This window comes from Streptomyces sp. NPDC051105 (genome assembly GCF_040682795.1).
Taxonomy (GTDB): Bacteria; Actinomycetota; Actinomycetes; order Streptomycetales; family Streptomycetaceae; genus Streptomyces.
Map to the genome: position 1 here is coordinate 227,028 of NZ_JBFBBR010000005.1, position 111,844 is coordinate 338,871.

Here is a 111,844-nt window from a genome sequence, read left to right on the forward strand (position 1 = left end):
CGAACCGGGGACGGACTTCGTCTACCGCTTCGTCGCCGCCCACCCGGGCACCTATCTGTTCCATTCGCACGTCGGCATGCAGCCCGACCGGGCCCTGTACGCGCCGTTCATCGTCGAGGACCCGAAGGAGCCTCTCGCCTACGACAAGGAGTGGGTCGTCGTCTTGGACGACTGGGTCGACGACATCGACGGCTCCGACCCCGAGCAGGTGCTCGACCAGCTCAAGCCGGGCGGCTCCATGGGGATGGCGATGGGGATGGGCATGGGCCCCGGCCACGGCAGCCCGAGCCCGCACCGGTCGGCGAGCGCGCCCTCGACATCGTCCAAGTCCAGGAAGCGGATGGGACCCGACCGGGTGCTGCGCGATTCCCACAGCGACATGCTGCACGGCGAGGGGGGCAACGTCGCCTATCCGCACTACCTGGCCAACGGGCGGCTGCGCACCGACCCCTCCGTCTTCCGCTGCAACCCCGGCGACCGCGTCCGGATCCGCCTCATCAACGCGGGCTCCGAGACGGCCTTCCGGGTCGCGCTGGGCGACCACGCCATGACCGTCACCCACACCGACGGCTACCCCGTGCAGCACAAGAAGACCGACGCCCTGCTCATCGGCATGGCCGAGCGGTACGACGTCCTCGTCACCGCCAAGGACGGCGTCTTCCCGCTCGTCGCACTCGCCGAGGGCAAGAAGGGCAAGGCGCTGGCGATCCTCCGTACCGACAAGGGAAGAAACCTTCCGGCGCCGGATGTCCGCCCGAACGAGCTGGACCGCGAGGTCGTGCCGGCCCGCCGGCTGCTGCCGGCCGAGTCCGTCCGCATGGACGACCGGGTACCCGACCGCGACCTGCGCATCAGGATCACGGGCACGATGGAGAAGTACGACTGGGGATTCGACCACAAGCCGTACGACGTGCGGCAGCGGCATGCGGTGCGGGCCGGTGAGCGGGTGCGGCTGACACTCATCAACGCGACCGACATGTGGCATCCGATGCATCTGCACGGGCACACGTTCTCGGTCACCGGGCTGAACTCGGCGGGGGCCCGGAAGGACACGACGATCGTGCTGCCGCACCGCAAGCTGGTGCTCGACTTCGACGCCGACAACCCCGGGTTGTGGATGCTGCACTGCCACAACCAGTACCACTCGGAGAGCGGGATGATGACGGTCCTCGGCTACCAGAAGTGAGATGTCACGCGGACCAGGTGCCTTCCAGTTCCTGTCCCTTCAGCAAGAACCAGGCCGCCGCTGCCGTCGCCAGGAGGACCGCGGCGCCCGCGCCCGAGGCCAGGTGCAGGCCGTGGACGAAGGAGTCCCGGGCCGCCGCCAGCATCTCGGCGGCCGTCTGCGGGGGCATGTCCGTCGCTGCCTGCACCGCCGCGCCCAGGGATTCGCGGGCGGCGGCCGGGGTGCCCGCCGGGGCCGGGAATCCGCGGTAGACGCCCATCACGATCGAGCCGAGCAGGGCGATGCCCAGGGCCGCGCCCAGTTCGTACGCCGTCTCGGAGACCGCGGAGGCGGCACCGGCCTGGTCCTTGGGGACGCTGGAGAGGATCACGTCCGCCGTGACCGTGAAGGAGAAGCCGGCGCCGACGCCGACCACCAGGAGGGCCGCGCCGAGGATCGGGTAGCCGGTGGACTGCGAGAGCGTGGTCAGGGCCGCGAGGGCCACGCCGACGCCCGCCAGGCCGCCGGAGACCACCGCGCGTACCGAGAGGCGGCGGGCCGCCCGGCCGGCCACCAGGCCCGCCGCCACCGCGCCCACGGCGGCCGGGAGTTCGGCCAGGCCCGCCTCGAACGGGTGCCTGCCCTGGACCAGTTGCAGGTACTGGGAGAGGAAGAACACCAGGCCCGACATGCCGAGCACGGTCAGCAGGTCGGCGAGGACCGCGCCGCTGAAGCCGCGCCGGCGGAACAGCCGCATGTCCAGCAGGGGCTTGGGCATGGTGAGTTGACGGCGGACGAAGCCGTAGAGGGCCGCGGTGCCGAGGAGGGCGGTGGCCGCGGTGACTGCGGTGAGGCCGTGGGTCGCGGCCTCCTTCACCGCGTACACGACCGCGATCATGCCGACCAGCGACAGGACGACGCTGATCAGGTCCCAGGGGCCGGGGTCGGGGTTGCGGGACTCGGGCAGCGTCCTGATGCCGACGAGGACCAGGACCACCATCACCGGCAGGTTGATGAGGAAGACCGAGCCCCACCAGAAGTGTTCGAGCAGGAAGCCGCCCACGATCGGGCCGACGGCCGTACCGGCGGAGGCGGTGGCGCCCCAGATGCCGACGGCGAGGCTGCGCTCGCGCGGGTCGTGGAAGAGGTTGCGGATCAGGGCGAGGGTGGCCGGCATCAGGGTCGCGCCGGCGACGCCCAGCAGGGCGCGGGCCGCGATCATCATCCCCGGCGTCGTCGCGTACGCGTTCAGCACGGATATCGCGCCGAACACCGTCGCGCCGCCGAGCAGGATCCGCTTGCGGCCGATGCGGTCGCCCAGGCTGCCCATGGAGACCAGCAGTCCCGCGATGACGAACGAGTAGACGTCACCGATCCAGAGCAGCTGGGTGCCGGAAGGCTTGAGATCCTCGCTGATGTAGGGGGTCGCGAGACCGAGCACGGTCGCGTCGACGGCTACCAGCAACACGGCAAGCACCAGGACGGAGAGCGCGAGCCAGCGGCCCGGGCGCTTCTCCTCCGTCTCCGTGGCGAACGCCGGCCGCATGGTGCTGGTCATGATTCCTCTCTCCGTCGTGCACCGCCGAGCAGCAGCTCGACGATCATGTGGGTGAAGTCCTTGGGGGCGACCCTGCCCTCCGTCACCGCCCAGGCGGCGGAGGCGAGCAGGCCGTACAGCGCCTCGGTGAGCCACGCGGGGGTGAGGTCGATACGGAACTCGCCGTTCTGCTGGCCGCGTCGGAAGAGGCCCGCGATGCGCTCGTCGATGCGGGTCCAGCCCTGGTTCTGCTGCTCGCCCTCGAACAGCTGGTTCTCGGTGTAGAGGAAGGCCAGCAGACCGGCGGCCGGTTCGATCTCGCGGACCAGGCGGTGGACGGCGTCGGCCGCTGGACCCTCGTCCAGGCGGGCCGCGTCCAGGGCCGCCTCGCACTCCTCGATGCCGAGCGCCTCCAGGGCGCGGACGAGCGCGTCCCGGCCCGCGAAGTGCCGGTGCAGGGTGGCCCGGCTGATCCCGGCGGCCTTGGCGACCTCGTCCATGGTCGCGGTGGATTTGCGGGTCAGCAGGGCGGCCGCGCTGCGCAGCACCTGCTCACGATCGAGAGCCATGAGACAAGAGTAACCCATGTGAGACATCTTTGTCTCACAGTGGGCATGCGTGACTCACGGGAGGCTGGTGAGGTGGTGAGGCGTCAGTGCCAGGGGAGGCTGCCGCGGCGCTCCCAGTAGGCGTGCGGCTCCTCGACCAGGGTGGCGAGGCGGGTCAGCTGGTCCTCGTCGAGGTCGACCGCGGCCGCGTGCAGGTTGGAGTCGAGCTGGGTGAGCGTCGCCGCGCCGGACAGGACGACGCCGGCCCAGGGCTGCCGCAGGACGACGGCGAGGGCCACGGCGTCGCAGCCGAGGCCGGTCTCCTCGGCCACGGCCCGCAGCGCGTCGGGGGCGTGCGCGGCGGCCAGGCGGCCGTTGGCCATGCCCTCCTTCACGATCACCGTCAGTCCGGCCTCGTGCGCCTCGGCGAGGGCGGGTGCCGCCGAGGTCTCCAGGGCGTTGTACGTCGACTGGACGGTACGGAAGAGGGGCTCGCCGTCGACCGTGACGGCGAGGGCGGCGCGGATGGCGTCGGCCTGGGCGGGGCCGCTCGTGGAGAAGCCGACGGTGAGGCCGGTGGCGGCCGCTTCCGCGAGGCGGGCGTGCAGCTCCTTGTCGGTGAGGGCCGGGCTGTCCGGGGTCACCGAGTGGATCTGGTAGAGGTCGAGGTGGTCGCCGAGGAGTTCGGCGGTCTCGCCGCGCTGGCGGTCGTAGGTCTGGACGCTGTGGTCCTTGACCTCGTGGGTCTCGGCGTCCGCCGACCAGCCGGCGGTGTAGGTGTAGCCCCATTTGCTGCCGACGACCACGTCGGCGGCGGCGTCGGGGCGGGCGTTGAGCCAGTCGGCGAGGAACTCCTCGGAGCGGCCGTAGGAACGGGCCACGTCGAAGTAGCGGACGCCCTGGGCGTAGGCGGCGTCGAGGAGTTCGTGCGTGCGGTGGCGGAGGGCGCCGACGCTGCGGTCCTCGCCGAGGTCTTCGTCGCGGCCGAGGTTGATGTAGCCGGGACGGCCGACCGCGGCGAGGCCGAGGCCGATGTGGCAGGTCGGCGTGGTCGCGGTCGCCAGGCGGGCGAAGGGCATCGCGGGCTCCGTTTCGGTCGGCTGCGTCGGGCTATTGACCAACGTAACCCGCGATGACCTTTGGTTCGCCGTTCAGCTCGGGTGGTTCGGTGCGTGGGCGGGTGCGGGTGGGTGGGGTTGTTCGCGCAGTTCCCCACGCCCCTTGCGGGGCGCTGTCCCTCCCGGCGCTGAAAAGTTCTACTTCTTCGCGTCAGCCCACTCGTGCTGCTGGGCCACGTTCGCCTTGATCTCCGCCAGTTGCACCGCCACCGCACTCGGCGCCGTCCCGCCCCTGCCGTTGCGCGAAGCCAGGGCGCCCGGGACGTTGAGGACCGAGCGGACCTCGGGGGTCAGATGGGCGCTGATCTTCGCGAACTGGTCGTCCGTCAGCTCGTCCAGTTCCTTGCCCTCGGCCTCGGCCGCCTTGACGCACTCGCCGGCCACCTCGTGGGCCACGCGGAACGGGACGCCCTGCTTGACCAGCCACTCCGCGATGTCGGTGGCGAGGGAGAAGCCGGCCGGGGCCAGTTCCTCCATGCGCTCACGGTTGACGGTGAGCGTGGCCATCATGCCGGTGAAGGCGGGGAGCAGGACCTCCAGCTGGTCGCAGGAGTCGAAGACCGGCTCCTTGTCCTCCTGGAGGTCGCGGTTGTAGGCGAGGGGCAGGGCCTTGAGGGTGGCCATGAGCCCGGTCAGGTTGCCGATCAGGCGGCCCGACTTGCCGCGGGCCAGCTCCGCGATGTCCGGGTTCTTCTTCTGGGGCATGATCGACGAGCCCGTGGAGAAGGCGTCGTGCAGGGTGACGAAGGAGAACTCCTTCGTGTTCCAGATGATGACCTCCTCGGCGAGCCGGGAGAGGTTCACCCCGATCATCGCGGTGATGAAGGCGAACTCGGCCACGAAGTCACGGGAGGCCGTGCCGTCGATGGAGTTGCCGACACTGCCGTGCTCGAAGCCGAGGTCCGCGGCCACCGCCTCCGGGTCCAGGCCGAGCGAGGAGCCGGCGAGGGCGCCGGAGCCGTACGGGGAGACGGCCGTGCGGTCGTCCCACTGGCGCAGCCGCTCCGCGTCCCGGGACAGGGACTGGACGTGGGCCAGGACATGGTGGGCGAAGAGCACCGGCTGGGCGTGCTGGAGATGGGTGCGGCCGGGCATGGCCACGTCGGGGTGGGCCTCCGCGAGGCCGATCAGGGCGTCCTGGAGGTCGGCGATCAGGCCGCCGATCACCCGGGCGTGGTCCCGGAGGTACATCCGGAAGAGGGTCGCGACCTGGTCGTTGCGGGAGCGGCCGGCGCGGAGCTTGCCGCCGAGGTCGGGGCCGAGGCGCTCCAGGAGGCCGCGCTCCAGGGCGGTGTGCACGTCCTCGTCGGCGATCGTGCCGACGAAGGAGCCGTCGGCGACGTCGGCCTCCAGCCGGTCGAGGCCGGCGATCATGCGCTGGAGCTCGTCCTCGGTGAGCAGGCCCGCCTTGTGCAGCACGCGCGCGTGGGCACGCGAGCCGGCGATGTCGTAGGGCGCGAGCCGCCAGTCGAAGTGGACGGACGCGGACAGCTTCGCCAGGGCCTCGGCGGGACCGTCGGCGAAACGGCCGCCCCAGAGCCGTACGTCACCGCTGTTGCTGCTCACTTGCGTTGCTCCTAGAAGAGATACGGATGTGGCACCGCCTCCCCGGCCATGAACGGGGAGGCGGTCGTCACGCTACTGGCTAGGCCAGGTCGCGTCGGGCTACGCCCGCAGTTGACGCTGCGCCGCGATCTTCGACGACAGGCTGTAGATGTCGATGAAGCCCTTGGCCGCGGCCTGGTCGAACGAGTCGCCGGTGTCGTAGGTGGCGAGGTGGAAGTCGTAGAGGGAGGAGTCGGAGCGGCGGCCGGTGACAACCGCGCGGCCGCCGTGCAGGGTCATCCGGATGTCGCCGGTGACGTGCTGGTTGGCCTCGTTGACGAAGCCGTCCAGGGCGCGTTTGAGCGGGGAGAACCACTGGCCGTCGTAGACGAGTTCGCCCCAGCGCTGCTCCACCTGCCGCTTGTAGCGGGCGAGTTCGCGCTCAACGGTGACGTTCTCCAGTTCCTGGTGGGCCGTGATGAGCGCGATGGCGCCCGGAGCCTCGTACACCTCGCGGGACTTGATGCCGACGAGCCGGTCCTCGACCATGTCGATCCGGCCGACGCCCTGGGCGCCGGCGCGCCGGTTCAGCTCCTGGATGGCCTGGAGCACGGTGACCGGCTTGCCGTCGATCGCCACCGGGGCGCCCGCCTGGAAGGTGATCACCACCTCGTCGGCCTCGCGCGGGGTGGCCGGGTTCTGGGTGTACTCGTAGATGTCCTCGATCGGGCCGTTCCAGATGTCTTCCAGGAAGCCGGTCTCGACGGCGCGGCCGAAGACGTTCTGGTCGATGGAGTACGGGGACTTCTTGGTGGTCGCGATCGGGAGGCGCTTCGCCTCACAGAAGGCGATCGCCCGGTCGCGGGTCATCGCGTAGTCGCGGACCGGGGCGATGCAGGTCAGGTCGGGGGCCAGGGCGACGATGCCGGCCTCGAAGCGGACCTGGTCGTTGCCCTTGCCGGTGCAGCCGTGGGCGACCGTGGTGGCGCCGTGCTTGCGGGCGGCGGCGACCAGGTGCTTGACGATCGCCGGCCGGGAGAGGGCCGAGACCAGCGGGTAGCGGTCCATGTAGAGGGCGTTGGCCTTGATCGCCGGGAGGCAGTACTCCTCGGCGAACTCGTCCCTGGCGTCGGCGACCTCGGCCTCGACCGCGCCGCACGCGAGGGCGCGCTTGCGGATGACGTCCAGGTCCTCGCCGCCCTGGCCGACGTCCACCGCGACGGCGACGACCTCGGCGCCCGTCTCCTCGGCGATCCAGCCGATGGCGACGGAGGTGTCCAGCCCGCCCGAGTAGGCGAGTACGACGCGCTCGGTCATGGGTCCCTCCTCCCGTACATCCCCTTGCTATGCATGAGTATGCAGAGGTCTGCATGCTTCGTCAATCCAGCCCGCCCCGGCCACGGAGGGCTTCCGGGCGGTGTCAGGGATTTGTGAAAGAGGCTTGAACAATTGAAACCGCTTTCTCGTACCCATCCCTGAACGCCGGCGCCGCGTTCGTAAACCCACCTCTGACCCAAGTGAGGCATCCGCATGTCCAGGGCTCTTCCGAAGTACAACAAGCGTCGCGTCGTGCTGATCGGCGGCGCTGCCGCCGTGGCGCTCTCCGGTGCGGTCATCGCCGGCTCGGCCCTCGCCGGTACCCCCGACAAGAGCAGTGGCACGAGCAACGCGCGCACCCTCGCCGCTTCGCCCGGCACCATCACCTGCCCGGACGTGGCCTCCCAGCTGCCCGCGATCCCCGCCTCCGCGCAGGCCGAGGTCGACCGCAACCTCACGCTCCTGCAGACGCAGATCCAGGAGGCCAACAAGCGGCTGGTCGACACGGTGGGCCAGGGCGGGCCGAACTTCGTGAACAACGCGATCCTCGGTCCCCTCAAGGACAAGCGCGTGGCGACCGTCAACCGGATCGCGACGGCGATCGGCCGTACGGCCGCCAAGCCGACCGGCCTGGACGCGCTGGCGCCGTGCACCCTGAACGCGAGCGGGACGAGCACGAACACGGGCAGCGGTACGGCGACCGGCGCTGCCTCCGCCTCGGCCACGCCGAGCACCGCGGCCACCCAGCAGCAGTCGACCGGCAGCACCGGCACGAGCACCGGCGGCTCCGCGGTGGGCACGATCACCTGCCCCGACGTCGCCTCGCAGCTGCCGGCGATCCCCGCGTCCGCGCAGGCGGAGGTCGCCCGGAACCTCACCCTGCTCCAGACTCAGATCGACGAGGCCAACAACCGGCTTCGGACCACGGTCGGCCAGGGCGGCCCGAACTTCGTGCAGAACGCGATCCTCGGCCCCCTGGCGGACAAGCGGAAGTCGACCATCGACCGGATCGCGATCGCGATCGGCCGTACCTCGACCAAGCCGACCGGCCTCGACTCCCTGGCCGCCTGCACGCTCACCAAGTGACGTGACAGGCAGCTGTGGCCGCCCCGTGTACAGCGCCGGCCGGGGCGGCCACAGTGAGGAACGGCCGCATCACCCTGATGTGGTGCGCCTTCCAGGGGTCGCCGAACATCGTGCGGGTGCACGGGCACGGCGAGGGGGTCTTCCGCGACGACCCGCGCTTCCGGGAACTCCTCACCCGTTTCCCGGACATCGACCCGACCCGGCACGGCCTGCGCGCGATCATCGTCGTGCGCGCCGAACTCATCCGGGACACCTGCGGTTACCCGGTCCCCTACATGGCGTAGGAGGCCGACCGCGACCTGCACGGAAAGCGGTTCGCGCGCGAGGACGACGCCTCGCTGAGCGCGTACTTCGAGAAGAAGACCACGTCGCGGTGAGCCTGGATGGCCTACCCGGGCTGCCGTTGCCGCTGCCGCCGTCTACCGTCTGAGCCATGCGTCCAGGCGTCCTCGTCACCCTTGTCTCCGCGTCCCTGCTGCTGCTCGGTGCGGCACCGGGGGACGGGGACGCCTCACCGCTGCCCGCGCGCATGGCCGACACGGGCGGCGGCGACCAGCTGATCACCGCGGAGGCGTCCGCCCTGAACTCCACCTCGGGGACTTTGACCTGGTGGGAGCGTCGGGACGGGCAGTGGGTGCAGGTGGGATCGGCCGCGGCCCGGTTCGGGGCGAAGGGGCTGGTCGAGGGGGCCGAGCGGCAGCAGGGTACGAACACGACTCCGACGGGGTTGTACGACCTTCCGTTCGGGTTCGGCCTCCAGGCCGCGCCGACGGGTACCTCCGTCAAGTACCGGGCGGTGACCGCGAATTCGTGGTGGTGCCAGGACAACGACTCGACTTCTTACAACCGTTGGGTTGAGCCACTGCCGGCCGACTGCCGGGCCACCGAGGCGGAGCGGCTGTCGTCGTACGGGACGCAGTACGCGTACGCACTGGTCATCGGGTTCAACTACGAGCGTCCGGTCCGGGGGCGCGGGGCCGGGATCTTCCTGCATGTCAACGGGGACGGGGCCACCGCGGGGTGTGTGTCCGTGCCGGTGGACGCGATGCGGGAGATCGTGCGGTGGGTGGATCCGGGAAAGGGGCCGCATATCGCCGTCGGGACGGCGAGTGGCGACACGGCCCTCACGCGGTACTGAGTCCGCCTCTCCGGGAGTCCCGCCACCGCGGTCCCGCCTCGGCCGACGCTGCCGCGCGGGTCGGCCGCTCACAGCTCCGTAGCGCTCCGCGCACCCGTCGCCGGAAGCGCGACCGTGAACGTCGTCGTGCCCGGCCGGCTCTCCAGGGTCACCGTCCCCCGGTGCGCCTCCACCACCGCCGCCACGATCGACAGGCCCAGGCCCGCTCCGCCGCCGGGGGCATCCGCGCGGCGGCGGTGTTCGGCTCGGGTGAAGCGCTCGAAGACGCCCGGCTGGATGTCCTTCGGAACGCCGGGGCCGTCGTCGTGGACGTGGAGGAGTGCCCGGCCGCCGTCCGTCTCCAGGGTCACCGTCACCTTCGTGCCGGCCGGCGTGTGCAGCCGGGCGTTGGCCAGCAGGTTGGCCAGCACCTGGTGCAGGCGGTGCGTGTCGCCGGTCACCGTCACCGGTTCCTCGGGGAGGTCCAGGGTCCAGCGGTGGTCGGGACCCGTGGCGCGGGCGTCCGTGACCGCGTCCAGGGTCAGGCGGGTGAGGTCGACCGGGTGGCTCTCCAGCGGGCGGCCCGCGTCCAGGCGGGCCAGCAGAAGGAGGTCGTCGACCATCTCGCCCATCCGGGAGGACTCGGCGGCGATGCGTTCCAGGGCCCGGGTGATCTCGGGGGGCAGCGGGCCCGGGTGGAGCAGCGCCAGTTCCGCGTGGCCGCGGACCGAGGCGACCGGGGTGCGCAGCTCGTGGCTGGCGTCGGCGGCGAAGGAGCGGAGGCGTTCCTCACTGGCGTGGCGTTTCGTCAGCGCGTCCTCGACGTGGCCCAGCATGCGGTTGAAGGCGGTGGCCACCCGGCCGACCTCGCTGCGGGGGTCGGATTCGGGGGCGCGGGGTGGCAGGGCCACCTCGCCGCTGGCGAGCGGGAGTTCGCTGACCCGGGTGGCCGTCGCCGCGACACGGCTCAGGGGGCGCAGGGACCAGCGGACCCAGAGGGCGCCGGCCACTCCGGTCGCGGCGAGGGCGAGGCCGAAGACGCCGGCCGCCACCAGTTCCAGGCGGTGGACGGTGGCCCGTACCGGCTCCAGGGGCAGGCCGGTGATCAGGACGTCGCCGTCCCGGCCCGTCCCGGCCAGCAACCGGTAGTCACCGATCGAGGAGAGGTGGACCGTGTGGCCGCGTCCGTCCACCGGCAGTTCGGCGAGGGCCCTGCGATCGCGGCCGGTGAGGCCGACGGTCAGGTCCGGGTCGGCTCCGGAGGGGATGACGGCCGCGTTCGTGACCCGGCTCTTCAGCAGGCGGGCACCGAAGGTTCCGGCAGCCTGCCGGCGGGTGTCGCCGTGCTCGTCGCCGTCCCGGTCGCTGGGCTTGTACCCGCCGTGTTCGAGGGACTGCGGGAAGCTCGGCCCGGTCTGCTGGAGCTGCTGGTCCAGGCGCCCGGTGAGGAATCCGTTCAGCTCGACCACCGCCGCGATCCCCACGGCCGCGCAGCTCACCGCCAGCAGCACGACCAGGCCCGCGGTGAGGCGGGCGCGGAGGGTGCGGGGGCGGGGCAGGTGCCGTAGCCGGCGTAGGAACTTCACCTGGTCACCGGCTTGAGGACGTAACCTGCGCCACGGACCGTGTGGATCATCGGTTCGCGGCCCGCGTCGACCTTCTTGCGCAGGTAGGAGATGTACAGCTCGACGACGTGGGCGCGGCCGCCGAAGTCGTAGGACCACACCCGGTCCAGGATCTGTGCCTTGCTGAGGACGCGGCGCGGGTTGCGCATCAGGAAGCGGAGAAGTTCGAACTCGGTCGGGGAGAGCTCGATCAGCTCGCCGGCCCGGGTCACCTCGCGGGCCTCCTCGTCCATGGCCAGGTCGCCGACGACCAGCCGGGGGCCGTCCTCCTGCTGGCGGGCCATGCCGGCGCGGCGCAGCAGACCGCGCAGCCGGGCGACCACCTCCTCCAGGCTGAAGGGCTTGGTCACGTAGTCGTCGCCGCCCGCGGTGATGCCGGCGATGCGGTCCTCGACGGTGTCCCGGGCCGTGAGGAAGAGCACGCAGACGTCCGGCTTCACCCCGTGCAGCGAGCGCAGCACCGCGAAGCCGTCGGTGTCCGGGAGCATCACGTCCAGGACCACCGCGTCCGGCAGCAGCTCCCTGGCCGCGGCCAGGGCGGACGCGCCGTCGCCGGCCTCGCGGACCTCCCAGCCCTCGTAGCGCAGCGCGCCGGTGAGGACCTCCGCCAGGTCGGGGTCGTCGTCGACGACGAGGACGCGGAGCGGGGTGCCGTCGGGTCGGGTGAGGGCGGGGCGGCCGGAGCGGGTCGTGTTCATCGCGTCTACCAGCATCGCCCCTCCTGACGGAGAGCGGTGACCCGCGGCCCTCTGAGTTTGCTCTGAGTCCGCTGAGCCCGGTGGTCACTGAGAGGTCACTCAGAGGTTCGAGCCGCACAGTGGCGGCACCGAACAGAGAAAGGACACGACTCATGACGACCGTGGACGAACGGCGTACGGCCTCGGCCGTGCCCGCCGTGGCCACGCGCCGCTCCCCCGCCGCCGCCGTGCTCGCCGTGCTGTGGGCCGGGGCCGGGGCCGTGATCCTGCTGTGGTGGTCGGACACCGGCTCCGTCGTGGGTGCGGCGGGCTGGCTGACCGGGGCCGGGCGGATCGCCGGGCTGCTGTGCGGGTACTCCTGTGCGGTGCTCGTCGGCCTGATGGCCCGGGTGCCGCTGCTGGAGGTGCGGGTCGGTTCCGACCGGGTCGCCCGCTGGCACGCGATGGCCGGCCGGTACACCGTCTGTCTGCTGGTCGCGCACGTCGTGCTGATCCTCACCGGGTACGCGGCCCAGGACCACGCCTCCCTCGTCCACGAGACGCTGAATGTCGTCCTGGACTACCCCGACATGCTCAAGGCGACCGCCGGCACGGTGATCCTCTTCGCCGTCGGGATCACCTCGATGCGTGCGGCCCGCCGCCGGACCAGCTACGAGTTCTGGTACTACGTCCACCTGCTCACCTACGCGGCCGTCTTCCTCGCCTTCTTCCACCAGCTGACGCTGGGCAACGACCTCAACGGCAAGCCGGTCGCCACCGCCTTCTGGTACGCGCTGTACCTGGGGGTCGCGGCCCTGGTGGTGTGGTGCCGGATCCTGGCGCCGGTGCGGCTCAACCTCCGGCACCGGCTGCGGGTGCACTCCGTGCAGCAGGAGGTGCCGGGCGTGTACTCGGTCGTCGTCCAGGGCCGACGGATCGGGGAACTGGGCGCGCAGGCGGGGCAGTTCTTCCGCTGGCGGTTCTTCGGCGGCGACGGCATGGGCTGGACGTCGACTCCGTACTCGCTCTCGGCGCCGCCGCGCGGCGACCTGCTGCGGATCACCGTCAAGGCGCTCGGCGACCACAGCACGGCGGTGGCGCTGCTGCGCCCGGGCACCCGGGTGTGGGCGGAGGGCCCGTACGGCGCCCTCACCGCGGACCGGAGCAGCAGCCACCGGACTCTGCTGATCGCCGCCGGCGTCGGCGTCACCCCGCTGCGGGCGCTCTTCGAGACCCTGCCCGGCGACGTCACCCTGCTCTACCGGGCGCGTACGGCCGAGGACCTGGCCCTGGGCGGCGAGCTGGAGGCGATCGCGCGCTGGCGCGGAGCCCAGGTGCGCTACGCCCTCAACGGCCCGCGGGGCGAGCGGCCCGCCCTCACGGCGGAGTCGCTGCGGGCGACCTTCCCGGGCCTCGCCGGTTACGACGTGTACATCTGCGGTCCGCACGGCTTCGCCCAGGAGCTGTACGGGGCGCTGCGCGCCGCCGGGGTGCCGGACCGCCGCATCCACCACGAGTCATTCGAACTGTGAGACGAACCGCGAGAGCTGTGAGGCCCCTGTCGTGCACGCACTGAACAAGAACCGCCCCTTGCGCCGCATCATGCTGGCGAGCGCCGCAACCGTCTCCGGGATGGTGATGCTGCTGGCGCTGAAGCCGCACACCGCCCCGACCGTGATCACCGACTCGGCGGCCGCGGCGCCGTCGGCCGGCGCGACCGCCTCACCGGGCGCGACCGGCGGCTCGAGCGGGTCCGGCGGCTCCGGCAAGTCCGGGAGCGCTACCGGCACCAAGACCGTCACCGGGGACACCGTCCAGACCCGCTGGGGCCCCGTCCAGGTGCGGGTGACCATCAAGAGCGGCAAGATCACCGACGTCACGGCGCTCCAGTACCCGCAGGACAACCCCCGGGACCAGCAGATCAACAGCTACGCCCTGCCGGAGCTGCGCAGGGAGGCGCTGGCGGCGCAGAGCGCGAGTATCGACACCGTCTCCGGGGCCACCTACACCAGCGAGGGATACCAGCAGTCACTCCAGTCCGCACTCGACTCCGCGGGTCTCTGAACACTCAGGCTGTGCGGCACGTATCTGTGGGCCAAGGGTCAAGTCCCCACGGAGGAACCGTGACCACCACGCTCGCAGGCGGACGTGCCGCCCGCCGCCAGACGATGCGCCGCATCCGCCCGCGCCGCTCCCCGGCCGTACCGCTGCTGCTCGCCGTATGGGCCGGCGCGGCGGCCGTGCTGTGGCTGTGGTGGCACAACACCCCGTCCATCGCCGACCAGAACGGCAAGATCCTCAACGCCGGCCGCATCACCGGTCTGCTGGCCGGATACCTGATGGCACTCGTCGTGCTGCAGATGGCCCGGGTGCCGGCTCTGGAGCGGCGGGTCGGCTCCGACCGCGTCGCCCGCTGGCACGCGATGAGCGGCCGATACACCCTCTGCCTGGTCTTCGCGCACGTCTTCCTCATCATGTGGGGCTATGCCCTGCAGGCCGGCAAGACGCTGAACGACATCGTCCAGCAGACCATCGACTCCATCAACCAGCTCCCCGACATGGGCAAGGCGGCCATCGGCACCGGGCTGTTCGTGGTCATCGGCCTCACCTCGATCGGCCCGGTCCGGCGCAGGATGCCGTACGACACCTGGTACCACGTGCACCTGCTCACGTACGCGGCGGTGTTCCTGACCTTCTGGCACCAGATCACCACCGGCAACGACTTCGCCCTCACGCCGCTCGCCAAGACCTTCTGGTACGGCCTGTACGGCGCCGTCACCGCGCTGGTCGTCTGGTACCGGATCCTCACCCCGATCCGGCTCAACCTGCGGCACCGGATGCGGGTCGAGGCGGTCATCGAGGAGACGCCGGGCATCGTGTCGGTGCTGATCGGCGGCCGCAAGCTGCACCGGATGGGCGCGGAGGCCGGCCAGTTCTTCCGCTGGCGGTTCATGGCCCCCGGGATGCGGTTCAGCTCACACCCGTACTCGCTGTCGGCGGCGCCCCGCCCCGACATGCTGCGGATCACCGTCAAGGCGATCGGCGACCACAGCGCGCGGCTGCGCGAACTGCGGCCCGGAACCAGGGTGTGGGCCGAAGGGCCGTACGGGGCGATGACCGCGTCCCGGCGCAGCCGCGGCAAGGTCCTGCTGGTGGCGGGCGGTGTCGGGATCACGCCCATGCGGGCGCTGTTCGAGACGCTGCCCGGCGCCGCCGGCGACCTGACCCTGCTCTACCGGGCCAACACCACGCAGGACCTGGCGCTCTGGGACGAACTCGCCAAGATCGCCAACGAGCGCGGGGCCCGGCTGATGTACGCGGTCAACAGCCCGGAGGGTGAGCGGCCGGACATCTCCGCGGAGAACCTCCAGCGGAAGATCCCGGACATCGACGACCACGACGTCTTCATGTGCGGCCCGCCCGGGTTCGCGCAGGGCGTGTACGAAGCACTGCGCGGCGCGGGAGTTCCCGCCCGCCGCATCCATCACGAGTCGTTCGAGATGTGAGCGACGGGACCACACGGGAATCCAGGGAATCGGGAGTTCGTAAGCGATGAGGAAGAGTCACCCCATCAGGCGTGTGGTGCTGGCCACCGCGGCGACCGTGTCCGGCGTCGTGCTGCTGCTGTCGCTGAAGCCGTCGTCCGACCCGGCGTCCGCGGCGGCGGGCGCGGCCCCGTCGGCCGCGGCGGCGGGGCAGGAGTCGCCGCAGGGCGGCACCGGGGCCGCCGGCGCCACCACCGTCACCGGTGACGCGACCCAGACCCAGTACGGGGTCGTGCAGGTGCGGCTGACCGTCGCCAACGGCAAGATCACCCAGGCCGAGGCGATCCAGGCGCCCAAGGGCGGCACCAGCGACCAGAAGACCGCGCTGTCGGTGCCGCAGCTGAACAAGGAGACGGTGGCGGCGCAGAGCGCGAACATCGACGCGGTCTCCGGCGCGACCTACACCAGTACCGGCTACAAGCAGTCCCTGCAGTCGGCGCTGGACAAGATGAAGGAGACGGCGGGCGCGACCGGTTCCTCGGGCTCCTCGTCGGGTTCCTCCTCCGGCTCCGCGCAGGCGCAGGCCAAGACGGTGACCGGGCAGGTCGCGCAGACCCAGTACGGGCCGGTGCAGGTCCGGATCACCGTCGCCGGCGGAAAGATCACCAAGGCGGAGGCCGTGCAGGCGCCCAGCGGCGGCACCAGCGACCAGAAGACCGCGCTGTCCGTACCGAAGCTCAACCAGGAGGCGGTGGCGGCCGGGAACGCGAACATCGACTCGGTCTCCGGGGCCACCTACACCAGCACCGGCTACAAGCAGTCCCTGCAGTCGGCGCTGGACCAGGCCGGTGGCTGAGGCCGTGGCCGAGTCCGCGGAGGCTCCGGTCGCGGTACGTCACGCCGAGGAGGTCATGGGGACCGTCTTCTCCTTCGACATCCGCGGCGGGGATCCGGACGCCGTACGGGCGGCTCTCGACGAGTCGGTCGCCGGGCTGCACCGGGTCGACGAGGTGTTCAGTACCTACCGTGAGAACAGCCAGCTGTCCCGGCTGGCGCGGGAGGAGATCGACCTCGCGGAGTGCGACCCCGAGATGGTGGAGGTGCTGGACCTCGCGGCCGAGGCGGAACGGGTGAGCGACGGCTGGTTCAGCACGCGCTACCGGGGTCGCCTCGACCCCACCGGCATCGTCAAGGGCTGGTCCGTCGAGCGGGCGGCGCGGGCGCTGGCGCGGGTGGCCGGGGTGACCGGGGTGAGCGTGAACGGCGGGGGCGACGTCCAGATGTTCGGCGCGCCCGAGCCCACGCGGGCATGGCGGGTGGGAATCGCCGATCCGCTCAGGCCGGGCGGGCTGGCGGCGGTGATCACGGCGGCGGGGGTGGACGAGCTGGCGGTGGCCACGTCCGGTACGGCGGAGCGGGGCGCCCATATCGTCGACCCGCGGACCGGGAAGTCGGCGGTGACGGACCTGGTGGCCGTGACGGTGGTCGGCCCCCGTCTGACCTGGGCGGACTGCTGGGCCACGGCGGCGTTCGCGATGGGATCACGGGCCGGGTTGGCCTGGCTGGAGTCGCTGCCGGGTGTGGAGGGGCTGTTGATCACTGCGGGCGATGAGGTGCGGTGCACCGGGGGGCTGGCCGCGCGTCTGGGCTGAGGTGGGGGGTAGGGACGCTCACCGGAGCTTGCCGGGTGCCGCCGCGCCCACCCGTGCCGCCCTGCGCCCCGCCTGCCCGCGGCTGAGGTAGCTGAGAAAGGGGGCGGCTGGGCAGCGCCCGGTAGGGGCGCTGGGGGCACCCCCGGCCGAAGGCTGGGGGAGGAACTACGCGACCAGCCACGAACCACCCGCAGCCGCCGACACGCGAACTCTGCCGCGAAGTTTTTCAGATTCGTCCCGTAAAACGCCATCCCAACCCCCCTCCCGGCCGTACCCCCTGTGAAGCAAGTTTCGGGAGGAACACCATGGCCGTCTTCAGCAACCTCATGCCGTTCGGGCATCGGGACCACGACCGCGATCACGACGACCGTCACGGGCACCGTCACGGGCACCACCACGGGCACGACCACGATCGCGACCGCCACGACCGTCACGGTCACCGGCACGACCACGGCGACCGGCACGACCACGACCACGACCGCTACTGACCACACCTGAAGGCTGAGCGGACCGGCCACCGGGGCTGCCGGTCCGCTTCGCCGCGGTTTCCGAGGAACCCCTGTCATGGCGCATGTGCTACGGCGTCTGCTGTCGGTCGACGAGCCCTCCGACACCGTGGTGGCGGCCGCTCCCCCGGTCCCCCCGTATGAGGTGTTCCGGCGGTTCTGGCCGTACACCCGCGGTGGCCGCCGCTGGCTGGTGCCCGTCGTCCTGCTGAGCCTGACCGCCCCGGTCGTCGACGCGGCGGAACTCTGGCTGTTCAAGACCGTCGTGGACGACGTGCTGGTGCCACGGGATCTGCGGCCGTTCCTGTGGGTCGCACCGGCCTATCTCGGTCTCGTCGTCTGCTCCGGCGTGCTGGGCTTCGCCGACGACGTGACGTCCACCTGGGTCGGCGAACGGTTTCTGCTGTCGCTGCGCTCCGATGTCTTCCGGCACGTCCAGGGGCTGTCGCTCGGCTTCTTCGAGCGCCGTCGGCTCGGGGACGTGCTCTCCCGGGTCACCGGCGACGTCGACGCCGTGGAGACGTTCCTGCTCTCGGGTGTGGCGGACGCCCTGTACTACGTGATCCGCCTCGGTGTCTTCGTCGGTCTGCTGTTCTACCTGCGCTGGGACCTGACCCTGCTCGCCCTCGTCATCGTGCCGCTGTTCTGGGGGGCCGCCCGGCACTTCTCCCGGCTGATCAAGGAGGCGTCGCGGGAGCGCAGGCGCCGCGGCGGCTCGCTCAGTGCGATCGCCGAGGAGTCGCTGGCCAACGTGGTGCTGGTGCAGGCGTACAACCGGCAGGAATGGGAGGGGCGCCGGTTCGACCGGGAGAACCTCGGCAGGTTCCGGGCGGCGATGGCCTCCGCACGGATCCGTGCCGTGTACGGACCCGTCGTCGAGTTCATCGAGGTGGCGGGCGGCCTCGCGGTGCTGGGCCTCGGCACCTGGAAGCTGGCGGAGGGCCAGCTCACCCTCGGCGGACTGCTGGTGTTCCTCGCGCTGATCGGCAAGCTGTACAGCCCCGTGCACGGCCTGTCCGGGCTGGGCACCGCCTTCTACGCGGCCTCCGCCTCGGCGGAACGGATCATCGAACTGCTGGACCAGCGGCCCCAGGTGACCGAGGCGCCGGAGGCCCGGCGGATCCGCCGGGCGCGGGGTGCCGTGGAGTTCGACGGGGTGTGGTTCCGCTATCCCGGTACCGAGGCCTGGGCGCTGTCGGACGTGTCCTTCGAGGTGGCGCCCGGGGAGACGCTGGCGCTGGTCGGGGCGAGCGGGGCGGGCAAGTCCACGGTCGCGAAGCTGCAGTTGCGGTTCTACGACCCCGACCGGGGCGCGGTCCGCCTGGACGGGACCGACCTGCGCGAGTTCAGCCTGTCGGACGTGCGGGAGAGCATCGCGGTGGTGTTGCAGGAGACGCTCGTCTTCCACGGCACCGTGCGGGACAACATCGCCTACGGCCGGCCCGGGTCGACGGAGGCGGAGATCGTCGCGGCGGCGCGGGCCGCGGACGCGCACGAGTTCGTCGAGCGGCTCCCGGATGGCTACGACACGCTCGTCGGGCAGCGTGGCCGGACGCTCTCCGGCGGCCAGTGCCAGCGGCTGGCGATCGCCCGGGCGATGATCCGGGACGCGCCGGTGCTGCTCCTGGACGAACCGACCGCCGGGCTCGACGTCCGCTCGGGCCGGCGGATCATGGATCCGCTGCGCCGGCTGATGGCCGGGCGGACGACCGTCGTCATCTCCCACAACCTGCTGACCGTCCGCGACGCCACCCGGATCGTGGTGCTCGACCGCGGCCGGGTCGTCGAGGACGGCGCGCACGCGGATCTGCTCCGGCGGGAGGGGACGTACGCCCGGCTGCACCGGCTGAACGCGGGCGCGGTGCTGTCATGAGCCTCGCGGGCCGAGCCCTGCCGGTGCGTACTCGAGAGGGGCGGTTCACGTCCGCGGGGCCACCACCTTCCCCTTCTGCAGTTCGGCGGTGGCCAGGACGGCGCCGGCGGGAGAGGTCAGACGGGCGCCGGTGTACTTGGTGAGGTCGACGGGGACCGCCACGCCCCAGTTGCCGCGTCCGGCCCGCAGCGGGAACTGGCCGACCCCGACGGTGGCGCCGTCGGCGCGTTCGAGGAGGCACGTCACCTTGCCGGTGTACGGAGTGCCGGTGAGCGCGACGGACACGAAGATCCAGGCGGGGCTGCCGGGGTGGGCGTAGACCTCGCCGACGGGCTGCCCCCCGCCGGCCGGGATCATGTCCCCGACCAGCACGGGTTCGGACTCGACGGCGGGCGGCGCCGAGGCGGTGACCTCCTGGACGGCGGTGCCGACCGCCCAGCCGGCGAATCCGACCGCGACGGCGAGGGCGGCGGCGACCGCCGCGAGCCGCAGCCGGGCCCGCCGGGCGTGGCTGCGCCAGTCCCGGGGGGCGCGGACGGCGGACCGCTGCCCTTCGGGCCCCGCCGCCTGCTCGGTGACACTGCGCGCCACCCGGGTCTCGAAGCCGGGCGGCGGCTCGCGCTCCGGCAGCAGGCCGATCAACCGGTCGCCGATCCCGGTCAGCTGGCGTACGTACTCCCGGCAGTCCGCACACCCGTCCAGATGGGCGACGGCCTCGGCCCGCTCGCGGCCGGGCAGTACGCCCAGCGCCAGTTCGGCGCCGACCTCCCGCAGCCTCTCGCAGTGCGCGTCACTGGACATGGTCGCCTCGCTTCGGAGACGCGAGTGCGGTGCGGAGTTTCGCCATCGCCGCTCTGATCCGCGTCTTGGCGGTGCCCAGCGGGATCTGCTCCGCGTCGGCGATCTGCTGGGCGGTCATGCCGTAGATGCCTGCCATCATCAGGGCCCTGGCCTGCTCCCTCGGCAACCGTGCCAGTGCGGCCCGGAGCTGGGTGGAGGCCTCGTCGGCCAGCGCCCATCGCTCGGGGGTCTCGGTGACGGCGTCGAGGAGGGGGTCGAGGTCCTCGGGTGCCATCGGTTCCGTCCGCCGGGCGCGGACGGCGTCGACGGCGAGGTTGTGCGCGATGGTCGTCAGCCAGGTCGCGACCGAGCCGCGGCGCGAGTCGTAGACCTGGGCATGCCGCCAGGCGCGCTCGAACGTCTGCTGGGAGACGTCTTCGGCGAGCTGCTGGTCCCCGGTGACGGCCATGGCGACCCCGAAGACCCGGTGCTGGAACCTCCGTACGAAGATCACAGCGAGCTCCGGATCTCCGGTGGCCAGCCCGGACAGCAGAGCCTCGTCCGGGAGGCGGCCGACGGGGAACCGGAATCCCGACACACCTCTGTATACGTTCGACGGCCGCCAGGGGATTGCTCTCCCGCCTGTCCGCCCGCCGCGGAAGATCACATGCCCATTGTCCGTCGGCGGGCCGGGCCCCGCACGCGGGTCAGTGGCCGTTCTGGGCCAGACGCAGCAGGTGGTCCGCGAGCGCCTGGCCGCCGGTCGGCTCCCGGCTGATGAGCAGCAGCGTGTCGTCACCCGCGATCGTCCCCAGGATGTCCTGCAGCTCCGCCTGGTCGATCGCCGAGGCGAGGAACTGCGCCGCTCCCGGCGGGGTCCGCAGGACGACCAGGTTCGCCGACGCCTCCGCGGAGATCAGGAGTTCCTGGGAGAGACGCCGCATCCGCTCCTCCTTCGCCGACCCCCCCAGCGGCGCACGCGGGGTACGGAAACCCCCCTCGCTCGGCACCGCGTAGATCAGTTCCCCGTCGGTGTTGCGGATCTTCACCGCGTTCAGCTCGTCGAGGTCCCGGGAGAGCGTCGCCTGGGTGACCGTCAGTCCGTCGTCGGCGAGCAGCTTCGCGAGCTGGCTCTGCGACCGCACGGGCTGCCGGTTGAGGATGTCCACGATCCGCCGGTGCCGGGCGGTCCGGGTCTGCGGTACCGCGGGCCCCGCCCCGCCCGACTGGTCGAACTCCTGCGCCTGGCTCATCGTCGTCTCATTCTCCGGATCGTCCGTCCCCGCTCGCTGCGTCGAGGATGCCCGGCAGGGCACTGAGCAGCGCGTCCGCCTCGTCGTCGCGGAGGTTCAGCGGGGGCATCAGCCGAACGACGTCCGGGGCGGGCGCGTTCACCAGGAACCCGGCCTCCTGAGCCACCTGCTGCACCTGTGCTGCCAGCGGCTCGGTGAGCACGATACCCAGGAGGAGACCCGCACCCCGGACATAATCGATCAACCCGTGGCCGAGGCCCTCGATTCCGTCCCGCAACTTCTCGCTCTGCCGCTTGACGTTCTCCAGCAACCCCTCGTTCTCGATGGTGTCGAGGACGGCGAGGCCGGCGGCGCAGGCGACCGGGTTGCCGCCGAAGGTCGTGCCGTGGTGGCCCGGCTGGAGGAGTTCGGCAGCCCGGCCGAAAGCCACGGTCGCGCCGAGCGGCAGTCCGCCGCCGAGCTGCTTGGCGAGGGTGACGACGTCGGGCAGCACGCCCTCGTGGGCCTGGTACTCGAACCACGTGCCGGTCCGGCCGATGCCGGTCTGCACCTCGTCGAGGACGAGCAGGGCACCGGTGGCCGCGGTGATCGCACGGGCCGCCTTGAGATAGCCGGCCGGGGGTACGACCACGCCGTTCTCGCCCTGCACGGGCTCGATGACGACCAGGGCGGTGTCCTCGGTGACGGCGGCGGCCAGCGCCCGTGCGTCACCGTAGGGCACGTGGGTGACGTCGGCGGGCAGCGGGCGGAACGGGTCCTGCTTGGCGGGCTGCCCGGTGAGCGCGAGGGCGCCCATCGTACGGCCGTGGAAGCCGCCGTCGGTGGCGACCATGTGGGTGCGCCCGGTCAGCCGGCCGATCTTGAAGGCGGCCTCGTTGGCCTCGGCGCCGGAGTTGCAGAAGAAGACCCTGCCCTCCCGGCCGAAGAGCTGGAGCAGCCGTTCGGCGAGGGTGACGGTGGGCTCGGCCATGAAGAAGTTGGAGATGTGACCGAGGGACGCGATCTGCCGGGTCACGGCCTCGACGATCGCCGGGTGGGCGTGGCCGAGCGCGTTGGTGGCGATACCGCCGACGAAGTCGTAGTACTGCTGGTCCTCGGTGTCCCACACCTTGACGCCCTCGCCGCGTACCAGGGGCAGCCGCGGGGTGCCGTAGTTGTTCATGAGCGCGCCCTGCCACCGCGTGGTCAGCTCCTGGTTGCTCATGACCGTTCCCCCTGTCGCTCGTCGGGCACGACCATCGTGCCGATGCCTTCGTCCGTGAAGATCTCCAGCAGGATCGAGTGCTGGACCCGGCCGTCGATGACGCGGGCGGTGGTGACGCCGTTGCGTACGGCGTGCAGACAGCCCTCCATCTTCGGCACCATGCCGGAACTCAGCTCCGGCAGCAGCTTCTCCAGTTGGGAAGCGGTGAGACGGCTGATCACCTCGTCGGAGTTCGGCCAGTCCTCGTAGAGGCCCTCGACGTCGGTGAGGACCATGAGGGTCTCGGCGCCCAGCGCAGCAGCGAGTGCCGCAGCCGCCGTATCAGCATTGACGTTGTAGACATGTCCGTCGTCCTCGGAGCGGGCGATGGAGGAGACGACCGGGATCCGGCCGTCGGCGAGCAGGGCCTCGATCGCGCCCGTGTCGATCGAGGTGATCTCGCCGACCCGCCCGATGTCGACGAGCTCGCCGTCGATCTCGGGCCGGTGCTGGGTGGCGGTGATGGTGTGGGCGTCCTCGCCGGTCAGCCCGACGGCCAGCGGGCCGTGCTGGTTGAGCAGTCCGACCAGTTCGCGCTGGACCTGGCCGGCGAGCACCATCCGTACGACGTCCATGGCGTCCTCGGTGGTGACCCGGAGTCCGGCCTTGAACTCGCTGACGATGCCGTGCCGGTCGAGGGCGGCGCTGATCTGCGGGCCGCCGCCGTGCACGACGACCGGCTTGAGGCCGGCGTGGTGCAGGAAGACGACGTCCTGGGCGAAGGCGGCCTTCAGATCCTCGTCGATCATGGCGTTGCCGCCGAACTTGATCACGACGGTCCTGCCGTTGTGACGGACCAGCCAGGGCAGCGCCTCGATGAGGATCTGCGCCTTGGGCAGCGCGGTGTGCTTACGCGTGACGCTCATGACGAATAGGCGCTGTTCTCGTGGACGTAGTCGGCGGTCAGGTCGTTGGTCCAGATGGTGGCGGTCTCGGAGCCCGCGGCGAGGTCGGCGACGATGTGCACCTCGCGGTAGCGCATGTCGACCTTCTCGCGGTCCTCGCCGACGCCGCCGTTCTTGCAGACCCAGACGCCGTTGATCGCGACGTTCAGCCGGTCGGGCTCGAAGGCGGCCTTGGTGGTGCCGATGGCGGAGAGGACGCGGCCCCAGTTGGGGTCCTCGCCGTGGATGGCGCACTTGAGGAGGTTGTTGCGGGCGATGGAGCGCCCCACCTCGACGGCGTCGTCCTCGGAAGCGGCGTTGACCACTTCCACCTTGATGTCCTTGCTGGCGCCCTCGGCGTCCCGGATCAGCTGCTGGCCGAGGTCGTCGCAGACGGCCCGTACGGCCTCGGCGAACTCCTCGTACTCCGGGGTGACCTCGGCGGCACCGGAGGCGAGCAGCAGCACGGTGTCGTTGGTGGACATGCAGCCGTCGGAGTCGACGCGGTCGAAGGTCGTGCGGGTGGCGGCCCGGAGCGCCTTGTCCAGGACCTCGCTCTCGACGACGGCGTCCGTGGTGAGCACGACCAGCATGGTGGCGAGGCCGGGCGCGAGCATGCCGGCGCCCTTCGCCATCCCGCCGACGGTCCAGCCGTCCTTCGTGACCACGGACGTCTTGTGCACGGTGTCGGTGGTCTTGATGGCGATGGCGGCCTTCTCGCCGCCGTGCTCGCTCAGCGCGGCGGCCGCGGTCTCGACCCCCGGCAGCAGCTTGTCCATCGGGAGGAGGACACCGATCAGACCGGTCGAGCAGACCGCGACCTCGATGGCACCCCGCCCGAGCACCTCGGCGACCTTCTCGGCCGTCGCGTGGGTGTCCTGGAAGCCCTTGGGGCCCGTACAGGCGTTGGCGCCACCGGAGTTGAGGACGACCGCCGAGACCTGGCCGCTCCCGAGGACCTGCTCGGACCACAGGACCGGCGCGGCCTTCACACGGTTGGAGGTGAAGACGCCCGCGGCGGCACGGCGGGGCCCGTCGTTGACCACGAGGGCCAGGTCCGGGTTGCCGTTCTCCTTGATCCCGGCGGCGATGCCCGCGGCCGTGAATCCCTTCGCTGCCGTCACGCTCACGGCGCAACTCCGATCGTGGTCAGCCCGGTGGACTCGTCGAGTCCGAGGGCGATGTTCATGCTCTGCACGGCACCACCGGCGGTGCCCTTGGTCAGGTTGTCGATGGCGCTGATCGCGATGATGCGGCCCACGGCGTCGTCGTACGCGACCTGCACCTGAACGGCGTTGGAACCGTAGACGGACGCCGTCGCGGGCCACCGGCCCTCGGGGAGGAGGTGGACGAAGGGCTCGTCGGCGTAGGTCTTCTCGTAGGCGGCGCGGACGGACTCGGCCGTCACCCCGCTCTTCGCCGCGGCGCTGCACGTGGCGAGGATGCCGCGGGGCATCGGCGCGAGGGTCGGCGTGAAGGAGACGGCGATCCGCTCCCCCGCCACCGCGCTGAGGTTCTGGATCATCTCGGGGGTGTGCCGGTGGCCACCGCCGACGCCGTACGGCGTCATGGAGCCCATGACCTCGCTGCCCAGCAGATGGGGCTTGGGCGCCTTGCCGGCTCCGGAGGTGCCGGAGGCGGCGACGATCACCGCCTCGGGCTCGGCGATCCCGGCGGCGTAGGCCGGGTACAGGGCGAGGGAGACGGCGGTGGGGTAGCAACCGGGTACCGCGATGCGCTTGGACCCCTCCAGCGCGGCGCGGGCACCCGGAAGTTCGGGGAGGCCGTAGGGCCAGGTGCCGGCGTGCGGGGAACCGTAGAAGCGCTCCCAGTCGGCCGGGTTGTCCAGGCGGAAGTCGGCGCCCATGTCGACGACGAGGACGTCCGGGCCGAGCTGCTCGGCGACGGCGGCGGACTGCCCGTGCGGCAGGGCGAGGAAGACGACGTCGTGCCCGGCGAGGGCCTCGGCGGTCGTCTCCGCCAGCACGCGGTCGGCCAGCGGCAGCAGGTGCGGCTGGAGCGCGCCCAGGCGCTGCCCGGCGTTGGAGTTGCCGGTCAGGGCACCGATCTCGACCTCGGGGTGCCCGAGGAGCAGCCGCAGGACCTCTCCGCCCGCGTACCCGCTAGCTCCGGCAACCGCCGCACGTACCGCCATGTCCATCCTCCTCCAGATGGCATGACTATACGGTTCCCTGCACTTTTATGCAACGGAGTGCTTCGCCGCCGCATCCCCCGAGTGCACGGGCGGCATGGCGATGATGCCCCCGAGGGGGCAAGGGAGAACGTCCTCCCCGTGCCCTCCCGGCGTCGTCCCGACGTCCTCTCCATGTCGAGGAGTGCGAGGACACGGACCCGCGCCGGGGCCGCGGCGGCGTCCCTGCGGGTCCCGGCCGGACGTGGCGGCCCGGCGCGGATCCGCGGCCGGCCATCGGTGACAGGATGTCCGGCGGGGAGGGGCGGGAGATCACAGGTGGGACGAAGTGACGGACACGACCTTGGGTGCGCTCGCCGACGTGCCGCGGGAGCGACCGGAGTCCGCCTGCGGGGACCGCCTCACCGAGGAGATGCGACGCGCCGTCCGGAGAGCGACCGGCGGCTGTCCCCGTACCGGGACTACCGCGCGTTCCTGCAGGACGAGGAGATCCGGTCCGCGATCGACGAGGCACTCGCCCTGGGAGAGGGCGTCGCGGCTACGCCGCCTCCACCTTCGGCAGCATGACCCACCGCGACACCACGAACGTCACCGGAATCGCCGCCGCCGACGCCATCAGTGGAGCGAACCGGCTGCCGGCGTGCAGGACGTCGACGATCACGTACACCCCCACCGTCGTGATCACGAAATTCGTGGCGTTGGTCAGCGGGAACAGCAGGAATTTACGCCAGGTGGGCCGTATTCGGTAAGTGAACCTCGCATTGAGAAAGAACGAACCGATCATGCTCAGCAGAAACGCGAGAATATGCGCGGCGAGGTACGGCAAATACATCAGGAACAGCAGGTAGAGGCCGTAGTACGTCGCCGTGTTGATGACCCCGATCAGCGCGAAGGTGATGATCTGCCCCGATATCGGGCGAGTGGGTCCGGTGGTGGTCGACAGGGCGTTCGGCATCAGGGAATGAGGTCCTTCGTCGTGCCGCGGGTGCGGCTGTCCGCTCGATCCACGTTCGTCGCCTTCACCAGGAAGTGCGGGCGCCCCTTGACCTCGTAGTAGATCCGGCCGGTGTACTCGCCGATGACCCCGAGCATGATCATCTGTACGCCGGCCAGGGCGGTGACGGCTGTAATGATGGTGACATAGCCCGGCGTCTGGACGCCGTTGACCATCGCTCCGCCCACGATCCACGCCGTGTACACGCCGGCCAGGGCCAGCAGGGTCATGCCGAGGTAGAGCGCGGCGCGCAGCGGGCGGTTGTTGAAGGAGAGCAGCCCGTCGAGGCCGTAGTTGAGCAGGCTGCGGAACGACCAGGAGCTGGAGCCGTGTTCGCGCACCGCGTTCTCGTACTCGAAGGTGGTGCTGGGGAAGCCGACCCAGGCGAACAGGCCCTTGGAGAACCGGTTGTACTCGGTGAGGTCCACGATCGCGTCCACCACCCGGCGCGACATCAGCCGGAAGTCGCCTACGCCGTCGACGAGTTCGACGTCGACGAGCCGGTTGATGAGCCGGTAGTAGAGGCGGGCGGTGAGGGTGCGGGTGAAGCGGTCGCCCTGCCGGGTGCGCTTGGCGATGACCTGGTCGTAGCCCTCGCCGCGCAGTTCGACCATGCGCTTGATGAGCGACGGCGGGTGCTGGAGGTCGGCGTCCATGACGATCACGGCGTCGCCGGTGGCGTGCTTCAGGCCGGCGAGCAGGGCGGCCTCCTTGCCGAAGTTGCGGCTGAAGGAGACGTACCGGACCCGCGCGTCGCCGTCGGCGATCTGGCTGAGCAGGGGCAGCGTCCTGTCACGGCTGCCGTCGTCGACGTACACGAACTCCATGTCGTGACCGAGCGGCAGAAGCTCGTTGGCGATCTTCTGGATCTGCTCGTGGAAGCGCTCGATGACGTCTTCCTCGTTGTAACACGGCGCGACGATCGATATCAGCATGGGTTTCTCCCCCTGGGGAACGGGTCAGTGAGCGGTGGTCGTGCGCTCGCCGGGGTGGATGGCGGTTCTGCGGCGCAGGGCCGAGAAGGCGCCGAGCAGGATCAGGGTCAGCAGCGAGGCGCCGCCGACGGCCGTGCCCAGGCGCAGGCCGGGCGGGTGGAACGTGCAGGTGAGGCTGGTGGCGGAGGCGCCCAGCGGGACGGCGATCAGGCCGTGGAACTCGCCCGCCGCGACCTCGTCGCCGCCGGCGGAGCAGCGCCAGCCGGCGATCCGCGGGGCGGCCACGACGGCGGTTCCCGTGCTGCCGGCGGGGAGCCGGGCGTGCAGGGTGCCGTCGGAGACGGTCACCTCGGTCGCCCCCGTGGCCTTCAACTGCTGTACGGCGGACCGCAGTTCGCCGGTGTCGAGACAGCCGACCGCGCCCTGCGCCGGGACGCGGCTGAGCCGGTCGGGCTTCAGGTCGATCCGTACCTGCCCCGAGGCTCGTACCGTGCCGAGCGGCTGCATCGCGGCGATCTTCGTACCCTCGGCGTCGGACCGGTAGAGCCGCTGCTCGCCGCCGTCGGACAGTTGTGCCGTACCGGCGTAGTGCGGCGCCCACAGGAACACCTCGCTGCCGGCCCGGCATCGTGCGGTGAGCGTCTGCGCTCCGTCGACCAGCAGCCCGCGCGCCTCGTCGCCCTCGCGCGCACCGCTGAGGGTGGTGCGGGGCAGGGTGTAGACGCGGGCGCCGAGCAGCATTTCCTGGTTGCGGTACGGCGAGGGGCCGAAGGCGGCCGGGGTGGTGCGCGCGGCGGTGGGCCGCACGGTCACCAACGGCGGGACGTCCTCGCGGGTGACGGTCGACGGTCCGCCGCCCTGGGGCAGCCACTTCTGGTGCGGGTCCGGCGGGTTGTGCACCCGGGCGCCCACCGAGAAGACCGCGTCGGTGACGGGGTTGTCGAGGCTCTGCAGGCTGCGGCCGCGTGAGGTCCAGCCGTCGCCCAGGGCGGTCATGGTGCGGCTGAGGACGTCGGCGGTGAGGCTGCTGTAGTACTGGGAGCCCTGGCCGCCGACCACCATCGGGTCGTTGGCGACGGTCTGGTCGCGGCCGGGTTCGGTGCGGTACTTCGGCCAGGCGTCGGCCTGGGCGACGGCGTCCGACTCCCGCTGCTGGCGGTCGCCCCAGGGGGCGTAGTCGTCCATCTGGTTGAGGCGCATGTGGGTGGCCACGGCGGAGGTGGCGGCGGCCTCGCCGAACTGGGCGCCGATCAGCAGCACGGCGGCGAGTCCGGCGAGGAGGGGCCGGCCGTTCCTGAGGCTCAGGAGCGCGAGCCCGCCGAGGGCGCCGGCGGCGGCGAGCAGCACCACCGGCCAGGTGTGATGGGAGTGCTGCTGGGTCAGGGTGCTGCGGCTGGCGACGGCGGCGACCAGGACCAGGAGCACGGCCGCCGGACCCAGGGCACGCCAGTCCGGCAGGCCGTAGGCAAGAGCATGCCAGGCCGCTATGACCAGCAGGGCACAGAGCACGAAGGCCTGGCGATAGGAGCTGCCGTTCGGAGCGGCGAAGGCGTGCCAGGCCAGGCTGGTCGGCGCCCACTGCAGCGACAGCGCCACGGCGAGCACCAGAACCGTCCAGCCCGCCCGCACCCGGACCGGGACCTTGCGGTGGAAGGGCAGGGCCAGGGCGAGCACCAGCGCGGTGACGCCCACGTAGAGGGCCGGGGAGCTGTAGCTGTAGGTGGTCGGCAGCAGTCGGGCGAACAGGTCGTCGGCCCCGACCGGGGCGAAGTGGCCCTCGCGGCCCGGGTAGGCGTGCTTGGTGCCGGAGTAGACGACGATCACCAGCGGCGCGGCCAGGCCGACCCCGAGCCCGACGATGACCGCGGCCCGGCCGACCACCGCCAGCGCCCGCCGCCACGGCAGCTCCGCGAGCACCAGCCGGAGCAGCAGCACCAGGGCGGCACCGAGGGTGGCCATGTAGGCGGTGTAGAAGTTGGCGATCCAGGCGAGCGCCACGATCAGCACACCGGGCAGCGGGCGCCGGCCGGCCATGGCCCACTCGCCGACCAGGCAGAGCAACGGCAGCGCGATCAGCCCGTCGAGCCACATCGGGTTGAACGAGGCGAGCGCGAGGCTCCAGCCGCACAGGGCGTAGGAGGCGCCCAGGATCCCGGCCGCCCACCAGCGGCCGCGGCGCAGGCTGAGCAGCAGCCAGGCCATGGCGGCACCGGCGACCGCCGTCTTCAGGACGGTGATCACATACACCGCGAGGTCGATCTCGTCACGCGGGAACACCCCGACCAGCAGGGCGAACGGGCTGCTGAGATAGGTGCCGATGTCCGGCAGGAAGCTGGAGCCGTAGCCGGACTGCCAGTTGAAGACGATCCCGCCGTCGGCCCTGCCGTGCAGGAGGTCCCACAGATGGGCGTGGAAGGGCACGTACTGGTTGCCGAGGTCGTTGACACTGCGGGTGCGGGAGCCGAAGGGGTAGCTGCGGGCCACGACGTCGGCCGTACAGAACGCGGCGGTGGTGAGGAGCGCCGCGAGCAGGGCGGCCGCCCAGCGCGGATCGGCGTCGAGCCGTCGCGCGGGTCCGGTCTCCCGCTCTTCGCCCCCCGCCGGTTTCACCCCCTGTTCGCCCCCGGTCAGGGTCGTGCGATTCATTCTGTGCGGCCCCCAGAGAAATACGGGGGTGTACTCCCCGCTGGTCGGTGTTTCGCCGACTAAGACGGGGAGAAGTTCCTGATGGTTGTACGTCTCCTGTGAAGTAATAACTCGAATTCCGAATCCGCGTGCGATATCGCAAAGAATTCGCGACTTCAAAGGGAACTGCGGATTTCAGGAAGGTGTTCTGCTGGTTAACGCGCCTGTGGCAGGCCTGTGTCGGCGTGACGGAGGGCCGTATCGCGCACCGCCTCCGGGGAGTCCACCCGATGGGCGCGTTCGACTGATTGACCCCAGTACGTCCCCGAGACGATCAGCGCGGCCCCCAGCACTCCGAGGGCGGTGAGGCGTTCGCCGCCGAGGCCGACGCCGACCAGGAGGGCCCACACCGGTTCGGTGCCCAGCAGCAGACTGGCCCGGGTCGCGGAGGTGCGCTGGACCGCCCAGGTCTGGGCAAGGAACGCGAGCAGGCCGCAGCACAGGGCCAGGTAGACGAGCTGGGCCCAGGTGACGGCGCCGGTCCGGGCGAGCACCGGCAGGCCGGGCGCCGCCGGCACGAGGAAGAGAACCGTGCCGACAGCGGTCTGCACGGCCGTCAGCTGGAACGGGCGCACGGGCCGGCCCGCGGTCACCCGCCCGACCAGCACCACATGACCGGCCCGGACCACCGCGGCCCCGAGCATCAGCAGATCACCGGCGCCGGGGGCGCGCAGCCCGTTGCCGGACACCAGCAGCCCGACACCCACGACACACACGCCGACGGCGAGGAAGAACCTCCCCGGCAGCCGCCCCCGGTCCAGGACCGGGGTGAGGACGAGGGTCAGGCTGATGATCAGGCCCGCGTTCCCGGCGCTGGTGTGGGCGACACCGTAGGTCTCCAGGACGAGGACGGCGGCCTGGGTGAGGCCGAGGAGTGAGCCGTACCGCCTCTCCTCCCGGGTGAGGGAGCCGAAGCCGCGCAGTGCGACGAGGCAGACGAGCGCGCCGATGGCGTAGCGCAGGAAGAGGACGATCAGCACGGGGAGGGCGTCCGTGGCCGTCTTCGCCGTCAGGTAACTGGAGCCCCAGACGACGGCGAGAGCCAGGAGCACCCCATCGGTACGACGGGTGTGCGGCATGCCGTTCACGATCCCTGGCCAGCACTTTGAAGTAAACGACGACTTGCTCAACCAACCCTGTAGCAGAGCTACACTCACGGCATGGACGAACGGCAGCTGCGCGTTCTGCGGGAGCTGGGCGAACTGGGCAGCGTCACGGCGGTCGCGGAGGCGCTGCGGGTGACGCCCTCGGCGATCTCGCAGCAGCTGCGCCTGCTGCAGCGGTCCCTCCCCGTACCGCTCACCGAGCGCTCCGGGCGGCGGCTGGTGCTCACGGCGGCCGGGCAGGCCCTGGCCGACGCGGCGATCGGGGTGGAGACCGCCCTGGCCCGGGCCCGCCACACCGTCGAGGAGTACGTCGACGAGCCCGAGGGCACGGTGTCGGTGGCGGCCTTCCACAGCGGGGCCGCCGCGTTCTATCCGCTGCTGCTGCGACAGGTGCGCGGCCCGGGCTCCCCGAGGATCACCCTGCACGACGAGGACGTGGCCCAGGCCGACTTCCCGCCCCTGACCCGCGCCTATGACCTGGTCCTCGCCCATCGTCTCGACCACGCTCCGCCCTGGCCGCAGACCGCCACGGCCACCCCGCTGCTGCGCGAGCCCCTCGACATCGCCCTGCCGGTCGGCCACCCGCTGGCCGCGCGGACCGCCCTGACCGCGCGGGACGTCTCCGGCGAGCCCTGGATCACCGTGCACGACGGCTTTCCGCTGCTAGCGACCGTCGAGGCCATCGCGGCCGCGGCCGGGCACCGGCTCGACATCGTGCATCGCGTCAACGAGATCTCGGTCGTCGCCGAGCTGGTCGCCGCGGGCGGCGGGATCGCCCTGATGCCCCGCTGGACGTCCCGACCGCACCCGGGCGTCACCCTCAGGCCCCTCGACGACATCGAGGCCCACCGCCACATCGACGCGCTCCACCGCCCCGAGCGCACGGCCCGCAGGGCGGTGCGGACCGTGCTCGGCGAACTGCGGGCCGCGGCGGAGACCATCCGCGTCCGGGGCTGATCCAGAAGGGACTTGACCTGGAGCACGCTCCAACTCCTAGCGTTCTCGTCATGACCGGCGGACAGCCGCTCCCGAGGAGAACGGAAGAGCTGACATGAGCGACAGCACCACCCGTGAAGAGCGTTTCGCCCGCGGTCTGGAGGTCCTGCGGAAGGTCGACGGCGAGGCCGGGCAGCGGGTCATCGACTCGCTCGCCGACATCAGCCCCGAACTGGGCCACCAGATCGTCTCCTGGGGGTTCGGCGAGATCTACGCCCGGCCCGAACTCCCGCCGCGTGACCGCCAGTTGGTGACCCTGGGCATGCTCACAGCGCTGGGCGGCTGCGAGCCCCAGCTGGAGGTGCACGTCAACGCGGCCCTGAACGTGGGCCTCACCCCGGAGCAGATCGTCGAGGCCCTGCTGCACGCGGCCGGGTACTGCGGCTTCCCCAAGGCGCTCAACGCGACCTTCGTCGCCAAGAAGGTCTTCGCCGAGCGTGGGCTGCTACCGGTCGGGCAGCAGCCCACGCCGGGGGCTACTTCTGCCTGATCCGCAGGAAGGTGACGGAGTTCGCCGGGAAGGTGTACGTGAACCTGTCGGCGACTCCGGCGAAGGCGGACGTGACCGGAGCGACCGCGGTGGACGTCTCGGTGTTCACCGCGTCCGGCGCGGCCGCGAGGGTGGTCACCTTCGCCTTCCTCGACACCTCGGCGCCTCCGAGGTCGATGGCCGTACGGGCCGCCGAGGACTGGGCGTTGACGACCTTGACGATCAGGTCACCGGTCTTCTTGTCCTTGGTGACGACCTGCCGGAACGGCTCGGCCGGCTTGTCGTCGGTGAAGCTGCCCCACACCTGCCCGTCGAGGGAGAGGGTGACCTGCCGCCCCCGCACCTTGATGTCGACGTCGTAGGTCCGGCCGGTCTCCACCGACCCCGGCCTGGCGACCAGTGTCGACTTGCCACCGTCCACGGCCTGCTCGACCGCGGTCTGGGTGTTGTTCCAGCCGCCGATGTTCCACCAGTAGTAATCGCCGGTGTCCTTGACGCCGAAGGCGACGAGGAAGCCCTCCTTGCCCGACTTCTTGGTGGCCTTCACGTGCAGGTCGTAGTCGTGCCAGGAGGGGTCGCCGGCCGAGACCATGGTGTTCTCGGCCGTGTCCGAGGTCTCCACGTACTGCCCGTCCTGGATGCTCCAGCTGCCGGTGCCGGTGTGGGTCCACCGGGAGGCGTCACCGGAGAAGTCGTCGCTGAGCAGGGTGTTCCCCTCGGCGTCGGTCACCTTGACGTCGTCGTAGGCGGCGCTGGTGTTCCAGGTCGACAGGCCGACGGCGCCGCTGATCGGGGCGAGCAGGGAGGGGGTGCCGGTGGCCGTGGAGGGGACGACCCGGTCGCCGACGTTGTTCATGAAGAGCTTCTGGACCTCGTAGTTCGCCGAGCCCCAGGAGGCGTGGTTGTTGAACCACACCATGTCCGGGCTCCACTGGACGTAGTCCTCGTTGGCGAACAGCGGGGCGTAGGAGGCGAGCTTGACGACGTCCGCGTTGCGTTCGAGGCCGGTCATGTAGGCCGCCTCGGCGAGACCGTTCTTGAACGCGTTGCCGCCGGAGGCGTACTCGCCGAGGAAGACCTTCGGCCCGCTCCTGTCGTAGGAGTCGTAGCGGTCGTTGTTCTGCAGGAACCACTGCGGGCTGTTGTAGTAGTGCTCGTCGACCAGGTCGACCTTGGCGTCCCGGTTGAGCTGCCAGGCCGTGTCGAAGGTGGTGCCGGAGTCGTCCGGGCCGGCGTTGGAGATGACCCGCATGTACGGGTACGCGGCCTGGATGGCGGCCCGGAACCGCGTGAAGCGGGCGAAGAACTCGGTGGGGAGGTTCTCCTCGTTGCCGACCTCTATGTGGGTGAGGTGGAAGGGCTTGGGGTGGCCCATCTCGGCCCGCTTCCGGCCCCACTCGCTGGTCACCGGCCCGTTGGCGAACTCGATGAGGTCGAGGGTGTCCTGGATGTGCCGCTTCAGCAGCGCCTCGTCGTCGACGGCCTTGTTCTGGCCGCAGCCGGTCACCAGGGCGGGGACGACGGGCAACGGCATGGCGCCGATGTCCTCGGCGAACCGGAAGTACTCGTAGTAGCCGAGGCCGTACGACTGGTTGTAGCCCCAGAAGTTCGCGTTCGTGGCGCGCGTCTCGACCGGCCCGATGGTGTCCTTCCACTGGTACGACCGCTTGCGCTGGTAGCCGGAGGCCGCGCTGTAGTCCTGCATCGAGCCGGTGTTGACCAGGCAGCCGCCCGGGAAGCGGACGAAGCCCGGGTGCAGGGCGGCGATCTTCTCGGCGAGGTCCTTGCGCAGGCCGTTGGGCTCGTGCCGGTAGGTGTCGCGCGGGAAGAGGGAGACCATGTCGAGCGCGGCCGCGTCCGGGGCGGCCACGGTGAGGCGGCCGGTGGAGCTGGTGCGGGTGGCGGTGAAGGTCGCCTTGTACCGGGCCCAGCCGTTCTTCCTGACGGCCACCCGGCGGGCGGTCGCGAGGGTGCCGCCGGAGTCCGTAAGGCTGACGGTGAGGGTCGTACGGCCCCCGGCGCGGGCCCAGACCGAGAAGTCGTACTTCTTGCCGTCCTCGACCCGGATGCCGGTGTTGTAGCCGGAGTTGGTGACGGCCGAACCGGCGGACAGGGAGAGGTAGTCGCGGTTGCGGTCGTCGAGACGGCCGGAGTCGTCGACAACCTGGGCAGCGCCGGTGACCGTCCAGGCGGTGAGCGGGGTGTACGACTTGTTGTCGTCGGTCGTGTACTCGAAGGAACGGTTCTGGACGAGTTCCGCGTAGAGGCCGCCGTCGGCGGCGCGGTTGATGTCCTCGAAGAAGACGCCGTACATCGTCTTGTCGATCCTGGCACCCTGGGCCGTCGGGTCGACGGTGATCGCGTAGTCGGTGACGTCCTCGGCGTGGGCGGGGGCCGGTACTAGGCCTGCGGCGAGCAGGAAAGCGCTTGCCCCAAGGCCGAGTCTCAGCCGGGTGCGGGTGGTGCGTGACATGGATACTCCGCGGCTCGTGAAGGAGTTGGCCTGGAGGGGCCAGGCGCAACCGAGGTCAGTCGGGTTCGAAATATCGGACAGCGGTCAGTACTTCGAACGGAAAGATAGGTACGGGGCATGAGCGCGTCAATGGGGCGGACGTCGGCCGGCTCAGGGCCGGGCGAGACCGCGGGCGTAAGGTCGGGGCATGCAGACGCTGCTGCCGTACCTGATCCTGTTCGCCGGACTGGCCGTCGTCCTCACGGCTTTCAGCCGGCTCGCGCGGTACATCCGGCTGCGGGGCACGGCGGGCGGCGGGCTGGGCGGGGCGCTGGCCGCGTACGAGGAGGCGTTCCGGGCGACCAGCCACGCCTCGCACTTCGAGATCCGGCAGCAGGCCGAGCGCAAGGCGCCGACCGGCTCCCCCCGCCCGAAGAAGCCATGACCGAAGCCATGACCGAAGGCACGACCGAGGGCATGACCGTGGATGAGTTCTGGCCGGTGGCGGATGTGCTCGCGCATCTGCTCGGGCGCTGGCGCGTCGAGCGGAGCGTGCGGGATCTGGCGGGCGGGGACGAAGGGTGGTTCGAGGGAGCCACGGTGTTCCGCGCACTGGACGGCGGCGGGCTGCTGCACGCGGAGTCGGGGACGTTCACCTGGCAGGGGGTGGCGCGGCCGGCCGAGCGGACGCTGCGGTTCCTGCCGGGGCCGCGGCCCGGGACGGCGGATGTGCGGTTCGCCGACGGGCGGCCCTTCCACGACCTGGACCTGACCTCGGGGCGGTATGTCGCCGACCACCCGTGCGCCGCCGACCTCTACCGGGGCGAGTTCACCGTCCGGGACGCCGACCACTGGCGCACCGTGTGGCGGGTCGGCGGCCCGGCGAAGGACCTGGTCCTGACCACCGACTACGTGCGCGAGGCCTGAGACCGGGCAAGCGGACCGGACCTCCACACCATCACGTGAGTACGGCCCGGCCGTGACGGCGCCGCGCACGGCAGACGGCTCGGTACGGCACTTCCGGCGGAGCGCTCAGCGGCGTGAGGCCTGGGCCGGCGACACGTCGAACCGCAGGTTCCAGCGGCCTCCGCGGCCCGTCACCGTGGTCGTGGACAGCGGGCGCACGTCGATGTTCCAGTAGGTCGACGGCGGCGCCTTGAGAGCGTAGACGAGCGCGGCGCGGATCACCGACGGCTCGGCGACGGCCACGATCCGGCCGCCGTCGTCCACCGGGCGGGTGTCGAGCCAGCCGCCGACCCGGGAGATGAACGACAGCAGCGACTCGCCGCCGTGCGGGGTGGCGCGCGGGTCGGAGAGCCAGGCGTCCACCTGGTCCGGCTCCCTGGCCATCGCCTCACCCAGCGTCAGCCCGCGCCAGCGGCCCATGTCGCAGTCGCGCAGGGCGAGCTGGACCAGCGGGGCGTACCCCAGCCCCTCGCCGGTCGCGCGGCTGCGCGGAGTCGGCGAACAGTAGCGCAGCTCGGCCGCCGCGAGCGGTAGCAGGTCGGCGGCGACGCGCTGCACCTCGTCCCAGCCCGCCTGATCCAGGGGGCGGGCGTCCTCGAAGCGCTCCGCGAGCAGCGGTGAGCTGCGCGCGGCCGCGACGAACGTGACCCGAAGTGACATGCGGCGATGGTGTGACGCTCAAGTGCGCAGGTCAAGGGCTCTTGATAGGTGAATTGCGCGAGGTGGGGGAAACGTTACCCAAAGGTCAGGAGGTGTCCGACAAGTCAGCCGGAATGTCACTTCGGCGCCTCGTAGTAGAGCGCCATCCACCGGTCCGGGTGTTCGAGCGGGGCGAATCCGAGCTTCTCGTAGACCCCGTGGGCGTCGTGCGTGGCGAGCAGCACCCGCCGGATCCCGTACGGGCGCAGGTGCTCGCGGATCGCCCCGACCATCGCCGTGCCGACGCCCTTGCCGCGCACCGACGGGTCGACGTACACGTCGGCGAGCCAGGCGAACAGCGCCTGGTCGGTCACCACGCGCGCGTACGCCACCTGCTCCCCGGTGACCGTGTCGTACATCCCGAAGTTGAGGGAGCCCGCCATGGCCCGCCGGTGCTGCTCCAGCGGGCGGCCGGTCGCCCAGTAGGCGTCGGTGGACAGCCAGTGGTGGACGCGTTCGACGTCCACCCGGTCGGTGTCGGCGGAGAACTCATAGCCCTCGGGGAGGCTGGGTGCGTCGCTCATGGGGGGATCCTCGCCAGTCGGCGGCGCCGGTGTCGATCGGATTTCAGCACCTGGATCTCGGGGCCGGGCTGTCAGGGTGCGGGGCGCAGGACCTCGTCACAGGCCGTCCGCAGCCGTCGCACGCCCTCCAGGAGCTCCCCCGTCCCGGCGACCGCCGCGAAGCTCAGGCGGATGTGGGCGGCCGGGGGTTCGGCGCTGAAGTAGGGGCGGCCGGGGGTGACGGCGACGCCCGCGCGCAGGGCGGCGGCGGTCAGGGTTCCGTCGTCGACGCCCTCGGGGAGGCGGAGCCAGAGGTGGTATCCGCCGGAGGGGATGTGCGGGAGGGCGAGTTCGGGAAGGTGGTGGGCGAGGGCGCCGGTGAGGGTGGACCGGCGGGTCTTCAACTCGGCCGACAGGGCGCGCAGATGGCGGGGCCAGGCCGGGGAACCGACGAGTTCGAGGGCGGCCTCCTGGAGGGGGCGGGGGACGAAGAAGGTGTCGACGATCTGGATGGCGCGCAGACGTTCGAGGACCGGGCCGCGGGCGGCGAGTGCGGCTACCCGGAAGCTCGGCGAGGTGGCCTTGGTCAGCGAGCCGACGTGGACCACGACTCCGTCGGGGTCGTCGGCGGCGAGCGGGCGGGGCAGCGGGCCCGCGTCGGCGTGGACCAGCCGCCGTACGTAGTCGTCCTCGATCACGAACGCGCCGGCCTCGCGGGCGATGCGCACCACCTCGGCGCGGCGGTCGGGGGCGAGGACGGCGCCGGTCGGGTTCTGGAAGAGGGGCTGGCAGACGAAGACCCGGGCGCCGGTGGCGCGGAACGCGTCGGCGAGGAGGGCGGGCCGCACCCCGTCGGGGTCGACCGGGACCGGGACCGGCCGCAGTCCGGCGGCGCGGGCGATGGCGAGCATTCCGGGGTAGGTGGGGGACTCGACGAGGACCGGGGCGCCGGGCGGGGCAAGCGCGCGCAGGGCGGTGGCGAGGGCGGACTGGCCGCCGTTCGCGATCAGCACCTCGGCGGCGGTCACCGCGCCGCCGATGTCCCGCGCGAACCATTCGCGCAGCTCCGGCAGCCCGTCCAGGGGCGGCCGCCCCCAGGCGCCGGGCCGCCGGCCGGCCCTCGCCAGGGCCGCAGCCATCGCACGTTCGGGTTCCAGGGAGGCGTGCAGGTAGCCGCCGCTGAGTTCCAGCACGCCGGGCGGCGGGACGGCCAGGCAGACGGTGACCCCGGACGCGTCGACCGTGCGCGGGACCACGTCGAGGGCGCCGTCGGCGCTGAGCGCCACCTCCTGCCAGGAGGTGTCCCCGGTGGGCTCTGCCGTGACGCGCGGCCTGGCCTTGTAGGCGCCGGCGCCGGGCCGGGTGACGACCAGCCCCTCCGCGACCAGCTGGGCCAGGGCCCGTGAGACGGTCACCGGGCTCACCCGGAACCGCTCGACGAGCGCCCGGCTCGACGGGAGCTTTCCTCCTGGTGAGTAGCGGTCGAGGTCTCGCCGCAGCTGTTCCGCCAGCTCAAGGACACTGCTACGCTCTTGCATGAGAGTACAGAGTAGCGCTATCGAGCCGACTTCGATAGCGGTCGGCACTCCCCCGGCCGCCCCCGCCTCCCACCGGACCGGCACCCTGCAGGCCGCGCTCGGTGTGGTCGCCTTCTCCCTCACCTTCCCGGCCACCGCCTGGGGTCTGGAGGGCTTCGGGCCCTGGGCGCTGGTGGCGGTGCGCAGCGTTCTCGCGGCGGCCCTGGCGGGCGGCTGCCTGCTGTTCCTCCGGGTACGGCTGCCCGAGCGCCGGCACTGGGCGGGGCTGGCGGTCGTCGCGGCCGGTGTCGTGCTCGGCTTCCCGATGCTGACCACGCTCGCCCTGGAGACCTCCACCACCTCGCACGCGGCCGTCGTGGTGGGCCTGCTCCCCCTGACCACCGCCCTCTTCTCGGCCCTGCGCATGGGCATCCGCCCCTCCCGCACCTTCTGGACGGCGGCCCTCGCGGGCGCGGCGGCCGTGCTGGCGTTCACCGTCGCCCAGAGCGGCGGGGCGCTCACGGCCGCCGACGGTTATCTGTTCGCGGCCCTGGTGGTGTGCGCGGCCGGCTACACCGAGGGCGGCAGGCTGGCCCGGGTCATGCCGGGCTGGCAGGTCATCGGCTGGGCGCTGGTGGGCTGCCTGCCGCTGACCGTGCCGGCCGCGGTGGTCGCGCTGTCGTACGAGCCGGTCGTCTGGAACGTGCACGGTGTGGCCGGTGTGCTGTGGGTGGCGGTCGGCTCGCAGTTCCTCGGTCTGGTGGTCTGGTACCGGGGCATGGCGGCCGTCGGCATTCCGAAGGCCAGCCAGTTGCAGTTGGCCCAGCCGCTGCTCACACTGGTGTGGTCGGTGCTGCTGCTGGGCGAGCACCTCACCGCGGCCGCTCCACTCACGGCCGCCGCCGTGCTCGTGTGCATCGCCGTCACCCAACGATCGCGATCGTGAGGAGGCCCTGGAGATGCGTGCATCCGAGGGCGACCAGCTTGTCCAGCACGGCAGGGTGGTCGGCCAGCACGACCAGGTCTCGGAAATCGTCCAGGTACTCGGCCCCGAGGGCAATCCGCCCTACCGGGTCCGCTTCGAGGACGGCCACGAGGCCATCATGTCCCCCGGTCCCGACTGCCAGGTCAGGCACCAGGAGACCCATCCGCAACTGTAGGCCGCGGCGAGGGGTCGCCGACCGCGTGCCGGTCAGCTCGGCGGGAGCGCCGACTGCCGGTAGTGGTCGGCGACCACCCGTGACAGCGCCCCGATCGGATCGGCGGCCACGTCCTGGGCCGCGAAGTACACATGCCCGCCGACCTGCGTGTACGGGGCGGCCAGGGTGAGATGCCGGGACAGCTCGGCCGGGTCCTGCCAGGCCGAGGGCGCGCCGGCGGCCCCCGCCCGGTACAGCGCCTCACCGATGTAGAGCCGGGTGCCGGACCCCTTGGCCACCCCCGCCCACCAGTCGACGACCTTGGCGTAGTCGGCGGCCGCGTTGCCGATCTGCCAGTACACCTGCGGGACGACGTAGTCGATCCAGTTCTTCTGCACCCACTTCCGGGTGTCCGCGTACAGGTCGTCGTACGTCTCCACGCCCGCCTTGGTGTCCGAGCCCCGGCTGTCGGTGGTGGCGTTGCGCCAGACCGCGAACGGGCTGATCCCGAACCGGGTGCCGGGCCGGAGCTTCCTGATCCCGGCGGCGGTCTCGGTCACCAGCTTGTCGATGTTGTCCCGGCGCCAGGCCGCCCGGGAGGAGAAGTCGCCGCCGTGGGTGTCGAAGGCGTCGTCGTCGTCGAAGGTCTGGCCGGCCACCGGGTACGGGTAGAAGTAGTCGTCGAAGTGGACGGCGTCCACGGGGTACTTGGCGACCGCGTCCAGGATCGCCTGCTCCACGAAGGCGCGGACGGCCGGGATGCCTGGGTTGTAGTAGAGCTTGCCGCCGTACGGCACCACCCAGTCCGGGTGCTTGCGGGCGGGGTGCGAGGCGACCAGCTTGCCCGGGTCGGTGTGGTTGGCGATCCGGTAGGGGTTGAACCAGGCATGCAGGTGCAGGCCCCGGGCGTGCGCTTCCTCGACGGCCGTACCGAGCGGGTCCCAGCCGGGGTTCTTGCCCTGGGTTCCGGTGAGATACTGGGACCAGGGCTCGTGCGGCGAGGGCCAGAACGAGTCGGCGGTGGGCCGCACCTGGAACATCACCGTGTTGAGCCGGTAGTCGACCGCCTTGTCGAAGAGGGCGGTCAGCTCCTTGCGCTGGGCGGAGGCCGACAGCCCGGTGCGCGAGGGCCAGTCGCGGTTGGAGACGGTCGCCAGCCACATGCCCCGCATCTCGGTGGCCGCACGCCGGGGCCGGGCCGCGGCCGTCACCCCCGGTGCCGCCAGCGCCAGCGTCGACAGCGCCGCCACCGCAAACGCCCTGCGAGACATTTGTGCCATCGTGACACCCTCTAACTCTCCGGATCCGTACGGTCACGGATCGCCTCCGCGCCACAGGATGCCCGCACCCGGACGATCGATCATCGATACTTACGGGTAACGTGCACGAACGGAGCAGGCACCGGATCCGGAGGTCCTGTCGGCCGCCCGTAGATCAGCGAAGGGGACGATGTGACCGACATCGAGAAGGTCGGAGTCGTGGGCTGCGGCCAGATGGGAGCGGGCATCGCCGAGGTGTGCGCCCGCTCCGGTCTGGACGTGAAGGTCGCCGAGACCACCGGCGAGGCCCTGGAGATCGGCCGTACCCGGCTGTTCAACTCCCTGGCCAAGGCCGCCGAACGCGGCAAGATCAGCGAGGAGGAGCGGGACGCCACGCTGGCGCGGCTGAGCTTCACCACGGACCTCGGCGAGTTCGCCGACCGTGACCTGGTGGTCGAGGCCGTCGTCGAGAACGAGCAGGTGAAGACGGAGATCTTCCAGGTGCTCGACCAGGTGGTGACCCGGCCCGACGCGATCCTGGCCTCCAACACCTCCTCGATCCCGTTGGTGAAGCTGGCGGTCGCGACCTCCCGTCCCGACCACGTGATCGGCATCCACTTCTTCAACCCGGCCCCGGTGCAGAAGCTGATCGAGCTGATCCCGGCGCTCACCACCTCCGAGGGTACGATCAGCCGGGCGCAGGTCTTCGCCGAGAAGGTGCTCGGCAAGCACGCGATCCGCGCCCAGGACCGCTCCGGCTTCGTGGTCAACGCGCTGCTGGTGCCGTACCTGCTCTCGTCCATCCGGATGTTCGAGTCCGGCATCGCGAGCCGCGAGGACATCGACAACGGCATGGAGATGGGCTGCGCCCACCCGATGGGCCCGCTGAAGCTGTCCGACCTGATCGGCCTGGACACCATCGTCTCCATCGCCAACAGCATGTACGCCGAGTACAAGGAGCCGCTGTACGCCGCTCCCCCGCTGCTCCAGCGCATGGTCGAGGCGGGGCGGCTGGGGCGGAAGACGGGGTCGGGGTTCTACACGTACTAGCGAGTGCGGCGACGCCGCCAAGTGGCGCTGTTCAAGGGCGAGTTCACCCGGATCGACGCCCACGGCGGCACCGCTGCGGGGTGGCCCTCGCGGCGCCCGCCAGGCCCTAATCCGCAACCTCCTCGCCCAGCCCACGTCGAATGCACGGGGACACAGCCTTGTGAGCGGCGTCAGCTGACACCAAATGGGTCCTGACCTCGTTCTTTGCGTCTTTCGGAGCTGTCAAGGCCTTCCCCTCTTACTCAGCGGAAAGTCCCTGGAAAGTCCCCGGGACAGAGCTGAAAGTCCCTGAAAAGTCCCTGGTTCGCAGCAGCCCGTCCAACGCTCGCGAGCCCCGCGTGTCGCCGCGATGAGCCCGCGCGTGCCGCGGGGTCGGTCTGCGGCCGATGTGGTGTGGTGACGGTATGCCGGACGCGGGACAATACCCGGTATCGCCCCGTGTGCCGACAGCGGGCGTCAGCACATGGCCATTCCGCCGTTGACCGCGGCCGTGGTGCCGGTCAGGAAGACGTTGTCCTCGCTGGCGTAGAAGGCGACCGCTTGGGCGACGTCGGCGGGGTGTGCCAGGCGCATGGGGGCGGCGGCCGCCTGACGCTGCTTGTGCTCGCGGGGTCAGTCTTTGGCTTCGGCCACTGGCTTTTGCCATGGCCACCGCCCGGTGATCTCGAGCTCGAGAGAAAAGCTGAGGAAGGTGCGGATGCCTACGATCACGGCTAGCACTCCGACGCTTTTATACGTCGGTGCGACGGCGACTGTACGAATGATATCGCCGGCTACGAGAAACTCCAGCCCCAGCAGGATCGACCGCCCGACGCGACGGCGATAGCCGCGGTACGCACCCGCCTGTCGGCGATTGAGTCGGATACCCGCGATAACGGTCGCCAAGAGCGTCCCCACGACTATAATGGCTACGCCTGCGGCGTCAACGCCCCGACCGACCAGCTCCACGATGGGTTGGAACTCCACAGCATCCCTCTCGCGCCGACCCGAATCCGCTCCTTTGTGGGCCGCAACCTCTGTTGCTATCTGCACTTCGTTCCGAGCACCGGTTACAGTCGGGCTAGGGTTGTTTCCACGGCGCTCCCCCGCCCAGTAAACCGGCACCGTCAACGGCGCCTACTGAAAGCGTAACTATCGGACGGACGTGATCGCTATTTCCAGGCCGCGAACTCCTCAGCGCATTCCATCGAGTACTTCGTCGGTCGACAGCAACGCATGTGCGAAAAAACGGTAGTTGATGATCGCCGCCTGATACCCGTCACCCCAGACCGGGTGTCGGGGTCCAGCTGTTGCATCCCTGACCACAGCGACCTCAAATCCCTCCTCAATGAGGTGACGCATATGGGACTCGACGCACATGTTCGCCAGCATCCCGCCAAGAATGATCCTTTGCATTCCCCGCTTGCGCAGTTGCAGTACCAAATCGTTGGTTTCCGGACCGAATACCCTGTGCGGGCTGGCGACCACCGTTATGCCGTCTTCGATATAGGACTTGAATCGGTCCAGCCAGTCTGCCCCGGAGTTTCGGAACCCGGTCAGATCGAGCTGTCCCGTCCGTGCGAAGGTGTGGGTCTCGAGCTCGCTTGTCTCGAGCGGCCCGTTCATTCGCCATCCGTTGTCAGTCGGGTAGAAGTAGTGAGGCGAGATGAAGACCTCATATCCGTCTGACTTCGCCGCCTCGAAGATTCTCTCCATATTCTCGACGGTCCTGTTCTCTGTGACGCTCGCTCCCACCACGTCCCAGTTCGCTCCGTCTTCGCTCAGCACGTCGTTCTGTGGGTCAATGAACACAACCGCCGTGTCGATCTTCTTGATTTCCACCTGACCCTCCTCACGCGATGACACACCACGGGTATGACAAATATTCGGTACAGCGGATGCTCTTCCGAAGGGCATTCCGGTCCGGTGACGCGAGGTCTCTTCCGGTGCGGATTTTGCCGACCCCAAGCGACATCACTCAAGTGCCGTGCTCACCTTCGGGGTGTGTGACCTGAGGGGCGCCGTCCCGGTCATTCGGCCTTCCCCTCCACTTTGCCCCACCACGGGGCGTTCTGCATCGGCCCGGTGGAACGGGCTCTGAGTGTCGCCCGCTCTGGGGCCACGCTGGCAGAGGCCGATGCGCACTCTCCTGAGAGGGCGTTAAGTCCCTTCTCTCTCGGTTCGTGATCGCTCGATCGTGGTACTGATCGCCGCACGGGCCAACCGTTCGTCATGCACATAGGGAGGATCTACCCGCTCGTGAAGGAGCCGGCCGGGGACGGGGTTCCCGCCACGGTCACGTGCCGGGTCCTTCCTCAGGCTTGCCAAGCATCCCTACTACCGCCGGCTCGACCGGCCGGTGACGGATGCCGCGATCGAGGAGGCCCATCGCGCGAACGCGTTGTCCGACGCCCATGGTGAGCATCCGGAGTTCGGCCACCGCTGCCTGGCCGACGAGGCCCGCGGTGCCGGGTCGGTCACGGCCGGCCGGACCGCGTGGCGGATCGGCCGGGACAACCGCTGGTGGCGCGTGTTCGGGAAGAAACGCAGCACCAAGAAGGCCGGTCCGCCGGTGCATGGCGGCCTGGTCCGCTTGCACTGCTGTGACCGCCATCACGGGAACCGTGTCACGGTATTCGGACAGGTACCGGTGTGGAACATTTGCGAGCCCGGCTACGAGCCGGGGACCCGGACGCGTTCGGTCGGATTCTTGACGACTGCGCGCAGGCGCTCCACCGGTACGCGGCACATGTGACGGGCGACCGGACGGCCGCCGAGGACGTGGAGCGGCGACCATCTGACCGAGGCGATCGTCCCGCCCGAGCTCACCGCTGCCGTGATCCGCGCCACCGCCCGTATCCCCGGCGTGGTCGTGGTCCATGATCTCGTCGACGCCGTCGACGACGCGGGCGGCCACGGCCTTGGCGCCGGCTTTCGACGGCGAGCGTACTGAACTGATCTCCGGCAAGAACACCCGCGCGTACCTCGGTGAGCGCAGCTACCTGGTCAAGAACACGACTGCCGGCAAGGCCGGAACCCTCACTGCCGGCGCCGCCGTCCTGGCGCGGGCCGTCGTCGACTCTGCCGGGCCCCCAGCACGCCGCGCAGCCGAGCGCACTGCATGTACCACTGTCGGCCTCCGGCCATGGAGGCCGACGGCCCCGTACGCGTTCGCCCCCGGGCGGGCTACGCGGAGCCGATCCGCGTGAGTTCGCCACCGCGTGACCGTTGCTGTCCGCGCTGTGCGGCGTTGCAGGCACGCCTGCGGGCATCATCGCCCGGCCGCTACCTGCGCCACCGCCCGAGGACGGCCCTTCACCCTTCCCGCCCGCGGCCTGCCTGGCGCTGGGCCCCGCCCGCCGATACCCGGTACGGCCTTCTGCGGGATCTCATCCGAGAGACGTGACGATGCATCAGCAATCCCACCAGGAACCCCCACGGCACCGGCAGCCGCGCGCCGCGGTCCGCCGGAGCACCGCCTCGCAGCGGGGACGCACGAGCCGAGTGCCCCGCTCGGTGCGCGGCACCCGCGTCGTCACGGCGGCCGTGCTGGTCGGTCTCGCCCTCGCCGGAGCCCTGGGGCTCTCTCACCAGGCTCCCGGCCCTCCGGTCGGGAGCCCCGCGTCACCAACGGCCGACCCGGCCCCGACGACGCACACGGCCGCCTCGTCGCCGTCCCGTTCCGCACCTGCCACGCCGTCCTCCGGACCCGTTTCCACCCCGGCTTCCACCACCTTCCCGCAGGCCGGTGCCGGAACCTTCACCCGGGCCGGCGGCGGCACCCGCCTCGTCGGCCGGGGCAGGCCGATGCGCTACGCCGTCGACGTGGAGGACGGCATCGGCCAGGACCCGCGGCACTTCGCCGAGCAGGTCGACGCCGTCCTGGACGACACCGCCCGCGGTTGGGCGGCCGGCGGCCATTGGGCTTTCCAGAGGGTGTCCGCCGGCCCGGTGGACTTCACCGTCCATCTGGCGTCGCCGCACACCACCGACGTGATCTGCGGCCGCTACGGGCTGGACACCGGCGGCTGGGTGAACTGCAGCGGCGGACCCGACGTCGTGATCAACATCAAGCGGTGGCTCCTGCTGACTCCCTACTACCGGGGGCGGCCCGGTTCCTACCACGCCCTGGCGATCAACCACGAAGTCGGCCACCGCCTCGGCCACCAGCACGAGTCCTGCCCCGGCGCCGGCCTTCCGGCGCCCGTGATGATGCAACAGATCAAGGGTCTGCACGGCTGCGTGATCAACGGCTGGCCGTCCGACGGCCACGGCCGCGCCGTCACGGGGCCCCGCGCATCTCCGGCGCCCTGATTCCAGCGCTGTAGCGCAGGCTCCCCCGCGGGAGGGTGAGCGCCGGCTCGCGGTCTGTGGATGCGGACGGCTGTGCCAGGCGTGCTGGTCCGGGGCGGGCTTTGGCCGGCTGCGCAGGTCGATGGCACGGAATCGCCGGCCTCCAGGGCCGACTCCGGTACCCCGGTTTGATCACGTGCTGCATTCGTCAGGCGAGGCGGGCGCGGAGATGTGCCGAGTCTCACGGGCTGGTGGTGATGAAGTTCGCCAGGGCCTGCCGGTTGCCGTCCTCGCCCAGGCGGGCGGCCATCGATTCCACCGACTTGCGCCGCCCCTCCATCAGCAGTCCGCGCAGCTAGACCGCTCACCACCGGCGTTGATCCGCTCGCGCGAACGGCTTGAACATCTCCGCCGCGAAGTCCTCCAGACCGCACCGGACCGCGGCCAGCTCCCCACCCATCACAACAGGTCAACGGAACAAGCGATCAACGGGCACGCCACCGGCGAGTGAACCTGACCAGGCACTACTGGGTGACTGATCAGATGCCGCTGGCCTCCTTGAACGCGGCATTCCGGGCCCGTTGTGCGGGGGTGTTACTGAAGCCGTTCATAGCTCTACGAAGTTTCTGTGCCGTTTTGGGCAACGGACGCAAGGCGTGGCCGATGGCCGAGGCGAGTTGGGTGTCTGCCTCACGTAGCACGGGAGTGAGGCTGGCCACGATGTCATCCGGTACCGAATCAGGGTGATGCTCGATGAGCGTGGCGATGAACGCGGCTGCGCGGGTGGCACTGCTTTGATCCTCGGTCATGAAAGGCAGCGTGTGCTTCCAGAGGGCAGCCGGGTCGTCGCATGCCGTGATTGCTGTGGCGGCGAGAGCAGGTGTCCAATCTGCCTGTTCCATACGGTTGTTGAGGTACAGCATGATCGCTTTGGAGAATTCCGAGGTCTCGCGGATCAAGGTGAGCACATCGCTGATCCGATCGCCGGCCTTGACGAGCGCGGCGCAGAGGAGTTCCGCGTCTGCGTCGACGGCGCAGTGAGCGAGTGCCGGGCACCGTGAGTTGGCGCAGGCCAGCAGGCTGCTTTGTTGGTCCGTGGTGATCTGCTGCCACAGAGTGCTTGCGTACTGCCAGGGTTCGGTGTCTGCGGTTTCCAGCAGGTGCTGGACCAGGTTGTCGCGCAGCGCGGGAACGCTTTGCAGTTCGGGGCGTTCGGCTGCGGCTACGGCGAGACTGCGGGTGGGTTCGGAGAGGCTTGCCCAGTGTGATGCGAACCAGTGCAGCCAGTTGACATCGACGGCGGGCGCGGTGATGTAGTGGGCGGCGAAGTCCAGCGCGATGGCTGGGGTGCCGGAGTTCATGAGCTGCTGCGCCTGCTGGATGACTGCGGTGAGCTGAGTCTCTTTCGCCGCCTGGTTCCGCAGAAGGACGTGGAGGCTGGGCAGTAGTTCCTGCGCGAGTCCGGGGTTGTTGGCGGCGAGGGAACCGGCCAGGCGCTGAATCAGCGGCGTCGTCATGCCGAGGCCAGGCTCAGTGGTCAACAGCATGGGCAGGGTGGAGCGTGCGAACCGTCCGGTCGGCGTGGCAGCTTCCAGATCTCCGGTGAGAGCCGTTGTGCAGGTGGTGACCGCGATGCGGGTGGCTTCGGCGTCGGAACCCTGGCTGAGTCGGAGATAGTCGACCAAAACATTCCGCAGGCCGATGCCAATGACGTCGGCTGGATCTCGGTGCGCCGTCAGCTCTGTGGCCATGGTGGTGGCACAGGAGGCAGCCTTTTCCTCGTCCAGTCGTTTCAAGATCGCACCGGCTGCGACTGCGAGGTCCGCGCGGACCGAGGATGCCACTGCGGTCGCGTCGGCGATGGCCTGCTGAGCGAGGGACGCGTCGGGGAGCTGTTGAGCCGCGCGCAGCCACCGAGCCAGCAGCTCCATCATGGCGAGCATGCTGTCTTCGTCCTCATCATCCTGCAGAGCTTGGGCGACGGCTTGAACGATCTGCGTGGCCAGGAGAGTGGTCTCGCCGTCTTCGACACCGTCTCCCCAGTCGGCGGAGGGATCCGGAGCGAGAGAGAGAATTCCGACTGCCTCACGGCGTACTTCGGTGCTGGAGGACAGACACTCCAACAGGGCCAGCAGCACTGAGTGGTCCCAGGCGTGGTTGTCATCATGGTCCGTGGCCAATGTGCCGACGTGGCGCACGGCGTCGGCGTCTTCGTGGCGCGCGGCCATGATCAGCAGAGCGGCGAGAGCCGCAGGCGGCAAGGAGCTGGAGTTCGGCTGTTGGCTCTGGTTTTCCCAGAAGGAAAGGTCAATGGCAGTGCCTTCACCGGCGAGTGCGTTGAAGTAGGAGTTGAGAGACGGCGCAAGGAGGTCGGAGGTGGCGCCCGGGGGCAGGGCGATGAGGGTGACAGCCCAGACCCGCGCCTCCGGTCTTCCGGAACGGGTAGCAGAGCTTGCCGCAGACGCGGGAGATGCGCGGGGACGCTCAGGTCGAGCAAGGGAACGAGCAGATGACTGGCTACTGGCAGGGTGCGGCGCTCGTATTGACGCATGACGCAGTCCGTCAGCGCGTGCACGGCGTGCTGCTCTTCCTCGGACACGTCGGTGGGTAGAAGACCTGAGACGGAACCGAGGGCCTCAAGGACGGCTGCGACGGAGTTGTCGAGATCCTGTCCCGGACGGGCGGCCTCCAGCGACGCAGTGGCAGCTTCCACCACCCGTACCCGGTGTTCACCTTCGGTCAGACGCGCCGCGAGACCAGCCGCGTTCCGCTGCACAAGATCGGTTTCGATCTCCACGGCCATCTGACTGCCGAGTAGGCGGCTGGCCCGGGAAGAACCCAAAGTGATCAGGGGGCCGATTTGGACCGGGCGCTGAGTGCGGGCCCGGGCGGCCGTGCTGTTGAGGAAAGCCAGGCCGGGATTCCGGTCCAGGTCGAGGCGAGAAGCCGGGTCCCGGGTCCGGAACTTGGCGACGAGGGGGTCTGCAAGGGCCTGCTCATCGCCGAGGAGGGCTTCGTCGAGGAGGCGAAGTAGACGGTGCTCGGCGTGAATGGCGTCGTACAGGTCCCGGAAATCATGGCGAAGCACGGTCAGGCGAGCTAGCTCGATGGGATGTCCTGTGACTTCACCAGGTGCGATGCGTGCCGGCCGGTTCCCGACCGGTCGCTCGCGACGTCGGGCGAGCTGGTAGTCACTGAAAAAGGAATTGAGCAGACGGATGACGTGGCGCGGATCGCGGACCCGGCGGTGGATGAGAACCTCCAGCAGCGTCCGGGTCTGCGTCGGCCCGCCGAGCTCCGCTACGACGGGGTGGTGCGGAACATCGCCCATGAGCAGCTCTTCCGCGTAGTCCCGCAAGTCCGCGTCATAGTGCGCGGGGAGCACCATACGAATGGTGAACAGCTTGTTCAGATACTCCTGCGCGGCTTCCTCGGTCGCCGTGCGCATCCCATCGTCGATCCGCGGCAGGGCCTGTCCCGGCTCTGCCGCGGCGGACGCATCGGTGGCGGTGCGGGGAGTCTCGGGCGTAGTGGGACGATGCGCCAGACCGGGACGGACTCCGCCGATTGCCTCACGCACGATGTCCTCGTCGCACGAGAGGACAAACACCGGCTGGTGTCGATGCTGGGTTCCGGTCAGCAGGAAGCTGCGTACTGTGGCGAGAGCGTCAAGTACGTCCGAAGCGGCCAGCCGGTCGATGTCGTCCACGGCGATCACCAGCCGTCGGTTGATGCGACGCAGAAGTCTCGCGAAGGCCTGTTCGAGCTCGTCGGTAGACTCGGGCCGCGGACTGCTCACGGTGATCTCGTAGGCCTTCAACGACTGCAGCGCCCCCTCCCGGCCCGCTGCAAGGACGGCCGCGATGGCGGCGGCACTGACCAGAACACCCGTTAGCGAAGCGGCCCCCCGCGGCGCGAACCAGGTCCAGGCCGAGACGCGGTGCCCCGATCCCAGAAGGTGTACCACCGTGACCGCGCCGACGCCCAACAGCCACAGGAGCACGAGCATCGCGAGCACCCAGCCCAGGCCGGCGCCGGCCGCGCGCAGATACCGATGCCAGGCAGGCTTCCCTGGAGCATCGGCCTGATGATCCGCCCGTGGGAGGGTGCGCTGCCGACTTCCTTCAAGGCAGGACCGCTCGCCGACGTAGGTCTCGTTGTCGATCAACTGCTTTCGATGCGCGGCATCGAGCAACGCGTACATCAACGCGCGTGCCCGGGCGACGCCGCTGTGGTGTTCTGCACTCACGTGCAGCACCGCCCAATCGGAGTTGACTGCCAGCTCGGTCGTCAGCAGCCCAACCACGGACGACTTACCACTGCCGAACGGTCCGATCAGGCCCACGGCCAAGGACCCGGTCGTTTCCTTCACCGTGCGCGCCAACTGCTGAGCCACGGAATGGTGATCGAACAGATCCTGGTCACTCTTGCCAATGGCGATGTCCTCCATCGCCCACGGTCGCTGAGGCGCCACTTGTCACTTCCGTTCCGCAGCTCGCACGTGTCCAGATCGTACGGGCCTGCACTGACATCAGTGCAGGCCCGTACTCGACGCAGAGGCGGGGACGCAGAACGAACTTGTGGTCTGCTCAGTCTGGCCAAGCGGACGTAGCTGGGCCCGCCCGAGAGCGGTGCAGCGGTTTCCGGCGGTGCGGCCTGCCGGAGGTCTTCATACGCGTGATCGTGGGGGTGGTCAGCCCGTACGCCTCCGTGAGGCGGGCGACGATGTCGCCGGAGGTCGAGTCCCTGGCGGTGAGAGCGAGGACCGTATCTCGTCTAGCGCGCCGGTCCGTCGCGCGTGAATCGGCGACGGCCGCGCGGGGCGTCCTGAGTGCCTGACCGATACAGGTGACAGCGAGCAGGACTGGTCCGCATTGGGGACTGTGGGACTGCGTGGGCGACGGGATCGCCGTACGGTTCAAGTGTAGGGATGGTCCTGATTCCGCGGCAGGGGCACTCGCCGGGCCAACGCCGCAGGCGAGGGCTCTGTGCCACCTGGAACGCCGCGTCGGCGCGGGGGCAGGCCCCGACCCGCCAAAACTCGTTCACCACAGCGGAGCGATACCGGGAGGATCACGATGATGACGAAGCAGGAAGCGGCGGACACGGTCCGCCGCGCCCTGATCGGGCACGGTGTGACCTGGGCGCAGCTGGCAGAGGCGGTCGGCCGTCCGGTCGTCTGATCCACGGCGGCCCCCCTGGGGCAGCACCCGATGGCGGCCGCCGAGGCCGAGGCCGAAGCCGCCGCGTCCGCCATGGGCTTGGGCCAGAACGTCGTGAAAGCGCCCCATTTGCAGCCCACTCGCCCTCGGCACGCTGGGCGCCGCGGTCCCCACTGATCCGACGATCTACCGCCTGTACGAGGCGCTCCAGGTGGACGGGCCGACCCTCAAGGAACCCATCCACGAGGAGTTCCGCGACGGGATCATGAGCGCCATCAACTTCCGCATGGTCATCAAGCGCGTGCCGGACCCCGAGGGCGACCGTGTGGAAATCGTGCTCAACGGTAAGTTTCTGCCCTATCAGTGGTGAACAGCGCGCGACGGGCTTTCCCCCTCCCGGGTATCCGCGCCCCTCTATGAGACAACGACACGAACTGAGGAGTCGACATGACCGACGAATCGCGCCCCCCATTTCCTCCGTTCACCCGGGAGACGGCCATCGAGAAGGTACGTCTGGCCGAGGACGGCTGGAACTCCCGCGACCCGGAGAAGGTCGCTCTCGCCTACACCGTGGACTCGCGCTGGCGGAATCGCGCCGAGTTCGCCAACGGCCGCGAGGAGATCGTCGCCTTCCTCACGCGCAAGTGGAAGCGGGAGCTGGACTACCGGCTGATCAAGGAGCTGTGGGCCTTCGACGGCAACCGGATCGCGGTGCGCTTCGCCTACGAGTGCCACGACGACTCGGGCAACTGGTACCGCTCGTACGGCAACGAGAACTGGGAGTTCGACGACAACGGCCTGATGCGCCGGCGCTACGCCTGTATCAACGACCTTCCGATCAAGGAGCCGGAGCGCAAGTTCCACTGGCCGCTGGGCCGCCGCCCCGACGACCACCCGGGTCTGAGTGAACTCGACCTCTGACATCCGTAGGACCAAGCGAAGCTGATACGACCACACCTGGGAGCCGGGGTGTTCGGCGGTGCTGCAGATTTTTAGCGCCGCCGAGCAACCGGCCGGCCCTTAAGGCGTCGGCTGTACTCAGCCCGAGTGGGACTGTTTCACTAAATTCTGCATCCTCGCAACATGCAAGCGGGCACCGAGTTTCATGCGATTGACCTTGGAGCGCATGAGGGGAGGTACAGTGGTCGGATGGCGTGAGGTTTTCTCTGAGTTTGCCGGGACCGCGCTCCTGCTGCTTTTTGGCCTTAGCGCAATAGTTATGGATTTTTCGCAGGATTCCCCCATGACGTCACTCATTCCGAGCGGGGAGTTGCGGAGACTCCTCACAGCTGTAATCTTCTCTCTCTGTGGAACTCTCATTATCTACTCTCCGTTGGGTCGCATCAGTGGCGGACACATCAACCCAGCTGTCACCTTGGCCTTCTTGCGACTAGGAAAAATAAGCTCGAAGAGTGCCATAGCCTACATAGTGGCCCAGGTTGCTGGAGCGACGGCCGGGGCAGTGATTGTGTCGTTCATCTGGGGACATCGAGTCAAGAATTCACGTTTGATGGTTACGGTTCCTGGACCCATGGGAACGTGGGCAGCCTTGGCAGTCGAAACGGCGGCGACTTTTCTGCTCATTTCTCTCATATTGATTCTTCTCGAGAGGCCTCGCTTGATGCCCTTTGCCGCAGCGGCGGCTGGTGCATTGGGGGTCATATTGGTTTTCCTCGCGGCACCTGTCTCGGGAGCTGGATTGAACCCTGCACGGAGCCTCGCTCCCGCCGCCATCAGTAACACGTGGGATGATCTGTGGGTGTATCTGCTGGCCCCTGTGTGCGGTTCTCTCGGTGCGGCGATAATGCATCAGATGAGGCGGCGTACCATTCCATGTGGAAGCTAATACATGATAGGGCTTACGTGTGCCACCTCAAAAACTGCCTCTATAACGAATTTCGCCGGACTGAATGAAAAGCTAATACTCCAGTCGCAGTTCGCTACTGAACTTGATCGGCTGATGTCGGGGCCGTTTGCCTGACGGGCCGGGGTCGTTCTGTGTACGGCTGGACGGTGAGATACGCGCAGGGCGGCGGCCTGACCGACACCGAGAGGGTCACGCGGGAGCAGATCCGACTGAAGGCAGTCGTCCGCTTCGAGGGCGGGAAGAAGGACGGAGAGATCGCCGCCGCGCCGAGGGTGAGCGAGCGTTCGGTGGAGCGTTGGCTCTGGCAGTGGCGGGAGCGGGGACAGGGGCCTGCCGATCAATAACTCGTCGATCTTGGTGGGGATTACGGGAGGGTGGGGTCGTGCCCGGCGATCGCGGCGAGTTGTTGTGCCGTGGTCACGGTGACGGCGCCGGCCGGGATCTTGTACCCGAGTGCGGTGAGCACGGGGGTGACCTCCTGGAGGGTCGCGCCGATTCAGAAACCCTTGGGCGCGGCGGCCCGGTCCCTGTGCCGCCGACACTCCTCGCCCTTTCAGCCCAGGGCAAGTAGCCCCCTGTGACCAGTGATCTGGACACCCTAGCTCTAAGTTTCCGGCCACCTGACGCGCCGTCGGGCGATGGGTGGGGGGGGCGTCTGCTCACTTCCGTGTTTGGCTGCTTACCGGGCCCCGTGGCGGGTGACTCTGTGGCCCGGCTAAGGTCCCCCTGGGGTTGCCGGCGCCACCGGCGGGTTGAACCGTGAATACTGCGGCGCGGACCAGACCAAGGCGCCGTCCGGGTGGTCGATCTGGACGACCTTGGCCACCTGGAACTCCACCGTTCTCTCCGCGCCGGGGAATTCAGCGGCGGTGTCCGCACTCCAGTCGATCACAGCCATACCTGTCAGGTGCAAGGTCCTGCCGACCTTCCAGTCGATGAACAACAGGCCCCCGGCCGGGTTGACGGTGAGATTTCCCAGGGTCATCAGCATCGTGTTCCCTTCGTAATCGGGCCATTGGACCCGTTGCGGGGACAGGCTGCTGACGAAGCCGGGGTTGCCGCCGCGATGGGAGGCATCGGCGTCACCCGCCGTGGAAGCGGAGGCAATGAAGAACGTGTCCGTGGTGTCAATCATCCGCCGCTGCTCCGGGAGCAGTTCACTGCTCTCCGACACCTGGGGCTTCCTGGGCGCAGGTGCTGTCTCCTGCGGTTCGCGGCTCTGGATGTATTTGGGGCAATTGCCGTATGCCTGGTCCACTGAAAGTCTGAGTCCCCCTGCCGCGGGCACGGTCCGACCGTTGATCCTCAGTCGTCGACGGTTTTTCAAGTCGATGGCAAGAGTGCCCACAAGTGAAGGTGCCGCCAAGACCGCCGCCAGCGGGTCGACATCCAAAAGGCGCGCTCCGATGAGCACCTCGCGAGGGCCAAGCGCCTGCAGGAATCCCGGTTGTCCGTACACCATGGACGCCCAATTAGACCGTCCGGTGCAGTTGCTCCGACAACCAGGAACCGCAGATCGGCAAGGAAGTCGCGGGCGCCACGGGGAAGTCTGTCACTGATGATCGGGCGCAGGTGATCGGCGTGCTCACGGAATCCTGCGCGGTCTTGAGCGGCCAACTCACCCTTATGGTAGGAGGCCAGATGGGAGCTGCTATTGCGCATGGTGGCATTCCTAACTGCCGTCAGCGCCTTCAGGCAGCGACGGCATACGGTCGCAAGAAGAATTTTTTCATGCCGCGTATGACCACGCTAGAGCTGGCTACCCGCACGGCCGACGATCCGATGGGTGCGAGCGGACGGTGCATTCCAGCGTAGACCGCAGCCATCGCGAGGCGGCGCAGTGATAGGTGAAGACGCATATTTGAAATTCGGGCTTGCCCGAGTATTTGGCGCTGTGCAGACAAGGTGCGCTCCGCAGAGCGGGACGGTGACCCTCCGCAACCTCCTCGTGCCTTAATGCATCCGCGATTCCCGTTTCGCCATCTGCAAAGAAAATCTAAAAGTTCGCACTTGTCCGTCTCTGTGTTGCTGTCCCCAGGGGGCGGGTCTAGCGTGAACACGTTGTGCCCAACGCCATCTGTCTCGAGGCGCCACGCCGCCGAGGGGAAAACACACCCGAGCCTGAGCAGGTGACCACTCCTCCCGATCATCGCAGCGAAAGGGGTTGCCTGCGGGCGGATTTGACGCATATTCCGCGCTCGAAGATCCCAGGAGGGCGTCATGCTCCCCACGCACTACAAAACAGCGACTGTTAACGGCCAAGAGGTCTTCTATCGCGAGGCTGGTCCCACCGAAGCACCGGTCGTCCTGCTGCTGCATGGTTTTCCCAGCAGCTCACACATGTTCCGTCATCTCATCCCGGCACTGGCCGACCGGTATCATGTGATCGCTACCGATCACATCGGCTACGGCCAGTCCTCCATGCCCGAGGTCGGAGAATTCGACTACACCTTCGACAACCTGGCCAATATTACTGGGGGGCTGCTCGACCAGCTGGGCATCAAGCGCTTCTCCATCTACGTGCACGACTACGGGGCACCCATCGGGTGGCGGCTGGCCCTCAGCCCCTCCTACGAAGTCACCACGATCATCTCGCAGAGCGGCAACGCCTACATGGAGGGGTTCGCCAAGCCCTTCTGGGACGACCTGTTCGCCTACGCCACCGCTCCCGGACCCGACACCGAACCGGGCGCGCGGGCCAAGTTCGCCCCGGAGACGACCCGTTGGCAGTACGAGAACGGTGCCCCCGACAAGAGCCTGGTCAGCCCGGACAACTGGCTTCACGACCAGGCCCTGCTGGACCGGCCAGGCAACGACGAGGTGCAGCTGGCACTGTTCCGTGACTACCCGACCAACATCGACGGCTACCCGCAGCTGCAGGAATACTTCCGCACCAGCCAGGTGCCGGTGCTCGCGGTCTGGGGCGAGAGGGACGAGATCTTCGGGCCGGACGGCGCGCGGGCGTTCTCCCGTGACCTGCCCGACGCGGAAGTCCACCTGCTGCCGGCCGGGCACTTCGCCCTGGAGACGCACCTGGATGCCATCAGCGGCTACATCCACGGGTTCCTCGGTCGCGTCCTCACCTGAGGCACGGACGGAATCCTGGGCTGCACCTGGGCGAAAAATGAGGAGTCATGACTCATGAAACAGCCCAGGAGGCCAGCGTCCGAGAGACCGGCGGAATGCTCGTCGCCTTCCACTTCACCGTCGAGTTGGGTACTTGGTCCGGCTGCACCTGTACGAGGACACCGACCTGGTCGCCAGGGCCGTGACTGCAAGCGACTGAGACGGCGGCCAAGAGGCCCGGAACCGATGCAAGTCGCTTCCCTGTCAAGGCTCTACCAGTTCCTGACATGGGAAGTAGCGGTAGGAGAGGTGACGTGGTGGCCACGTTGATGGCAGTGAACGTCGGGATGCCCCACGACGTGCCCTGGCACGGCAAGACGGTGCACACCGGCGTGTACAAGCAAACCGTCGCCGGGCCGCAGATGGTACGGCGCCTCAACATCGATGGCGACGGCCAGGGTGATCTGGGCGGGCATGGCGGCGAACAGCGGGCGGTACTGGTCTACCAGACCGATTCCTACCTGTTCTGGGCGAAGGAGCTGGGCCGCGACGACCTGGCGCCCGGCCAGTTCGGGGAGAACTTCACCGTCGACGGCCTGCCGGACGACGAGGTCTGCATCGGCGACCGCTACCGCATCGGCGGCGCGCTCTTCGAAGTCACCCAGCCCCGGGTGACCTGCTACCGAGTGGGCTTGCGTATGGGAGAGCCGCAGATGGCGGCCCTGCTCGTGGCCCACCACCGCCCCGGCTTCTACCTGCGGGTGATCGAGGAGGGCCAGGTCGAGGCCGGGCAGGAGATCGTCAAGGTGTCCACCGGCCCCGAGGCGATGACCGTCGAGGAGATCGACCGGGTGCTCTACCTGCCGGGACACACACGCGAGCAGGTCGAACGGGCCCTGCGGATCCCGGCCCTCAGTCCCGGCTAGCAGGGCTCCATGCAGACTCTCCTGGACCAGGCGGACAGCGAGGCGGCCGACGGCTCCTCGGGCAGCGCCGGGCTGAACAAGGCCGCCACTGCCCCGCCGCCCAGCTGGCCCGGCTTCCGCCCGCTGACCGTCACGCGCATCCAGCCCGAGAGCCGGAGTGTGTTCTCGCTGTCCCTGGCCGCAGCCGACGGTTCAGCACTGCCCACTGCTTTGCCCGGTCAGTTTCTCACCGTGAAGGTCCCGCTCGAGGGACACGTGCCGCCTCTGATCCGCAGCTACTCCCTGTCCGGCGAGCCCGGCACCGGCACGTACCGCATCAGCGTCAAAGTCGAACCGCACGGCGCTGCCAGCAACGAGCTACGCGCCCACATACGCGTCGGCGACACCCTGGAGGCCGCCGCGCCCCGCGGAACGTTCTGCCTGTCCAAAGGCGACAACCCGGTGGTGCTGCTGTCCGCGGGAGTGGGGGTGACCCCCGTGCTGGCCATGCTCCACGCGCTCGCGCGTGACCGCTCCCCGCGCCAGGTGTGGTGGCTGCACGCAGCCCGTGACAGCACCGAGCATCCCTTTGCTCAGGAGAGCCACGACCTGATCGAAGGCCTTGCGAACGCCCGGTCAAGCATCTTTTACAGCAAACCGAGCGACGCCGACCGCAAGGGCGTCGACTACACAGAGGCCGGCCGGCTCTCGGCCAACCGCATCTTGGGTCTAGGCCTGCCGACCGACGCCGACGCCTACCTTTGCGGGCCCGTGGGTTTCATGAACAGTGTCACCGCCGCGCTCGTCGACGCCGGGCTGGAAGCGTCGCGAGTGCACACCGAGATCTTCGGCGCCGGGCCCTCCCTCACCCCGGGAGTGAAAGGTTCCTCGACCGCACCCGCGCCCCACCAGCCCGCAGGCCCCGTCGGCACCGGTCCTCCCGTCTCCTTCGCCCGTAGCGGCCTCACTGTTCCCTGGAACAACAGTCAGGACTCCCTGCTCGAACTCGCCGAAGCGTGCGACGTCCCCGTCCAGTGGTCGTGCCGCACCGGCGTCTGCCACACCTGCGAACTCGCCCTGATGTCCGGCACCGTCGACTACTCACCTGATCCGGTCGAACCACCAGCCGAAGGCAACATCCTCATCTGCTGCTCCAAGCCCACCGAAGGCGTCGTTTTGGATCTGTGAGTCGACCGGGATGCCGGTGCACAGACCGGCATCGTCACCGAGAAGCCTCCACCTCCAGGGCCCTTCGGCGAAACCTGCGGGCGCAGGTAGTCCGCCGTCCGGCATGTCAGTCCCCACCGAGGACGCCCCAGGAGCCAGGAGTGATCTACCCACGACGACACGTGCCCCTCCTTTCCTTCGACGGACCGCGGCAGAGGGCATGCCACACAGGACGGAGATGGTCGACATGGTCGACCCGGTTGAGGAGTTCGACCTGCTCGTCGTAGGCGGCGGAAAGGCCGGCAAGACGCTTGCCATGGATTGGGCCAGGAGCGGCAAACGGGTCGCCATGGTAGAGCGGGGCATGATCGGCGGCACCTGCATCAACGTCGCCTGCATCCCCACCAAAGCTCTGGTAGCCAGCGCCCGCGCCATGCGCACCTTCGCCCGGGCGCGACAGCTGGGGTTTGTGACGGAAACCCCCGAGGCCAGCGCCGAACTGCTGCGCACGCATAAGACCGGCGTGGTGGAAGGCATGGTCACCATCAACCACAAGCAGTTCGTCGACTCCGGCATGGACTTCATCCTCGGAGAGGCCCGCTTCACTGCGGAACGCACGGTGGCGGTGACCCTGAACAGCGGCGGCACCCGGAGGCTGCGCGGCGCCGAAGCGGTCGTCAACACCGGGACGACCCCACTCCTGCCCGACATCCCAGGCCTGGCGGACGCGCGTGTACTCACCAGTGAGACCCTGCTGCACCTGGAGCGGCTGCCGGAGCACCTGATCGTGATCGGCGGCGGCACGGTCGGCCTGGAGTTCGCGGACATGTTCGCGGCCTTCGGCAGCCGGGTGACCCTTGTGGCCCGGGGCCCGCGGCTGTTGGCGAGGGAGGACGAAGACATTGCGCAGGCGGTCACCAGCCTGCTGGCCGCCGGTGGCGTTGACGTACTCACCCACCGTTCCACCACCTCCGTCCGACGGGGCGCGGACGGACGGGTCATTGTGGCACTGTCCGACGGCACGGTGCTGAGCGGCGACGAAGTGCTTGTCGCAGTCGGCCGCCGACCCGTCACTGCCGGACTTGACCTACCTGCCGCCGGGGTCCGGACCACAGCAGCCGGCTTCGTCGCCGTCGACGACCGCCTGGCCACCTCGGCCCCGCACACATGGGCCGCTGGAGACGTCGCCGGCAGCCCGCAGTACACACACATCTCCCTGGACGACTACCGGATCCTTAAGGCCAACCTTGCCGGCGGTTCCCGCTCCACAAAGGACCGGCTTGTTCCCCACACCACTTTCCTCACCCCGGAACTAGCCCGCATCGGGCTCACGGAGTCCCAGGCCCGTGCCGCCGGACACCAAGTGCGCGTCGCCCGACTACCGGTGGCCGCCATCCCGCGGGCGCGTACGATGCGGGATACGGACGGCCTCTGGAAGGCCGTGGTCGACGCCCGCACCGACCGCATCCTGGGCGTGGCCCTCCTAGGCCCGGAGAGTGGCGAGACCCTCACCACAGTGCAGACCGCCATGCTCGCCGATCTCCCCTACACCGCCCTCCGCGACATGATTATCACGCACCCCACCATGACCGAAGGACTGAATCTTCTCTTCGCCGTACTCCAGGACTAACGAGGTGACCGCCCTAGCGGTCGCAGGTCCGCGACGACGTCCGCAGGAAGACGCGAGCAGCAGATCAGGACGGTGCCGTGGGTCAGCCGACCGTTGTCGGTAGCAAGCCTTCCGAGCGACCCCAGGACCCCGTCTGCTCCTCGCAGCCGCTGGCGGACCTGGTCCTGGACCTGTGACCGCGGCGCTGGGGGCGTCTACGCGACGTGTCCGGAGCGACCGCGGCAGCCTTCTCAGTCCTGGAGCGGGTAAGCGCCACCCAACCACCGGTGGTGCAGGTCACTGCAGGGGCGGGCGCCGCGGTGTCACTTGCCCCGCCCGGCCTGGCGTGGGGCGTAGAGGGCTTCGCGGAGGGCGCCGGTGGTCTGCGCGACGGCGTCCTTGGCGGCCTGGGTGCCGGCCAGGGCGTCGAGCATCATGAAGTCGTGGGTGACGGACCCGTAGTGCGAGAGGGTGACGGGAACTCCGGCGGTTTGCAGTTTCGCGGCGTAGGCATTGGCCGCGTCGAGCAGGGCGTCCGAGTCGGTGATCATCAGTGCTTCGGGGAGGCCACGGAGTTGATCGACACTGGCGTTCAGCGGTGAGGCGAGTGGCTGGGCGCGGACGGCGGGATCGGGGGCGTAGGCATCCCAGAACCACTTCATGGCCGGGCGGGTAAGCCAACAGCCCTCCGCGAGCCGATTGTAGGAGGCGGTGTCGAAGCGGGCGTCGGTGACCGGGTAGAGCAGGACCTGCCGGACAAAGTGCGGTCCGCCGCGTTGCTTGGCCATCAGGGTGACGGCGGCGGTCATGTCGCCGCCGACGGAGTCACCGGCGATGGCAAGCCGGGTGGGGTCGATATCGATCGTGCGGCCGTTGCGGGCGACCCACTGGGCGACTGTGTAGGCCTGCTCGATCGGGACCGGGAATTGGGCTTCGGGGGAGGGCGTGTAGTTGACGAACACCACGGCGGCCCGCGCCCCGTTGGCGATCTGGCGGACCAGGCGGTCGTGGGTCATCGCATTGCCGAGGACCCAGCCGCCGCCGTGGATGTAGACAATGCCGGGCAGCGGGCCCTTGACGCCGGCCGGCCGGAAGACACGGATGGACACCGGCCCGGTGGGGCCGCCCGGGACTGTCCGCTCGGTGATGTCGGCGGGGAGCTTGGCCACGGGCCCCGATTGCAGCTTGTCGAGCACCTGGCGAGCGGCCTTGTAGGACAGGGTGTACAGCGGTGGGCCGTCGGCGGCCGCCAACTGTTGAGGAAGTCCTGGTCCTGCTTCTCCAGCTTCACCGGCGGCTTGCCGCACGGGGCGTACTTCGGCGCGGCCCTGTCGGCCACCGCGGCAGCAGGGTCTTCCCGGGGGTCCACTGTGCGGCCCGTCCGGTCGGCGCAGGCGCTCAGGACGCTGGCTGCGACGAGCGCCGCAGCTACGCCATAGCAGACCCTGCGCCGTATGGAGACATCGGGAACGGAGGTCATCCTGTGGAGGAATCCGACCCCAGACCACCAGAGCTGATCCTACCGAGTGACGTCATCGCCACTTTGCGTGGATCAGGTGACGGCCGGACATCGGCGGCCAGACTGGCGATGCCAGAAAGCAGGCACCGGCGCGCCTGCAGCCGACGATGCCATCCGCGCCCGCGAGTCGCCACACCTGGCCCCGGCGCCCCGACTGGCCACCGCGTTCACCCCACTCGCCGTCCTCCCGCACCGTGAAGGCTGCGCAGGACGGTCTGACGTCCCTGCAGAGCGGCCAGCTTGAGGTGATGCAACCGCCCACACCGTGTGAGACCGGGCCATGGACTGTCACGGCCGCAGGGGCAAGGCGCGGCTTGAAGCTTCCCCTTGATCGACCCTGCTGGCCAATTCACACGACCGGCTTCGGTGATCTTTGTCTTCGCTGGCACGGGCAAGCGCATCGTCTTGCGGCGCTCAGATCTGGTTGAGTCCGCCATCGACGAACAGCTCGGATCCGGTGACGAAGCTGCTCTCATTGCTGGCGAGGAACAGTGCGGCGGCTGCGGCCTCGTCCGGGTGCCCCATCCGGCCCAGCGGTACCTGGCTGGCGAAGGCGTCCCTCATCTTCGCGGCCTGGTCGGCGTCCGCGGCCAGGCCGGTGATGCCCGGGGTGACGATCGGGCCGGGCACCAGGGTGTTCACTCGGATTGCGCGGCCGCTGAGTTCGTTGGCCCAGGTGCGGGAGAAGGAGCGGACCGCGGCCTTGGACGCGGCGTACACGCCGAAGGCGGCGCCACCTGAGGTGGCAGCAGTCGATCCGGTCAGGATCACCGAGGCGCCGTCGTTGAGCAGCGGAATTGCCTTCTGAACGGTGAAGAGCATGCCTCGCACGTTGATGTTGAAGGTGGCGTCGAAGTGCTCCTCGGTGACCTGCTCAAGCGCGGCGAACTCACCGCCACCCGCGTTGGCGAACAGTACGTCGATGGACCGGCCCCGCTCGGCGACAGCCGCGTAGAGGCGGTCGATGTCCGCGAGGTTCGCGACGTCGCCCCGGACGGCGGTGGCTTCCCCACCGATCTCGGCCAGCGCGGCGTCGAGAGCCTCCTGTCGACGGCCGGTGATGAACACGTGCGCGCCCTCACGCGCGAATCGCCTTGCTGTGGCCAGTCCGATTCCGCTGTTGCCTCCGGTGACGACTGCCGTCTTCCCGTCAAGCTGTCCCATGATCGCTTATCCCTATCCGATGCAAACGCCAAAAGGCGTGCACCATGTGTCGCTGCAGTGTTACAGCCCGGAGCGGACAGCCCCGGGCACTTATGGACTGTACGGTAAAGAACCACGTTATGGACCGCTCGGGCAAAAACGTGACTGCATCCACACCGCCGAGCGGCAACGAGCCGGCCGACGCCCGCTCGCCCGCAGCCAGGACGCCGGGGCGCCGGGGGGAGTCGTGCGCCACACACCCCGCCACCACCCAGCCTGCCCCCTGTGTGCCGCATGCAGCCGGGCGCTCACGATCTGGACCGATAGGTCAAGAAGGACGTATGCTGTTGAACATGGGACGACCGCGGAATTTCGACGAGAACCAGGTTCTGGAGTCTGCGCGCGAGCAGTTCTGGAATCAGGGGTACGCGGCTACGTCACTGCAGGACCTGACGGACGCCACCGGACTGGGCAAGGGGAGCCTGTACGGGGCCTTCGGCGACAAGCGGCAACTGTTCCTGCACGTGCTGGACGGCTACCGCGACGAACAGCTCAACGGCGTCCGGGCGGTCCTGACCGGGCCCGGTACGGCCTTCGAACGCCTGACCCTGCTCGTTGAGGGCGTGGCCAAGGGATTCACGGAGGACCCGCAGCGGCGCGGCTGTCTTCTGGTCAACAGCACGTCCGAGCTGCACAGCAATGATCCGGACGTCGTCTCCCGGGCCCGGAGCAGCTACCAAGCGGTTGAAGATCTTCTGATCGCCTGCGTGAAGGAAGCCCAGGACGAGGGGACGGTCGAACCGGGGGCGGACGCCCAGGAGGTCGGGCGGCTGCTCCTTGCCGTCATGCAGGGCATCGAGTTTCTCGCGAAGACCGGCATGGACGGCTCAGCTCTGCTGCAGATAAGCCAGGCCGCCCTCAAGCAGCTCTCCCGACACTGACCATCCTGCGGGCCAGCACCCTTCACAGGTGACGTACCGACCGGCAGGGACCCGAGTGGGCCCGCTTGAGTCGGCTGCGAGCACGCGCATTACCTGCCCTCCGAGCACCCCCACGAGTGGCCAGGGCGCCCGCCCCAGCGCGGTTGACGGCCTGCCCCTTTCACCATGCCCTTGAGCAGGCACTCCGGCCGGGCGGCTGCGCCATCGACTGGGCCGCAACGCGGGCCAGACGACGCTCCGGCAGCCGACGGCGCCGGCCCATTGCGCACGGGCCCTGACGGCAAAGTCTCCAGGCTACCCAAGTCCGCACGGGACCTCGCTCGCGCCTCACTTCCGCACGCCGACGACGATTCGCCAACCGGTGCATTGATCCACTGACTTCGCAATGCACCTGAAGAGGACACAAGTTCTTGACTGTATGGTCCATAAGGTCTACGTTTGGCCTACGACCCGCGGATTCGCTATTGCAAGTAGACGTCGGGTCGGCGACTGACGGGCACAGACTGTTCCGCTCCACGGCACAGAGAAGCCGGCCGGAATGCGCGAGGGGTCTCGCGTGCCCCACAGCAAACGCCTGCACCCGCCCAACGAAAAGTGATCACCATGACCACCGCTGCCCAGCCGCCCTTCCCCTACAGCCTCCACAACGTGACGATTTCCGTCAGCGACCTCGACGCGTCGATCCACTGGTGGAACCGGGTGTTCGGCCTCACCCTGCTGGCTAAGTCCCGCTTCGACGCCATCGGAGCGGACGTCGCCTTCCTGGAGGGCCCCGGGTTCCGGCTCGAGCTCCTTCAGCCCGCGGACGGTGTGCGGATCCCCGAACTGACGGCAGAGCCCCCCGCCCACATCCGCCCGATCGGCAACAAGGCCCTGGTGTTCCGCGTCGAAGACCTCGCCGGCGTGACCCGCACCTTCCGTGACCTGGGCGTGACGACCGTCTGGGAGCAGATGGACCTCGGCGACGGCAGCATCTCGACCGCGATCCGCGACAACGACGGAAACCTCATCAACGTCTTCCAGCAGGGCGCAAGCCCGATCGGCTGACACGGCGAACCGATCGCCCAGGCTGCCGAGCCAGTTTCAGGGGCTCCGGACATGGTTGCCCGGGACATCTTTGAACCGTCCCTCCGGGGCGGCCAATTCACAGCGCCACTGGCCCGCAGTGTCCTGGGGTAACGGCAGCGCCGCCGTTGACCCAGGACCGGGGGACGGCGCTAACTACGCGCGAACTCAAGCAGGTCTCTGTTGAAGATCTCGGCGTACTTGGGCACCATCGCAAGGCCATGAGGCGCGCCCTCGTAGACCTTATACTGCGCGCCCTTGACGATCTTGGATGATTTGGCGCCCGCCGAGACGATGGGCACGATCTGGTCGTCGTCGCCATGCACGATCAGTGTCGGCACATCGACCTTCTTCAGGTCCTCGGTCGTGTCCGTCTCGGAGAACGCCTTGATGCAGTCGTAGGCGCCCTTGATGCCGACTGTCATGCTCCAGAGCCAGAACTCGTCACGCGTTCCCTGGGAGACGGTCGAGCTTTCACGGTTGGCACCGTAGAACGGGGCACTGAGGTCCTTGTAGTACTGCGAGCGGTCCGTGAGCACACCCTGGCGGATCTCGTCGAACACCTCGATCGGCAGGCCCTCAGGGTTGGCTTCCGTCTTCAGCATCAGCGGCGGGATCGCGCCGAGCAGGACCAGCTTGGCGACCCGTGCCGTGCCGTGCCGGCCGATGTAGCGGGTGACTTCGCCGCCGCCGGTGGAGTGCCCGACCAGAATGACGTCGTGCAGGTCTTCGGCTTCGATGACCGCGGCCAGGTCGTCGGCGTACGTGTCGAGGTTGTTGCCGTCCCAGGGCTGACCGGAGCGGCCGCCACCGCGCCGGTCGTGAGCGATGGCGCGGAAGCCGTTGTCCACCATGAGCTTCATCTGGGGGTCCCAGGCGTCCGCGGTGAGCGGCCAGCCATGGGAGAAGACGACGGGTTGGCCCGAGCCCCAGTCCTTGTAGAAGATCTCTGTACGGTCTTTGGCAGTGACGAAGGGCATGGTGCGGTTCCTTTCGAAGATATCCAGAACGCCACGCTGGTCCGGATTCCGGGGTCCGGTCGGAAATCTGAGGTCAAGCTGCCAACCAGCAGCGGACCTGCGAGAAATCGACGGGGAGGGCAGGCGGCGAAAGGCGACCGGAATGATCACGTCCTCTTAGCCACGATACCCAACAGGCAGCACGTCGGCCCGGTGACTGGTCGCTCTCGCAATTCAGTATGGCCATCTGCGGACTTCGGGATCCGCCGGCTACGCCGCGCGCAGCCGGGACGGCATCCACGCACGACCGCGCGGTATTGGCATCTGCATCGTCCAGGCACGCGGGGCTTGTATGTGTCGGCGTGCGGGACGGGCAAGACGCTGGTCGGTATCCGTCTGGCGGGCGCGCCCGGATCACAGCTGACCTTGGTGGTGGTGCCGACGCTGGATTTGATTGCGCAGACCGCGCTGGCTTGGCGGAAGGACGGCCGGGCCGAGGCCATGGTGGCGGTGTGTTCGATGGACACCCGGGCCCACCAGGGCCTGGCCGAGGCGAACGTCGGCTCCACCGGCGACGCCGCCGGCCTGGCCGCGGCGCTGTCGGCGGTCGCCCCTGGGGTCCTGGACGCGGTGACGGAGTTCTGTGCCTACGACTCCCTGGACAAGATCGAGGCGGCGCAGCGCACCGACCGCTCGGTGCCACCGTTCGATCTGGCTGGCGGAGTCCGCGGACGTACGCCGCCCGCGCCGCCGCCGAATCGCCGAGCCGGATCTGGATGCGTCGGCTAGTTCATGAAACCCCCGCCTGCGGCTCGCGGCGAACTGGGCGCAGGCTGTCACCCCCCTCGGCGGCGAGCCCCGCAGGTGTCCGCGAGCCGAGCGAGGAGGTGATCCTTGTCTGGCTCACCATTTCGGAATTTCGAGCGGAAGGCCCTTCAGCTCCCCGAAGCATATTGCCCAGCCCGGCTTACTTCCTAAGCTCGGAGATGCTTCTCCGCCCAGCTGCCCAGTTCCTTCAGCGCGGGCTCCAGCGCGGCGCCGGCCTCCGTCAGACTGTACGAGACCCGCAGCGGGGGACCTTCGTCGACGTCGCGCGCGACGAGTCCCGCGGCGCCGAGTTCCGTGAGGCGGTCGGAGAGCATCCGTTCGCTGATGCCGGGGATCGCCCGGCGCAGGTCGGCGAAGTGGACGGGATGCGGCAGCAGCACGGCCACGATCAGGCCCGTCCAGCGCTTTCCGAACAGCTGGAAGACCCGGGCCATACCGTCGTCGACCTTCTGGCACGGCCCTGCGTCGTGTGCTCCCAGCTTTGACATGTGAGTACTACGTTCCATTCGTGGATAGAAAATCAGGTGGCCAAGCCAGCGATCGGGCACGGAGAAGGATCTTTTGCGCTAGCGCATCGGACATGCTGTCTGCGTCAAACTCCAACCTGAGCCTCTGACATGGACTCTCATCCGCTTCTTTACTTCTCCTGGGCCGTGGTTCATCGTGGGCTCGCGAGTCCGAGGTGCCGTGGCTCGACAAGACCAGAGGATCGACCGCCAGTCGAGGAAGCTCTGTGGTGACCCGGGCCGCTTCGTCCTCGGTCGGCCCAGCGAACAACAACTCGACCGCGGTCTGTACGTTTCCTGTGGTATCGACAAGTCGTGGCAGTAATGTCAGGTTCCCGCTGGACCAGAAGTAGACACGGATCTTCCGCATATCTATCCCGGTCGCAGGCTCGCCCACCTGAACCACACTGGTGGAGGGGATCCCACATGCCGATATCTCTAGAGAAATGAGCAGCGCAACCAGAGATATCGGGTGAGAGTGGAGCTTTCGTCCCAGGGTTCCTCGGTATCGCATCAAGTGGTACTAGGGGTGTTTCCGTTCGGGCGGTGGGTTCCTGCGGCGGTCAGGACGTGTTCGGCGAGACGGTGGGCGACGGCCAGGGGGGTTGTTGCCTCATTCGCACTGTCCTCCAGTACCCGTGCGGTGGCTTCCTCGATGGATGCGAGCCGCCGCAGGGACTGCTTCGGGGTCAGTTGGTGAAGCTCCAGGCCGGACGCATACATGACCCCGCCGGCGTTTGCCACGAAGTCCGGCACCCAGGTGATCCGCGCCTGGGTCAGGTCCTGTGCCACTGCGTCGTGGGCCAGCTGGTTGTTGGCCGAGCCGACGATCGCCCGGCAACGCAGTGAGCCGACGAGCTCGGAGGTGAAAGCGCCGCCCAGGGCACAGGGCGCCAGAATGTCGGTCTGAAGGGTGTAGGCGCCGTCCAGTTCTACCCACTGCGCTCCGGACGTTTCGACGGCCGAGCGTCGCTCGGGGGCGACGTCGGTCGCCCGTACGTGAGCGCCTTGTGCGAGCAGGCGCTTGGTGAGCTCATGCCCGACGCCACCGAATCCGATCACCACCACGTCACGCCCCCGCAGATGCGGTGTTCCCCATAGATGCGCGGCGGTTGAGTTCATCGCATGCTCGACGCCGGCGGCAGTCCCGAAGGTAGTGGCCCCGAGGCCATCGGCTGTGGCGGAATAGCCGCCCACGTAGGGGGTGCGACGGCGCATGAGCTGGATGTCGGCGGAGCTGGTGCCGACATCGGGGGCCACGTAGTAGGCGCCGTTCAGATCGTGGACCAGTTCGGCGACATCGAGCAGCAGGGCTTCCCGCAGTTGGCCATCCAGGCGCTGAGGGCCCCCGGGCAGGAGCGGGACGACAGTCTTTCCTCCGCCCGTGCCATTGCGGACCGCGGCGGCCTTGTAGGTCATCCCGCGGCTCAGTCGGAGACAGTCCACCAGCGCGTCGGCCGGGGAGTCGTATCGAGCGATCCGCATGCCACCGACGGCAGGGCCGAGGCGGGTGGAGTGAATGGCGATGATCACTGGCAGGCCGGAGCGGCGCCCCTGCCGAGCCAGGACCCCCTCATGATCGAGCGTGGTCTCCAGAGTGCGTGACGGCATGCCCAGTCCCTCCAGCTCAGATACGGGCTGACTTAACGATAGCTAAGTCAGAGCTGGCTTAAGCTAACATAAGTCTGCTGCTTCGCTAGACGGGATGGTGTGATGTCGGCACTCACAGGCTCGCTGACCGACCGGGACAGCTGGAGCGAACACCGGTGCTCAGCGGCACGGGCCCTGGAAGTACTCGGGACGCCCTCGAACCTGTTCGTGCTGCGCGAGGCCTTCTACGGCACGACCTACTTCAACGACTTCGTCCGCCACACCCCGCTGAGCGCACCTGCAACGGCCAAACGCCTACGAGAACTCGTCGAGGTCGGACTCCTGCGGCGGACCCCTTACCAGGCGCCCGGGCAGCGAACACGCGACCGCTACGAACTGACCGAACCCGGCCAGGAGCTCCTGATCGCCTACTTCGCGCTGATGGAGTGGGGCGACCGCCACGCCACCCCGGGAACGGAAGGCGGTCCAGTCCGCCTGCGGCACCGAGACTGCGATGCTCCCGTGCACGTGGAACTCTCCTGCTCCGACGGCCACATGCTCGCCCCCAGCGAACTCGAGGTCGTTCCAGCCCCCGGACTGTCGCAGAGTGAGGCGGCAGACTCATCCCTCCGACAACCGCCCCCTGTACGCAACTCGTCCCGGCAGCGCCCTGGCGACGTTGATCGGTTCCATTCGTAGCCGGATCAGCTCAGCTTCTGGACCGCCGCGCAGACGACCTTCGCGCGCCGCGGGGCACTCCGACGGCTTCACGCATGGGGTGCGGTCAAGACCGGCTGCATCTCAGTCCAGGACGCGGCCGAGGAACCCGCGGATGTAGCCGCTGATGGCGTCGAGGTGCGTCTCCGGGGCGAAGTGCCCAGCCGGCAGCGTGAACTTCCGAGTCTGGCAGATCGCGGGTGAAGGCCCGGGCCCCGTCCGGTCCGAAGATCTCGTCTCCCGCACCCCAGACCGCCAGGAGCGGGACCTGGCTGGTGCGGAAGTATTCCTGGAGTTGAGGGTAGCCGTCGATGTTGGTCGGGTGGTCGCGGAAGAGCGCCAGTTGCACCTCATCGTTGCCGGGCCGGTCCAGCAGAGTCTGAGTGCAGCCAGGTGTCCGGGCTGACGAGGCTCCTGTCGAAGGCGCCGTTCTCGTACTGCCAACGGGTTGTCTCGGCGTTGAACTTGGTCCGCGCCCCCTGTTCGGTATTTGCTCCCGGGGCCGTGGCGTACGCGAACAGGTCCTCCCAGAAGGGCTGGACGAGTCCCTCCATGTAGGCGTTGCCGCTCTGCGAGATGATCGCGGTCACCTCGTACGAAGGGTCGAGAGTAAGCCGCCATCCGATAGGGGCGCCGTGATCATGTACGTAAATTGAGAAACGGCTGATGCCTAGGCTGTCGAGCGGGTCGCCGGTGATTTCCGCGAGATTGTCAAAGGTGTATTCGAACTCGTCGGCTTCCGGCATCGCGGACTGACCGAACCTTATGTGGTCGGGCGCGATCACGTGGTAGCGGTCGGCGAGTGCCGGGATGAGGTGCCGGAACATGTGGGAGCTGGTTGGAAACCCGTGGAGGAGCAGGACGACCGGCGCCTCCGCCGGACCTGCCTCGCGGTAGAAGACTCGTTGCCCCTGGATGGTTGACGTGCGGTGATAGGTAGGGAGCATGCTGGCCCTCCGAGGGCGCACCGAGTTGGCAAAGCGGGTTTCGCGGCGTTTGGTGCCGTCGACAACCGGCAGCACCGGAGACTCTGATGGATTTCATGGTCGGAAAATGGACCAGAACGCTCCGCAGCCGTTTCCACCTAAAATGCTAAGCCCAACCATCAGACTGCTAATTTGGGGCATGACCACCGGGCCCGGCTCACCCACCGCTCCTCATGGCTCGACCACGACGGTGAATCACCTGTGGCGGAAGGCATGTTCATCCGGCTGAAGGTGAGGTCGAGCATCTGTCGACGGACGAGCCCTTGCCGCCCTGTCAGACGATGTTGCCTCCGCTCAGGCCAGGCCGTGTGGGTGCCAGGCTGGTGGGGAGATGGGTCCGCCCGACCGCTGAGTGATGGTCAGCAGCCGGGCGGTTGGGTGGTGTCCGGGTCAGGCGCCGGCGCCTGCAGGCAGGTCACCCATCTTGTTCACGACGGCGCGGGAGAGGACCGCGCTGGTGCCGGTGAGCATGCCTGCCTTGCCCATCGAGGTGTCCTTGATGAGGTAGCTGCGCTCGCCGAGGAACAGGTGGGTGTTGCGGTCGAAGATGTACTCGGTGCGTTCGCCGTTGGAGACGTGGGCGATGGCCTCGCCATGGCGGCCGGCCGCGTCGGTGGCGTCCTTGACGAGGACGACGCCGGGGATCTTCGCGGCGGCCCGCCAGATGGAGGAAGCCACGTCACCGGGCACGATCGACTCGGAGACGGTCTCTCCGATCCAGTTGAACGCGGCCGCGTCCTTGCCGGGGGCCTCGCCGCGGGTGGCGGAGTAGATCTGCGTCAGCAGCGCGTCGGGGTTCGTCGACAGCGACGCGATCTGCGGGACGGTGCCCGGCCTGGCGGGCTGCGACGCTTCGCCGGGGTTGACCACACCCTTGCCGCTGTTGTGGATGGTGATGTTCTGGCCGCCCTCGTGGATGAGGCCGTCCTTGGAGGGGTCGGCGGCCAGCCACACTTCGCGCTGGTGGACGGCGTCGAGCTTGGCCGCGCCGCCGATGGTGCGCTGCTTGACCTGGTGGGTGAAGCCGACCTTGCTCTTGACGTAGATGAACTGGTGGGCGCCGACGGTCGGGGTCTTCTGCTTGCTGGCCGCGTTCGCGACCTGGCTGAGGAAGGCGGTGGCGCCGTGGGCGGAGGCTGGCTGCACGGTGATGATCGAGGCCATGGCCACACTGTCGTCGGCGGGGGTCGCGCCGGAGCCGGTGACGCTGACGGCGACGGCTGCGGCGACAGCCAGGGCCGCGGCCGGCGCGGCTATCAGGCTCCAGCGCGGCATACCGCGCTTCGCGGCGGGAGACGGCTGCGTCTGCGCGCCCGTCTGGGTGACTTCCTGCATCAGATATTCCTCAAGACGTTGAGACCGGGCGGGAGAGAGACCTGGTGTGCCGGGGCGCGGCAGCAGGTGCGACAGCTCCTGGCGCTCGGCCTCGTCACCATGCTTCGGAGCGTTCATCGGGCTTTCTCCTGTATCGACCGGACCGCGGGTGTGCGGTCGCCCTGTATCTGTCGGACGGGTGCAGGGGGTTCCACTCTTTTTTTCACGCGCTTCAGTTCCTGCTCGGTCAGTTTGAGCAGACGCCCCCGTGCGCGTGACAGGCGGGAGCGGACGGTGCCGACCGGGATGCCCAGGGCCTGGGCCGCCGCGGCGTAGCTGAGGTCGGACCAGACGCACAGCATGAACACATCGCGGTCCCCGCGGCGCAGCCTGGCCACCGCCGCTCTGGCGGCCGCGAGCCTTTCGCTGTCGTCGATGCGAGCGGCGACTTCGTTGGCAATATCCGGGACGGTCTCGGGTGTGGGGAAGCGGGTCAGGGTCTGCTGGTGTTTGCGCGCTGCGCGTCCGCGGTTGCGCAGGACGTTGGTGGCGATGCCGTAGACCCAGGGGCGGAGGCTCTCGTCGCCCTGCTCCAGCCGCTCCCGCAGACGCCACACTTCCAGGAACGTCAGTGACACCGCGTCCTCGGCGGCCGACCAGTCGCCCGTGGCGCGGTAGGCGTGCGCGTAGATCGCCTCGCCCAGTTCCTGGTACAGCTGGCGGAAGGCTTCTGGATCGTCGGCTCGCAGACGAGCTCGCAAGGATTGCTTCACGCAGGTACCTGTCGGATACACGGGGCCAGTTCCCGTGAGGTGGATCACAGTCAGATGAGGCGCAGCAGGATTTCGGCATCCCGGTGCTTCTTCTCGACCAGAGGCCTCACGCGCCCCATTGCCGCCGACCTCGGTGGCAGCGCCACGATATGTCGTTGAAGTGTAAACTATCCGCCTTGGTGTCCGCCTATGCATCCTCGCCGAGCTTGTCCTTCCATACCCCCGGCGCGGCCAGTGGCCTCTGCTCCACGCCACGAAGCACCGACCGCTTGAAGCGGAGCTTGAGGGTCCACTCCCGTGCGGCCTGCACGAGCGGTGTGTGCCGACCGCGCAAAGCCGTCACCGGGCACGGTCGCTCGGTGGAGCCGACGCTGGAGTGGAACTCAGCCCGGCCGCCGGCGGAGTTGCCGAGCAGGCCCCCTCTGGACCAAGCAGCCCTCGCCCACGCGCTGGACGCGGGCTGTCATCGGTTCCGTGGCTTTCGAACCAGCCGTCCGTACTGCTCAGCTCACCGAAACCGCGGTCCGCCCGACTGCACCCCGGTGGCGTCTCTGCCAGGCACCATGAGCGAACCACCGGCCAGCCGAAACGACCCGCGCACAACTGGAGCATCAGGCGTAGCTCTGAGCCCGGTACGTCTCCAACAGGCGTAGCCAGACCTCGCTGGCGGTGGGGTAGCTGGGCACCACATGCCACAGCAGGGAAAGCGGGACCCGGGCGACAATGGCCGTAGTGGCGGAGTGGACGAGATCCGCGACGCCTGAACCGACGAACGTCGCGCCCACCACCGTGCCGCTGGCTCGGTCGATGACGAGTTTGGCGCGCCCGAGATAGTCCTCACGCATCACATACGTGCCGGCGAGGGCGGCCATGTCGTACTCGGCCGTGGCCACGTCGAGCCCCGCTTCGCGGGCCCGCCGCTCGGTCATGCCGGCTGATCCGACCTCCGGATCGGTGAACGTCACCTGCGGGTTGCCGCGATGCCCGTCAGCAGCCCCCCGCACACCGCTCTGCGCACCGGCCACCGAGTGCCCCGTGGCACGAGCGGCGATCACCTCGCCGGCGACCCGCGCCTGGTACTTGCCCATATGAGTCAGCAACGCGCGTCCGCAGACATCACCGACCGCGTACAGCCAATGCCCGCTCACCGCCCGTACGACCTGCTCGTCGTCCACCTCGAGGAAGCCGGCGTCCGGGCATCCGACCGATGGCAGGCCGATGTCCTGAGTGTTGGGGGTACGGCCGGTGGCAAGCACCAGTTCGTCGCAGACGAGCGTGCTGCCGTCGTCCAGCCAGACGGTTACCTCTCCGCCATGAGGCAGCCCGACTCCCGTCTCCCGCGGATCGTCGCGTCCCACCTTGGTGATCGACCTTCCGGGAAGAAGCCGCACCCCCGCATCCCTGAGCCGGTCGCCGACCATACGCCCGGCAAACGGTTCCTCTCGCGGCAGCAGCTCGGTGCGCCGGTACACGACACTCAATTCGGCCACGCCCAGCGCCCGCAGCCAGGTCGCCGCCTCGCACGCGACCACTCCACCGCCCAGGACAACGACCCGGCGCGGCACCTCGTGCAGGTTGGTGACATCGCGGGAGGTCCACGGCCGGGCCTGCGCCATGCCCTCGATCGGCGGCACCGTGGCGCAGGACCCCGTGTCGATCACCACCGCGTGCCTCGCGGTGAGCACACGGGTGCCGCCCGCTGCCATCTCCACCGCCACCGAGCGCTCCCCATCGAGGCGCCCGTACCCGCGGACCACGTCGATGCCGGCACCGAGGGCCCACCCGATCTGCGAGGAGTCGTCGAGACCGTTCACGACGGTGTCCCGGCGAGCCAGTGTCGCCGGCACGTCCAGCACGTGATCAGTCAACAGCGACGCGACACCGGGCACATGCTGCGCGTTTCCCAGGACGTCAACGGGGCGCAGCAGGGCCTTGCTGGGCATGCAGGCCCAGTACGAGCACTCGCCACCCAACAGTTCAGCTTCCACGAGCACCGCGTCCAAACCCGAGAACTGTGTGGCGTATTGAGCCGCGTTCTCGCCCGCCGCGGCGCCACCCAGAACGATGACGTCCCACTCGGAGCGATCAGGATCCACACGTGCAGCCATAATCGCGCCTCCCTATTTCGATTGCTAGAAAATCGGGGCGGATGAACTGCTGGAAAATCGCCTTTCGCGGGGGATGTATTGGGGCACGGAATGCGCAAGCGTTCCGCACTGGGCATATATGCGGGAAAACGCCTCCAGGCGTCACGGGAGAAAGCCTACGCCTCCCGCCCGGTTCGAGTAACAGCAGGCGAATGAGACCGTGGGCTGGCGAGGTTGGACTCGAGTCGGACGTGGTCTCTGTAGATCCGCCACCGCGGACACCCTCTTGTACTTGGGCCGGCAAGGAGACCTCCGCTGACGCTGGACGCTTACCGGATCTTCGGCTTTCTCACACGCGTGGCGGGGGAGATGAGGGCAGCGCTGAGCCTCCTCAAGGCCTCCACGGAGCCCCTTCGAGACAGGGAACACAACGGGCAGGAGACGCTCAGCGCCGCGGTCCAGCGGTATGCGGATGCATCCGTCACAGCCGGCCAGTTCGCAAGCGTTGTGGGCAGGGCCTACTCCGCCGTCGGTCACCTTGCCTACAAGGAGGCGTCCAGCGAACAGGAGCCAGCGCCGCGCGGCTGAGCCTGCAGGACAGGAGTGCGTTCGCATGCGGACGCGACGACGGCCGGGACCGATTGGGGTTCCCGGCCTTCGTGCTGCAGGCCGGCCATGCAAGGGTGCCGTCCGCACATCCTCCAACTACCGCTCCGGAGTCCCGGGTCGCAGGGCTGCTCGTGGCGCATCCGCAGTGACGGGCACTGACGCGGGGCGTCGCGTCCAGGGGCGGCTGTTCTTCCGATAGACCCTGGATAAAAAGGTGTGTCAGTCTGTCGGGCCTTGGCCGGCGAGGGCGTGCAGGCGGGCGGAGGTGCCGTCACGTCGCGCGCGCCACAGCCCGTATTTGGCCAGTAGTCCGTTGGAGACGGTCAGCAGTGTCCTGTACGGGGGTGCGGCCAGTCCCTTGGACGTGTGAGGTGCGTAGACGGCCTCCTTCTCGGTGACCGTGAGCCAGCCGGTGAGCGTGCGCATTCCCAGCCCGACACACTGCGGTTGGAAGGCGTGGGCGAGGAGGCCTGCTCTGCGGCCGCCGGGCGGGAGCAGCCCTGCGAGGATGTCCAGGTGCAGTCCTGCCTCGTCGTGGCCGGTGACTTTCACGGGGACGATGACGGGCAGACCGTCCGCGCCGCGGTAGGCCAGAAGCCGGTGCGGCAGCCGGTGGACCTGACGGGCGGCCGCGGCGACGTCGATGCGCGGGGCGGTGCCGTTCTTCGGTGCCTTCTGTTCCGCCGGGAACTCCGGCCAAGCGGCGCCTGTGACCGCTTTCGCCCCTCGGGCCGCGAGGTTCTCCCACACTGCGACACGCTGCAACTCTACGTCCACGAAGACGCGTTCCTGGTGGTACTCACGCAGGAGCCAGTCCCACAACGGCCCACGTCTCACTTCTCCGAGGAACGGCTCGGAGGCACGCATGAGCTCTGCCAGACGCTCCGGTGACGGGCGCATGTCCACCGACGCAGCGCCCTGGGCCAGCACGTACGCGTCACTGGCGGCAAAGCCGTGCTCGCGGGTGTGATAGCCGACGGCGACGTTCGGGTCGCGCAAGATCCGTTCGAGTTTCTTCGGGAAGCCGAGCGAGGTGGTGAACCCGATCCGGCCGGCCTCACGGTTCCCGAGGCCCAGCGGTGAGACGCTGGTGACCACGGCGCCGCCGGCCGGAGTGACATAGGCGACCGCCACGGTGAGGTCGCCACTGATCACAGGGTCCGCGGCGTCGGGCCACCTGAGCGGCGCAGGCGTCATGCGCCGGTCCCGCGGAGGACGCCGAGATCGGCCTCCGCCTGAAGGCGCATCCCGGCGACCAGCGGACGCACCGGTTCCGGCAGGCCCGAGAGCACCAGTTCGACCTCGGCGGGGGTGCCCACCTCGTCGAGGAACCCGACCATGAGGTGCCCGGCCACGGGGGGCGTGGTCGCGATCACGCGCTGCGCGAAGTCCTGCCACTCCGCAGGGCTGACATGCTCGCGGAGCGCCGGGAAGAGGACGGGCTCCTCATGGGTCAGGTGGTCATGCACGACGTCTCGGACCGTCACCGCGGCGTCGTACAGCGCGGCGCGAACCGCCGCCTCACCCGTGGAGGCCGCACCGTCGCCGGTGCCGGGGCCGACCGTCGTAAGCGGATCACCGCCGACGGCTTCGTCGACGTGGACGGCGACTCCGGCCAGCCGGTCGAGCGCCGCGTCCAGTTGGTCATGCTCGTCGGTCAGTGAGTCCAGGGCCTTGGCGGCGGCCGGCGCTTTCGCGGTGATCCGGGGCCAGAGGTCGTCGTCCTCGGTCTGGTGGTGGTGCCGGAGGTTGGCGACGAGGAAGTCCCGCAGCTGCGCGGTCGCGTCGAGGGGGACCGAGGCGTCGAGGGCTGCTTCGGCCAGCAGCGCGGTGGCCACTCTGTGCACGTCGTGGGCCAGCCGGGTCTCGACGACTGCCGGCACGTCCGTGGGGGGCTTCAGTGTCATGAAGCGCAACATATTCATTAAAGGAACCTATTGTCAATATAGTCACCTATCGTGCACGCTGTACACTGCGTGCGTGACGACGACCCGGAAGTACACCTCGACTCGACGCGTCAGCTCGGCGGCTGCCACCCGTGAAGCCATCCTGAGCAGCGCGCACGCGCTCTTCCTGGCACGTGGGTACGCCGGGGTGACCGTCGCGGAGATCGCGGAGGCGGCGAATGTCGCCGTACCGACCGTGTACAGCAGCGTGGGCAACAAGCCCGGCATCCTGACGGCCCTCCTGGAGCCGGCTCTCACGGACCCCGCCATCGCCACTACCCTCGCGGCAGTCGAGGCCGCTGACGATCCGCGCGCCGTGATCGACCTGACGGCCGCGGGCACCCGGCTCACGCATGAGCGTCACTGGGACCTCGTGTACGAGATCTTCTACCGGAACCCGCCGGGCGAGCCCGCCGTCAAGGCAGTCCTGGACAAGGGGGCCGACGACTACGTCCAAGCTCTGACCCTGGTGGCCGACCGTCTCGTCGCCCTCGGCGCGCTCCGCGCCGAGGTGAACCGCGCGGAGGCTATCGATCTGCTCTGGTTCTATCTGGGGCCGCACGCCTGGATCACGCTCGTCGGCGAACGCGGATGGCCATTCGCGCGGGCGCAGGATTGGATTGCCCGCTCGGCCTGTCATGCACTTCTGTCTGATCATTCCGCAGCGACTTCGAGCTAGCGCCACGCACTGGGCCTGGCGGCGATCACCTCGTCACTGCTAAGGCAGGGTCATTGAGAAGTGATCTTGTGTCCGGGTTCGTCAGGTGAGTCCGAGGGCGGTCAGGGGCCGTTGGCAGTCGCGGGCGTTGTGGCGGAGGGCGGCGGCGATGTTGGTGTGGCCGTCCTGGCGGTGGACGCTGATGGCGAGGTTGCGCAGGCTGGCCATGGTGCGGGGCAGGTGCCCGGTGCGGATCTTGGAGTCGTCCTCGCGGAAGGTCCGGTCCCGGACGTGGTGCAGGAGGTTTTCAAGGCCCCAGTGCCCGCGGATCCATGCGGCGAGTTGGGAGCCGGTGGCCTCGCCGGGATGCAGGCTGGTGATCAGGTAGACGCGCTCGATGGTCAGCTTGGTTTCGTCTTCTGTTCGACGCGGCTTGGCCATCGCAACACCCCGCAGGGTCAGGTGTTGCAACCACCTTTAGAACCTAACTAAGAGCTCGCAACAAGATCATGAGCGAGCCTTCGTGAACCACTTCGGGCGTCGATCGGCAGATGGTTGACGGCGGAGGTCGGTTGGCCCAGTCTTGGTCGGCTTGGGACCGTCGAGAGGGCGACAGGCATGGCTGAGCGCGGGAACGTCTACGTTGACATGGTTGGAGACCTGTTCCACCCAGGGCATGTCGCGCTGCTGAGGGCCGCGCGGGACTTCGGGGAGCAGCTGATTGTCGGAGTGCTCTCAGATGAGGTCGTGGCCGGGTACAAACGCAGGCCCATCATGACCCTGGTGGAGCGGGTTGCGGTGATCGAAGCGTGTCGGTACGTCGATGTGGTGCTCCCGGACGCGCCCTACCGTGTCACGAACGAGTTCCTGGACCGGCACGGCATCGACGTGGTCGTGCACGGTGACGACCTCACGGCGGATGCGGTCGAAGAGGTCTTCGGGCCTGTGGCTGCTGCGGGAAAGTTGCAGCTTGTGCGGTACACGGCCGGCGTCTCCACGACCGACCTCATCCAACGGTGTCGCGCGGCGGACGCTTCGTGAGGGAACACGGCGACCTCGCAAGCTCCTAACGCGGATATGATCCGGCCTTCTTGAGGCGTCTCCAGCAGATGAGGCTGCAGCCCAACGTAACCAAGGCATCGTGGAGTTCGAGGCGTCGTTCCCATCGGATGGCAAGGCGTTTGAACTGGTGGAGCAGGGCAAAGGTCTGCTCCACGACGTAGCGGAGCTTGCCCAGGCCCTTGATGTTCGGGGCGCCCTTGCGGGAGATCACGGGCAGGATCCTGCGGTGCCGCAGCTCACGGCGCACGGCTTTCGAGTCGTACGCCTTGTCGCCCAGGACGGACTCGGGTCGCCGTCGCGGTCGGCCGGGCCGTCCGGCGACGGGCAGGATGCCGTCGACCAGGTCGAGGGTCTGGGTGATGTCGTTGACGTTGGCGGCGGTCGTGATGACGTGCAGCGGAGTGCCCTTGCCGTCGCAGATCAAGTGGTGCTTGCTGCCCGTCTTCCGCCGGTCGACCGGCGACGGACCAGTCGCAGCTCCCCCTTTTTCGCGCGGACGTGCGAGCCGTCCACGCACGCGCGGGACCAGTCGAGTTCGCCGGCCGCGTTCAGCTCGGCGAGCAGAACGCGATGCAGTTTCTCGAAGACTCCGGCTTGCTGCCAGCGGTTGTTCAGACGCCGCCAGCAGGTCTGTCCGGATCCGAACCCCAGCTCCAGGGGCAGGAGTTGCCAGGCGATGTCCTGGTGCAGGACGTACAAGATGCCCTGCAAGCACAGCCGGTCATCCACCGGCTTCGGCCCCGGCGACCGCTCGGGCCAGGGCGGGAGGAGCGGTTCGATCAGGGCCCACAAGCCGTCGTCCACCATCCAAGGCCGAGTCGTCACACGACACGAACGGCGGAATCATCCCATCGGTCACGCCCGACCAGGGCCCCTCGACAAGATCCTGTTACGAGCTCTAAGCCCAAAATCAACAGTCGCACCTCGGCACCCCCTGATGCAGCCAAGACGCGCACTACCACAATTTCCCGGTTTCACCAATGCCAGACTTCTCCGGATCGTGAGCGCATCAAATTTTCTCACCCGGGAGACTGGACATGCACGAGCAGATCACGTCCACGCATGAAGCCGCGTTCTTGAACCTGAACAAGGCAGCGGAATATCTTGGCATTTCACCCAACACCCTGTATGTCTGGCGTCACCGACGGCAGGGTCCGCCGAGCTTCCGCATGGGGCGCCGCGTCATGTACAGGATCTCGGCACTCGATGAGTGGGTCATAGCGCAGGAGCAGGCGGATTCACGTTCCAACACAGCTCTCAATCCCCTTATCCAGAAGCCAATGAAGCGCGCCGTGCGCACTCCTTGAAGGATATCCACGAGCCCGAAGGCAATCCGTCAGCTTTCGGAGTCTCGGCGCGCAAATTCCCACCGTGCCATACGACCATACTCAACTGAGTTCACAGGAGAACATTCCCTTGGCGGGGTACATAGAAGACCGCTGGCTCAAGAAGAAGCCCAACAAGGACACTGGTAAGCGGGAGCGAACTGCCCTTTGGGGACACGGCAAGCGCTATCGAGTGAAGGGCATCCTGGGCGTCCGGGACCGCTCGTTCTACACGAGCGAGGACGCGAAGCAGTGGCTCGCCAAGGCGCAGACTGACACCACGCGTGGCGAATTCGTCGACCCCCGCGACGGGGCGATCCCCCTCGCCCAGTACATCGAGAAGCACTGGTGGCCCAGCCGCTCGGACGAACCGTCGACCGCCGCCCCCATGCGCAGCAAGATCTGGAACCACATCATCCCGTTCCTGGGTACAACCGCGCTCCGGGACATCGACGCTGCCGTGCTGCGCCTCAGGAAGACCCAACTGCTGACACGGGTCGAGGCGTCCACGGCCCAGGTGATCTGGATCCACCTTTCCACGATCCTCGAAGCTGCCGTCGACGACGGCCGCCTGGTCAAGAACCCCTGCAAGACTCGCCGGACTGTCAAGGCGCCCAAGCCCGCGAAGAGGAAGGCCAAGGCATGGGCCAGGCCGACCGTGGAGGCCGTCCGGGCGGGCCTCCAGGATCGATACCGTATCGCGGTGGACCTCGGTGTCGGCCTCGGTCTGCGCCAAGGCGAGGCGTTCGGCCTCGGCGCAGAGGATTTGGACTTCGATGCCGGCGTCGTACACGTTCGCCGACAGCTGCGGTGGGACTCCAAGGGACGGCCGTACTTCTGCCTGCCCAAGGGCGGCAAAACGCGAGACGTTCCCCTCTCCCCCAACCTCGCCAAGCGTGTCCGGGACCACCTGCGCCGCTTTCCTTCGGTCGCCTGCACGCTCCCGTGGCGCAACCCTGAACCGCCGACGACCGAGCTGGAAGCGCGACAGCGTAAACCGATCACCGTTCGGCTGGTCCTGATCACATCGCAGGGCAATCGCATCAACTACTCGATGTGGAACAGGCTGAGCTGGCGGCCCGCACTCCCAACGGCCGGTGTCCTGAAGAAGGTCGGCGAGAAAGTCAGGACGTACGGAGGCCACAGCCGTCGGTACCCCATCTACGAACTCTCCAGGGAGGACATGTTCCCCGTCCTCCGGCATACGTACGCGAGTACGCAGCTTGAGGCCGGCGAGTCGATCGTGAGCGTGTCGGCGTGGCTCGGGCATGCTTCGCCGCAGACCACACTGACGCACTACGCTAACCCTCAGGAATTGCATCAGGCGGGCGAGAAATTGCAGGTCACGAGGTCAGGTCAGGGTCCGAAGAGGACTCTACCCTCGTGCAACTTAGCCGCTTGAGCTGGGAATTTGGCGACCAGATCCCATCTGATGCAGGATTTGCCCTCTGAAGGGGAGGGTGGAAGTGGGTCTACAGCGACGTCCCGATCTGGCGGGGGCAGCTCACCTGGAACTGGTCTCCGGGGTGGCCCAGCTGCGCCCCCAGGACGCGATGGTCGAAGCCATGGTGCGGGGCTGGCGGGCCCAACAAGCCGCTCGCGGGCTCCGTGAGGACACGGTCACCGCCCGCGAACGACTCGTACGGCGGTTTCTGGAGCACACCAACGAATACCCGTGGGCCTGGACGCCCGGCCATGTGGACGAATGGTCACTGTGGCTGACGAGCGAGAAGCACCTCGCGCCGTCCACGATCCGCAGCTATCAGGGCAGCCTGCGCCTGTTCAGCGAGTTCTTGATCGACGGCCGCTACGGCTGGTCGGTGGCCTGCGAGGACGCCTTCGGCACTCACCCCGTGGCCATCTGCCACGAGTGGAACACCATCGCCCACCTCAACGACTACGAGGGGCGCCCCGAGGCGAGGCCGTTCACCCGCGAGGAGATCCAACGCTTCCTCGACTACGCCGACGACCAGGTCGATCGAGCGGTACGGGCCAAGCGCAAGGGAGCCCTCGCCGCCTACCGCGATGCCACCCTCTTCAAGGTCATCTATGGGTGGGGTCTGCGCCGGACGGAGACATCGAAGCTGGATGTGGTCGACTTCGGGCGGAACGCGAAGGCACCGCAGTTCGGCCGGTACGGCACCCTCAACGTCCGCTACGGCAAAGCGAAGAAGGGCCAGCCGCCGCGCCGTCGGAACGTGCTGTCGGTGATGGACTGGGCGGTGGAGGCGGTCGCCGATTACGTGGAGAACGTACGGCCGCGGTTCGGCTGCGAGGACCACCCCGCGTTGTGGGTGACCGAGCGGGGCGGCCGGGTCAAGCCGGCGGAGATCAACGCCCGGTTCGTTGCCTACCGCGACGCGCTAAAGCTCCCGAAGGCGCTGACCGTCCACTCCGCTCGCCACTCCTACGTCACCCACCTCACGGAGGACGGGGTTGACCGCCGGTTTCTCCAGCAGCAAGTCGGTCACGAGAATGACAGCTCCACCGCCATCTACACCCACGTCAGCGACGACTTCATGAACACCATGCTCCACAGGGCACTTGCGCCCGCGCTCGCCCCGTTCCCCGCAAACAAGGACCGCTGATGGCCGCGAAGCTCGACTACCACTGGCACCTGCGCAAGGTCATGGCCGACCGAGGGCTCTTCTCCACCACCGACCTCATCCCGCTACTGGACAAACGGGGCATCACCCTGTCGTCCAGCCAGGTCTACCGGCTCGTCGTCGAGCGCCCCGAGCGGCTCAGCCTGAAGATCCTCATGGCCCTGCTCGACATCCTCAACTGCACCATGGACGACCTCATCGAGCCCACCGCCGCGGCGGGTGCCGGAACCGCTACCCGAACAAAGAAGGCTGTCGGTGCCGAGGCAGGCGTCGGTGACCTGCGACCCAAGCGAGCCCGTATCCGCGGTGTCGAGCGGCCGTGACCGCACCCGGGCACCCCGAGCGGGCTGTCTCCGACCCGATCGGGCTCATCGCGGACCTGGTCGCGGCCATCGAACATCAGCTAGAGCCGGACCGGATCCGTGCCGTGGTCGCCAGCGTCGCGGGCGGACGCTCGAAGTCACGCCTCCTCGCGGCACATCTCACCGAGCATCCCCGCGTGCTGAACGACGGTCGCTCGCCGGCACCCAGGGCCGTCGGCGACCTGCTCATCGCCCTGCGTGAGGCCGGGGCCCAGACGGTCTCGCCGCCGTGTTGCGCCGAATGCGGCAGGCAGATACGAACGCTCCAGCGCCGCGGCCAGAACTGGTACTGCTGGAACTGCGGGCGGCGACAGCCCGAGCCGTGTGCTGCCTGCGGAAACACCCGCCGGGTCACTTCACGCGACCGGACCGGGCGGCCACGATGCAGCCAGTGCCCGGACGACGACGGACGCGACCCCATTGCAGTGATCTGCGCGCTGATCGCTGAACTGGATCCGCAGGCCGAACGAGAGACGGTCTCCGCGGCGGTCCATCGATGGGCACCTCGTCCCTCCTACCAGCGGAAACTTGCCTGGTCCCTGGAATCCCACCCAGCTCTGCTGACCGGCGACGGTCACCTCGCACCCCACCGCGCGATCCTCAAGCTGATCGACCTGCTGCACGAGGCCGGCGTCGCCGGGATCGTCCGGCCGTCCTGCCCTGGCTGCCACAGAGTCGTACGCATCGACAAGCCTCTGGACGGAAAGCGAGTCTGCCGCATGTGCATCTCCCACTCCCGCATCGAGGAGTGCTCGGGGTGCGGAGCCCGCCGAGAGCCCGCCACCCGCGACGGCCAAGGCCGGCCAGTGTGTCCGAACTGCCTGGTCAGCGACCCGGCAAACCTGGAGACCTGCGTCAACTGCGGCCGACGAAGGGTCGTGAACACCCGCACACCGGACGGCCCGCTCTGCCAAGGCTGCCCCTCCTTGCCCACTGCGACTTGCAGCATCTGCGACACGGAGAAACCCTGCGGCACCTCCCGGACCACGGGCCGGCCGTGGTGCCTTGACTGCCAGCGTCGCTCGGCGCCGTGCTCGGCCTGCGGCAGCGTCGCGGCGGTCGTCTCCGGCACTCTCGACCAGCCCCTTTGCCTGGACTGCACCGCGCCTGAGGTCTGGCACACCTGCCCCACCTGCAGCGAGCCCGATTACCCGCACCCCGGCCAGTGCGCTCGTTGTCTCATCAACCGGCGCCTCAACGAGCTCCTGGGCCCTCCCTCCGATGCCCTCCACCCCGGTCTCCAAGCCCTGCGGAACAACATCGCCACCACCGAGCACCCGCTCACCGCCAATCGGTGGCTGAACAAGCCGTCCGTGTCTCCGGTCCTGGCCGACCTCGCGGCCGGCAGACGAGCCCTGACTCACGAGGCCCTCGACGAGCTGTCCGACAGCCCGCCCCTCGCCCACCTCCGCCAAGTCCTCGTCGGCGTCGGCGCCCTGCCCGAGCGGGACGAGTACATGGTCCGCCTCGAACGGTTCCTCACCGGCCTTCTCGCGTCACAGCAGGACCCAGAACAGCGCAAAGTCCTGCACCAGTACGCGATATGGCACCTGGTCCGTCGACTACGCCGACGCAGCAACGGCCGCCCCCTGACCCCGCAGCAGTTCGCATCCGCGCGTCAACGCACCCACGCGGCCGTCGCCTTCCTCACCTGGCTTCAGGCCCACGACCTCGCCTTGGAGACGTGCCGACAGGCCAACCTCGACCAGTGGCTCACCGACGACTCCGCGACCTACCGCCACACAGCCGGGCACTTCGTCCGCTGGGCCCGCACCAACAAGCTCACCACCGTCCACGTCCCCGCTGTCCGCTGGAACGGCCCCACCCAGCCACTCGATGACGAACACCGGTGGAACGTCGCACGCCGGCTGCTGCACGACGACACCCTCAAACCAGAAGACCGCCTCGCAGGACTACTTCTCCTCCTCTACGCACAAGGGCCATCGGCGATCCACCGACTGACCATCGAGGACGTCGAGGTCGGCGCTCAGGAGGTACATCTCCACCTCGGCAGTGCACCCGTTCAGCTGCCCGAGCCCGTCGCCCAGCTGGCCCGCACTGTCGTCGCGAACCGCAAGGGGCACGCGACCATCGGCGCCCTGGTTCCGTCTCCATGGCTCTTCCCCGGCGGCCAGCCCGGACGCCCGATCAGCACCACACAGCTGACCCAGCGCCTGAAGCAGCTCGGGATCCGGCCCAACCAGGCCCGCAGCACCGCCCTCTTCCAGCTCGCCACCGAAATCCCCGCCGCGATCCTCGCCCGCACACTCGGCATCCACACCGACGTTGCCGTCACCTGGCAACGTCTCTCCGCGGGCGACTGGGCCAACTACGCCGCGGAAGTCAGCCACCGCTACTCACCCGAGAGGCAACACGATGCACCGTGACGACCAGCCAGCGAGTCAGCGACCTGCGATCTCACCGGAACGGGCTGCCGAAACGAAAGAGATCATCGACCGCGTCACGCGGTGGGCCACAGGCCGCCATGATGTCGTCGGTCTCCTACTTGTCGGATCGTGCGCTCGCAATGCCGCACGCCCTGACTCCGACATCGACCTCGTCCTTCTCACGACTGACGAGTCCCAGTACTCCGACAGCGCATGGGCCGTCGAGCTCGCCCTCGGCAAACTGATCAGAACCCAGTCGTGGGGACCGATCAGCGAACGGCGCTTCGTCACAGCGTCAGGGCTGGAGGTCGAGATCAACATCGGGTCTCCCGACTGGGCACAGACGGACCCGGTGGATCCTGGCACACACCGAGTCGTCACCGACGGAGCCCGTCCCCTGCACGACCCGGGCACTGTCCTTGCGTCTCTGATCCGGGCCTGCCAATCGTGACGACCCCGGCGGCGAGCGGCCAGCTCAAGGGGTATTCGGACAGTTCCAATACCCGACGTCACCATTACACTTCATGCCAGGGGCGGGCAAGCGGGGCCTCGCCGCCATGGACGAGTGGTTCGTTCAAGATCCACAATCGAATGTCCCTGAGCAGTCCCTGGGCTCCGCAGGCCCACAACAGGCCATGAAACCGCAGGTGAGAGCGGTAGTCGCGCAGACTGACAACGTGCACGCCGAGTACAAGGAGCCGCTGTACGCCGCTCCCCCGCTGCTCCAGCGCATGGTCGAGGCGGGCCGGCTGGGCCGGAAGACCGGGTCGGGGTTCTACACCTACGGCTGAGCACACCTGGCTGACTACAAGGAGCGATGCTCCACGGGCCCGGCACCGTCATCGGTGCCGGGCCCGTGTGTTTCACACACCGTGTGCACCCCGGGCACGCATATGCCCTTCGCACACTCTCCTCACGCGCTCACCAGGCGAGTTGACTCTTCATGCGCATGCAAAGGGATGCGGAACGACATCTCCGACTACGCAAAGGAGTGGACTCGTGGCCACCGAACCAGAGCATCCCGTGGTCCAAGGAGAACTCGCAGAGTTACGTCGCCGCCTCGATGTGGCCTACGCCCGGGTCGAGGGCGGCCTGAACCTGCTCAGTCACCGCACCAAGGAGACGGCCAAGGAACTGGACGACCTGAACACCCGCCTCGCCCTGCTGGAGAACGCCCGCTGGCCCCTGCCCTCGATCGCCGCGCTCACCGCACTGGGCGCCCTCGTCGTCACCGTCTGGCAGGCACTGGCCCACTAGTCGTCGGTGAGGCGCATGTGGTGCAGCAGGAGTAACGCGGCCGCCATGTTGGCGGCCGGGACCTCCCCACGGGCGATCATGTCCGGGACGAGCTTGAGGGGGACCCACTCCCGGCGGTCCGACTCGAAGTCGTCCACGGGGTGTCCGACGTACTCGCCCTCGTCGGACCAGTAGATGTGGTGCCGGGCGTCGGTGAGGCCGTTGGAGGGCTCCACGGTCATGAGGTGGTGCAGGGTTCCCGGCCGCCAGCCGGTCTCCTCCTCCAGTTCCCTGGCGGCCGCGACGGCGATGTCCTCCCCGTCCTCGACCACCCCGGCCGGGAGTTCCCACCCCCAGCTGTCGGTGATGAAACGGTGTCGCCACAGGAGCAGGACCTCACCCGCCCCGTTGACCACCGTCGCCACGGCCACGGGCCGCAGCCGTATCAGGAAGTGGTCGAGGTGCCGACCGTCCGGCAACTCGACATCTGCGAGATTGACGCTGAACCAGCGGTTTTCATACACAGTTTGTTCGTTCAGTTTCGTCCACTGCACGGTTCTGCCACCTTCCGCCGAGTAAGTGGCAATATCGCAGCAGGGACTCCTCAGGCCTACAGTGCGCTCGCTCGACGGGGGTGTGGTCTACAGCGGTACGCGCAGTGCGCTGTCGATGAGCTCGGCGGCCTCGGCGGTTCCGGCCGAACCGCTGCGCACCAGGTGCTCGCGCACCGCGCGGAGTCTGTCGCGCAGGCGCTGGGACTCCATCCCGCGGGCCTGTTCGGCCATCTGCACGGCCGTGGCCACCGCGTTGTCCGCGTTTCCCTGGCGCAGTTCGATGGTGCTGAGCATGGCCAGCCGGTGCACCCGGCCCCGGTCGTGGGCGGGGTTGTCGACGGCGGCCGCGGCATGCTCCCGGGCGGCGGCGACTTCGCCGAGACTGAGCAGTGCCTCGGCCACCTGCACATTGACCAGGCCGGGTTGGACATAGCCGGTCTCGTCGGGTTCATGGCCCCGCCGGATGCGTTCGGCGGCCGCCTCCGCCCGCCGGATGCAGGACAGCGCGCTCGTGCCGTCGCCGAGGTGGGCGTACGCCTTGGCCTGCATCGCGTAGAGGTCGGAGGCGAGCGCGGGGGTGATGTGCCTGCCGGCGGCACGCAGCGCGGCCTCCGCGAAGGCGACGGCCTGCCGGAACTCCCGCATGAACAGGGCCTGGTTGACAAGGAGCGCGATGACGTACGCGCCGAGTCCCCGGTCGCCGCTCGCCTTCGCCAGGCGCAGCGCCTGGTGGAAGTAGCGCTGTGCGAGGCCGTGGGCGTCGGAGTCGTAGGCGCAGATCCCCACGATGGCGACCAACCCGCCGGTCGCACGGTGCAGTTGACGCCCCGTGGCATCCGTGTAGCTGCCCCGCAGCAGCGGAGCCGCCTCGGCGTTGAGGAAGCCGACGACCCGGGTGCGGGTCGCCATGCCGCCGGCCTTGCGGTACATCTGCTCGTAGTGGGCGCGGGCGGCGCGCAGCATTTCCAGGTCGGCCGGGGTGACCCGGTGCCGGCCGCCGCGCGAGACGTCCACGTCCTCAGGAGGGTTCTCCCACTCCCACACCGGCATCACGGCAGGTGTGCCGGTGACGGCGGGGGCACCGAGTATGTTTGGGCGCTGCTGCTCGTCGGAACGCCACAGGGCGGTGGCCCGTTCGACGAACCCGGAGAGCGAGGTGGTGTGCGGGACACTGGGCTCGCCGGGCACGCCGAGGCCGATGTCGTCGAGGGTGACCGTGCGGCGCAGCCGGGCGGCGAGTACCTCGCAGATCAGGTCGGGCACCTGGCCGCGCGGCCGCTGACCCTTCAACCAGCGGGCCACGGCGGTGTGTTCGTAGCGGAGCGAGAGTCCACGGGCGCGGCCCGCCTGGTTGACGTGGGCGGCGAGACCGGCGTGCGAGATCCCCGCCTCGTCCAGGATCGCGTCGAGCAGAGAGTTGGGCTGCATGATGCCCCCCGAGTGGCCTGGTGCCGTCAGCGTAGTGCGTGGGTGTTCACACGGGGTGTGAACGGAGTGCGTGAATCCGCAGCGTACGCGCGCTGTTGCGGAGCGTGCCGGGCCGGTTGACTGAACTGCCTCGCAAGAGGTCGGCCGGGCCGCCGGCTCCCCCCTCGTACAGTGCGGTGGCCTGGCCGTTGGCTTGGCCGACGACTAAAGAAGGGGCCGTTGCAGGTGGTTCGTCGGCTGCTGGTCGTAGCTGGCTGGTCGCGCAGTTCCGCGCGCCCCCGGCGTAAGCCGGTGTTGGCGCTCGTTGCGAAGGACCAGGAGTGCGATGTCGTCGGTCGGGCGGCCGTTGGTGTGACGGAGCAGGGCGGTGAAGACCGCGCGGAGGATGGTCTGGGGTGAGACCAGGCGATCTCGCACCGCTTCCGTGAGCACTTCCGGCAGGGAGAAGAAGTGGCCCTGCGGGCTTCTCGCGTCCTCCGCTCCGTCCGTGTAGAGGACGAGCGACTCGCCGTCGAGCAACTGGCCGCAGTCTGTGGCGGTCAGGTCCCTCGGCAGCGGGAAAGGCCCGAGGGGCGGTAGTGGATCGGCCCGTGACAGGGGCTCCACTCGCGCCCCGCTCAGCACGTACGGCCACGGGTGGCCACAGTTGATCGCCCGAAGCTCGCCGTCTCCCGCGATCTCCAGGAGCAGCAGGGTGACGAACTCCTCGGCGACCGGACTGTCCGGGTCCAGGCCGCTGGCGGGGTGTTCCGCCCTGGCTCGTTCTCGTAGGTGTCTGGCCAGGGCGCGGTCCAGCCGGCCGAGGACATGGCCCAGTTCGGGCTCGTCGTGGGCGGCTTCGCGGAAGCTGCCGAGGACGGCGGCGACGGTTCCGATGGCGGCCAGTCCGTGGCCGCGTACGTCGCCCATCACGACCCGTACGCCGTGCTCGGTGGCGACGGCCTCGTAGAGGTCGCCTCCGATGGTGGCGCCCCGGTCGGCGGAGAGCTGGGCGGCGGCGACGTTCAGCCCGGCGAGCCGGGGCGGCAGTGGCCGCAGCAGCACGCTCTGCGCGGCGCCGGCGATCTTGCGGGCCTGCCGTAGCTCCCGGAGCAGGGTCCGCCGGACATGGAGTATCAGCCCGGTGCCGACCGCGAAGAACACGGCGCTGGTGACGATGCGTGCGCCGAGCCCGTTCTGCTCGGCCAGCGGGCAGCCGAATTTGTACGAGACCGCGACGGTCCCCCACACCGTGGGCAACCCCAGGGTGAGCGCACAGCGCGAGCGCCGAGAGCTGGCCCGGGGCCGCCTTCTGTGGGGAACCCCAGCCTTGATGCGGATCATGCCGATGGCCCCCAAGTAGGCCCTGACAGAACAGACGGACCGACCCCGAAAGGCCGGTCCGATTCTGTCGACGGCATGCCCCCAAAGGGCCATGTCCGGGTTGGATCTCACCCAAATGAGTGACCAACACCAGGACATCCGCATTTATGCAGGTGACAGTACCTGCCAACGCCCGCACGGACGCGCCCCTTCAGGCGCGGGAAACTGCGCGATTGGCCACGACTGAGCCGCAGCCGACCGACAACAGTCCCCCTGAGGCGACTAGCCCCGCAGCACCGCTCCCGTACGCTCCCCCGCCAGGGCGACCGCCGCATCCCGCGCGGCCGACGCCTCGTCCACGGTCAGCGTCCGGTCACCGGCCCGGAACCGCAGCGCGTACGCCAGCGACTTCTTCCCGTCACCGAGCTGCTCGTCGTTGACGTACACGTCGAACAGCCGGATGCCTTCGAGCAGTTCACCGGCGCCGTCGCGGAGCGCGGCCTCGACCTCGGCGGCCGGTACCGGCTTGTCCACCACGAGGGCGACATCCTGCGTGGCCACCGGGAACGTCGAGATGCTCGGCGCCTGCGGCGTACCGTCGCCGGCCTGCTCCAGCGCGTCCAGGTTCAGCTCCATCGCGCAGGTGCGCGCGGGCAGCCCCAGCGCCTTGAGGACCCGCGGGTGCAGCTCACCGGCGTGGCCCACGACCCGCTCGGTGCCGTCGGCGACGACCACCAGCTCGGCGCACCGGCCGGGGTGCCACGGCCCGTACTGGCCGGACCGCACGATCAGCTCGGCGCCGGCCTCACGGGCGATCGCGCGCCCCGCCTCGACGGCGTCGGCCCAGTCGGCCGGACGGCCCTTGCCCCACCAGCCGGCCTGCTCGCGGGCGCCCGCGAGGACGGCGGCCACGTGCCGGGGCTGCTCGGGCAGCACGGCGTTCAGCGTGGCGAGTTCCTCGTCGGTCGGGCGGCGGTCGACCGGCGGATGACCGGCGACGCCCTGCTCCTCGCGCGGCAGGAAGACCAGGCCGGTCTCGAACAGCGCCAGGTCGTGGGCGCCCCGACCGTCGTTGCGGCGCAGCGCACCGAGCAGACCCGGCAGCAGCGAGGTGCGCAGCGCGGGCTCCTCGTCGTTGAGCGGGTTGGTCAGCCGGACGGTACGGCGGGCCGGGTCGTCGGCGGCCAGACCGAGCTGGTCGAAGACCTGCTCGCTGACGAACGGGTAGTTCGGCGCCTCGACGTAACCGGCTCCGGCCAGCGCGCGGCCCACCCGGCGGTGCAGCCGCTGACGGTAGGTCAGGCCCCGGCCGGCCGGCGGCTTGGGCAGCGTGGAGGGCAGGTTCTCGTAGCCCTCCAGGCGGATGACCTCTTCGGCCAGGTCGTTCTGTTCGAGGAGGTCGGGCCGCCAGGACGGCACGGTGACGATCAGCTCGTCCTGCCCGTAGACGTCGCAGCCGACCTCCTGGAGGCGGCGGACGACGGTCTCCCGGCCGTACTCGACACCCGCGACCTGGTCGGGGTGGTTCGCCGCGAGGGTGATGGTGTGCGGCGCGGACGGCGCGATGACCTCGGTGACGCCGGCGTCGGCGGTGCCGCCGGCGAGCAGCACCAGCAGGTCGACCGTGCGCTGCGCGGCGGCGGCCGCGGCCTGCGGGTCGACCCCGCGCTCGAAGCGGCGGGAGGCCTCGGAGGACAGCTTGTGACGGCGGGCCGTGCGGGCGATGGCGACGGCGTCGAAGTGGGCCGCCTCGATCACCACGTCGGAGGTGGCGTTCTCGATGTCCTCGTGGTCGGCGATCTCGGTGTTGGCGCCGCCCATGACGCCCGCGAGGCCGATCGGGCCGCGGTCGTCGGTGATGACCAGGTCCTCGGCGTGCAGCTTCCGCTCGGTGCCGTCGAGTGTGACGATCTTCTCGCCCTCGGCCGCGCGGCGGACCCCGATGGCGCCCTGGACCAGGGAGCGGTCGTAGGCGTGCAGGGGCTGGCCGAGTTCCATCATCACGTAGTTGGTGACGTCGACGGCGAGCGAGATCGGGCGCATGCCGACCTTCTGGAGCCGGCGCTGCAGCCAGATCGGGGAGCGGGCCTCGGGGCTCAGCCCGGTGACGGTGCGCGCGGTGAAGCGGTCGCAGCCGAGCGGGTCGGAGACCTGGACCGGGTAGCCGAAGGCGTTCGGTCCTGGTACGTCGATCAGGGCGGGGTCGCGCAGCGGCAGGCCGTAGGCGATGGCGGTCTCGCGGGCCACGCCGCGGATGGACAGGCAGTCGCCGCGGTTGGCGGTGACGGCGATGTCCAGGACCTCGTCGACCAGCTCCAGGAGCTCGATGGCGTCCTTGCCGACCTCGGTCTCCGGGGGCAGCACGATGATGCCGTGGGTGCCGTCGTCGCCCATGCCCAGCTCGCCGCTGGAGCAGATCATGCCGTGGGAGGTCCTGCCGTACGTCTTGCGCGCGGCGATGGCGAAGTCGCCGGGCAGCACCGCGCCCGGGAGCACGACCACGACCTTGTCGCCGACGGCGAAGTTGCGGGCGCCGCAGACGATCTCCTGGGGCTCGCCGGTGCCGTTGGCGGTGCCGACGTCGACCGTGCAGAAGCGGATCGGCTTCTTGAAGCCCTCCAGCTCCTCGATGGTCAGCACCTGGCCGACTACCAGCGGGCCCTTGAGGCCGTCGCCGAGCTGCTCGACGGTCTCCACCTCGAGGCCTGCCGAAATGAGCTTGGCCTGGACGTCACGTCCGGTCTCCGTCGCCGGCAGGTCGACGTACTCCCGCAGCCAGGAAAGCGGGACCCGCATCAGATCTCCATCCCGAACGGCCGGGTGAACCGGACGTCACCCTCGACCATGTCTCGCATGTCCTCGACGTTGTGGCGGAACATCAGCATCCGCTCGATGCCGAACCCGAAGGCGAAGCCGCTGTACTTCTCCGGGTCGACGCCGCAGGCGGTGAGCACCCGCGGGTTGACCATGCCGCAGCCGCCCAGCTCGATCCAGCCCTCGGAGGAGCAGGTACGGCAGGGGCGGTCGGGGTTGCCGACGGACTCGCCCTTGCAGACGTAGCACAGCATGTCCATCTCGGCGCTGGGCTCGGTGAAGGGGAAGAAGTTCGGCCGCAGCCGGGTCTTCATGCCGGGGCCGAAGAGCGACTGGACCATGTGGTCCAGGGTGCCCTTGAGGTCCGACATGGTCAGGCCCTCGTCCACGGCGAGCAGCTCGACCTGGTGGAAGACCGGCGTGTGGGTGGCGTCCAGCTCGTCGGTGCGGTACACGCGGCCGGGGCAGATCACGTAGACCGGCAGCTCGCGGTCGAGCAGGGAGCGGATCTGGACCGGGGAGGTGTGGGTGCGCAGCACGACACCGGACTCGGTGCCGCCCTCGGGGCCCTGCACGAAGAAGGTGTCCGCCTCGCCGCGGGCCGGGTGGTCCGGGCCGATGTTGAGGGCGTCGAAGTTGAACCACTCGGCCTCGACCTGCGGGCCCTCGGCGACCTCGTAGCCCATGGCCACGAAGATGTCCTCGATGCGGTCGGACAGGGTGGTCAGCGGGTGGCGGGCGCCGGCCGGGACGCGGTCGTACGGCAGTGTGACGTCCACCGCCTCCTCGACCAGTACCCGGGCGTCACGCTCGGCCTCCAGCTCCTCCTGACGGCCCGCGAGGGCCTTGTTCACCGCGCCGCGGGCCTGGCCGACCAGCTTTCCGGCGGCCGCCTTGGCGTGCGGGGGCAGGGCGCCGATCTCGCGGTTGGCGAGGGCCAGCGGGGAGGTGCCGCCGGTGTGGGCGACCTTGGCCTCCTGGAGCGCGTCGAGGGAGTCCGCGGCGGCGAAGGCGGCGAGCGCCTCGTCCCGCATGCGCTCGATCTCTTCCGGTTTCAAGGCCTCGACCTCTACAGGGTCGTACGACTTATTCGGTGCCGACATCTCTTCCCGTGCTTCCGATTTGGCTGGCGGTGGGTCCCCGAGACCGTTGGTGGGCCGTGAGAAGGACACAAAGGTGCCAAAGGCCGAGTCTAACGGGGTGGAGGTATACGAAGAGCCCGTGGGCCGTCAGACGAGATACGCCGGCGTGCTCACGGGCAACGTAAATCGGAACTCGGCGCCGCCGCCGGGGGCGCGTCCGACGGTGATGGTGCCGCCGTGGGCCTCGACGATGCCCTTGACGATATAGAGCCCGAGGCCGGTGCCACCGCGCTTGCTGCCCCGCCAGAAGCGGGTGAAGACGCGGTTCATGGACTCCTCCGGGATGCCTGGTCCCTCGTCGCTCACGGTGACCGACGTGGCCGTGTTTTCGAGGTCTTCCCCTTCGCGTGGGGACGCCGAGGGCGTGACGTCGATGGTGACGGTTCCCTCGCCGTGGCGCACGGCATTTTCGATGAGGTTGCTGAGGACCTGGTCGACCTTGTCGGGGTCGGCCCACAGCGCCGGCAGCGGCTGCTCGATGCGGAGCAGGAAGCGGTCGGCGGGCTGCCCGGCGGCGACGTACGCCTGGATGTGCCGCCCGACGGCCGCGCCTATGTCGACGGGCTGGCGGCGCAGTTCAAGGCGTCCGCTGTCGATCCTGGAGATGTCCAGCAGCTCGGCGATGAGCCGGGTGACCCGGTCGGCGTCCGCGTCGACCGTCTCCAGCATCAGCCGTTTCTGGTCGTCGGTGAACCGTTCCCATTTGGCGAGCAGGGTGGCGGTGAACCCCTTGACTGAGGTCAGCGGGGAACGCAGCTCGTGGGCGACGGTGGCGATCAGCTCGGCGTGACTGCGTTCGGTACGGCGGCGGGCCTCGGTGTCCCGAAGCGACACGACGACCCGGCGGACGGGCCCGGTGGGCTCGGCCCGCACGTAGGTGGCGGACACCAGTACCTCCCGGCCGCCGGGCAGCAGGAGGTTCCGCTCCGGCTGGCCGACCCGGATGGCGAGGCCGCCGTAGGGATCGGTGAGCTGCCACCAGCGCCGGCCCTCCAGGTCCTCTAACGGCAGGGCCTTGTCCAGCCGCTGTCCGAGGGCGTCGGCGGGGGCGGTGGCGGTGATGCGGGCGGCGGCGGCGTTGAAGCAGACGACGATGCCGTGTTCGTCGGCGACCACCAGGCCGTCGGGCAGTTCGTCGGGGTCGATGCCGAGCCCGGTGAGGTCGCCGTGCCGGGGTGCGGGTACGCGTCCGGTGCCGCGGCCGCCCGGCGCGTTGCTGGTGCCGACACTCATCCCCGTACTCCACCTCTCAGACGGCGCAGCAGGCCCCCGAGCTGGTCACCCTACTAGCTCTCGGTGACGGAACGGCACCCTCCGGAGGCACGCTGTGCACGGGCCGTTGCGTAGAGACATACGGCGGCGGCGGTGGCGAGGTTCAGGCTTTCGGCTTTCCCGTGGATCGGAACGCGCACGACGGCGTCGGCCAGCGCGCGGGTCTCCTCCGGGAGCCCCCAGGCCTCGTTGCCGAACACCCAGGCGGTGGGGCCGCCCATGGTGCCGTTGTCGAGCTCGTCGTCGAGGTCGTCGGTCCCGGCGCCGTCGGCGGCGAGGATCCGCACGCCGACGCCCTTCAGCCCGGCGACGGCCTGCTCGACGGGCACGCCGACGGCGACGGGCAGATGGAAGTGCGACCCGACGGAGGCCCGGACGGCCTTGGGGTTGTACAGGTCGACGGAGGCGTCGGTCAGTACGACGGCCTCGGCACCGGCGGCGTCGGCACACCGCAGCACGGTCCCGGCGTTGCCGGGGTCCCGGACGTTGGCGAGGACGGCGACGAGCTGGGGGCGGGCGGCGAGGATGTCCTCGAACGGGGTGTCCAGGAACCGGCAGACACCGACCAGACCCTGCGGGCTGACGGTGGTGGAGATGTCGGCGATGACCTCTTCGGAGGCGAGGTGGATCCGGGCGCCGACGTCACGGGCCGCCCCGACGATGGCGGCGTACCGCTCCGCGGCCTCGACGGTGACGAACAGCTCGACGAGCGTCGCCGTCCCGCCGACCCGATGCCCGGCCGCCTCGCGAACGGCCTGCGGCCCCTCGGCGAGAAACAGCCGGTCCTTCCCCCGGAAATTCCGCTTCTCAAGCCGCCGGGCAGCGGCGACACGTGCGGAACGGGGAGAGATCAGCTCGGGGCTGGGCATGTGTGGATCACTTTCAAGGTAACGCGACGAAAGGCGCCCCCGTAGGGGCGCGGGGAACTGCGCGACCAGCCCCCACCGGCCCGCGGCCGAACACGCGGCCGTGGAGCCTCAACAACAGGACCCGCAAGCCCTGGAGCCTGCGGGTCCTCAAGTCACGTCGGCCAGGGCCAGCGCCAGCGTCACGCGGCCTTCGGCGCGTTGACGTCCGCCGGCAGCGCCTTCTGCGCGACCTCGACGAGCGCGGCGAACGCGCCGGCGTCGTTGACGGCCAGCTCGGCCAGGATCTTGCGGTCGACCTCGACGTTCGCGGCCTTCAGACCCTGGATGAAGCGGTTGTACGTGATGCCGTTGGCGCGGGCAGCGGCGTTGATGCGCTGGATCCACAGCTGACGGAAGTCGCCCTTGCGCTTCTTGCGGTCGTTGTAGTTGTAGACCAGCGAGTGGGTGACCTGCTCCTTGGCCTTGCGGTACAGGCGCGAACGCTGACCGCGGTAGCCGGAGGCCGCCTCGAGGATCGCCCGGCGCTTCTTGTGGGCGTTGACTGCCCGCTTGACGCGTGCCACTTGTTAACTCCTTGTAGCGGGGCCGCGGTTGGACTCACGCGGCCCGGAAACGACTGGGTCCCGGATCTGACTTCAGGGCGCCGGCCGGCGCCCGCGTGTCACTTGCCGAGAAGCTTCTTGATCTTCGCGGTGTCGCCGGGGGCCATCTCCGCGGTGCCGGTGAGGCGGCGCGTCACGCGGGACGACTTGTGCTCGAGCAGGTGGCGCTTGCCGGCGCGCTCACGCAGGACCTTGCCGGAGCCGGTCACCTTGAAGCGCTTGCTGGCACCGCTGTGCGTCTTGTTCTTCGGCATAGCGCCGTTATCTCCTCGTCGATGGCGCTCCGGTGCCCGGTCGCGAAACCGGGCACGGTGGAACGTCGCTCTTGTATCGGTTACATCCTGAGGCTTTCACCCCTGGGTGCTGACCTGGGGCGGTTGCCCCGGGATCACGCCTCGGCAGGCTCCTCGGCGGGCGCCTCGGCCTCGACCTCGGCGTCCAGCTCGGCAGCGTTCTGCGACTTGCCGGGGTTGGCCTTCGCTTCGGCCTTGCGGGCTTCCTGCGCCTGCCGGGCCTCGGCCATCGCCTCGGTCTTCTTCTTGTGCGGACCGAGAACCATGATCATGTTTCGGCCGTCCTGCTTCGGGTTCGACTCCACGAAACCGAGGTCCTGGACGTCCTCCGCGAGCCGCTGCAGCAGTCGGTAGCCCAGCTCGGGCCGGGACTGCTCGCGACCACGGAACATGATCGTGATCTTGACCTTGTCGCCCTGCTTGAGGAACCGTACGACGTGACCCTTCTTGGTGTCATAGTCGTGCGGGTCGATCTTCGGCCGGAGCTTCATTTCCTTGATGACCGTGTGCGCCTGGTTCTTGCGCGCCTCACGGGCCTTCATGGCCGACTCGTACTTGAACTTGCCGTAGTCCATGAGCTTGCAGACCGGCGGGCGTGCGCTCGCCGCCACCTCGACCAGGTCGAGGTCGTACTCCTGCGCAAGCTCCAGTGCCTTGGCCAGGGGGACGATGCCCACCTGCTCGCCACTGGGACCGACAAGTCGCACCTCGGGAACGCGAATCCGGTCGTTGATGCGGGGCTCGGTGCTGATGGATCCTCCTCGGTAGCACCACGCGACGGTCTGGCGGACAGCCGCGTAACGTCTCTTCTCGTAAGACCTAACCGCACCGAAGCACAAAAAATGCCCCGGACGATCACAGGCAGGGCTCCTCGAACTACCGGAGCACCGCCGCGGGGATCGCGGGGCGCACTATCGGACGGAACGCCGTCGCCGTAGCGGCGAAGCGACCGTCTGACCGGTGACCCGCCGCCCGGAGGGCGGTCAGGTGGGAGTTCGAAGCCTCCACTTGTGGGCCGGGTCGGTGAGCCGCGAGGCACATCTGTTCGGCCGGTCGTCACACAAGGCTAGCAGCAAAGCGGAGAGAGGACCAATCGGGACGTCCTGGGGCCAGGTCGGAGCCCCGCGCCCGCTGCGCCTATCGTGTGCGTCATGAGTGAAACGCCCCTTCCTGGCACCGGTGACGCCGGCCAGCCCGACTTCGACGAGATGACCCGCGACATCGCCGAGGTTCCCGCGGTCGAGGTGATCGTGACGGTCGCCGTCAACCTGATGAGCGCCGCGGCCGTGAAGCTCGGTCTGACCGAGGAGGGCGACAAGTACAAGGACCTGGACGAGGCCCGCAAGCTGGTCACCGCCCTCGCCGGGCTGCTCGACGCGTCCGCGACCGAGATCAGCTCCTTCCACGCGGCCCCGCTGCGGGACGGCCTGAAGTCGCTCCAGCTGGCCTTCCGCGAGGCCTCCGTCGTCCCCGACGAACCGGGCCAGGGCCCCGGCGAGAAGTACACCGGCCCGGTCTACGGCTAGTGCTGTGACCGGGAAGGTTCGCCGGGAAGCTCGCGGCGTCCGGTGCGGTGCGTCGCAAGGCGGAGCATCACCCGCGTGCTGGATGTACTCGGGTGGTGCGACAACGCGGCGAGGTGCCGTTCCGGGCGTCGCAAGCCGGTGAACCTTTCCGGTCAAGCACTAGATCCGGGTCGCAAATTTACTAGCTCCGTACGTACAAGGGCTCGCCCGGGGGCACGGACCCGGCCGGCAGCAGTGCCAGGTCGAGGCCGCGTACCAGGCGGGCCCGCAGGGTCTCGTCGGCGGCGAGCCGCCCGGCGACGGCCTGGGCGGTCTCGGCGGGCGGTGCGGCCGGGTCGAGGACCAGCGCGAGGGTGCCGTCGGCCTGGCCCGGCCCGAGGTGGGCACGGGATACGGCGGGCTCGGCGGCCACCACCGTACGGACGGCCTCGATCACGGCCGGGTCGGCCAGCGGGTCGGCCGTCGTCCGCCCCTCCGCGAGCGCGAGCAGCACGGGTCCGGTCAGTTCGAACGGCACCGGCCCCGCCAGGTCCAGCACCACCGTGTCCGCCTTCTCGTGCGCGGCGGCCTGGAGCGCCTGGTGGAGGGGGACGGCGACAGGTCGCGCCGCCGGGTCCCAGCGGGCCAGCGAGTCGGTGGAGGTGAAGGCGGGCAGGGCGGTGCGACGACCGGCCTTCAGGGTGGGCACGGCCATGTCACTCGTCTTCTCGCGGCGCAGCCCGTTCCCGTCCTCCTCCACCTCGCCGAGGACGGCCACCACCGGGACGAGCAGCCGGGCGCCCTTCAGTGCGGCCAGGACGGGACCCACCGCCGTGCGGTCCTCGGCCCAGGCGGCCAGCGCTGCGGCCAGCCGGGGGTCGGCGGAGCCGTCGTCGGCGGAGTAGCCGGAGTCGGGAATGTTCTTGTTCGCCACGGTCCCCGACCCTATCGGGGGGATGCTGCTGCGGTTGTGCGGCCCCCGAAACCGGATCGACACGGCTTTCACGGGATTCTCAGATTTCCCTGACGTTCTTCTAACGTCCGGCAAACGGATCGCACAGTCCGTGCCCCGAGCATCACGGGCATGGAGTCCCCCAGAGCCACCCCAGGATCCCGGCGGGCCCGCCGCCGTGCCCGGCCCCGGCGCCGGGCTCTGCTCTACATCTCCCTCGCGACGGTCGCCGTCCTCGGCGTCACCGCGGCGGGGACCGTGTACGTGAAGGCGCACGCCCGCGACGGCGGCCCCGTATCCTCGGCTGCGTCGCCGACGCCCTCCGCCCCTTCGTCTTCTTCCTCTTCCTCTTCATCGGCCTCGGCGAACGGGGAGGCATCGGTGGAACCCGTGACGGAGCCGGCCGTGGACCGGGACGCGCTGCTGAGCACGGCGATGGAGACGGTGACCGTGCCGTCCGGGGCGAAGGTGTCGGCGGCCGTCCTCGATCTGGACTCCGGTGACAGCGCGGCCTACGGCGAGGCCGCGTTCGACACCGCGAGCATCGTCAAGGTCGACATCCTGGCGACGCTGCTGCTCCAGGCGCAGGACGCGGGGCGGCATCTGACGGCGACGGAGAAGGCGTACGCCACGAAGATGATCCAGAACAGCGACAACACGTCCGCGTCGGAGCTGTGGGACACCATCGGCAAGGCGGCGGGCCTGGACACGGCGAACAAGCGCTTCGGGCTGACGGACACCGAGGGCGGCGACGGCGCGCTGTGGGGGCTGACCCAGACCACGGCGGCGGACCAACTCACCCTGCTTCAGCAGGTGTTCGGGGACGACTCGAAGCTGAGCGAGGCCTCGCGGTCGTATCTTCAGGGCCTGATGAAGACGGTCGAGTCCGACCAGCGGTGGGGGGTCTCGGCCGCCGCGGACGGTTCGGGGTTCGCGCTGAAGAACGGGTGGCTGGCGCGGAGTTCGACCGGACTGTGGGATGTCAACAGCATCGGGCGGGTGACGGTGGCAGGGACCGACTATCTGGTCGCGGTGCTGTCCAAGGGGACGGTGAGCCAGGCGAAGGGGATCTCGCTGGTGGAGGCGGCGGCGAAGGCGGCGGTGCGTTCCTTCACGGCCGCCGATTCGTCCGCGTCTGCTTCGGCTTCGCAGTAGCCCGTCTGCTTCGGCTTCGCAGTAGGGGGAGGGTGCGACGGTTCGCGGGCGGGTGCGGGTCCGGTGGGGGCCGTCGCGCAGTTCCCCGCGTCCCTAAAGGGGGCGCCTGCCGTCAGGGCGTCTCCAAAGCAGGGGCGATTCGGAGAGACCGGCGGCGGCGCCACAACACTCCCGCGGCCACCAGCAGCACCCCGCCCGCGCCACCCGCCAACGGCGCCGCCCAGTCCGTCGCGCCCGTCGCCTTCTCCGCCGTGTCCGGGCCCGGGCCGAAGTACTTCTTGCCGTATGACGCCGACGTGAGGCCCTGTGTCTTCAGCTTGGCCGCGTCCTTGATCGCCGCCGCCGGGTCGATCATGCCGAAGCCCCGGGAGTCGTCACGGCCACCGGACGGGGCGTCGCGGGCCGTGTCCTCCAGGAGCTTCTTGATCTGGGCCGGGGTGAGGCCGGGATGGGCGGCCTTGATCAGGGCGACGGCGCCCGACACGAAGGCGGAGGCGGCGCTGGTGCCCCACCCCTCGTAGTACTTGTGGTCCGGGTCGGCGATGACGATGTCGACGCCGGGTGCGCTGACCGTGGCGTACCAGCGGCGGGTGGAGAAGGCGGCACGGGTGCCGAACTTGTCCACCGCGGTCGCGGCGATGACACCCGGATAGGCGGCCGGGTAGGAGATGTGGTCGCCCTTGTCGCCGCCGTTGCCGGCCGAGGCGACGACCACGACGTCCTTCTTCAGGGCGTACTGGATGGCCTCGTCCTCGCTGGGCTCGGGGTGCGCGGAGTCGGAGTCGTCGCCGAGGGAGAGGTTGATGACGTCGGCGCCGTGGTCGGCGGCCCAGCGGATGCCCTCGGCGAGGGCGTCGCCCCGGCTGGAGCGGGCCTTGCCGCGGGCGCTGTCGCCGTCCTCGAGTATGACCCGGACGGGCAGGATCTTGGCCTCCGGGGCGACCCCCATCACGCCGTCGTCGTTGCCGATCCCGTGGCCGTGACCGGCGATGATGCCGGCCATGGCGGTGCCGTGCCGGGCCCAGGTGCGCTCGCCGGGCTTGGCGCCGAAGCCGATCATGTCCTTGGCGGTGAGGACGTTGCCGACCAGGTCGGGGTGGTCGGCCTCGACACCGGTGTCCAGAACGGCGACGGTGACGCCCTTGCCCTTGGTGGTCCCCCAGGCCTCGTCGAGGTGCAGGGCGGACAGGCCCCACTGCTGGGCGCGGATGCCGTCGGCGTAGGCGGTCGTGGACGGCAGGAGGGCGAGCGAGCCGGCGAGCAGCAGGCTCACCGCGGCCCCGGTCGTGCGGCGCTTCATGAGGGCTTCTCCGTTGCCGGGCCTGCGGTGTTCTGCCGCAGTCGCCGTTCGATGCGGTCTGCCAGGCCCTGGGCCTCGTTGCCGAGGCCGGCCTGGGCCGCGGCCGTGGTGGCGCCGGACGCCTCCGCATCGGCGGCGGACTGCGGGGTGTCCACGGTACGGCCGTCGGCCCAGCCGGAGACGGCGTAGGCGACGACCGGGGCGTCGGTGAGCACGGAGATCGTCCAGGAGGCGCGCTGGTGTCGGCCGAACCGCTCGGCGGCGGTGCCCTTCGCGGCGTACGGGAGGGGCATCAGGTCGGTACGGCGGTCCAGGTGCTCGTCCTCGAACCGCTTGGCGAGGGCGGTCATCCCGGCCGGGTCGGCCTTGGTGAACAGCAGCCCCACGGTCGTCACGTAGCTCTGGGTGGCGTCGGTGTAGGTGGCCCGGATCAGGCGCTGGCAGCCGACGGGGGCGAGTGCCTTGCGCAGCAGCGGATCGAAGGCGCCGGCACAGCCGGTGGCGGGGGCGACGGCGATCCGTGTCCAGGTGCGGTCGGCTCCGCCGGGGCCGGCGCCTGTGCCCAGCACGGTGGGCGGGAAGAGTTCGTCGACGGGCACGTTGTGCCACAGGCCGGCGGCCGCGCTGAAGCTGCTCGCCGCCGCCACGTCACCGTCGTCGTCGATGATCCAGCTTCCGGTCACCGCACCGCCGATGAGGCCCAGGCCGAGCACCATGCAGGCGGCGGCAGCGGCGGTACGGGGCGCCACCCGACGGACCAACGAGCGCCCCCAGCCCCGCTCGTCGTACCCCTCGGGCTCGCCGAACGTGACAACGGGCCGGTTGCCGCCCGGAGTTCCCGCGGCGGCGGTCCAGGACATCGCGGGGTCCGGCAACGGGCCGGGGCCGTGCGGCGAGGAGGCGGTGTCACGGGACGGCGGGGCGACGCCGGGGTCCGGGGGTGTGGTGGGCCGGGGCGGGAGCGGCGGGGCGGTCGGCTTGGGGGGCTTCGCCGGGCTGGGCGGCGGGGTCGTCGGCTGGGGGGGCTTCGCCGGGGTGGGCGGCGGGGCCGTCGTCCTCGGAGGCGTCGTGGGGCGCGGCGGGGCCGTCGGCATCGGAAACGTCCGCATGTGCGGGCTCCAGGCGCTCCCCGACTCCGGCGTACCGAAGGACGCCGGGAAGTCACCGCGCGACCGCTCGGACCGCTTGGCCCCGGGCACGCCGGAGGAACCTCGGGCCGTCTCGCCGGCGGCGCCGCTCCGCCCGTCCGGCGACGCCTCCGGCTCCTCCGCGGCACGGGCAGGACGAAGCGAGGCGGTCGACTCGGCGGACTCCGGACGCCGGGCCGACCGACCGGGCCCGTACGGCGGCCGGGACTGCACACCGGGGCCGCCCTCCCTTCCGGGAGGCGCCGACCGTTCGTTTTGGCGATCCCCTCCGGGCGTCACCGGCGATTCGGTCCGGCGGGCCTCCGGGCCCGGAGACCCGGACGACCCGGACCGGCCGCTCTCCCACCCGGAAGCCCCGGACGGTGCGACGCCGCCACCCTCCCGGCCCGGGGACACGAACGACTCGGACCGCCGGTCCTCACGACCGGCCGACACGGACGACCCGGACCGGCCGCTCTCCCACCCGGAAGCCCCGGACGGTGCGACGCCGCCACCCTCCCGGCCCGGGGGCGCGGACGGCGCGGACCGGCCGGTCTGTCCGGCGAAGGTGGCAGACGGTGTGGTGCGGTCGGTTTCCCCGGTGGAGGTGGTGGGTGGGGTGTCCGGGAAGCGGGCCGAGGCGGGGGGTGGGGGCGTGGTGGGCGGACTCTGCGGGGGGCGGAGGTCGGGATAGCGGGGGCGTGTGATGCGTTCGGCGGACGCCGGGCGGCCGCCCGCCCTGTCCCCCGCCCCCTGCTCGCCCTGCGCCACCGCACCGCCCCGACTCGTCCGGTCCTCACGACCCTGCTGCACGCCGGGCCGTCCCGGCAGCCGGTCCTGCCCCGGGGTGTCGGCCCTACTGGTGGATACGTCGGACCCGTGCGACCAGTTCACTCGGTTCGGCCGGTCGAAGAACCCCGGGCCGTCGGCCCGGCCGGTCGCCTCGGCCGCACCGCTCCCCGGCCCGGCGCCGTCGGCCCCGCCGTCGGCGGCCTGCGCGGGATCGGGCGAAGGGCGTCGCGGGATCGGGGCGTGCCGCGCTTCCGTGCTCATACGCCCCCGTTTCCTCGTGCCCGGGCCAACTCCGTGTACGGGCCGGCGTGCTCCCCGGCGCGACAGACGTCCGCCCCCGGGCACGCATACCCGCACCCGCGGATCCGCATCCCGGCGCCGGTCAGGCGGCCGGGCCGTTCCGCCGTACGTGCGCGTCACTCTACGGGTTGTCCGAGGGCGAACGGGAACCAGTCCACGGCCCCGGGGCATCTGCCCGTATCGTCCCCCTACCCTGCGGTAATCCTGTCTGGCAGGCTGCGTTCATGACTGCGCGCGCCGCCGACCGGGCCCGTTACGACCGGGCCACCGCCCCTCTGGACGCCCCTCTCGCGATCGTCGACCTGGAGGCCTTCGACGCCAACGCGGACGATCTCGTGCGCCGGGCCGGCGGCAAGCCGGTACGGGTCGCGAGCAAGTCCGTACGCTGCCGGCACCTGCTGGAACGGGTCCTCGCGAAGGACGGCTTCGCCGGGATCATGTCCTTCACGCTCGCGGAGTCGCTGTGGCTCGCGCGCTCGGGGTTCGAGGACATCCTGCTGGCCTACCCGTCCGCCGACCGGGCGCGGTTCGCCGAGCTGGCCGCCGACCCCAAGCTGGCCGCCGCCGTGACGGTGATGATCGACGATCCGGCGCATCTCGACCTGATCGACGCGGCCCGCTCCGGCGGCAGCGAAGTAATCCGGGTCTGCCTGGAGTTGGACACCTCGCTGAAGCTGCTCGGCGGCCGGGTGCGGGTCGGGGCCCGGCGTTCGCCGCTGTACTCCCCCGGCCAGCTCGCCGACCTGGCGCGGATCGTGGCCCGGCGGCCGGGCTTCGAGCTGGTCGGGATCATGGCGTACGAGGGGCACATCGCCGGGGTCGGGGACCGGGTCGCCGGCCGGCCGCTGCGCTCCCGCGCGGTCCGGCTGATGCAGGCCACCGCCCGCCGTGAGCTGGCCGAGCGGCGCGCCGCGGTGGTGCGGGCGGTCCGGGCGGTGGCGCCGGACCTGGAGTTCGTCAACGGCGGCGGCACGGGCAGTGTGCAGACCACGGCGGCGGAGGACGCGGTCACCGAGATAGCCGCCGGGTCGGGCCTGTACGTGCCCCGGCTCTTCGACAACTACACGTCGTTCACCGGCCGGCCGGCCGCCCTGTTCGCCATGCCGGTGGTACGGCGGCCCGGTGTCGGGGTCGTCACCGTCCTCGGCGGCGGCTACCCGGCCTCGGGCGCCGCGGGCCCCGACCGGCTGCCGGTGCCGTACCTGCCGCAGGGGCTGTCGTACGACCCGCAGGAGGGCCCCGGCGAGGTCCAGACCCCGCTGCTCGGCTCGGCGGCGGACGACCTGCTCATCGGCGACAAGGTGTGGTTCCGGCACGCCAAGGCGGGCGAGCTGTGCGAGCGGTTCGCCGAGCTGCACCTGGTCGAGGGCGACCGGGTGACGGCGACCGTGCCGACGTACCGCGGGGAAGGTCACACCTTCCTCTGACTTTTTCCTCTAACCCGCCGGTTTCCGGTCCACCGGGCGGATGCCGCTGGTGATCGCGTCCATGTCGGACAGCGGCGGTCCGTCCGGGCCGGCGTCGAAGACGAACCGGACGACGACCGGGGCCGGGATGCCGGTGCGGGAGGGGAAGGCGAGGGACTGGACGTAGCCGCCGGGTCCCTCGGCCGTCCTGACCCGCCAGCGCACCAGGTATCCGTCGCCGCCGGCGACCGCGACCCGCCCGGCCTTGACGACCTGGTGGGCACGGATGCCGCCGAAGGGCCGCCGGCCGCCGGGATCGCGGCCGTAGGCCGTCTCGGCCGCGTCCGGTACGTCCCGTTCGGCGACGGTGCGCGCGGAGGTGCCGTCGGCGCTGCCCGCCGTACGGCTGAGGACCTCGCCGTGCCGGCACCGGCCGGTGTCGGCCGGGCAGTCGTAGGTGCCGTCGGTGGTCATCACGACGTCGTCCTGGGCGAGGTGCGAGGGGCTGGTCCAGCCGGTCGGGACCGGCAGGGCGATGCCGTTGAGCTGGTCGACCACGAGGGACGGCGGCGGTGGGCCGGTGGGGGCGGTGTTGATCGTGGGGTCCGTGCCGGCGCGCAGCCCGTCGGTGCGGAGCACGGTCGCGCCGCCGGCGATCGCCGTCGCCAGCACGGCCCCGGCGGATATCAGCGCGACCGCCTTGGCGCGTCCGGATGCCCCGGCCGCCGTCGGGGTCGGCGGCGCGGGGAGGCCGGACGGGGTGCGCCGGTGCGCGGTCCAGGTCCTGCCGTCCCACCAGCGCTCCAGGTGCGGGGCCTGTGGGTCGCAGTACCAGCCGGGCGGCGTCATGCTCACTCCCGCACTGTAGGACGGGAGTTGGGGCGGCTCCTACAGGGGTGTGACGTACGCCCCGGAGATCCCGCCGTCCACCAGGAAGTCGCTGGCGTTGACGAACGAGGAGTCGTCGCTGGCCAGGAACGCGACGGCGGCGGCGATCTCCTCGGCCTCGGCGAACCGGCCGAGCGGAATGTGGACGAGGCGGCGGGCGGCCCGCTCGGGGTCCTTGGCGAACAGCTCCTGCAGAAGCGGGGTGTTGACCGGTCCCGGGCACAGCGCGTTGACGCGGATGCCCTCGCGGGCGAACTGGACGCCCAGTTCGCGGGACATGGCCAGAACTCCACCCTTGGACGCGGTGTACGAGATCTGTGAGGTGGCCGCGCCCATCCGGGCCACGAAGGACGCGGTGTTGATGATGGAGCCCTTGCCTTGGCGCCGCATGTAGGGGATGGCGGCCTTGCAGCACAGGTAGACGGAGGTGAGGTTGACCTCCTGGACCCGCTTCCAGGCCTCCAGGCCGGTCTCCAGGATGGAGTCGTCGTCGGGCGGCGAGATGCCGGCGTTGTTGAAGGCGATGTCGACGCTGCCGTAGGTGTCGTAGGCCGTCTGGAAGAGGGCCTCGACCTGTTCGGCGTCGGTGACGTCGACCTTCACGAAGAGCCCGCCGACCTCCTCGGCGGCGGCCTTGCCGCGGGTGTCGTCGACATCGCCGCAGACCACGTGCGCGCCCTCGGAGGCGAGCCGCCGTGCGGTGGCGAGGCCGATGCCGCTGCCGGCTCCGGTGATGACGGCGGTGCGGCCGACGAGTCGGCGGCAGACGATGTCAGGGGTCTCAGCGGTCACTGTGCGGGGCCCTCCGTGCTGATGAAGACGTTCTTGGTCTCGGTGAAGGCGGTGAGCGCGTCCGGGCCGAGCTCGCGGCCGATCCCCGACTGCTTGTAGCCGCCGAAGGGGGTCCAGTAGCGGACGCTGGAGTGGGAGTTGACGGACAGGTTGCCGGCCTTGACGGCCTGGGAGACGCGCAGGGCGCGGCCGACGTCACGGGTCCACAGGGAGCCGGAGAGGCCGTAGTCGGTGTCGTTGGCGATGCGGATCGCGTCGGCCTCGTCGTCGAAGGGGATGACGGCGGCGACGGGTCCGAAGACCTCCTCGACGGCCACCCGCGCGTGCGGGTCGACGCCGGTGAGGACGGTCGGCGGGAACCAGAAGCCGGGGCCCTCGGGGGCCTTGCCCCGGATGCCGGGCGCGTCGGGGTCGACGTACGAACGGACGCGGTCCAGCTGGGACCTGGAGATCAGCGGGCCCATGTCGGTCTTCTCGTCGGCCGGGTCGCCGACGGTGACGGACTCGATCGCGGGGGCTAGGAGTTCCAGGAGGCGGTCGTGGACGGGCCGTTGGACGAGGATGCGGGTGCGGGCGCAGCAGTCCTGCCCGGAGTTGTCCAGGAAGGACATGGGGGCGGCGGCCGCGGCGGCCTCGATGTCGGCGTCGGCGAAGACGATGTTGGGGCTCTTGCCGCCGAGTTCGAGGGTCACGCGCTTCACCTGGTCGGCGCAGAGCGCCATGATGTGCTTGCCGACGCGGGTGGAGCCGGTGAACACGATCTTGGCGACGCCGGGGTGGCGGACCAGGGCCTCGCCGGCGATGTCGCCCCGGCCTGGCAGCACCTGGAAGAGGTGCTCGGGGAGGCCCGCCGCCAGGGCGAGTTCGGCGAGGCGGAGTGCGGTCAGGGGGGTGGTCTCGGCGGGTTTCAGGAGCACCGCGTTGCCGGCCGCGAGGGCGGGGGCGGTCCCCCAGGCCGCGATGGGCATGGGGAAGTTCCAGGGGGCGATCACGCCGACGACCCCGAGGGGCTCGAGGAGGGTGATGTCGAGGCCGCCGGGCACCGGGATCTGGCGCCCGGTCAGCCGCTCCACTCCGCCGGCCGCGTAGTCGAGCAGGTCCCGGACGTTGCCCGCCTCCCAGCGGGCGTTGCCGACGGTGTGCCCGGCCTCGCGGACCTCCAGCTGGGCGAGTTCTTCGCGGTGTTCGTCGACGGTTGCGGCGAACCGGCGCAGCAGCCGGGCCCGTTCGCCGGGCGCGAGCGCGGCCCACCGCTCCTGAGCCTGCGCGGCCCGTCGTACGGCGGTGTCGACGTCCTGCTCCACGGCCCCCTGGACGGTCGCGATCACCTCCTCCGTGGCCGGGTTGACGATGTCGAGTTCGTACGGTTGCGACAAGGCGTGCCTCACATGCGTTCGAAGGAGCGGCGCAGCTCCCAGTCGGTCACCGCGGCGTCGAAGGCGGCCAGCTCGACGCGGGCCATGTTGCGGTAGTGCGCGACGACCTCGTCGCCGAAGGCGGCCCTGGCGATGGGGCTGTTCTCCCAGAGTTCGGCGGCCTCCCGGAGCGTGGTCGGGACGTGCGCGAAGTCGGCGGTGTAGGCGTTGCCGGGGCAGGGCTCGGGGAGTTCGAGCTTCTGCTCGACGCCGTACAGCCCGGCCGCGACCAGTCCGGCGACGGCGAGGTGCGGGTTGACGTCGCCGCCGGGCAGCCGGTTCTCGAAGCGCAGGGAGCGGCCGTGGCCGACGACTCTCAGTGCGCAGGTGCGGTTGTCGTGGCCCCAGGCGACCGCGGTCGGGGCGAAGGAGCCCGGCTGGAACCGCTTGTAGCTGTTGATGTTGGGCGCGTAGAGGAGCGAGAAGTCACGGAGGGCGGCGAGCTGTCCGGCGAGGAAGTGCCGCATGACCTCGGACATGCCGCCCTCGGCGGCGAAGACGTTGGCGCCGTCCGGGTCCGTCAACGACAGGTGGATGTGGCAGGAGTTGCCCTCCCGCTCGTTGTACTTGGCCATGAAGGTGAGGGAGACGCCCTCCTGGGCGGCGATCTCCTTGGCGCCGGTCTTGTAGATCGCGTGCTGGTCGCAGGTGACGAGGGCCTCGTCGTACCGGAAGACGATCTCGTGCTGGCCCGGGTTGCACTCGCCCTTGGCGGACTCGACGGTGAGGCCGGCGGCGGCCATCTCGTTGCGGATCCGGCGCAGCAGCGGCTCGATCCGGCCGGTCCCCAGCACCGAGTAGTCGATGTTGTACTGGTTGGCCGGGGTCAGCCCGCGGTAGTTGGCGTCCCAGGCAGCCTCGTACGTGTCCTTGAACACGATGAACTCCAGCTCCGTACCGACCTGTGCGGTGTAGCCGAGTTCGGCGAGGCGCTCCAGCTGGCGGCGGAGGATCTGCCGGGGCGCGGCGACGACCGGGGAGCCGTCGTTCCAGGCGAGGTCGGCGATGAGCATGGCGGTGCCCGCGTTCCAGGGCACCCGGCGGAGGGTGGCGAGGTCGGGGTGCATGGCGAAGTCGCCGTAGCCGCGGTCCCAGGAGGACATGGCGTAGCCGTCGACCGTGTTCATCTCGGGGTCGACGGCGAGCAGGTAGTTGCAGCCCTCGGTGCCGTGGCGCAGGACCTCGTCGAGGAAGAAGCGGGCGGCGAACCGCTTTCCCTGCAGGCGCCCTTGCATGTCGGGGAAGGCCAGGACGACAGTGTCGATCTCACCGCTCGCGACGAGGGTGTGCAGTTCCTCGACGCTGAGCGGGGGTGTGCGGTCTGCCACGGGAGGACTCCTTGGGCTTCATCGCGCTGCTGCGGCCGGGCCGGGAGTTCTAAGGTATTGGCGAGAACCATTGCTTGGGAAGGGGGTACGGCCATATGTCGCTGGATGCGGACGGCGCCCTCGACGACCCGTTGACGCCGGTACTGCGACCGGTACGGGCGGGCAACGGCTTCGAGGAGGCGCTGGAGCAGATCCTCCAGGTCGTCCGGCTGGGCCTGGTTCCGGGCGGCGAGCGGCTGCCCGCCGAGCGGGAGCTGGCGGAGCGGCTGGGGATCAGCCGGGTGACGCTGCGCGAGGTGCTGAAGGTACTCCAGGACCAGGGCCTGGTGGAGTCCCGGCGCGGGCGGTATGGCGGAACGTTCGTGCTGCCGCGCGCCGACGCCGGCGGCGAGGACGAGCTGCGGCGCCGGATCGCCGAGGTCGACATCGAGGACGTGCTGCGCTTCCGCGAGATCCTCGAGGTGGGCGCGGCCGGACTGTGCGCGGCGCACGGGCTGTCGGGGGACCAGGCGGACCGTCTGCGCGACGCCCTGGCCCGCACCCACGAGGCGCCGCTCGCGGACTACCGCCGCCTGGACACCCTGCTCCACCTCACGATCGCCGAACTGTGCGGCTCGCCGTCCCTGACCGCCCAGTACGCGGCGGTCCGGGCGACCGTCAACGACCTGCTCGACTGCATCCCGCTCCTGGTCCGCAACCTGGAGCACTCGCAGCGCCAGCACATCGCCCTGGTGGAGGCGGTCCTGGACGGGGACGCGGACGGCGCCCGGGAGATGATGCGGGAGCACTGCGCGGGGACGGCCGCTCTGCTCCGGGGCTTCCTGGCGTAACGGCCGGTCGCCGTGCCATAAAGGTGTGGACGTACACCTTTGAGGGAGGGTCCATGGCCGGACGGCCGCTGATCGGCGTGAGCACATACCTGGAGGCCGGGGCGCGCTGGGGCGTCTGGGAGCTGGAGGCGGCCCTGCTGCCGGCCGGCTACCCACGTCTGGTCCAGCGGGCGGGCGGCCTGGCCGCGCTGCTGCCGCCGGACGGCCCGGAGCACGCGGCGGCGACGGTGGCCCGCCTGGACGGACTGGTGATCGCGGGCGGCCCGGACGTGGAGCCGGTCCGCTACGGCGCCGAACCCGACCCCCGCACCGGCCGCCCCGCCCGCGACCGGGACGCCTGGGAGCTGGCCCTGATCGACGCGGCGCTGACGGCGGGCACGCCGCTGCTCGGAATCTGCCGGGGCATGCAGCTCCTGAACGTCGCCCTCGGCGGCACCCTCGTCCAGCACATAGACGGCCACGCGGAGGTGCCGGGCGTCTTCGGCAGCCACGAGGTGAAGCCGGTTCCCGGAACGCGGTACGCCGACACGGTCCCGGAGGAGACCGCCGTCCCCACCTTCCACCACCAGGCGGTGGACCGCCTCGGCACCGGCCTGCTGGCCTCGGCCCACGCGGCCGACGGCACGATCGAGGCGATCGAACTCGCCGCCGGCCACGGCTGGGTGCTCGGAGTGCAGTGGCACCCCGAGATGGGCGAGGACCTGCGGGTGATGCGGGCACTGATCACAGCCGCGACCTGAGCCAGGCCGGCGCCGCG

At 69.7% G+C, this 111,844-nt stretch carries 105 protein-coding genes and 3 pseudogenes (1 of these 108 running past the window's edge); 48 read left to right on the forward strand and 60 right to left on the reverse strand.

The window, feature by feature from the left end:
• Positions 1 to 1,186, forward strand: the 3' portion of a protein-coding gene (locus AB0N16_RS14660; protein WP_365796564.1) for a multicopper oxidase family protein. The gene continues 449 nt to the left of window position 1, outside the view; the window shows 1,186 of its 1,635 coding nt (coding positions 450-1,635); the start codon falls outside the window, past its left edge; it ends in the stop codon at positions 1,184 to 1,186.
• A 4-nt stretch (positions 1,187 to 1,190) separates the two neighbouring features.
• Here AB0N16_RS14660 and AB0N16_RS14665 read toward each other — a convergent pair whose 3' ends face one another.
• The 5 genes from AB0N16_RS14665 to AB0N16_RS14685 all read right to left on the reverse strand — a co-directional run bounded on the left by AB0N16_RS14665 (position 1,191) and on the right by AB0N16_RS14685 (position 7,230).
• Positions 1,191 to 2,723 (reverse strand): MFS transporter, encoded by a 1,533-nt coding sequence (locus AB0N16_RS14665; RefSeq protein WP_365796566.1) that lies wholly within the window; start codon positions 2,721 to 2,723, stop codon positions 1,191 to 1,193.
• The gene (locus tag AB0N16_RS14670; protein ID WP_365796568.1) at positions 2,720 to 3,271 is read right to left on the reverse strand and encodes a helix-turn-helix domain-containing protein; all 552 of its coding nucleotides are present in this window, start codon (positions 3,269 to 3,271) and stop codon (positions 2,720 to 2,722) included. Before AB0N16_RS14670 ends, AB0N16_RS14665 begins: the two co-directional genes overlap by 4 nt.
• Positions 3,272 to 3,354: 83 nt before the next feature.
• Positions 3,355 to 4,329 carry an aldo/keto reductase gene (locus tag AB0N16_RS14675; protein WP_365796570.1) on the reverse strand — a complete coding sequence of 325 codons (975 nt, stop codon included), beginning with the start codon at positions 4,327 to 4,329 and terminating at the stop codon, positions 3,355 to 3,357.
• A gap of 177 nt (positions 4,330 to 4,506) precedes the next feature.
• Entirely contained in the window at positions 4,507 to 5,934 is a 1,428-nt protein-coding gene (gene argH, locus AB0N16_RS14680) for an argininosuccinate lyase (protein WP_365796572.1), read from the reverse strand.
• Between the two features lie 99 nt (positions 5,935 to 6,033).
• On the reverse strand, positions 6,034 to 7,230 hold the full coding sequence (locus AB0N16_RS14685) for an argininosuccinate synthase (RefSeq protein ID WP_365796574.1): 1,197 nt from the start codon (positions 7,228 to 7,230) through the stop codon (positions 6,034 to 6,036).
• A gap of 213 nt (positions 7,231 to 7,443) precedes the next feature.
• Here AB0N16_RS14685 and AB0N16_RS14690 point away from each other — a divergent pair, with 213 nt between their 5' ends.
• The 3 genes and pseudogenes from AB0N16_RS14690 (at position 7,444) to AB0N16_RS14700 (ending at position 9,454) form a co-directional block, all read left to right on the forward strand.
• A complete protein-coding gene (locus AB0N16_RS14690) occupies positions 7,444 to 8,316 on the forward strand; it encodes a hypothetical protein (protein ID WP_365796576.1) in 873 nt (290 codons plus the stop codon).
• A 59-nt stretch (positions 8,317 to 8,375) separates the two neighbouring features.
• A pseudogene (locus AB0N16_RS14695) lies at positions 8,376 to 8,746 on the forward strand (pyridoxamine 5'-phosphate oxidase family protein); the annotation flags it as partial.
• A 3-nt stretch (positions 8,747 to 8,749) separates the two neighbouring features.
• Positions 8,750 to 9,454: a L,D-transpeptidase family protein gene (locus AB0N16_RS14700; RefSeq protein ID WP_365796578.1), complete on the forward strand. Its 705-nt coding sequence runs from the start codon at positions 8,750 to 8,752 to the stop codon at positions 9,452 to 9,454.
• Positions 9,455 to 9,522: 68 nt separating this feature from the next.
• Here AB0N16_RS14700 and AB0N16_RS14705 read toward each other — a convergent pair whose 3' ends face one another.
• Together AB0N16_RS14705 and AB0N16_RS14710 are read right to left on the reverse strand one after the other, a co-directional pair.
• Positions 9,523 to 11,019: a HAMP domain-containing sensor histidine kinase gene (locus AB0N16_RS14705; protein WP_365796580.1), complete on the reverse strand. Its 1,497-nt coding sequence runs from the start codon at positions 11,017 to 11,019 to the stop codon at positions 9,523 to 9,525.
• Positions 11,016 to 11,756, reverse strand: a complete 741-nt coding sequence (locus tag AB0N16_RS14710; protein ID WP_365797119.1) for a response regulator transcription factor — start codon at positions 11,754 to 11,756, stop codon at positions 11,016 to 11,018. Before AB0N16_RS14710 ends, AB0N16_RS14705 begins: the two co-directional genes overlap by 4 nt.
• Before the next feature lie 152 nt (positions 11,757 to 11,908).
• Here AB0N16_RS14710 and AB0N16_RS14715 point away from each other — a divergent pair, with 152 nt between their 5' ends.
• The 7 genes from AB0N16_RS14715 to AB0N16_RS14745 all read left to right on the forward strand — a co-directional run bounded on the left by AB0N16_RS14715 (position 11,909) and on the right by AB0N16_RS14745 (position 19,251).
• Positions 11,909 to 13,267, forward strand: a complete 1,359-nt coding sequence (locus tag AB0N16_RS14715; protein WP_365796582.1) for a ferredoxin reductase family protein — start codon at positions 11,909 to 11,911, stop codon at positions 13,265 to 13,267.
• A 31-nt stretch (positions 13,268 to 13,298) separates the two neighbouring features.
• Complete coding sequence (locus tag AB0N16_RS14720; protein ID WP_365796584.1) at positions 13,299 to 13,799, forward strand: FMN-binding protein; 501 nt, start codon at positions 13,299 to 13,301, stop codon at positions 13,797 to 13,799.
• A gap of 59 nt (positions 13,800 to 13,858) precedes the next feature.
• Positions 13,859 to 15,241: a ferredoxin reductase family protein gene (locus AB0N16_RS14725; RefSeq protein ID WP_365796586.1), complete on the forward strand. Its 1,383-nt coding sequence runs from the start codon at positions 13,859 to 13,861 to the stop codon at positions 15,239 to 15,241.
• A 46-nt stretch (positions 15,242 to 15,287) separates the two neighbouring features.
• On the forward strand, positions 15,288 to 16,076 hold the full coding sequence (locus AB0N16_RS14730) for an FMN-binding protein (protein WP_365796587.1): 789 nt from the start codon (positions 15,288 to 15,290) through the stop codon (positions 16,074 to 16,076).
• Positions 16,069 to 16,872: an FAD:protein FMN transferase gene (locus AB0N16_RS14735; protein WP_365796589.1), complete on the forward strand. Its 804-nt coding sequence runs from the start codon at positions 16,069 to 16,071 to the stop codon at positions 16,870 to 16,872. Before AB0N16_RS14730 ends, AB0N16_RS14735 begins: the two co-directional genes overlap by 8 nt.
• A gap of 305 nt (positions 16,873 to 17,177) precedes the next feature.
• Positions 17,178 to 17,360, forward strand: coding sequence for a hypothetical protein (locus AB0N16_RS14740; RefSeq protein WP_365796590.1), 183 nt, complete (start codon positions 17,178 to 17,180; stop codon positions 17,358 to 17,360).
• 76 nt (positions 17,361 to 17,436) lie between these two features.
• On the forward strand, positions 17,437 to 19,251 hold the full coding sequence (locus tag AB0N16_RS14745) for an ABC transporter ATP-binding protein (protein WP_365796592.1): 1,815 nt from the start codon (positions 17,437 to 17,439) through the stop codon (positions 19,249 to 19,251).
• Positions 19,252 to 19,296: 45 nt separating this feature from the next.
• On the opposite strand, the gene AB0N16_RS14750 is transcribed toward AB0N16_RS14745, so the two are convergent.
• The 11 genes from AB0N16_RS14750 to AB0N16_RS14800 form a co-directional block, all read right to left on the reverse strand.
• Positions 19,297 to 20,052 carry a zf-HC2 domain-containing protein gene (locus tag AB0N16_RS14750; RefSeq protein ID WP_365796594.1) on the reverse strand — a complete coding sequence of 252 codons (756 nt, stop codon included), beginning with the start codon at positions 20,050 to 20,052 and terminating at the stop codon, positions 19,297 to 19,299.
• Complete coding sequence (locus AB0N16_RS14755) at positions 20,042 to 20,629, reverse strand: sigma-70 family RNA polymerase sigma factor (protein WP_365796596.1); 588 nt, start codon at positions 20,627 to 20,629, stop codon at positions 20,042 to 20,044. Before AB0N16_RS14755 ends, AB0N16_RS14750 begins: the two co-directional genes overlap by 11 nt.
• Before the next feature lie 109 nt (positions 20,630 to 20,738).
• The gene (locus AB0N16_RS14760) at positions 20,739 to 21,284 is read right to left on the reverse strand and encodes an arginine repressor (protein ID WP_362565188.1); all 546 of its coding nucleotides are present in this window, start codon (positions 21,282 to 21,284) and stop codon (positions 20,739 to 20,741) included.
• 7 nt (positions 21,285 to 21,291) lie between these two features.
• Complete coding sequence (locus tag AB0N16_RS14765) at positions 21,292 to 22,488, reverse strand: acetylornithine transaminase (RefSeq protein ID WP_365796598.1); 1,197 nt, start codon at positions 22,486 to 22,488, stop codon at positions 21,292 to 21,294.
• Positions 22,485 to 23,393, reverse strand: coding sequence for an acetylglutamate kinase (gene argB, locus AB0N16_RS14770; RefSeq protein WP_365796600.1), 909 nt, complete (start codon positions 23,391 to 23,393; stop codon positions 22,485 to 22,487). Before argB ends, AB0N16_RS14765 begins: the two co-directional genes overlap by 4 nt.
• On the reverse strand, positions 23,390 to 24,541 hold the full coding sequence (gene argJ, locus AB0N16_RS14775; RefSeq protein ID WP_365796602.1) for a bifunctional glutamate N-acetyltransferase/amino-acid acetyltransferase ArgJ: 1,152 nt from the start codon (positions 24,539 to 24,541) through the stop codon (positions 23,390 to 23,392). The genes argB and argJ overlap by 4 nt, the downstream gene beginning before the upstream one ends.
• A complete protein-coding gene (argC, locus tag AB0N16_RS14780; protein ID WP_365796604.1) occupies positions 24,538 to 25,566 on the reverse strand; it encodes an N-acetyl-gamma-glutamyl-phosphate reductase in 1,029 nt (342 codons plus the stop codon). The genes argJ and argC overlap by 4 nt, the downstream gene beginning before the upstream one ends.
• Before the next feature lie 535 nt (positions 25,567 to 26,101).
• Positions 26,102 to 26,518: a GtrA family protein gene (locus tag AB0N16_RS14785; RefSeq protein ID WP_365796606.1), complete on the reverse strand. Its 417-nt coding sequence runs from the start codon at positions 26,516 to 26,518 to the stop codon at positions 26,102 to 26,104.
• On the reverse strand, positions 26,518 to 27,492 hold the full coding sequence (locus tag AB0N16_RS14790) for a glycosyltransferase family 2 protein (protein ID WP_365796608.1): 975 nt from the start codon (positions 27,490 to 27,492) through the stop codon (positions 26,518 to 26,520). Before AB0N16_RS14790 ends, AB0N16_RS14785 begins: the two co-directional genes overlap by 1 nt.
• Before the next feature lie 24 nt (positions 27,493 to 27,516).
• Positions 27,517 to 30,138, reverse strand: coding sequence for a YfhO family protein (locus tag AB0N16_RS14795; protein WP_365796610.1), 2,622 nt, complete (start codon positions 30,136 to 30,138; stop codon positions 27,517 to 27,519).
• Between the two features lie 194 nt (positions 30,139 to 30,332).
• Complete coding sequence (locus AB0N16_RS14800) at positions 30,333 to 31,256, reverse strand: DMT family transporter (RefSeq protein WP_365796612.1); 924 nt, start codon at positions 31,254 to 31,256, stop codon at positions 30,333 to 30,335.
• 81 nt (positions 31,257 to 31,337) lie between these two features.
• On the opposite strand from AB0N16_RS14800, the gene AB0N16_RS14805 reads away from it, so the two are divergent.
• Positions 31,338 to 32,240 (forward strand): LysR family transcriptional regulator, encoded by a 903-nt coding sequence (locus AB0N16_RS14805; RefSeq protein ID WP_365796614.1) that lies wholly within the window; start codon positions 31,338 to 31,340, stop codon positions 32,238 to 32,240.
• A gap of 94 nt (positions 32,241 to 32,334) precedes the next feature.
• A complete protein-coding gene (locus tag AB0N16_RS14810) occupies positions 32,335 to 32,769 on the forward strand; it encodes a carboxymuconolactone decarboxylase family protein (RefSeq protein ID WP_365796616.1) in 435 nt (144 codons plus the stop codon).
• Here the strand turns inward: AB0N16_RS14810 and AB0N16_RS14815 are convergent.
• On the reverse strand, positions 32,756 to 35,242 hold the full coding sequence (locus AB0N16_RS14815) for an alpha-L-arabinofuranosidase C-terminal domain-containing protein (RefSeq protein WP_365796618.1): 2,487 nt from the start codon (positions 35,240 to 35,242) through the stop codon (positions 32,756 to 32,758). The genes AB0N16_RS14810 and AB0N16_RS14815 overlap by 14 nt on opposite strands.
• Before the next feature lie 187 nt (positions 35,243 to 35,429).
• Here AB0N16_RS14815 and AB0N16_RS14820 point away from each other — a divergent pair, with 187 nt between their 5' ends.
• Positions 35,430 to 35,666 carry a hypothetical protein gene (locus AB0N16_RS14820; protein ID WP_365796620.1) on the forward strand — a complete coding sequence of 79 codons (237 nt, stop codon included), beginning with the start codon at positions 35,430 to 35,432 and terminating at the stop codon, positions 35,664 to 35,666.
• A gap of 38 nt (positions 35,667 to 35,704) precedes the next feature.
• Positions 35,705 to 36,148 carry a DUF6314 family protein gene (locus tag AB0N16_RS14825; RefSeq protein ID WP_365797121.1) on the forward strand — a complete coding sequence of 148 codons (444 nt, stop codon included), beginning with the start codon at positions 35,705 to 35,707 and terminating at the stop codon, positions 36,146 to 36,148.
• Positions 36,149 to 36,253: 105 nt separating this feature from the next.
• Here AB0N16_RS14825 and AB0N16_RS14830 read toward each other — a convergent pair whose 3' ends face one another.
• The 3 genes from AB0N16_RS14830 to AB0N16_RS14840 form a co-directional block, all read right to left on the reverse strand.
• Positions 36,254 to 36,847, reverse strand: a complete 594-nt coding sequence (locus tag AB0N16_RS14830) for a histidine phosphatase family protein (protein ID WP_365796622.1) — start codon at positions 36,845 to 36,847, stop codon at positions 36,254 to 36,256.
• Positions 36,848 to 36,963: 116 nt separating this feature from the next.
• Positions 36,964 to 37,410, reverse strand: a complete 447-nt coding sequence (locus AB0N16_RS14835) for a GNAT family N-acetyltransferase (protein WP_365796624.1) — start codon at positions 37,408 to 37,410, stop codon at positions 36,964 to 36,966.
• A 71-nt stretch (positions 37,411 to 37,481) separates the two neighbouring features.
• Positions 37,482 to 38,927, reverse strand: a complete 1,446-nt coding sequence (locus AB0N16_RS14840) for a PLP-dependent aminotransferase family protein (protein ID WP_365796626.1) — start codon at positions 38,925 to 38,927, stop codon at positions 37,482 to 37,484.
• On the opposite strand from AB0N16_RS14840, the gene AB0N16_RS14845 reads away from it, so the two are divergent.
• The gene (locus AB0N16_RS14845; protein ID WP_365796628.1) at positions 38,926 to 39,852 is read left to right on the forward strand and encodes a DMT family transporter; all 927 of its coding nucleotides are present in this window, start codon (positions 38,926 to 38,928) and stop codon (positions 39,850 to 39,852) included. The two genes, AB0N16_RS14840 and AB0N16_RS14845, sit on opposite strands and share 2 nt — an antisense overlap.
• 13 nt (positions 39,853 to 39,865) lie before the next feature.
• The gene (locus tag AB0N16_RS14850) at positions 39,866 to 40,066 is read left to right on the forward strand and encodes a DUF1918 domain-containing protein (protein WP_365796630.1); all 201 of its coding nucleotides are present in this window, start codon (positions 39,866 to 39,868) and stop codon (positions 40,064 to 40,066) included.
• 32 nt (positions 40,067 to 40,098) lie between these two features.
• Here AB0N16_RS14850 and AB0N16_RS14855 read toward each other — a convergent pair whose 3' ends face one another.
• Positions 40,099 to 41,325, reverse strand: coding sequence for a family 10 glycosylhydrolase (locus tag AB0N16_RS14855; protein WP_365796632.1), 1,227 nt, complete (start codon positions 41,323 to 41,325; stop codon positions 40,099 to 40,101).
• Positions 41,326 to 41,496: 171 nt separating this feature from the next.
• Here AB0N16_RS14855 and AB0N16_RS14860 point away from each other — a divergent pair, with 171 nt between their 5' ends.
• Complete coding sequence (locus AB0N16_RS14860; protein WP_365796634.1) at positions 41,497 to 42,354, forward strand: 3-hydroxybutyryl-CoA dehydrogenase; 858 nt, start codon at positions 41,497 to 41,499, stop codon at positions 42,352 to 42,354.
• Positions 42,355 to 42,810: 456 nt separating this feature from the next.
• Here the strand turns inward: AB0N16_RS14860 and AB0N16_RS14865 are convergent, their stop codons facing one another.
• The 3 genes from AB0N16_RS14865 to AB0N16_RS14875 form a co-directional block, all read right to left on the reverse strand.
• Entirely contained in the window at positions 42,811 to 42,927 is a 117-nt protein-coding gene (locus tag AB0N16_RS14865) for a hypothetical protein (protein ID WP_365796636.1), read from the reverse strand.
• A gap of 39 nt (positions 42,928 to 42,966) precedes the next feature.
• Entirely contained in the window at positions 42,967 to 43,386 is a 420-nt protein-coding gene (locus AB0N16_RS14870) for a DUF1622 domain-containing protein (protein ID WP_365796638.1), read from the reverse strand.
• 141 nt (positions 43,387 to 43,527) lie between these two features.
• Entirely contained in the window at positions 43,528 to 44,175 is a 648-nt protein-coding gene (locus AB0N16_RS14875) for a cysteine hydrolase (RefSeq protein ID WP_365796640.1), read from the reverse strand.
• Positions 44,176 to 44,692: 517 nt separating this feature from the next.
• On the opposite strand from AB0N16_RS14875, the gene AB0N16_RS14880 reads away from it, so the two are divergent.
• Positions 44,693 to 45,088, forward strand: coding sequence for a hypothetical protein (locus tag AB0N16_RS14880; protein WP_365796642.1), 396 nt, complete (start codon positions 44,693 to 44,695; stop codon positions 45,086 to 45,088).
• A 653-nt stretch (positions 45,089 to 45,741) separates the two neighbouring features.
• Positions 45,742 to 46,647 (forward strand): DUF3152 domain-containing protein, encoded by a 906-nt coding sequence (locus AB0N16_RS14885; protein ID WP_365796644.1) that lies wholly within the window; start codon positions 45,742 to 45,744, stop codon positions 46,645 to 46,647.
• Positions 46,648 to 46,867: 220 nt separating this feature from the next.
• Here AB0N16_RS14885 and AB0N16_RS14890 read toward each other — a convergent pair whose 3' ends face one another.
• The 3 genes from AB0N16_RS14890 to AB0N16_RS14900 all read right to left on the reverse strand — a co-directional run bounded on the left by AB0N16_RS14890 (position 46,868) and on the right by AB0N16_RS14900 (position 51,076).
• Positions 46,868 to 46,966, reverse strand: coding sequence for a hypothetical protein (locus AB0N16_RS14890; RefSeq protein ID WP_365796646.1), 99 nt, complete (start codon positions 46,964 to 46,966; stop codon positions 46,868 to 46,870).
• 199 nt (positions 46,967 to 47,165) lie between these two features.
• A complete protein-coding gene (locus AB0N16_RS14895) occupies positions 47,166 to 48,854 on the reverse strand; it encodes a hypothetical protein (RefSeq protein WP_365796648.1) in 1,689 nt (562 codons plus the stop codon).
• Between the two features lie 2 nt (positions 48,855 to 48,856).
• Positions 48,857 to 51,076, reverse strand: a complete 2,220-nt coding sequence (locus AB0N16_RS14900; protein ID WP_365796650.1) for a P-loop NTPase fold protein — start codon at positions 51,074 to 51,076, stop codon at positions 48,857 to 48,859.
• A gap of 923 nt (positions 51,077 to 51,999) precedes the next feature.
• On the opposite strand from AB0N16_RS14900, the gene AB0N16_RS14905 reads away from it, so the two are divergent.
• The 4 genes from AB0N16_RS14905 to AB0N16_RS14920 all read left to right on the forward strand — a co-directional run bounded on the left by AB0N16_RS14905 (position 52,000) and on the right by AB0N16_RS14920 (position 53,999).
• Positions 52,000 to 52,158, forward strand: a complete 159-nt coding sequence (locus AB0N16_RS14905) for a hypothetical protein (protein WP_362565143.1) — start codon at positions 52,000 to 52,002, stop codon at positions 52,156 to 52,158.
• A 77-nt stretch (positions 52,159 to 52,235) separates the two neighbouring features.
• The gene (locus AB0N16_RS14910) at positions 52,236 to 52,709 is read left to right on the forward strand and encodes a nuclear transport factor 2 family protein (protein ID WP_362565141.1); all 474 of its coding nucleotides are present in this window, start codon (positions 52,236 to 52,238) and stop codon (positions 52,707 to 52,709) included.
• 205 nt (positions 52,710 to 52,914) lie between these two features.
• Entirely contained in the window at positions 52,915 to 53,634 is a 720-nt protein-coding gene (locus AB0N16_RS14915; protein ID WP_365796652.1) for an aquaporin, read from the forward strand.
• A gap of 167 nt (positions 53,635 to 53,801) precedes the next feature.
• Positions 53,802 to 53,999, forward strand: coding sequence for a helix-turn-helix domain-containing protein (locus tag AB0N16_RS14920; protein WP_365796654.1), 198 nt, complete (start codon positions 53,802 to 53,804; stop codon positions 53,997 to 53,999).
• 371 nt (positions 54,000 to 54,370) lie between these two features.
• Here the strand turns inward: AB0N16_RS14920 and AB0N16_RS14925 are convergent, their stop codons facing one another.
• Positions 54,371 to 55,117 carry a pyridoxamine 5'-phosphate oxidase family protein gene (locus AB0N16_RS14925; protein WP_365796656.1) on the reverse strand — a complete coding sequence of 249 codons (747 nt, stop codon included), beginning with the start codon at positions 55,115 to 55,117 and terminating at the stop codon, positions 54,371 to 54,373.
• 758 nt (positions 55,118 to 55,875) lie between these two features.
• Between AB0N16_RS14925 and AB0N16_RS14930 the strand changes: the two genes are divergently transcribed.
• The 5 genes from AB0N16_RS14930 to AB0N16_RS14950 all read left to right on the forward strand — a co-directional run bounded on the left by AB0N16_RS14930 (position 55,876) and on the right by AB0N16_RS14950 (position 60,423).
• Positions 55,876 to 56,742, forward strand: coding sequence for an alpha/beta fold hydrolase (locus AB0N16_RS14930; protein WP_365796658.1), 867 nt, complete (start codon positions 55,876 to 55,878; stop codon positions 56,740 to 56,742).
• Positions 56,743 to 56,789: 47 nt separating this feature from the next.
• Complete coding sequence (locus tag AB0N16_RS14935; RefSeq protein WP_365796660.1) at positions 56,790 to 56,927, forward strand: hypothetical protein; 138 nt, start codon at positions 56,790 to 56,792, stop codon at positions 56,925 to 56,927.
• Positions 56,928 to 57,050: 123 nt separating this feature from the next.
• Complete coding sequence (locus AB0N16_RS14940) at positions 57,051 to 57,647, forward strand: MOSC domain-containing protein (protein ID WP_365796662.1); 597 nt, start codon at positions 57,051 to 57,053, stop codon at positions 57,645 to 57,647.
• A 9-nt stretch (positions 57,648 to 57,656) separates the two neighbouring features.
• The gene (locus tag AB0N16_RS14945; RefSeq protein ID WP_365796664.1) at positions 57,657 to 58,814 is read left to right on the forward strand and encodes a 2Fe-2S iron-sulfur cluster-binding protein; all 1,158 of its coding nucleotides are present in this window, start codon (positions 57,657 to 57,659) and stop codon (positions 58,812 to 58,814) included.
• Between the two features lie 217 nt (positions 58,815 to 59,031).
• The gene (locus AB0N16_RS14950) at positions 59,032 to 60,423 is read left to right on the forward strand and encodes an FAD-dependent oxidoreductase (RefSeq protein ID WP_362565128.1); all 1,392 of its coding nucleotides are present in this window, start codon (positions 59,032 to 59,034) and stop codon (positions 60,421 to 60,423) included.
• A 302-nt stretch (positions 60,424 to 60,725) separates the two neighbouring features.
• Here AB0N16_RS14950 and AB0N16_RS14955 read toward each other — a convergent pair whose 3' ends face one another.
• Positions 60,726 to 61,655, reverse strand: coding sequence for an alpha/beta hydrolase (locus tag AB0N16_RS14955; RefSeq protein WP_365796666.1), 930 nt, complete (start codon positions 61,653 to 61,655; stop codon positions 60,726 to 60,728).
• A 680-nt stretch (positions 61,656 to 62,335) separates the two neighbouring features.
• Positions 62,336 to 63,085, reverse strand: coding sequence for a glucose 1-dehydrogenase (locus tag AB0N16_RS14960; RefSeq protein ID WP_365796668.1), 750 nt, complete (start codon positions 63,083 to 63,085; stop codon positions 62,336 to 62,338).
• A gap of 332 nt (positions 63,086 to 63,417) precedes the next feature.
• Here AB0N16_RS14960 and AB0N16_RS14965 point away from each other — a divergent pair, with 332 nt between their 5' ends.
• Together AB0N16_RS14965 and AB0N16_RS14970 are read left to right on the forward strand one after the other, a co-directional pair.
• Complete coding sequence (locus tag AB0N16_RS14965) at positions 63,418 to 64,005, forward strand: TetR/AcrR family transcriptional regulator (protein ID WP_075033913.1); 588 nt, start codon at positions 63,418 to 63,420, stop codon at positions 64,003 to 64,005.
• 603 nt (positions 64,006 to 64,608) lie between these two features.
• Positions 64,609 to 65,052, forward strand: coding sequence for a VOC family protein (locus AB0N16_RS14970; protein WP_075033912.1), 444 nt, complete (start codon positions 64,609 to 64,611; stop codon positions 65,050 to 65,052).
• A gap of 170 nt (positions 65,053 to 65,222) precedes the next feature.
• On the opposite strand, the gene AB0N16_RS14975 is transcribed toward AB0N16_RS14970, so the two are convergent.
• The gene (locus AB0N16_RS14975) at positions 65,223 to 66,050 is read right to left on the reverse strand and encodes an alpha/beta hydrolase (RefSeq protein WP_365796670.1); all 828 of its coding nucleotides are present in this window, start codon (positions 66,048 to 66,050) and stop codon (positions 65,223 to 65,225) included.
• Between the two features lie 414 nt (positions 66,051 to 66,464).
• Here AB0N16_RS14975 and AB0N16_RS14980 point away from each other — a divergent pair, with 414 nt between their 5' ends.
• Positions 66,465 to 66,818: a hypothetical protein gene (locus tag AB0N16_RS14980; protein WP_365796672.1), complete on the forward strand. Its 354-nt coding sequence runs from the start codon at positions 66,465 to 66,467 to the stop codon at positions 66,816 to 66,818.
• A gap of 185 nt (positions 66,819 to 67,003) precedes the next feature.
• Here AB0N16_RS14980 and AB0N16_RS14985 read toward each other — a convergent pair whose 3' ends face one another.
• Both AB0N16_RS14985 and AB0N16_RS14990 read right to left on the reverse strand, forming a co-directional pair.
• A complete protein-coding gene (locus AB0N16_RS14985; RefSeq protein ID WP_365796674.1) occupies positions 67,004 to 67,345 on the reverse strand; it encodes a helix-turn-helix domain-containing protein in 342 nt (113 codons plus the stop codon).
• A gap of 531 nt (positions 67,346 to 67,876) precedes the next feature.
• Positions 67,877 to 68,974, reverse strand: coding sequence for a Glu/Leu/Phe/Val dehydrogenase dimerization domain-containing protein (locus AB0N16_RS14990; RefSeq protein ID WP_365796676.1), 1,098 nt, complete (start codon positions 68,972 to 68,974; stop codon positions 67,877 to 67,879).
• 102 nt (positions 68,975 to 69,076) lie between these two features.
• On the opposite strand from AB0N16_RS14990, the gene AB0N16_RS14995 reads away from it, so the two are divergent.
• Complete coding sequence (locus tag AB0N16_RS14995; protein WP_365796678.1) at positions 69,077 to 69,652, forward strand: helix-turn-helix domain-containing protein; 576 nt, start codon at positions 69,077 to 69,079, stop codon at positions 69,650 to 69,652.
• A gap of 102 nt (positions 69,653 to 69,754) precedes the next feature.
• Here AB0N16_RS14995 and AB0N16_RS15000 read toward each other — a convergent pair.
• The 6 genes and pseudogenes from AB0N16_RS15000 to AB0N16_RS15025 form a co-directional block, all read right to left on the reverse strand.
• Positions 69,755 to 70,617 (reverse strand): annotated as a pseudogene (locus AB0N16_RS15000) (alpha/beta fold hydrolase).
• A gap of 429 nt (positions 70,618 to 71,046) precedes the next feature.
• On the reverse strand, positions 71,047 to 72,108 hold the full coding sequence (locus AB0N16_RS15005; RefSeq protein WP_365796680.1) for a CU044_5270 family protein: 1,062 nt from the start codon (positions 72,106 to 72,108) through the stop codon (positions 71,047 to 71,049).
• On the reverse strand, positions 72,105 to 72,743 hold the full coding sequence (locus AB0N16_RS15010) for an RNA polymerase sigma factor (protein WP_365796682.1): 639 nt from the start codon (positions 72,741 to 72,743) through the stop codon (positions 72,105 to 72,107). The genes AB0N16_RS15005 and AB0N16_RS15010 overlap by 4 nt, the downstream gene beginning before the upstream one ends.
• A gap of 611 nt (positions 72,744 to 73,354) precedes the next feature.
• Complete coding sequence (locus tag AB0N16_RS15015; protein WP_365796684.1) at positions 73,355 to 74,851, reverse strand: NAD(P)/FAD-dependent oxidoreductase; 1,497 nt, start codon at positions 74,849 to 74,851, stop codon at positions 73,355 to 73,357.
• Between the two features lie 807 nt (positions 74,852 to 75,658).
• Positions 75,659 to 76,636: a hypothetical protein gene (locus AB0N16_RS15020; RefSeq protein WP_365796686.1), complete on the reverse strand. Its 978-nt coding sequence runs from the start codon at positions 76,634 to 76,636 to the stop codon at positions 75,659 to 75,661.
• Positions 76,633 to 77,346, reverse strand: coding sequence for a hemerythrin domain-containing protein (locus AB0N16_RS15025; RefSeq protein WP_365796687.1), 714 nt, complete (start codon positions 77,344 to 77,346; stop codon positions 76,633 to 76,635). Before AB0N16_RS15025 ends, AB0N16_RS15020 begins: the two co-directional genes overlap by 4 nt.
• A 73-nt stretch (positions 77,347 to 77,419) precedes the next feature.
• Here AB0N16_RS15025 and AB0N16_RS15030 point away from each other — a divergent pair, with 73 nt between their 5' ends.
• Complete coding sequence (locus AB0N16_RS15030) at positions 77,420 to 78,064, forward strand: TetR/AcrR family transcriptional regulator (RefSeq protein ID WP_365796689.1); 645 nt, start codon at positions 77,420 to 77,422, stop codon at positions 78,062 to 78,064.
• 81 nt (positions 78,065 to 78,145) lie between these two features.
• Here the strand turns inward: AB0N16_RS15030 and AB0N16_RS15035 are convergent, their stop codons facing one another.
• Complete coding sequence (locus tag AB0N16_RS15035; RefSeq protein WP_365796691.1) at positions 78,146 to 78,484, reverse strand: hypothetical protein; 339 nt, start codon at positions 78,482 to 78,484, stop codon at positions 78,146 to 78,148.
• 177 nt (positions 78,485 to 78,661) lie between these two features.
• On the opposite strand from AB0N16_RS15035, the gene AB0N16_RS15040 reads away from it, so the two are divergent.
• On the forward strand, positions 78,662 to 79,084 hold the full coding sequence (locus AB0N16_RS15040) for an adenylyltransferase/cytidyltransferase family protein (RefSeq protein ID WP_365796693.1): 423 nt from the start codon (positions 78,662 to 78,664) through the stop codon (positions 79,082 to 79,084).
• Between the two features lie 25 nt (positions 79,085 to 79,109).
• On the opposite strand, the gene AB0N16_RS15045 is transcribed toward AB0N16_RS15040, so the two are convergent.
• A protein-coding gene (locus AB0N16_RS15045; protein WP_365796695.1) for an IS5 family transposase occupies positions 79,110 to 79,912 on the reverse strand; the annotation gives its coding sequence in 2 pieces (ribosomal slippage) (positions 79,110 to 79,594 and positions 79,594 to 79,912; 804 coding nt in all).
• 230 nt (positions 79,913 to 80,142) lie between these two features.
• Between AB0N16_RS15045 and AB0N16_RS15050 the strand changes: the two genes are divergently transcribed.
• The 8 genes and pseudogenes from AB0N16_RS15050 to AB0N16_RS15085 all read left to right on the forward strand — a co-directional run bounded on the left by AB0N16_RS15050 (position 80,143) and on the right by AB0N16_RS15085 (position 87,042).
• Positions 80,143 to 80,412: a helix-turn-helix domain-containing protein gene (locus tag AB0N16_RS15050; protein WP_365796697.1), complete on the forward strand. Its 270-nt coding sequence runs from the start codon at positions 80,143 to 80,145 to the stop codon at positions 80,410 to 80,412.
• Positions 80,413 to 80,476: 64 nt separating this feature from the next.
• Positions 80,477 to 81,832 carry a site-specific integrase gene (locus AB0N16_RS15055; protein WP_365796699.1) on the forward strand — a complete coding sequence of 452 codons (1,356 nt, stop codon included), beginning with the start codon at positions 80,477 to 80,479 and terminating at the stop codon, positions 81,830 to 81,832.
• A gap of 64 nt (positions 81,833 to 81,896) precedes the next feature.
• Positions 81,897 to 83,018, forward strand: coding sequence for a tyrosine-type recombinase/integrase (locus AB0N16_RS15060; protein ID WP_365796701.1), 1,122 nt, complete (start codon positions 81,897 to 81,899; stop codon positions 83,016 to 83,018).
• Positions 83,018 to 83,359 carry a helix-turn-helix transcriptional regulator gene (locus AB0N16_RS15065; RefSeq protein ID WP_365796703.1) on the forward strand — a complete coding sequence of 114 codons (342 nt, stop codon included), beginning with the start codon at positions 83,018 to 83,020 and terminating at the stop codon, positions 83,357 to 83,359. The genes AB0N16_RS15060 and AB0N16_RS15065 overlap by 1 nt, the downstream gene beginning before the upstream one ends.
• On the forward strand, positions 83,356 to 85,785 hold the full coding sequence (locus AB0N16_RS15070) for a site-specific integrase (protein ID WP_365796705.1): 2,430 nt from the start codon (positions 83,356 to 83,358) through the stop codon (positions 85,783 to 85,785). Before AB0N16_RS15065 ends, AB0N16_RS15070 begins: the two co-directional genes overlap by 4 nt.
• Positions 85,775 to 86,236: a nucleotidyltransferase domain-containing protein gene (locus AB0N16_RS15075; protein ID WP_365796707.1), complete on the forward strand. Its 462-nt coding sequence runs from the start codon at positions 85,775 to 85,777 to the stop codon at positions 86,234 to 86,236. Before AB0N16_RS15070 ends, AB0N16_RS15075 begins: the two co-directional genes overlap by 11 nt.
• 220 nt (positions 86,237 to 86,456) lie before the next feature.
• Positions 86,457 to 86,576, forward strand: a pseudogene (locus tag AB0N16_RS15080) (3-hydroxyacyl-CoA dehydrogenase family protein); the annotation flags it as partial.
• 208 nt (positions 86,577 to 86,784) lie between these two features.
• Entirely contained in the window at positions 86,785 to 87,042 is a 258-nt protein-coding gene (locus AB0N16_RS15085; protein WP_351700458.1) for a hypothetical protein, read from the forward strand.
• Here AB0N16_RS15085 and AB0N16_RS15090 read toward each other — a convergent pair.
• The 10 genes from AB0N16_RS15090 to infC form a co-directional block, all read right to left on the reverse strand.
• Positions 87,039 to 87,575 carry an NUDIX hydrolase gene (locus AB0N16_RS15090; RefSeq protein WP_365796709.1) on the reverse strand — a complete coding sequence of 179 codons (537 nt, stop codon included), beginning with the start codon at positions 87,573 to 87,575 and terminating at the stop codon, positions 87,039 to 87,041. The genes AB0N16_RS15085 and AB0N16_RS15090 overlap by 4 nt on opposite strands.
• Positions 87,576 to 87,662: 87 nt before the next feature.
• Positions 87,663 to 89,003, reverse strand: coding sequence for a transcriptional regulator (locus AB0N16_RS15095; protein ID WP_365796711.1), 1,341 nt, complete (start codon positions 89,001 to 89,003; stop codon positions 87,663 to 87,665).
• A gap of 204 nt (positions 89,004 to 89,207) precedes the next feature.
• Positions 89,208 to 90,326, reverse strand: coding sequence for a PP2C family protein-serine/threonine phosphatase (locus AB0N16_RS15100; RefSeq protein WP_365796713.1), 1,119 nt, complete (start codon positions 90,324 to 90,326; stop codon positions 89,208 to 89,210).
• A gap of 261 nt (positions 90,327 to 90,587) precedes the next feature.
• Positions 90,588 to 93,101 carry a phenylalanine--tRNA ligase subunit beta gene (gene pheT / locus AB0N16_RS15105; RefSeq protein WP_365796715.1) on the reverse strand — a complete coding sequence of 838 codons (2,514 nt, stop codon included), beginning with the start codon at positions 93,099 to 93,101 and terminating at the stop codon, positions 90,588 to 90,590.
• A complete protein-coding gene (gene pheS / locus AB0N16_RS15110) occupies positions 93,101 to 94,222 on the reverse strand; it encodes a phenylalanine--tRNA ligase subunit alpha (RefSeq protein ID WP_352366386.1) in 1,122 nt (373 codons plus the stop codon). The genes pheT and pheS overlap by 1 nt, the downstream gene beginning before the upstream one ends.
• A gap of 126 nt (positions 94,223 to 94,348) precedes the next feature.
• The gene (locus AB0N16_RS15115; protein ID WP_365796717.1) at positions 94,349 to 95,494 is read right to left on the reverse strand and encodes an ATP-binding protein; all 1,146 of its coding nucleotides are present in this window, start codon (positions 95,492 to 95,494) and stop codon (positions 94,349 to 94,351) included.
• A 53-nt stretch (positions 95,495 to 95,547) separates the two neighbouring features.
• Positions 95,548 to 96,402 (reverse strand): RNA methyltransferase, encoded by an 855-nt coding sequence (locus tag AB0N16_RS15120; RefSeq protein WP_365796719.1) that lies wholly within the window; start codon positions 96,400 to 96,402, stop codon positions 95,548 to 95,550.
• Positions 96,403 to 96,581: 179 nt separating this feature from the next.
• Positions 96,582 to 96,965 (reverse strand): 50S ribosomal protein L20, encoded by a 384-nt coding sequence (gene rplT / locus AB0N16_RS15125; RefSeq protein WP_018549117.1) that lies wholly within the window; start codon positions 96,963 to 96,965, stop codon positions 96,582 to 96,584.
• 98 nt (positions 96,966 to 97,063) lie between these two features.
• Positions 97,064 to 97,258 (reverse strand): 50S ribosomal protein L35, encoded by a 195-nt coding sequence (rpmI, locus tag AB0N16_RS15130; RefSeq protein ID WP_351320349.1) that lies wholly within the window; start codon positions 97,256 to 97,258, stop codon positions 97,064 to 97,066.
• 134 nt (positions 97,259 to 97,392) lie between these two features.
• Positions 97,393 to 98,049 (reverse strand): translation initiation factor IF-3, encoded by a 657-nt coding sequence (gene infC, locus AB0N16_RS15135; RefSeq protein WP_365797123.1) that lies wholly within the window; start codon positions 98,047 to 98,049, stop codon positions 97,393 to 97,395.
• Between the two features lie 399 nt (positions 98,050 to 98,448).
• Here infC and AB0N16_RS15140 point away from each other — a divergent pair, with 399 nt between their 5' ends.
• Positions 98,449 to 98,823 carry a DUF1844 domain-containing protein gene (locus AB0N16_RS15140; RefSeq protein ID WP_365796721.1) on the forward strand — a complete coding sequence of 125 codons (375 nt, stop codon included), beginning with the start codon at positions 98,449 to 98,451 and terminating at the stop codon, positions 98,821 to 98,823.
• A 181-nt stretch (positions 98,824 to 99,004) separates the two neighbouring features.
• Here AB0N16_RS15140 and AB0N16_RS15145 read toward each other — a convergent pair whose 3' ends face one another.
• Positions 99,005 to 99,736, reverse strand: a complete 732-nt coding sequence (locus tag AB0N16_RS15145; protein WP_365796723.1) for an SseB family protein — start codon at positions 99,734 to 99,736, stop codon at positions 99,005 to 99,007.
• Between the two features lie 150 nt (positions 99,737 to 99,886).
• Here AB0N16_RS15145 and AB0N16_RS15150 point away from each other — a divergent pair, with 150 nt between their 5' ends.
• Positions 99,887 to 100,909, forward strand: coding sequence for a serine hydrolase (locus AB0N16_RS15150; RefSeq protein WP_365796725.1), 1,023 nt, complete (start codon positions 99,887 to 99,889; stop codon positions 100,907 to 100,909).
• 112 nt (positions 100,910 to 101,021) lie between these two features.
• On the opposite strand, the gene mycP is transcribed toward AB0N16_RS15150, so the two are convergent.
• The gene (gene mycP, locus AB0N16_RS15155) at positions 101,022 to 102,209 is read right to left on the reverse strand and encodes a type VII secretion-associated serine protease mycosin (RefSeq protein WP_365796727.1); all 1,188 of its coding nucleotides are present in this window, start codon (positions 102,207 to 102,209) and stop codon (positions 101,022 to 101,024) included.
• Positions 102,206 to 103,318: a hypothetical protein gene (locus tag AB0N16_RS15160; RefSeq protein ID WP_365796729.1), complete on the reverse strand. Its 1,113-nt coding sequence runs from the start codon at positions 103,316 to 103,318 to the stop codon at positions 102,206 to 102,208. Before AB0N16_RS15160 ends, mycP begins: the two co-directional genes overlap by 4 nt.
• A gap of 1,334 nt (positions 103,319 to 104,652) precedes the next feature.
• On the opposite strand from AB0N16_RS15160, the gene AB0N16_RS15165 reads away from it, so the two are divergent.
• Positions 104,653 to 105,855, forward strand: a complete 1,203-nt coding sequence (locus AB0N16_RS15165; RefSeq protein ID WP_365796731.1) for an amino acid deaminase/aldolase — start codon at positions 104,653 to 104,655, stop codon at positions 105,853 to 105,855.
• Positions 105,856 to 105,864: 9 nt separating this feature from the next.
• On the opposite strand, the gene AB0N16_RS15170 is transcribed toward AB0N16_RS15165, so the two are convergent.
• Genes AB0N16_RS15170 through AB0N16_RS15185 form a run of 4 tightly spaced genes read right to left on the reverse strand, consistent with a single transcriptional unit; the run spans position 105,865 to position 110,257 of the window.
• Positions 105,865 to 106,683, reverse strand: coding sequence for a DUF2510 domain-containing protein (locus AB0N16_RS15170; RefSeq protein WP_365797125.1), 819 nt, complete (start codon positions 106,681 to 106,683; stop codon positions 105,865 to 105,867).
• A 39-nt stretch (positions 106,684 to 106,722) separates the two neighbouring features.
• Positions 106,723 to 107,514, reverse strand: coding sequence for a 3-oxoacyl-ACP reductase (locus tag AB0N16_RS15175; RefSeq protein ID WP_362573549.1), 792 nt, complete (start codon positions 107,512 to 107,514; stop codon positions 106,723 to 106,725).
• Entirely contained in the window at positions 107,511 to 108,890 is a 1,380-nt protein-coding gene (locus tag AB0N16_RS15180) for an aldehyde dehydrogenase family protein (RefSeq protein ID WP_365796733.1), read from the reverse strand. The genes AB0N16_RS15175 and AB0N16_RS15180 overlap by 4 nt, the downstream gene beginning before the upstream one ends.
• Positions 108,891 to 108,898: 8 nt before the next feature.
• Positions 108,899 to 110,257 (reverse strand): glutamine synthetase family protein, encoded by a 1,359-nt coding sequence (locus AB0N16_RS15185; RefSeq protein WP_365796735.1) that lies wholly within the window; start codon positions 110,255 to 110,257, stop codon positions 108,899 to 108,901.
• 95 nt (positions 110,258 to 110,352) lie between these two features.
• Between AB0N16_RS15185 and AB0N16_RS15190 the strand changes: the two genes are divergently transcribed.
• Complete coding sequence (locus AB0N16_RS15190; RefSeq protein WP_365796737.1) at positions 110,353 to 111,087, forward strand: FCD domain-containing protein; 735 nt, start codon at positions 110,353 to 110,355, stop codon at positions 111,085 to 111,087.
• 53 nt (positions 111,088 to 111,140) lie between these two features.
• Positions 111,141 to 111,827: a gamma-glutamyl-gamma-aminobutyrate hydrolase family protein gene (locus AB0N16_RS15195; RefSeq protein WP_365796739.1), complete on the forward strand. Its 687-nt coding sequence runs from the start codon at positions 111,141 to 111,143 to the stop codon at positions 111,825 to 111,827.
• Positions 111,828 to 111,844: the final 17 nt, after the last annotated feature.

Excerpts from the sequence above, each read along its gene's own strand:
- AB0N16_RS14665 (WP_365796566.1), bottom strand. The coding sequence starts at position 2,723 with ATGACCAGCACCATGCGGCCGGCGTTCGCCACGGAGACGGAGGAGAAG.
- AB0N16_RS14670 (WP_365796568.1), bottom strand. The coding sequence starts at position 3,271 with ATGGCTCTCGATCGTGAGCAGGTGCTGCGCAGCGCGGCCGCCCTGCTG.
- AB0N16_RS14675 (WP_365796570.1), bottom strand. The coding sequence starts at position 4,329 with ATGCCCTTCGCCCGCCTGGCGACCGCGACCACGCCGACCTGCCACATC.
- AB0N16_RS14685 (WP_365796574.1), bottom strand. The coding sequence starts at position 7,230 with ATGACCGAGCGCGTCGTACTCGCCTACTCGGGCGGGCTGGACACCTCC.
- AB0N16_RS14690 (WP_365796576.1), top strand. The coding sequence starts at position 7,444 with ATGTCCAGGGCTCTTCCGAAGTACAACAAGCGTCGCGTCGTGCTGATC.
- AB0N16_RS14700 (WP_365796578.1), top strand. The coding sequence starts at position 8,750 with ATGCGTCCAGGCGTCCTCGTCACCCTTGTCTCCGCGTCCCTGCTGCTG.
- AB0N16_RS14710 (WP_365797119.1), bottom strand. The coding sequence starts at position 11,756 with ATGAACACGACCCGCTCCGGCCGCCCCGCCCTCACCCGACCCGACGGC.
- AB0N16_RS14715 (WP_365796582.1), top strand. The coding sequence starts at position 11,909 with ATGACGACCGTGGACGAACGGCGTACGGCCTCGGCCGTGCCCGCCGTG.
- AB0N16_RS14730 (WP_365796587.1), top strand. The coding sequence starts at position 15,288 with ATGAGGAAGAGTCACCCCATCAGGCGTGTGGTGCTGGCCACCGCGGCG.
- AB0N16_RS14740 (WP_365796590.1), top strand. The coding sequence starts at position 17,178 with ATGGCCGTCTTCAGCAACCTCATGCCGTTCGGGCATCGGGACCACGAC.
- AB0N16_RS14745 (WP_365796592.1), top strand. The coding sequence starts at position 17,437 with ATGGCGCATGTGCTACGGCGTCTGCTGTCGGTCGACGAGCCCTCCGAC.
- AB0N16_RS14750 (WP_365796594.1), bottom strand. The coding sequence starts at position 20,052 with ATGTCCAGTGACGCGCACTGCGAGAGGCTGCGGGAGGTCGGCGCCGAA.
- AB0N16_RS14760 (WP_362565188.1), bottom strand. The coding sequence starts at position 21,284 with ATGAGCCAGGCGCAGGAGTTCGACCAGTCGGGCGGGGCGGGGCCCGCG.
- AB0N16_RS14765 (WP_365796598.1), bottom strand. The coding sequence starts at position 22,488 with ATGAGCAACCAGGAGCTGACCACGCGGTGGCAGGGCGCGCTCATGAAC.
- argB (WP_365796600.1), bottom strand. The coding sequence starts at position 23,393 with ATGAGCGTCACGCGTAAGCACACCGCGCTGCCCAAGGCGCAGATCCTC.
- argC (WP_365796604.1), bottom strand. The coding sequence starts at position 25,566 with ATGGCGGTACGTGCGGCGGTTGCCGGAGCTAGCGGGTACGCGGGCGGA.
- AB0N16_RS14785 (WP_365796606.1), bottom strand. The coding sequence starts at position 26,518 with ATGCCGAACGCCCTGTCGACCACCACCGGACCCACTCGCCCGATATCG.
- AB0N16_RS14790 (WP_365796608.1), bottom strand. The coding sequence starts at position 27,492 with ATGCTGATATCGATCGTCGCGCCGTGTTACAACGAGGAAGACGTCATC.
- AB0N16_RS14795 (WP_365796610.1), bottom strand. The coding sequence starts at position 30,138 with ATGAATCGCACGACCCTGACCGGGGGCGAACAGGGGGTGAAACCGGCG.
- AB0N16_RS14800 (WP_365796612.1), bottom strand. The coding sequence starts at position 31,256 with ATGCCGCACACCCGTCGTACCGATGGGGTGCTCCTGGCTCTCGCCGTC.
- AB0N16_RS14805 (WP_365796614.1), top strand. The coding sequence starts at position 31,338 with ATGGACGAACGGCAGCTGCGCGTTCTGCGGGAGCTGGGCGAACTGGGC.
- AB0N16_RS14810 (WP_365796616.1), top strand. The coding sequence starts at position 32,335 with ATGAGCGACAGCACCACCCGTGAAGAGCGTTTCGCCCGCGGTCTGGAG.
- AB0N16_RS14815 (WP_365796618.1), bottom strand. The coding sequence starts at position 35,242 with ATGTCACGCACCACCCGCACCCGGCTGAGACTCGGCCTTGGGGCAAGC.
- AB0N16_RS14820 (WP_365796620.1), top strand. The coding sequence starts at position 35,430 with ATGCAGACGCTGCTGCCGTACCTGATCCTGTTCGCCGGACTGGCCGTC.
- AB0N16_RS14830 (WP_365796622.1), bottom strand. The coding sequence starts at position 36,847 with ATGTCACTTCGGGTCACGTTCGTCGCGGCCGCGCGCAGCTCACCGCTG.
- AB0N16_RS14835 (WP_365796624.1), bottom strand. The coding sequence starts at position 37,410 with ATGAGCGACGCACCCAGCCTCCCCGAGGGCTATGAGTTCTCCGCCGAC.
- AB0N16_RS14845 (WP_365796628.1), top strand. The coding sequence starts at position 38,926 with ATGAGAGTACAGAGTAGCGCTATCGAGCCGACTTCGATAGCGGTCGGC.
- AB0N16_RS14840 (WP_365796626.1), bottom strand. The coding sequence starts at position 38,927 with ATGCAAGAGCGTAGCAGTGTCCTTGAGCTGGCGGAACAGCTGCGGCGA.
- AB0N16_RS14850 (WP_365796630.1), top strand. The coding sequence starts at position 39,866 with ATGCGTGCATCCGAGGGCGACCAGCTTGTCCAGCACGGCAGGGTGGTC.
- AB0N16_RS14855 (WP_365796632.1), bottom strand. The coding sequence starts at position 41,325 with ATGGCACAAATGTCTCGCAGGGCGTTTGCGGTGGCGGCGCTGTCGACG.
- AB0N16_RS14865 (WP_365796636.1), bottom strand. The coding sequence starts at position 42,927 with ATGCGCCTGGCACACCCCGCCGACGTCGCCCAAGCGGTCGCCTTCTAC.
- AB0N16_RS14885 (WP_365796644.1), top strand. The coding sequence starts at position 45,742 with ATGCATCAGCAATCCCACCAGGAACCCCCACGGCACCGGCAGCCGCGC.
- AB0N16_RS14890 (WP_365796646.1), bottom strand. The coding sequence starts at position 46,966 with ATGGAGGGGCGGCGCAAGTCGGTGGAATCGATGGCCGCCCGCCTGGGC.
- AB0N16_RS14895 (WP_365796648.1), bottom strand. The coding sequence starts at position 48,854 with ATGGCCGCGCGCCACGAAGACGCCGACGCCGTGCGCCACGTCGGCACA.
- AB0N16_RS14900 (WP_365796650.1), bottom strand. The coding sequence starts at position 51,076 with ATGGAGGACATCGCCATTGGCAAGAGTGACCAGGATCTGTTCGATCAC.
- AB0N16_RS14910 (WP_362565141.1), top strand. The coding sequence starts at position 52,236 with ATGACCGACGAATCGCGCCCCCCATTTCCTCCGTTCACCCGGGAGACG.
- AB0N16_RS14915 (WP_365796652.1), top strand. The coding sequence starts at position 52,915 with ATGAGGGGAGGTACAGTGGTCGGATGGCGTGAGGTTTTCTCTGAGTTT.
- AB0N16_RS14925 (WP_365796656.1), bottom strand. The coding sequence starts at position 55,117 with ATGGTGTACGGACAACCGGGATTCCTGCAGGCGCTTGGCCCTCGCGAG.
- AB0N16_RS14930 (WP_365796658.1), top strand. The coding sequence starts at position 55,876 with ATGCTCCCCACGCACTACAAAACAGCGACTGTTAACGGCCAAGAGGTC.
- AB0N16_RS14935 (WP_365796660.1), top strand. The coding sequence starts at position 56,790 with ATGACTCATGAAACAGCCCAGGAGGCCAGCGTCCGAGAGACCGGCGGA.
- AB0N16_RS14940 (WP_365796662.1), top strand. The coding sequence starts at position 57,051 with ATGGCAGTGAACGTCGGGATGCCCCACGACGTGCCCTGGCACGGCAAG.
- AB0N16_RS14945 (WP_365796664.1), top strand. The coding sequence starts at position 57,657 with ATGCAGACTCTCCTGGACCAGGCGGACAGCGAGGCGGCCGACGGCTCC.
- AB0N16_RS14950 (WP_362565128.1), top strand. The coding sequence starts at position 59,032 with ATGGTCGACATGGTCGACCCGGTTGAGGAGTTCGACCTGCTCGTCGTA.
- AB0N16_RS14960 (WP_365796668.1), bottom strand. The coding sequence starts at position 63,085 with ATGGGACAGCTTGACGGGAAGACGGCAGTCGTCACCGGAGGCAACAGC.
- AB0N16_RS14965 (WP_075033913.1), top strand. The coding sequence starts at position 63,418 with ATGGGACGACCGCGGAATTTCGACGAGAACCAGGTTCTGGAGTCTGCG.
- AB0N16_RS14970 (WP_075033912.1), top strand. The coding sequence starts at position 64,609 with ATGACCACCGCTGCCCAGCCGCCCTTCCCCTACAGCCTCCACAACGTG.
- AB0N16_RS14975 (WP_365796670.1), bottom strand. The coding sequence starts at position 66,050 with ATGCCCTTCGTCACTGCCAAAGACCGTACAGAGATCTTCTACAAGGAC.
- AB0N16_RS14985 (WP_365796674.1), bottom strand. The coding sequence starts at position 67,345 with ATGTCAAAGCTGGGAGCACACGACGCAGGGCCGTGCCAGAAGGTCGAC.
- AB0N16_RS14990 (WP_365796676.1), bottom strand. The coding sequence starts at position 68,974 with ATGCCGTCACGCACTCTGGAGACCACGCTCGATCATGAGGGGGTCCTG.
- AB0N16_RS14995 (WP_365796678.1), top strand. The coding sequence starts at position 69,077 with ATGTCGGCACTCACAGGCTCGCTGACCGACCGGGACAGCTGGAGCGAA.
- AB0N16_RS15005 (WP_365796680.1), bottom strand. The coding sequence starts at position 72,108 with ATGAACGCTCCGAAGCATGGTGACGAGGCCGAGCGCCAGGAGCTGTCG.
- AB0N16_RS15015 (WP_365796684.1), bottom strand. The coding sequence starts at position 74,851 with ATGGCTGCACGTGTGGATCCTGATCGCTCCGAGTGGGACGTCATCGTT.
- AB0N16_RS15020 (WP_365796686.1), bottom strand. The coding sequence starts at position 76,636 with ATGACGCCTGCGCCGCTCAGGTGGCCCGACGCCGCGGACCCTGTGATC.
- AB0N16_RS15025 (WP_365796687.1), bottom strand. The coding sequence starts at position 77,346 with ATGACACTGAAGCCCCCCACGGACGTGCCGGCAGTCGTCGAGACCCGG.
- AB0N16_RS15035 (WP_365796691.1), bottom strand. The coding sequence starts at position 78,484 with ATGGCCAAGCCGCGTCGAACAGAAGACGAAACCAAGCTGACCATCGAG.
- AB0N16_RS15040 (WP_365796693.1), top strand. The coding sequence starts at position 78,662 with ATGGCTGAGCGCGGGAACGTCTACGTTGACATGGTTGGAGACCTGTTC.
- AB0N16_RS15050 (WP_365796697.1), top strand. The coding sequence starts at position 80,143 with ATGCACGAGCAGATCACGTCCACGCATGAAGCCGCGTTCTTGAACCTG.
- AB0N16_RS15065 (WP_365796703.1), top strand. The coding sequence starts at position 83,018 with ATGGCCGCGAAGCTCGACTACCACTGGCACCTGCGCAAGGTCATGGCC.
- AB0N16_RS15075 (WP_365796707.1), top strand. The coding sequence starts at position 85,775 with ATGCACCGTGACGACCAGCCAGCGAGTCAGCGACCTGCGATCTCACCG.
- AB0N16_RS15095 (WP_365796711.1), bottom strand. The coding sequence starts at position 89,003 with ATGCAGCCCAACTCTCTGCTCGACGCGATCCTGGACGAGGCGGGGATC.
- AB0N16_RS15100 (WP_365796713.1), bottom strand. The coding sequence starts at position 90,326 with ATGATCCGCATCAAGGCTGGGGTTCCCCACAGAAGGCGGCCCCGGGCC.
- pheT (WP_365796715.1), bottom strand. The coding sequence starts at position 93,101 with ATGCGGGTCCCGCTTTCCTGGCTGCGGGAGTACGTCGACCTGCCGGCG.
- pheS (WP_352366386.1), bottom strand. The coding sequence starts at position 94,222 with ATGTCGGCACCGAATAAGTCGTACGACCCTGTAGAGGTCGAGGCCTTG.
- AB0N16_RS15115 (WP_365796717.1), bottom strand. The coding sequence starts at position 95,494 with ATGAGTGTCGGCACCAGCAACGCGCCGGGCGGCCGCGGCACCGGACGC.
- AB0N16_RS15120 (WP_365796719.1), bottom strand. The coding sequence starts at position 96,402 with ATGCCCAGCCCCGAGCTGATCTCTCCCCGTTCCGCACGTGTCGCCGCT.
- rpmI (WP_351320349.1), bottom strand. The coding sequence starts at position 97,258 with ATGCCGAAGAACAAGACGCACAGCGGTGCCAGCAAGCGCTTCAAGGTG.
- AB0N16_RS15140 (WP_365796721.1), top strand. The coding sequence starts at position 98,449 with ATGAGTGAAACGCCCCTTCCTGGCACCGGTGACGCCGGCCAGCCCGAC.
- AB0N16_RS15150 (WP_365796725.1), top strand. The coding sequence starts at position 99,887 with ATGGAGTCCCCCAGAGCCACCCCAGGATCCCGGCGGGCCCGCCGCCGT.
- mycP (WP_365796727.1), bottom strand. The coding sequence starts at position 102,209 with ATGAAGCGCCGCACGACCGGGGCCGCGGTGAGCCTGCTGCTCGCCGGC.
- AB0N16_RS15160 (WP_365796729.1), bottom strand. The coding sequence starts at position 103,318 with ATGCGGACGTTTCCGATGCCGACGGCCCCGCCGCGCCCCACGACGCCT.
- AB0N16_RS15165 (WP_365796731.1), top strand. The coding sequence starts at position 104,653 with ATGACTGCGCGCGCCGCCGACCGGGCCCGTTACGACCGGGCCACCGCC.
- AB0N16_RS15170 (WP_365797125.1), bottom strand. The coding sequence starts at position 106,683 with ATGACGCCGCCCGGCTGGTACTGCGACCCACAGGCCCCGCACCTGGAG.
- AB0N16_RS15190 (WP_365796737.1), top strand. The coding sequence starts at position 110,353 with ATGTCGCTGGATGCGGACGGCGCCCTCGACGACCCGTTGACGCCGGTA.
- AB0N16_RS15195 (WP_365796739.1), top strand. The coding sequence starts at position 111,141 with ATGGCCGGACGGCCGCTGATCGGCGTGAGCACATACCTGGAGGCCGGG.